This window comes from Streptomyces sp. TAA204, from assembly GCF_000424965.1.
Map to the genome: position 1 here is coordinate 114,534 of NZ_AUKW01000006.1, position 115,089 is coordinate 229,622.

The following is a 115,089-nucleotide window of genomic DNA, read 5'->3' on the forward strand; positions in this document are numbered from 1 at the left end:
GGACGCGCGCTGGTCAGGCTTTCCCGCCATGCTGGTGCCATGACGAGAGACTCACAGGTCAGGGTCAGGCGCGTGTACGAGGAGGCACGCCCCGCCGAGGACGGGCAGAGGGTGCTCGTGGACCGGCTGTGGCCGCGGGGGCTGAAGAAGGAGGAGGCCCGGCTGGACGCGTGGGTCAAGGAGGTCGCCCCCTCCGGCGACCTGCGCAAGTGGTACGCGCACGACCGCGACCGTTTCGAGGAGTTCGCCGCCCGCTACCGCGAGGAGCTGGCCCGGCCGGAGCCGAGCGAGGCGCTGGAGGGCCTGCGGGAGCGCGCGGCCGGCCGGACGCTGACGCTGCTGACGTCGGTGAGACCGGAGCAGCTGGAGTACAGCCACGTGGCGGTGCTGGAGGAGGAGCTGGGCGGCTCGCGCTGAGCCCTCCCGGAGCGTCCGGGCCGTTCCATGAGCCTGTGACCAGCCGCGTTGACGAAGCATACGGGGGAGTGCATACTTATGCCCATCAGCGTATGCACCGTAAGGAGAACCCCGTGACTGAGCGCGTCGTACTCGCCTACTCCGGCGGCCTTGACACCTCCGTCTGCATCGGCTGGATCGCCGAGGAGACCGGGGCCGAGGTCGTCGCCGTCGCCGTCGACGTCGGCCAGGGCGGCGAGGACCTGGACGTCATCCGCAAGCGCGCGCTGGCCTGCGGTGCCGTCGAGGCCGAGGTTGCGGACGCCAAGGACGAGTTCGCCGACGAGTACTGCCTTCCGGCGATCAAGGCCAACGCGCTCTACATGGACCGCTACCCGCTGGTCTCGGCCCTCTCGCGGCCCACCATCGTCAAGCACCTCGTGGACGCCGCGAAGAAGCACGGCGCGACCACCGTCGCCCACGGCTGCACCGGCAAGGGCAACGACCAGGTGCGGTTCGAGGCCGGGATCTCCTCCCTCGCCCCCCAGCTGAAGTGCATCGCCCCCGTGCGGGACTACGCGATGACCCGGGACAAGGCCATCGCCTTCTGCGAGGAGAAGGGCCTGCCGATCGCGACGAGCAAGAAGTCGCCCTACTCCATCGACCAGAACGTCTTCGGCCGGGCCGTGGAGACCGGGTTCCTGGAGGACATCTGGAACGGGCCCATCGAGGACGTCTACGAGTACACCGAGAACCCGGCCACCCCCCGTGAGGCCGACGAGGTCGTCATCACCTTCGAGGCGGGCGTCCCCGTCGCGCTCGACGGCAAGCCGGTGACGGTGCTGCAGGCCGTTCAGCAGCTCAACGAGCGGGCCGGTGCCCAGGGTGTCGGCCGGATCGACATGGTCGAGGACCGGCTCGTGGGCATCAAGTCCCGTGAGGTGTACGAGTCCCCGGGCGGCATCGCGCTGATCACCGCGCACCAGGAGCTGGAGAACGTCACCGTCGAGCGGGAACTGGCCCGCTACAAGCGGCAGGTCGAGCAGCGCTGGAGTGAACTCGTCTACGACGGCATGTGGTTCTCCCCGCTCAAGCGCGCCCTGGACGGCTTCATCGACGAGGCGAACGAGCACGTCAGCGGCGACATCCGGATGACGCTGCACGGCGGCCGCGCGGTGGTGACCGGACGGCGCTCCCAGGAGTCGCTCTACGACTTCAACCTGGCGACCTACGACAGCGGCGACACCTTCGACCAGTCGCTGTCCAAGGGCTTCATCGAGCTCTTCGGAATGTCCAGCAAGATCGCCGCCAAGCGGGACCTGGCGCAGTAGCCTGCCGCGTACGGCCGCACACCCGCCCCGGCGGGCCGGCCGCGCACAGTTCGTCCACCGCCTCCCCGCCGCATCCGGCGGGGAGGCGGCATTTGCACCGAGCACGAGGAGAGAGCACCACCATGCCCAGCAACGAAGCGCCGCAGACCGACGCCGGGAGCCAGGACGTACGGCTGTGGGGCGGACGTTTCGCCGACGGGCCCTCCGAGGAACTCGCCCGGCTCTCCGCCTCCGTGCACTTCGACTGGCGCCTCGCGCCGTACGACATCGCCGGCTCCCGCGCACACGCCCGCGTGCTGCACAAGGCCGGACTGCTCACCGACGGGGAACTCCAGCAGATGCTCGCCGGACTCGACCGGCTGGAGAGCGACGTCGCGGACGGCACCTTCACCGGCACCGTCGCCGACGAGGACGTCCACACCGCGCTCGAGCGCGGCCTGCTGGAGCGCCTCGGCAGCGAGCTGGGGGGCAAACTGCGCGCCGGCCGCTCCCGCAACGACCAGGTGGCCACGCTCTTCCGCATGTACCTGCGCGACCACGCCCGCATCCTCGGCGGCCTGCTGGCCGACCTCCAGGAGGCGCTGGCCGGGCTGGCCGAGGCGCACCCGGACGTGGCGATGCCGGGCCGCACCCACCTCCAGCACGCCCAGCCCGTGCTCTTCGCCCACCACGTCCTCGCCCATGCCCAGGCGCTCTCGCGCGACGCGGAGCGGCTGCGGCAGTGGGACGCCCGTACGGCTGTCTCCCCGTACGGCTCCGGCGCGCTCGCCGGGTCCTCGCTCGGGCTGGACCCGGAGGCCGTCGCGGCGGAGCTGGGCTTCGAGCACGGCTCGTCCGGCAACTCGATCGACGGGACCGCCTCGCGGGACTTCGTGGCCGAGTTCGCCTTCATCACGGCGATGATCGGTGTCGACGTCTCCAAGATCGCCGAAGAGATCATCCTCTGGAACACGAAGGAGTTCTCCTTCGTCACGCTGCACGACGCGTTCTCCACCGGTTCCTCGATCATGCCCCAGAAGAAGAACCCCGACATCGCCGAGCTGGCGCGCGGCAAGTCCGGACGGCTGATCGGCAACCTCACCGGGCTGCTCGCCACGCTCAAGGCCCTGCCGCTGGCGTACAACCGCGACCTGCAGGAGGACAAGGAGCCCGTCTTCGACTCCTGCGACCAGCTGGAGATCCTGCTGCCCGCCTTCACCGGCATGATGGCCACCCTCACGGTGCACCGTGAGCGCATGGCGGAGCTGGCCCCGGCCGGTTTCTCGCTCGCCACCGACATCGCGGAATGGCTGGTGCGGCGGGGGGTGCCCTTCCGGGAGGCGCACGAGGTCGCGGGGGAGTGCGTCAAGGTCTGCGAGAGCGGCGGCACCGAACTGGACCAGCTCACGGACGAGCAGTTCGCCGGGATCTCGCCGCATCTGACGCCCGGGGTCCGCTCGGTGCTGAACGTACCCGGCGCACTGGCGTCACGCGGTGGCCGCGGCGGCACCGCCCCCTCGGCGGTCGCGGTGCAGCTGGCCGAAGTCCGTGACGATCTCGCCGGTCAGCGCGAGTGGGCCGGCGCCCGGCGCTGAATCCCCGTACGCGTAGCCGCTGAGCGCTGGGGCACTCGGGTGACCTCCCCGAGACGAAGCGAGGCGAGTCGCGATGATCGGATCTGTGCGTCACCGGCCCGAGGAGACGCAGCACACCACGGCGGAACTGGTCAGGCAGGCGTCTGAGCAGCTCACCGATGTGGTGCGCAGCGAGATGCGTCTGGCGCAGGCCGAGATGAAGGAGAAGGGCAAGCGGGCGGGCTTCGGCGGAGGCATGTTCGGCGGGGCGGCCCTCATGGCGGTGCTGGCTCTGTGGGCGCTGGTCTTCGCGGCCATCGCCGCGATCGCCCTGGTGCTGCCCGTATGGGCCTCGGCCCTGATCGTCGCCGGGGGGCTGCTGCTGGTCGCGGCCGTGCTGGGCGCGGCCGGCAAGCAGCAGCTCGGCTCCGCCGGGTCGCCCAAACCCGAGCGCACCCTGGACAGCGTCAAGGCCGACGTCGACGCGATCAAGGAAGGAGCCCACCGATGACGCGCAAATCCGGTGCGGCCGCTTCCTCCGACCCCCGGCAGCTGCGGTCCGAGGTGGAGCGGGCACGCGAACAGCTCGCGGACACCGTCGCCGAGCTCGCCGGCAAGGCGGACGTGCGGACACACGCGCGGGACATGGCCGCCCAGGCCAAGTCCAAGGCCCTCTTCGAGGCGAACGAGGCCAGGGTGCGGGTGCAGCACACCGCCGAGCAGGCCGCACACCAGGGCTTCGTCAGGCCCGGCCCCGGGATGGCCGTCTTCTGCGGCGTCGGGGCCGCTGCCCTGGTGACCTTCGTCGTCCTGCACAGACGGCGCGAGAAGAGGTGAGCGCTGTGGTCAAGCTTCTCTACAAGCCGTTCGGCATCCTCTTCGGGGTGCTCGGCGGCGTCATCGCCGGTGCTCTCTTCGAGAAGGCGTGGAAGTCGGTCACGCACGAGGAGGACGCACCGGACGCCACCGACGAGGGGCGCGGGTGGAAGGAGATACTCCCCGCCGTAGCGCTCAAGGGAGCCATCGCGGGGGTGGTCAAGGCCGTGCTCCACCGCGGGGGAGCGACAGGGGTCCGGGGCCTGACCGGTACGTGGCCGGCCTGAGCCGCACAGCACGGAGCGCCGGGAGCCGTACCGCCGGCTTCCGGCGCTTCTTGCGTTGAAGGGGCCGGTTGAAGGTGCAACGTCCGACGGGCCGGGGCTGCTCGTCCCGCGCCGCGCGTTCGCCGGGCCGGGCGGGGTTTCCCGCCGTCCGCGGACGAACCGGCTCGCGGACCGCCACCACCCGGACGGCGGACCGGGGGAGGCGTCAGGCGGCCTTGGCCTTCGTCGCGTAGATGTCCACGTACTCCTGGCCGGACAGGCGCATGACCTCGCTCATCACCTCGTCCGTGACGGCACGCAGCACGTAACGGTCGCGGTCCATGCCCTCGTAGCGGGTGAAGTCCAGCGGCTCGCCGAACCGCACGGCGATGCGCCGCCCCGGAGCGAAGCGGGGCAGACCCTGGCCGCCCGGCTGGATCGCGTCGGTGCCGATCATCGCGAAAGGCACCACGGGGGCGCCCGTCATCAGGGCCAGGCGGGCGATGCCCGTACGGCCGCGGTAGAGCCGTCCGTCGGGGGAGCGGGTGCCCTCGGGGTAGATGCCGAAGATCTGGCCACCCTCCAGCACGCGGCGGCCGGTCATCAGCGCGGCGACACCGCCGCGGCCGCCGTCCCTGTCCACGGGGATCATGCCGACTCCGGTGAAGAACCACGCCATCACACGGCCCTTGAGACTGCGGCCCGTGACGTACTCGTCCTTGCCGATGAAGAAGACCTGACGGTCCGTGACCAGCGGAAGCACCATCGAGTCGATGAACGTGAGGTGGTTGCCGGCCAGAATCACCGGGCCGGAGCCCGGAATTCGCTCCGCCCCCTCCACCTGCGGGCGCAACAGCACACGCAGAAGCGGGCCGAGCAGTGCCTTGATCAGACGGAAACGGGACAACGAATTCCTCCGGTCGGTGACGGGTCGGATGCACACAAGCGCAGGTGAGAAGGATACTCGCCGCTCTGCCCGGGCCGCACACCGGGTTCACCGCACTGATACGCAGAGTTGACACGGCGCGCGGCCAACGTCTCTGCGTGCGGGGCCCCGAGAGCGTCCGGGTGTCTGCTGCATCGTGTTTCCCGCGTGTTCGGCCCTAAGCCTCCCCGGCGTGGTGGAGCCGCATCTACGATCAGCCAGTCGTCCGCCCGGCCCGCAGGGCACCGGGCGGAGTCAATCGGATGAGACGAGCTGAGGAGAGCCCATGGGACAGCAGCAGCAGCCGGGTCGCAGACTCGTGCTCGGAGCGGCCGCACTGGGCGCCGCGGGGGCAGCGGCGGTGGGCACGGGCGGCAGCGCCCTGGCCGCGGGGAGGGCACGGGGACGCGAGGAGGGGCGGCACGGCGGCAGGCTGCCGGTGCCGGCGATCGTGGCGCACCGCGGGGCCAGCGGATACCGCCCCGAGCACACCTTCGGTTCCTACCAACTCGCCCTCGACATGGGCGCGGACGTCATCGAGCAGGACCTCGTGCCGACCAGGGACGGGCACCTGGTCTGCCGTCACGAGAACGACATCACCGCGACCACCGACGTCGCGGACCATCCGGAGTTCGCCGGCCGCAGGACCACCAAGACGGTCGACGGCACAAAGCTGACGGGCTGGTTCACCGAGGACTTCACCCTTGCCGAACTGCACACGCTGCGTGCGAAGGAGCGCATCCCGCAGACACGGCCGCACAACACGCTCTACGACGGGCGCTGGAAGGTGCCTGCCTTCGAGGACGTGCTGAAGTGGGCCGCCGAGCAGGCGAAGAGGCGCGGCCGGCCGGTGTGGCTGCACATCGAGACCAAGCACCCCACCTACTTCCGCAAGCTGGGCCTGGAGCTGGAGCCCAAGCTGGCCAAGCTGCTGCGGGCGTACGGACGCCACCGGGCGAACTCGCCGAACTTCGTCCAGTCCTTCGAGCCCAGCAGCATCCAGCGCCTGGGCAAGATGCTGGACTGCCCCGGAGTGTGCCTGCTGGACGCGCCGGACTCCCGGCCCTGGGACTTCGTCGAGTCGGGCGACCCGCGTACCGTGGCCGACCTGGTCAAGCCCGACGGGCTGAAGTGGATGGCACGCTTCGCCAAGGGCATCGGGCCGGTGGTGGACCTCGTCATCCCGAAGAACGAGGACGGCAGCCTCGGGGAGCCGACCACGCTGGTGCGGGACGCGCACGCGCAGGACCTGGTGCTGCACCCGTACACCATGCGCAACGAGAACACGTTCCTGCCGCTCGAGTTCCGGCGCGGCAGCGACCCCAACGCCTACGGGGACGCCTTCGGCGCGTTCCGCGCCTACTTCGGGACGGGCATCGACGGCATCTTCACCGACAACCCGGACACCGGCCTGCTTGCCGCAGCCGACTTCCGGAACAGCTGACAGAACACCTGAGCAGCCCGTACGCACGCCGGCGCGTCACCCGCACGGGTGGCGTTGCCGCCGGGCGGCAACCGGAGTGCCGGGGAGGGCGTCGCGAGAGGGCATGAACCCCCGCTTCGCCGGCGTTCCCGGCTGCACCGCCGCACCTGCCGGGGAGACCGGCCTCCCCGGCTTCCCCGGCCTCCCCGGCCTCCCCGGCCTCCCCGGCCTCCCCGGCCTCCCCGGCCTCCCCGGCCTCCCCGGCCTCCCCGGCGCTCACCGCCGCGCCGCCCGTCCGGCCGGGGCCCACAGCTCCACCGCCGGTGAACTGCCCGGGCCGCTGCGCCGGTTGCTCGCCGCCGAGTGCGCGGCCGAGGGGCCCGCGGCGGGAGCGGACCCCGAGGACCTGCAGCAGGCCGTGTGGCTGCGCTGGCTGGAGCAGCCCCGTGAGCCTGCGGGCACCGTGCCCTCCGCCGGATGGCTGCGTTCGGCCGTACGGGCGGAGGCACGGCGCACGCGGCGTCGCGTGCGCAGGGAGGTGCCCCTGCCCGCCGAGGACCTCGGGGCCCGGGCGGCGGGCGCTGCGGCGCACCCCGCGGCGGAGGCCGCCGTACTCGCCGCCGAGCACCGCCGCGTCCTCGCCGGCGCCGTCGCGCGTCTGCCCGGACGCTGCCCCGACCTGCTGCGCGCCCTGATGTCCCGGCAGGACCTCACCTACCCCGAGATCGCACGTGAGTTGGGAATGTCACAGGGCAGCCTCGGCCCGGTACGTTCCCGATGTCTGGGTTGCCTGCGCACAATGCTCGCGGCGTCGGATTGCGCTACCTGAACGCGGGGGAATGCTGCGGGAAGCAATCGGCGTCATCAGGGCGGACACTCCGGGACACGGCACCCTCATCTCTCCGTGCCCGGGAACATGATCAGGGGAGGCAGGCGCACATGGGCATGAGCGTGACCATCTCTGCGGCGGACGAGAGCGACGCCGAGCAGATCCTCAAACTCCAGTACCTGTGCTTCCAGAGCGAAGCGGAAGCCTACGGGGACTACGCCATCCCCCCGCTGACCCAGTCCCTGGAGGCGCTGCGCGCGGAGATGGCCGCCGGCTGCGTACTCGTGGCCCGCCTCGGTGAGGAGATCGTCGGCTCCGTGCGCGGCGCGGTCGACGCCGGGGGAACCGCCCGTATCGACAGGCTCTTCGTGCACCCCCGGATGCAGCGGCACGGACTCGGCGGCCGGCTGCTGGCAGCGGTCGAGGTGCGGCTCGCCGCGGAGCGGGAGGCAAAGCGCTACCACCTCGTCGCCGGGCACCGCAGCGGCGGAAACCTCCGGCTGTACCGGAAGTACGGCTACACCCCGGTCGGCACCGAACGGCACCGCAGGACCGAGCTGATCGCCATGTCGAAGGACGTCAGCGGCACGGCCCCGGCCTCCGGCACCCGCACAGCCAGCGCCTGACGCGTCCGGGGCACACCAGGGGCCGGTGGACGGGGCACCGCCTGCCGCCCCCGGTCTCTGCTCCGGCGCGTCTGCGTGCTTCCCCCTCCCTCCACCTGACGGCTTCTCAGCCGTGGGCGCGCCGTGACCGGCGCAGCCACAGCAGGCCGGTCACCGGCAGGATCACCGGGATGAAGAGGTAACCCATGCCGTAGTCCGACCACACCGTCGCATCGGGGAACGCGGAGGGGGCGACCAGTGTCCAGGTGCCCACGCCCAGCACTCCCAGCAACTCCACGCAGCAGCAGACGAATGCGGCCTTGCGGGCCTTCTCGCCTCCCCGTACCAGCGAGAGAGTGATGAACGCGTAGACCAGGGCCGCCACGGCCGACAGCACGTACGCCAGCGGCGCCTCGTCGAAGCGGGTGCTCAGCTGGACGGCCGAGCGGGACGCGGCGCCCACGGTGAAGATCCCGTACAGCGTGAGCAGCAGTGTGCCGGGCCCCCTGCCGATGGCGCGGTACGGCGCGGGGGACGGCGGGGCGTGGGTGCCGTGCGGGTGCTCAGGCACCGCCGCCGCCTGCCCAGATGTCGTGCAGCCGCACCTGGAGCGCCGCGAGTACGACGGCGCCCGCCACCACGGTCAGGGAGCCCCACTTGGTCCGCTCGGTCAGGGAGATCAGACCCACCACCGGTACGCATGCCACGACGGTGGCCAGGTAGGCGACGAAGACGGCGGTCCCCTCCGCGGGCTCCTCGCCTCCGGAGAGCCGCACGATGCCGACGACGAGTTGGACCAGGGCGATCAGAGTCACCACGGCCATGCCGATGAAGTGCCAGTCCTTGGTCGGCTGGTCACGGTAGGCCGCCCAGCCGCACCAGGCGGCCAGCGCGAGTGCGGCCACCGCGAGGGCGACCGTGAGCGGGGTGAACATGGCCCGAGTCTAGGAGGCGCGTGTGCGGGGGCGGTGCCCGGGCCCGCCGGTGAGGCTCGCGAGGGACGCCGTGCGGCGGCGGCCGTGCGGGGCAGCGGACGACCCCGGCCGGGAGGCCCAGGCTTCCGGATCTCGAGTCCCCGTATCGACATGTCGGTACCCGGCCCCTGATCCCGCCTGCGAAGGAACCGTGAGCGCTGCACGTACCGGCTCCGATGCTGCATGCTGTGCACTGCTGCAACCGTCCGGAGCCCCCAGGACCCCGCTGCAGCGGTCCTCCCGGAACGGCCGGCAGACCCCGAAGCGGCCTCCCCGGGAGCGACCCCCTGGCCCTCGATCCGTTTGGAGCGGCGCATGACTTCGACCTTTCCGGACGTCTCGATCAGTACGGACCGGCTCGTGCTGCGCCCGCTGGAGGAGGCGGACGTCCCCGCGCTCACCGAGATGATGCGGGACGAACTGGTCGCGGCATGGACGACCGTGCCGGTGCCCTACCGGCAGGCCGACGCGCGCGAGTTCGTCCGCCGTCACGCACCGTCCGTGCGGACCGAGGGCGGGGGCATCGTCTTCGCGGTCACCGAGTTCCTCACCCACCGCCTGGTCGGGCTCGTGCAGCTCGAGCACACGGACTGGCGCATCCTCGCCACCGAGGTCCACTACGTCGTCGCACCGTGGGCGCGAGGCGAGGGCTACGCCTCGGAGTCGGTGCTGGCGCTGGCCCAATGGCTCTTCCAGGACCAGAAGTTCGAGCGGATCGAGCTGCGTACGGCCGCCGACAACACCGCCGCCCAGCAGGTGGCCCAGAAGCTCGGCTGCATCAGCGAGGGAGTGCTGCGCAACGCCTCGATAGCGCGCACCCGCACCGAGGACGGCGGCTGGGCGGAGATCCGCACGGATCTGCTCGTGTGGAGCCTGCTGCGCGAGGACCTGGAAGGCATGCCTGAACAGCTCGCGGACGCGGGCGGCTACGCCCCGTACCCGGACTGGCTGCGCTCGCCCCGCTGATCCGGCCCGCCCGCTCCCGGCCGGCCCGGGCACACCCTGGTGACGGCGGTCCTCTCCTCGGCGGTAGGCTCGATGAGCCCCGACCTGCGACGAGCCCAGGAGAGACGCACCGATGGCCGACCGTGTCACCGTGATCGGGTGGGACGGTTCGCCGCTGTCCGACGCCGGCCGCGCCGCCGTGGGCGCTGCCACGCTCGTCGCCGGGGCCGCACACCATCTCGAGCTTCCAGAAGTCCCCTCCGGCGCCGAGCGGGTGAGACTCGGCAGTGTCTCGCTGGCCGCCAGCCGTATCGCCCGGCACCGTGGGACGGCCGTCGTCTTCGCCGACGGGGACCCCGGGTTCTTCGGTGTCGTACGCACGCTGCGCGACCCCGAGTTCGGGCTGGAGGTCGAGGTCGTCCCCGCGGTCTCCGCGCTCGCGGCGGCTTTCGCCCGTGCCGGCATGCCCTGGGACGACGCACAGCTGGTGGTCGCCAACTCGCGGACGCTGCGCAACGCGGTCAACGTCTGCCGCGCCCACACCAAGGTCGGCGTCCTCACGTCGCCCGGCGCGGGCCCCGCCGAACTCGCCCTGATGCTCGGTCCCGTGCACCGCACGTTCGTCATCTGCGAGGCGGTGGGCACACCGCAGGAGCAGGTCACCGTCCTCACCTCCGACAAGGTCGCCGACCACACCTGGCGGGACCCGAACGTGGTGATCGTGGCGGGCGGTTCCACGGGCGCCGCGGCACATCCCGGCGGACCCGGCCCGGGCGCGGGGCCGCAGGACGGCCAGACGCGCCAGCCCAACCAGGGCGGCGGATGGCTGGCCGCGCAGACCCCGAACTATCCGCCGCCCGTGCGCGGCTGGGCCCTTCCGGCCTCCGTGTACGCGGGAGAGCAGCCGGGCGACGGCGCAGCGGTCTCCGCGCGTGCCGGCGAGTCCGCGCAACTGCGCGCCGGGCAACTCGCGTTGCTCGGTCCGCGTATCGGCGACCTCGTCTGGGACATCGGCGCCGGCAGCGGCGCACTGTCCGTGGAAGCGGCACGTTTCGGTGCCGCCGTCATCGCGGTCGACCAGGACCCGCAGGCCTGCGCGCGAACCGCGTCGGCCGCCTGGCGCTTCGGCGTGCAGGTGGAGACCGTGCAGGGCACGGCGCCCCAGATCCTTGAGGATCTGCCCGAGCCGGACGTGGTGCGGGTGGGCGGCGGCGGAGTGCCCACGGTCACGGCCGTCGTCGAGCGCCGTCCCGGCCGCATCGTCACGCACGCCGGGACGAGGGACGAGGCCGAAGCGGTCGGAAGGGCGCTCACCGAGGGCGGTTACGCCGTCGAGTGCGCCCTGCTTCAGTCCGTCGGACTGGACACCCAGGATTGGGTGGAGCGTGAACGTGCGGTCGTCTTCCTGCTGTCGGGTGTACGGGTCTGAATCTCTGTGCCCAGCTCGTGACGAAGCCCGACGAAGTGCTGTTTGTCACCCACCTGTGGCGGGCGGGCCGCCCTGCCGACGGTAGGCTGGCGGACCGTTGCGCTGCTGTGCGGTGCTGACACTTCGTCCGTCGATGTCCGGATGGTGCGGGTGGAGGACGTGCCGCACCGTGAGCACGCTCGTTCTTCATCTACGGGGGCCCGGCGGTCGTCCGCGGGGTTGGAAGAGGCACTACCGATGGGCGAGGGGTACGCATGACTGACACCGGCCAGATCCCCGGCGAGGGGCAGCCGGAGAATGCAGGCGGGCAGCCGGGCATCCCGGCGACCGGTCCCCACTCCTACCCTTACGCGGGGCCGGGCGACGGCCTTCCGGGCGCTCCGGACGCTCCGAGCTTTCCCGGCGGTGAGGAACTGCCGCCGCCGGACACGCAGGGCGGTGCCTGGGGCGAGCCGCACACCGGGCAGGTGCAGCACGACCCGTACTACGGCCAGGTCGGTGCGTACGCGCAGGGCGACGCCTACGCGGGCGCGGAGGTCTACGCGCACGTCGGTGCGTACGGACAGCACGACGCGTACGGACAGCACGACGCGTACGGACAGGCGTACGGGCAGCCGGACTTCTACGGCCGCCAGGAGCACTACGGCAATCACGCGCACCAGCCGCACCCGTACGAACAGCAGCCGGTGCAGGGGACGCAGGAGTACGCGCAGGCGGCCTCGCACGTACCCGGCCCGCACGAGACGGACGGCCGCGACTCCGGAGCATTCGACTACGGCACGGTACGGGCACTGCTTCCCGAGGGGCCGGAGGCGGCGGCGGGGGAGGCCCCCGCCGCGGGGGCCTCCGGGCCGCAGGCAGCACCTGCCGCGCAGACCCCGTCGCCCTCGGGGACGCCAGCCGGAGGGACGCCTGCCGCGGGTACGCCCGCCGCGGGTACGCCTGCCGCGGGTACGCCCGCGGCGCCCAAGTCCGCTTCCGCTCCCGCCTCCACGCCGCCGCGGCGTCCGCTGCACCTCGGGCCGCCGGAGCCGGAACCGTCCGGGGCGGTACGTCCGCTCTCGGAGCGCGGCATCGGCCCTCCGGCCGGCGGGCCCGCGCCCAACTCCGCGCCCGCGCCCAACTCCGCGCCCGCGCCCTCCGTGCAGCCGGAGGCCGCCGCACAGCCGCAGGCCGTGCCGCCGGGGAGTCCACTGCAGGATGAGGCGCAGGCGATGCCCCAGGAGGGTGAAGGCATGGCGGAACAAGGCGAGTTCACTGCCGGGCAGGGGCCCGCGACGAGCGGTCCCGAATATCTCGACGTCGCCCATCAGGGCCAGGACTACCTGCCCGGTCCGCAACTGGGGGCGCTGCCGCCCCAGGACGACCAGTGGGCCGCCCAGGCGGACGGGACGGCTGAGGCCGGGGCGGCCGGCCATGTGCAGGACGCGGCGTACGCCGAGAACCCGGGGCTTGCCGCGCCCGCTGAGGAGACGGCGGAGACGGGACAGCAGGCCGATTCCGTCCAGACCGATTCCGTTCAGGCCGATTCCGTCCAGCCCGGGCCCGTCGCCGCGCACGGTGAACTGCCTCCGCAGGAGCCGCAGCCCGCGGGCACGGTCGAGGGGGAGCAGGGGCAGCCTCCGGAGCCGGAGGGAGCACGCGACGGCAGGCACCGCCGCCGCGGCAACGACGAGAGCAGCGGAAGCACCGGCAACACCTGGGTCTCCACACCGGGTTCGACGGCTGTCGAGCCGATCATGCCTCCGGGCGGGAGCGCGGACGGTGAGGTCACCGGGCAGCAGTCCGCGGAGACGGCCGCCCTGCCCCAGCCCCCTGACGCCGCAGCCGCAGCGCAAGGACCGAAGGTCCAGGACGTCGAGGACGTCGAGGACCGCCAGGGCACCCCGGACGTTCCCGCTCAGCCGGGCGAGGAGATGCAGGCGGCCGAGGCTGCTCTGCCCGGCATCCCGGAGCCCGAGCAGGAACTGGCCGTACAGGACCCCGTACAGGAAGGCGGCGTGCCGGTGCAGCAGGAGGACGCGGGCCCGGGCGCCGGCGCCGGAGCGGTGGATGCCGGGGCAGCCGCGGACGCGGTGGCGGGGATCCCCGCCCAGCAGCAGTCGGAACGCGCCGAGTCCGAAGCCGCAGCCGGCGGACCGGAGCAGACATCCGGACGCGGGGCCGACGCCCCGCCGTCCGGCGGCGGCCGGCACGCGGCATCCGCGACCGTCCCGAGACAGGGTCAGCACGTGCAGCCGGAGGAGGAGACCATCGCCGGTACGCACGAACCCCGGTCTGCCGCGGCAGAGCAGGGCACGGCCGCGGCACCAGCCGGCACCGTGCCCCCGATAAGCGAGGACGGCCCTCCGGCCGTCGTCGCCGCACCGTCTCCCGGGGTCGCTGACGCCGGTGACGGTGGCGGTGAGGGAACGGGACCCGTCCCGGCTTCCGCCTCCGAGGCCGTCCAACTCGCGGAGCATGCCCAGCACGAGGACGGATCCGCGCGGTCCGCCGGTCCCGAGGCCGGGACCGCGCACCCCACCGAGTCCGCCGGCACGGCCGGGCCCGGCGGTGAGTCGGCCGATCCCGCCGAGCCCGGTACGGACCCCGCCGAAGCCGCCGGTCCCGAGGCCGGTCCGGCCGGCTCCGCCGGTCCGGCCGGACTCCCCGAGGCTCCCGCCGGCCCGCCCGCTCCCGGCTTCGCCGACGACGAGCGGGAGGCCGTGCACCGCCTGATGCGTGAACGCCGCGACATCCGCAACGGCTTCCGCCCCGACCCGATCCCGCACGAGGTGCTGCTCCGCGTCCTCGAAGCCGCCCACACAGCGCCCAGCGTGGGCCACTCCCAGCCGTGGGACTTCGTGGTCATCCGTTCCGAGGAGACCCGCCGCGCCATGCACGAACTGGCCGAGCGCCAGCGCGAGGCGTACGCCAAGTCCCTCCCCAAGGGCCGGGCGAAGCAGTTCAAGGAAATGAAGATCCAGGCGATCCTCGACACCCCCGTCAACATCGTCGTCACGGCGGACCCCACCCGTGGCGGAAGGCACACCCTCGGCCGGCACACCCAGCCGCAGATGGCGCCCTACTCCTCCGCGCTCGCAGTGGAGAACCTGTGGCTGGCCGCCCGCGCCGAGGGGCTGGGCGTGGGCTGGGTCAGCTTCTTCGACGAGCGTGAGATGGTCCGCGCCCTGGAGCTGCCGGAGCACCTGGAGGTCGTGGCCTACCTGTGCGTCGGGTACGTCGACGAGTTCCCGCCCGAGCCGGAGCTGGCGCAGGCCGGCTGGTCCAAGCGCCGTCCGCTGTCGTGGGTGGTGCACGAGGAGTCGTACGGGCGCCGCGTGCTGCCGGGAGCGGAGCCGCAGGACCTGCTCTCCGACACGGTCGCCGCCATCCGGCCGCTGGACGCCAAGGCGCTCGGTGAGGCGTGGGAGCGGCAGAAGCGCATGACCAAGCCGTCCGGGGCGCTCGGCATGCTGGAGATCATCTCCGCGCAGCTGTGCGGGCTCTCCCGCAAGTGCCCGCCGCCGCTGCCCGAGCCCGCCGCCGTCGCGATCTTCGCCGGTGACCACGGCGTGCACGCCCAGGGCGTCACGCCCTGGCCGCAGGAGGTCACCGGCCAGATGGTCGCCAACTTCCTCGGTGGCGGGGCCGTCTGCAACGCCTTCGCCAATCAGGTCGGCGCGGAGGTGTGCATCGTCGACGTCGGTGTCGCGGCTGAACTCGCGGCGATGCCCGGCCTGTTGCCGCGCAAGGTCTCGGCGGGGACGGCCGACATGACGCAGGGCCCCGCCATGACGCGCGAGGAGGCGCTGCGCGCCGTCGAGGTGGGTATCGAGACCGCCCGCGACCTGGTCGCGGCCGGCAACAAGGCGCTGCTCACGGGGGAGATGGGCATCGCCAACACCACGGTCTCCGCCGCGCTGATCTCGGCGTGCACAGGCGTCGACCCGGCGGAGGTGACGGGACGCGGCACCGGCATCAACGACGAGACGCACGCCCGGAAGGTCGAGGTCGTACGCCGTGCGCTGGAACTGCACCAGCCGGACCCGGCCGACCCCCTGGGTCTGCTGGCAGCCGTCGGCGGCCTGGAGCACGCCGCTCTGGTCGGGCTGATCCTGGGCGGCGCCTCCCTGCGTACGCCGGTGATCCTCGACGGCGTCAGCGCCGGTGCCGCCGCGCTGGTCGCCCGCTGTGTCGCCCCGGAGGCGCTGGCCGCCTGCATCGCGGGCCACCGCAGCTCCGAGCCGGGCCATGTCGCGGCCCTGACGAAGCTGGGTCTTCGCCCGCTGGTCGACCTGGACCTGAGGCTGGGGGAGGGCACGGGGGCGCTGCTGTCCCTGCCGATGGTGCAGAGCGCGGCGCGTGCGATGCACGAGGTCGCCACCTTCGACTCGGCCGGGGTGACCGGCAAGGGCTGAGCAACTCCACGGCGGCGCGCCCGCGCACCAGCGTCCGGGCGCGCCGGCACGGGGCCCAGGAACCCGGCCGGGGGCCGCGCGTCCCGGTGCCGTGCACCCCGCGTGATCCACGGAACTGCGAGGGCACGGCTTCACGCCATAGGGTGAACGGGAGTTCCGCACGTCCAGTACGCGCCCCACGTCCAGTACACGCGCCGTGCCCGCGCCGCACACCGGCACGTACGTACATCCCCGCCGCTCCAGCGCCGCAGCGGCCCACTCGGCAACCAAGGGAGCCGCCCGCGCCATGTCCGAGCCCCACGCCCAGACGCAGGACGGGACCGATCCGCCCGCCTACCCCGTCGGCCTCCGCCTCGCGGGGCGCCGGGTCGTGGTCGTCGGCGGCGGAAGCGTCGCCCAGCGCCGGCTTCCCGCACTCATCGCCGCGGGCGCGGACGTGGTGCTGATCTCTCCGTCCGTGACGCCCTCCGTGGAGGCCATGGCCGACGCGGGCGAGGTGACCTGGGAGCGCCGCCCCTACGCCGACGGCGACCTGGACGGAGCGTGGTACGCGCTGGTGTCGACCGACGACCCCGGGACCAACACCGCCGCCTCCGCCGAGGCCGAGGCCCGCCGCGTATGGTGCGTACGCAGCGACGAGGCGTCGGCGGCGACCGCGTGGACCCCGGCGACCGGGCACAGCGAGGGCGTCACGGTCGCCGTTCTCACCGGACGCGATCCCCGCCGCTCCGCCGCCGTGCGCGACGCGGTCGTCGAGGGCCTCCACGACGGCACGATCCACGCACCGCACCACCGTGCCCGCAGCGCCGGCGTCGCCCTCGTCGGCGGCGGTCCCGGCGACCCCGACCTGATCACCGTGCGCGGCCGGCGGCTGCTCGCCGAGGCCGACGTGGTCATCGCCGACCGGCTCGGGCCGCGCGACCTGCTGGCCGAACTGCCCCCGCACGTCGAAGTGATAGACGCCGCGAAGATCCCCTACGGGCGTGCCATGGCGCAGGAGGCCATCAACGACGCGCTGATCGAGCATGCCAGGGCGGGCAGGTCCGTCGTACGTCTCAAAGGCGGCGACCCCTTCGTCTTCGGGCGCGGCATGGAGGAGGCGGAGCAGCTGGCCGGCGCGGGCGTCCCGGTCACGGTCGTGCCCGGCATCACCAGCGCCGTCAGCGTTCCCGCCGCCGTGGGCATCCCGGTCACGCACCGCGGCGTCGCCCACGAGTTCACCGTCGTCAGCGGCCACGTCGCGCCCGACGACCCCACCTCACTCGTCGACTGGGAGGCTCTGGCGCGGTTGCGCGGCACCCTGGTGCTGCTGATGGCGGTGGAGCGGATCGGCGCGATCGCCGAGACCCTGATCCGGCACGGCAGGGACGCCGGCACCCCGGTCGCCGTCGTGCAGGAGGGGACGATGGCGGCGGAACGCCGCGTGGACGCCACCCTGGGGACGGTGGGGGAGCGGGCCACCGCGGAGGGCGTACGGCCGCCGGCTGTCATCGTCGTCGGCGACGTGGTCGCTCTGGGCACGCACGCGACGGGCCGGCAGGCGCCCCGGACGCCCACACGCGCCCGGCAGGGGCCCGGCCCGGCCGCCGAAGGCTGAGGGGGCAGGCCGTGGCTGAGCCCGTCACCGTCGAGGACCCCGACCACCCCGGCCTGGCCGACTTCACCGGCCTGACCGACGTGGAGCTGCGGCGACGCCGCGAGCCCGCCGAGGGCCTGTTCATCGCCGAGGGGGAGAAGGTCATCCGCCGTGCTCTGCAGGCCGGTCACCCCATGCGCGCGATGCTGCTGACCCCCAAGTGGGCAGGGGTCATGCGGGACGTCATCGAGTCGGTGCAGGCCCCCGTCCACATCGTCGCGCCCGAACTGGCGGAGAAGGTCACCGGCTACCACGTGCACCGTGGCGCCCTGGCCTCCATGGGCCGCAAGCCGCTCCCCGCGGCGGAGACGCTGCTGGCCTCAGCACGCCGCGTCGTGATCATGGAGGCGGTCAACGACCACACGAACATCGGTGCGATCTTCCGCAGCGCGGCCGCCCTGGGCATGGACGGGGTGCTGCTCTCCCCGTCGTGCGCGGACCCGCTCTACCGCCGCTCGGTGAAGGTCTCCATGGGGGCGGTCTTCTCCGTCCCCTACGCGCGGCTCACCGGCTGGCCGCACAGTCTGGAGTCCGTCCGCGCGGCGGGCCTGCCGCTGCTCGCCCTCACCCCCGGTGCCGGGGCCGTACCACTGGACGACCTCGCGCCGCACCGTCTGCCGCGTGCGGCGCTGCTGCTCGGAGCCGAGGGCGCGGGACTGTCCGCCGCCGCGCAGCGGGCGGCCGACGAACGGGTGCGCATTCCGATGGCGCACGGCGTCGACTCGCTCAACGTCGGTGCCGCAGCGGCGGTCGCCTTCTACGCGCTGACCAGGACGTGAGCGCGGGGGTACGCGCGGGACGTGAGTGCGGGACATGAGTGCGGGAGGCCGTTCGCGTCCGTCCGGGCACGCTCAGGAGCGCCGGTCCGGCGCGGGGCCCGTCCGGAGGCCGCTCTCCCCGCTCTCCCCGCCCGCGCGTTGCCCTTGCGCCTCGTGCTGCTCGTGAACCGACGTCACCGGTGCCGTACGGCCGTCCGGAGCGGCACGCCCCAGTCCGCGCGCCGGCCCCTCGCAGCCCTGCGCCGCGGCGATGCCCAGCGCCACCAGAGCCGTCACCGTCACGAACACCACCAGCCGCTGCTTGAGCAGCCGGCGGCTGCGCTCCTGGCTGCTGCGCCGCGCGGCACCCGTGGAAGAGCCGCGCCGGGGATCGCCGCCGGAGGGCCGACGCGGCGCCGTACCGCGCCCGGAGGGCCTGCCGCCGCCTGCCCGGGTGGCCGTGCCCGGCGCGGAGCGTCCGGTGCTGCGTTCGCCGGTACGGGGGACGGAGGCGCGCGGCGCGTTCGGGGCGCTCGTGGGCCCGTGCCCGCGCCCGCGATCCGGGCGCCCGGACTCGGAACGCTGACGTGAGAACTCCTCCCCCTTGCGCCGCCTGAGCCGCTCGCCCGGTGTGCGCGGCCGCGAACCCCTTCCCCCGCGGGCGGGCGCGGACCGCTGGGAACCCCCCGCTGTGGCGGGCCTGTTGACGCCGTGCGTCCCCGGGGCCGTCGCCCGTGCCGTCTCGTGCGGGCCGCCGCCGGGAGCACCGTCACCGACGGGGCCCGCGCCGCCGGCGGAGGTCTCGGAACCGTCCTGCAGACCGCGTGCCTCCCGCGCGGCGATCTCCTTCAGCCGGAGCGAGAGCTGGAGAGGGCTCGGGCGCTCTTCCGGCGACTTGACCAGGCACGCGTGGATGAGCGGCGCGAGCGCCGCGTGCACGTTCTCCAACTGCGGTTCCTCGTGCACCACGCGGTAGAGCATGACCTCGGAACTGCCCTGTCCGAAGGGGGAGTCGGCCGTCGCCGCGTACGCCAGCGTCGCGCCCAGCGCGAACACGTCCGTCGCGGGCGTCACCAGAGCGCCGCGTACCTGCTCGGGCGCGAGGAAGCCGGGCGACCCCACGGCCGTACCCACATGAGTCAGCGTGCTCGCCCCGGTCGCCCACGCGATGCCGAAGTCGATGATGCGCGGACCCTTGGGCGAGAGAAGGATGTTCGACGGCTTCAGGTCGCGGTGCACCACGCCCGCCTCGTGGACCGCGACCAGACCCTCCGCCAACGATGCCCCGACGGAGGCGACTTGGCTGACGGGAAGAGGCCCGCCCTCGGTGACCTTGTCGTGCAGCGAGGGGCCGGGCACGTACTGCGTCGCGAACCACGGGCGGTCCGCCTCCAGATCGGCCGCCACCAGGCGCGCGGTACAGCCGCCCCGGATACGGCGGGCCGCCGAGACCTCACGGGCGAAACGCGACCGGAACTCCTTGTCCTCGGCCAGATCCGGGCGGATGACTTTCAGCGCCACCCGCTGACCGCGCCGGTCGGAGCCGAGGTAGACGACGCCCATGCCGCCCGCCCCCAGCCGCCGGTGAAGCCTGAACGTACCGACGACTCGCGGGTCCTCGCGCCGGAGCCGCATCATCGCCATCTCGTTCCCCTGCCTCCGGTGGAGAGGCCGCCCCCGGTCACTGGCAACCTCATGATCCGTTTCCGGTTCGTCCGTCCGACGAGGCACAGCTTACGGACTGCTGCCGCGTCGCGACGACAGGCCGCGCACGCGGCGCCGCGCCGATCGGCGGTCTCCGGCGGCCCTCACCCGGGGCGTCCCGGGGTGCCGTGCCGAACACCCGCGAGCCGGGGTCGTGCCAGGGCAACCTCCGTACGGGGCACCTGACTTGACGGAGCGAAGGGCGGACGGAAACGGCTGCCGTGCCGCCCGCCTCCACGCGGCCCGGGTTCCTACCCCGACGGCCGCGCCCGTACCTGGCTGCTGCCGCGCCGCCACCTTCCCGAAGCTCCGGGGTGAGAGATGTCACCTGCTCACATGCCCTCCGCACGACGGGCGTTGGTCCGCAGGCCGCCGCCTCCGGGCAGCGGTTCGCGCGTCCCGAGGGAGCCCCGAGGGCACCCCTCAGGGATCACCCCGGTATGTGGCAGCAGGTCTCCACCCTGGGGAGTATCCGGGCGCCCGCCCAGTCATCCTGGGGGAGGCCCCGGAGTCGATACGCGGGCATGACGCCCCGGGCGGGCACCCGCACCTACTGTTGTGGCAAGCGGCGGGCGCTGCACTCGTCCCCCGAGGTCAAACGTCCGCCGCCCCATTACGACAGGAGCGGACCATGGCGCACACAGCAGAGCGCACGGCACGCCGGACACGTGGACGGTGGGCGGCGATCGCCGACTTCGGCACACGTCCCGGCGGGCGCCGTCATCCGCTGGTCGCGGCCGCCATGGTGCTGCCCCTGGCCATCGTCCTCGCCATCGCGTTCGGCGCGGTGCAGGCGGTGGTCGCACAGGCGTCGTCCGTGGCCGGAATGCTGGGGCACTGAGCGGTGCTCCAGGCTCGGGAGAGCGGCCCGAGCCGGGGATAACCCGGCCGTCAGCCCCGTGGGGACGGGGGTGCGGCGGACGGCATTGAGGTCCGGACAGCTGGGGAGCTGTCCGGACCTCACACATGAGGGCACCGGCCTTCCGGGGGCCGGGACACCGTGGTCGTCGGGCGTACGCCGTCACCGCAGGCGCCGCGTCCCGAGCCGGGCGCCGAGGCCCCAACCGCCGCCCGCTGCAAGGGAGACCGCGCCGACGCCGCTCACCGGTGGCCCCGTCGAGCGCGCTCGTGCGGGAGGTGTGCGATGCCTCTTCCGCTCACCGGGGGCGTGGCGCACCGGAGCCACCGGCCGTGCTCGTGCAGGGAGGCCACCGGCCGAACGCCCGGACGGAACGGTCGACCGGTCGTCACCGGACGGCGGGCAGGAAGGGCGAGGAAGGACGCAGGGAGTCCGCTCTTCTCCTCATGAGCGCCCCGCTCGCGCGGAGTTGACGCCGAGCAGCGGCCACGGGAGGAGTCCGCACCAAGACCAGTGCCCCGGCTGCGGGGCCGGGGCACTGTGCTGTGCGCGGTACTGGGATTGAACCAGTGACCTCTTCCGTGTCAGGGAAGCGCTCTCCCGCTGAGCTAACCGCGCGGGGCGTTGCGACAGAGATATTGTCACGCCCTGACCTGCAAGACAAATCCGTGAAGGGCCCGGCCCGTCCACCGGGGTCCGGGGCGGTGGTCACTCAGTTGGTCACTCAGCGGGGTGCGCTCTCGGATCCCTGTGTGAACGGTGGCAGCGCGCGTCGCTCCACGCACTGCCACCGGCCCACCAACCTTCAAGGCTGCACCTGGCACCCCGTGCGCGGAGATTGGCGTCGACCGCTCACGGCCGTTCCGATGGGTTCAGGAGCTGCTGCGCCTCGTCGCGGATGCCGGCGTCCTCGTCGTCGGTGAGCACGGTGAGTTGCCTGACGAACTCGTCCGCCTGGTCGTCCGCGAGCATCCAGTTCTGGTAGCTGAACACCTCGCTGACGAGCTGGTCGGCGGTTCCCACGCTCTCAGCTCGTGACAGAGCACCCAGCACAGTGCGCAGCCCGACCCCGTCCTGCCGTTCCAGGAGAGCCCGAGCTGTCTCCTGCGTGACACCCGTGTCGTGGGCATCCAGAAGAAGCCGCTCAAGGACAGGGTTGACCGTCTCGTGCTCCACCCACCTGGCCAACTGCCGTCCGGCCGCAGCTCGTCGCGCCCACGACTCCGAGTCCGCCTCGTCAATGGCCGCCGCGAGTCTGTGATTCGCTCGGTCTCCGCTCATGCCGACAGAATGCCCGGGCGCGAGCCAACGCCCAACGAGGTTTCGCTCGGCGCCTCGGCTTCCGTGCTGGCTGTCGCCGTCGTGCACACCTCGCGCTGCTGGAGGGCACTTGACCTCTCAGGCGGAGGAGGACGTGCATCTCCGATTCGGGACTTCCTACGACGACGGCGCCGACGAGGTCCGCCTGTACGTCGACGGCCGTCCCGGCGAAAGTGCCGGCCGCGGGGGCGACTTCGACTCGGGGGGAATCTTCGTCGTGGGCCGGGGGCTGTCGGGCGACGAGTTCTTCCAGGGAGCCGAGGGAACCATCGACGACGTGCGGGCCTTCGGCAGGGCCCTCTCCCCGGCCGAGGCGAATCCCTGGCACGTGGGTCCTGAGATCCTCGGCGCCGGCACCCGGGGCGGGCGCTGGGCGTCACCGCCGGTGCATCCGCCGTCACAGGCGGAAGGCCGCTGGGCCGGCCGCTCCGCGGGGAGCGGCTAAGAGGTCGCGGTGCCGTTCTCGTCCGTGTCGTTGCGGGCCGCGTCGTCGCCGTGGAACTGCGCATCGATCGCGTTCGCCGCGCCGAGCGCCGTGAGGAGCCAGGTGTCGTCCTGTGGCCGCTGCCGGGCTGCTTCCCGGTGGGCCAGTGCGGCCTCCAACTCGTCGAGGGCGGCCTCGAGCCGGGCGCTGTCCGTCCCGGCTGCTGCGTCGCGAACGTGCTGGCGTGCGTCCTCCACACCCTGGTTCGCGTCCTCGTACAGGGCGTCGGATTCGGACTTCTTCGGATCAGCCATGGTCCCGAGAGTACGGTTCCCGCGCCGCGGTCCGCCGCGCCGGGTTCCCCACGCCGCACCCGGCCACGCCGACGTCGACCGGTGGCCGCGCCGTTGGTGGCCGAACACCACCAGGGGCCGTCTCCCGCTGGGAGACGGCCCCTGGCCTGTGTGGACGATACTGGGATTGAACCAGTGACCTCTTCCGTGTCAGGGAAGCGCTCTCCCGCTGAGCTAATCGTCCTTGGAGGTGGAGACGGGATTTGAACCCGTGTAGACGGCTTTGCAGGCCGTTGCCTCGCCTCTCGGCCACTCCACCGAGCCGGGAGTCCTGAGACTCCCGATCCGAGCGGACGACGAGATTCGAACTCGCGACCCTCACCTTGGCAAGGTGATGCTCTACCAACTGAGCCACGTCCGCAGGTGTTGCACTGTCTCCGGCCCGCTCACGCGTCCCGGTGACGAGGTGAACTCTAGCGGATATCGCAGCCAGCTCAAATTCTGTTCGCCCTGCGTGACCGCCCCGATCCCCTGCCCGTAAGCGGGGGATGCCGTTCCGCCACGTCTTTGCCGTCCGTCCCTCCGCCATAGACTCGACCCTGTGAACGTCCCGCCCCCGCTCGCCCGCTTCGGTGCTCTCCTCGCCACCGACCTGCGGGACGTGACCGGCGACCCCGCCGCACTGGAGTCCTCGGGGTGGTGGGCGCTCGTGGCCGACTTCGAGGGCCGGCTGCTGTGCGCACGCTTCGGTGACGTACGGCGGACGCGGCCGCCCGGCCCGCACGCAGGACTGCCCGCGGCGGCCGCGCACTGGCGCGGACCGGCGCCGGAGTCCTGGAGCAGTTCCCTGGACCGTTCCGCCTACACAGCGGGAGTGGCCCGCATACGCGAGTACATCGCCGCCGGCGAGGTCTACCAGGCCAACCTCTGCCGCGTGCTGAGCGCCCCTCTGCCCGCCCCGCCGGGCGGCTCCGGCTCCGCCCGCGACCGGGACCGCGACCGCGCGGCCTCCGACATCGACGGGCTGTCCTCCCTGCTCGCTCTCGGCAACCCCGCACCGTACGCGGGCACCGTCCGCCTCCCCGCCCACGGCGTGGAGGTCGCCACCGCCTCCCCGGAGCTCTACCTGCGCCGCTCGGGACGCACCGTGACCTCGGGCCCCGTCAAGGGCACCGGACGCACCCCGGCGGATCTGCGGGAGAAGGACCACGCCGAGAACGTGATGATCGTCGATCTCGTCCGCAACGACCTGGGCCGCGTCTGCGCGCCGGGATCGGTCACCGTCCCCGCGCTGTGCGCCCTGGAGCCCCACCCCGGCCTCGTCCACCTCGTCTCGACCGTGAGCGGCGAACTCGCCCCCGGCGCCGGATGGCCGGACCTGCTGCACCACACCTTCCCGCCCGGCTCCGTCACGGGGGCGCCGAAGAGCAGCGCACTGCGGATCATCCGGGAGCTGGAGAGCGCGCCCCGCGGCCCGTACTGCGGCGGCATCGGCTGGGTGGACGCCGACCGCGGGACGGGCGGGCTGGCGGTGGGGATACGCACGTTCTGGATCGACCGCGACGCCCCGGACGGCGCCGTGCTGCGCTTCGGCACCGGCGCCGGGATCACATGGGGGTACGAGCCGGAAGCGGAATGGGAGGAGACGGAACTGAAGGCGTCCCGGCTCCTCAAGGTAGCGTCGGAGACGCACCACCCCACCGGGACGAGCGGAAGGAGAGTCCCATGAGGATCTGGCTCGACGGCGGACTCCAGGATGTGGACGACGCGCATGTCTCCGTGCTCGACCACGGACTGACCGTCGGCGACGGAGTCTTCGAGACCGTCAAGGCCACCGCCGGACGTCCCTTCGCGCTCACCCGGCACGTCGAACGGCTCGCCGCCTCAGCCCGGGGCCTGGGGCTGCCGGAACCCGACCGGGAGGAGGTGCGGCGCGCGTGCGCCGCCGTCACGGAGGCCCACCCCGCGCCGTACGGACGGCTTCGCATCACCTACACCGGCGGTATCTCACCGCTGGGCTCGGACCGCGGCGAGAACCGTCCCACACTCGTCGTCGTGCTCGACGAGGCCGTCAGGCGTCCCGACACCACCGCCGTGATCACCGTCCCCTGGACGCGCAACGAGCGGGGCGCGCTCGCCGGCCTGAAGACCACCTCCTACGCGGAGAACGTCGTCGCCCTCGCCCGCGCCCGCCAACAGGGCGCCGGCGAGGCCCTGTTCGGCAACACACGGGGCAGGCTCTGCGAGGGCACCGGCACCAACGTCTTCGTCGTGCTCGACGGTGAACTGCACACCCCGCCGCTGGAGTCCGGCTGTCTCGCTGGCATCACCCGCGCCCTGGTGGCGGACTGGTCCGGCGCCCGCGAGACCGACCTGCCGCTGGAGGTGCTGCTGGAGGCCGAGGAGGTCTTCCTGACCTCCTCGCTGCGCGACGTCCAGGCCGTGCACCGCGTCGACGGACGTGAACTGCCCGGCGCCCCGGGCCCCGTCACAGCCAAGGCGATGCGGCTGTTCGACGAGCGCTCCGCCGCCGACATCGACCCGTGAGCCGTCCGCGGCCGCCGGCGGGCCCGTGACCGGTGACGCCGGGCGGCGCAGACGGTAGAACCAGAGTGATGACCACGACCCTGCGCCCGACGGGCCCCGAGCAGCACGACGCCGGCGACGTCCGCTCCCGCTCGTACGACATCTGCGTCAACTCCCGCCCCGTCGGCCTGATCCGGCTGACCACCGACACCCGTTACGGCCCCGCCACCGGACGGCTGGAGGCGCTCGTCGTCGAGGAGCGCGAACAGCGGCGCGGACGCGGCACCGTCGCCGTCCTCGCCGCCGAGGAGGTGCTGCGCGACTGGGGCTGCCGGCGCGCCGAGGTCAGCGTCCCCGCGCGGGCCGCTGCCGCGGTGAAGCTGGCGGAGAGCCTCGGATACCACGAACGCGGCCGCAGCATGCTCAAGACGCTCCAGCAGGAGCCCCGGCTGCCCGAGGGCAGCGACGCCCGCGCGATGACCGGGGAGGAGTTCCCCGCCTGGCGTGAGCGCTCACAGCGACAGCTGCGGCGGGTGCTGACGGAACGCGGCGTGCCGGAGGCGCAGGCCGGGCCGAAGGCCGCGGCGTCGTTCGACGAACTGCTGCCGGCGGGCGCCGCCACGCGCGGGGCCGTGCTGCGTGTACTCGTCCACGGGGGCGCCGACGTCGGCACCGTGTGGATCGCGACCGCGGGCGGTCCCCGCGAGGACGCCGACAGTTACGTCTACGACGTCGAGGTCCCCGAGGGACGGCGCGGCGAGGGCCACGGCCGCAGCCTGATGCTCGTCGCCGAGCGTGAATCCCTCGCCGCCGGCGCAAGGGTGCTGGGCCTGCACGTCTACGCGCACAACACACCGGCGCGGCGCCTGTACTCCTCGCTGGGCTACCGGACGGCGGAGACCCACCTGTGGAAGCAGCTTCAGTGAACGGTCACGCCACGCCGTCCGCGGCGGGGCCCAGCAGCCCGTCGGCGATCTCCTCGATCCGCGCCCGCAGGCCCTCCTGGCTCGCCCCGCCGTCCAGCCGCCGACCGTCGATGACGTACGTCGGCGTGCCCGTCACGCCGATCGCCTTGCCCTCGGCCTGGTCCGCGTCGACGATCAGCAGGTGCCGTCCGTCGATCAGGGCCGTGCCGATCTCCTCCGTGTCCAGCCCCAGCCCGCCGGCCACATCGAGCAGCAACTGCTCGCCGCGCGTGGCGAGTTCGGCGCTGCGCTCCAGTACGGCAGCGGTGTAGGCGTCGCCCTTGCCCTGCGCGTAGGCCTCCTCGGCGGCCTGCGCCGCGGCGTAGGCGTGCTTGTGCTTCGCCAGCGGGAAATGCCGCAGACGGATCTCCAGCCGCTCCCCGTACCGCTCGCGCAGAGCGTGGACATCTCGCAGCGCACGGTGACAGTCGGGGCACTGAAGCTCGCACCAGAAGTCGAGCACGGGGCGGGAGTCGGCGTCGTCCATGCGGACAAGTCTCTCAGCCCGCTGCCGGTGCCCACGACCCGGAGATCTCCCTGAATCCCCGTGCGGGCATGGCCTCCCACCTGCCGGTCGTAGCACTATGGAGACATGCTCACCACGACCGTCTGCGCCGCGCTCTCCGCGGCCGGCCTCGCCGTCGCCTTCCTCACGGCGTACCGGCGGCGCTTCGCCGCCGCCACCCGTATCGCCGCGTTCGCGCTGGTCCCGGTCGGCCTCGCCATGGCAGGGCTGATCGGTCTGGGCGGCGAGATCGTCAAGGCGGCCGGGAGCTGGGCGGCGGATCTGGTACTGGATCCCACCGTGTGGGCGGGATTCGCAGTGCTGGCCGTCGCGTTCGTGCTGTACGTGATCGGACGGCTCGCGGGCGGCAAACGCCCCGGCCGCAAGGAGCGCAGGGCCGCGGCCGGTGCCCAGGAGCCCCGGGCCGCAGGCGGGAGTTCCGCCCGCGCGGTCGGTGCGGGCGGGAGCGCTCCGGGTGCCGCCGCGGGGACGCAGGGTACGAAGCAGTCCGCCGCGCAGGGAGGAAAACCCGCGGCCGGGGGCGGGGACGAGGATTTCTCCGACATCGAGGCCATCCTCAAGAAGCACGGGATCTGAGACCCGCACCAGCGCACGCAGCAGCCACGCAGCCGGTGGCCCCATCTATCACACGTGCCCCCACGGCCACCTGAGTTACTCATGAACTCCACCGTGACGTGGGCGTGTTGCTCCTCCCCGCCGGTGCGGGCTGCGTCATCATCACCGCGAGATGGACATGACGCCGCACTCCTCGCGCGAGCTCGACGAGCCGCCCTCCGCGCCTGCCGCGACCGCCCCGCACGTCCCTGTCACGGTCCTGCGTGAACTCCACGAACTGCCGGAGGTGCAGCTCGGCGAGCCGAAGGGATGTCTCTATGCGCTCTCCCAGCCCCCGCTGATGCTCTTCCTCGCGGTGATCGCGGTCCTGCTGGGCATCACGGGCGCCTGGGACCTGTTCATGTCCTGAACGGCCGGCGAGCGCGCCTCAGCCGCCCGCGGTCTCCGCGGTCTCCGTGGTCTCCGCGGTCCCGGCCGTCTCGGCGGACTCGCGCCGCCGCGCCCGGTAGGCGGCCACGTGCAGCCGGTTGCCGCAGGTGCGGCTGTCGCAGTAGCGCCGTGAGCGGTTGCGCGAGAGGTCGACGAAGGCGCGTCCGCAGTCGGGCGCCGTGCACCGGCGCAGCCGGTCACGCTCCCCGGAGACGATGAAGAAGGCCAGCGCCATGCCGCCGTCGGCGGCGAGGTGGTGGGCGACGGAGGCGCCGGGTGCGAAGTAGTGCACGTGCCAGTCGTAGCCGTCGTGGTCGGTCAGCTGCGGGGTCGTGCCGGCCTCGGCCACCAGGGCGTTCACCAGCCCCGCGGCCTCCTGGTCGTCCGCCGCGGCGAAGACCCGCGAGAAGCGCTCCCGCACTGAGCGCACGGCGCCCAGGTCGTCCTCCGTGAGCGCTCCCACGCCGCTGAGGGTGTTCCGCTCCACGTACGCCCGCAGGTCGCCGACCGAGACGAGCCGGTCGGGCCGCTCGCCGTCGGCGGCGCTGTTCAGGAGGTCGACCACGTCCTCCAGCGCGCACCGGGTGTCGTGGTTGATCTGCACGGGTCGCTCCTCGGGGGTCTGCCCTATGGGATCCGGTGCCCAGAGACTAACCCCGGCGGGCACGGCGACGCCGCCACCAGCGGAGTCTCCCGGTGAAGCGGGGAGGTCCGGTGGTGACGGCGTCGCCGTGCCTGGGAAGGCGGGGGAGGCGCAGCCGTCGCCCCGAGTCTGACGGCTGCGCGGGACCGTGTCTCAGCTCTCCGCGAGGATGTGGGAGAGCTCTGTGTCGAGGTCGAAGTGTCGGTGCTCGGTGCCGGGCGGCACGGCCGCGTCGGTTCGCTTGAGGAAGGACTCCAGGGCCCGCGCCGGGGCCTCGAGCAGAGCCTCGCCCTCCGGAGAGCTGAGGGCGATGCAGACGACGCCCTGGCCGTGGCTCCTGGACGGCCATACGCGGACGTCGCCGGTGCCTGTGGGCCGGTGCAGGCCCTCGGCGAGGAGATCGCGGGCGAAGACCCACTCGACGGTCTCCTCGGCGCCCGTGTGGAAGGTGGCGTGGACGGCATAGGGATCGGCCGTGTCGTACCGCAGCCCCGCGGGTACCGGCAGTGATGACTCGCTCGAAACAACGAGGCGCAGGTGCAGCTCGCAGCTGACCGTGGTGTTCATAAGCGCCAGGGCCTTTCGCTCAGTGTGCGCTCGGGGGTTCGCACGTCGGCGAAATCGACATGCCACGTACTCGTCGGTTGTAAACCCCTCTGACCGTTTTGCGAGTATTACAGCCCTTGATATGGCATGTGGCGTTTTTGTTGCGTACGGCTATTCCGGTGACGGCCGCGAGGTCGGTTAGGTTGTTGTTATGTACGCAGAGAGCGACGAGAAGCCGCTGGGGTCCAGGGCCCCCCGGTTCATCAAGGCGTCCAGGCCCCTGCACATGAGCTGGAGGGTGGTGATCTTCCTGCTGGGCCTGGCGGTCGTGATCACCGGAGTGATCATGCTTCCGCTTCCCGGTCCGGGCTGGCTTGTGATCTTCGCGGGCATCGGACTGTGGTCCACCGAGTTCGCGTGGGCGCAGAGGGTGCTGCGCTGGACGAAGCGGCAGGTGCGCGAATGGACGCACCGGATGAAGGTCCGGCGGGAGGAGCGCAAGCGCCGCAAGGGCCAACTGCAGGAGGAGAAGCGGCCGTAGCGGTCATGAGCACCCGCCGGCATGCGCTAATCTTGTGCGCGCAGCGGGCGATTGGCTCAGCGGAAGAGCGCTTCGTTCACACCGAAGAGGTCACTGGTTCGAACCCAGTATCGCCCACATTCTGTCCGGGGCCCGCAGGCCGAGAGTCTGCGGGCCCCGTTTTCTTCCCGGTGTGCGGGCGGGTGCGTACGCATTCTCCGGCGGGAGTTCGCCGTCCGCTTTCTCCGCCTGCGGCCCAGCCGGCGGGAATTCACCTCGCGGTGCAATAGGGCCGGTCCACGGGAAAGCCGCGAGTGCTCCACACGGGTGCTATTCGGGCGGCCGTGCAAGGGCCAAATCCACTGCGGGACAATGGAATTCGGCGCCGCCGCGGGGGTGCGGCCGGGACACGCGGAAACGCGTCCGGCGCGTCGCGGCACAGTGGCGCCGGACGGGACAGGGCGAGGAGTGCGCAGATGACTTCGGGACGGCACCGCTTCAGGTTCCGCAGTGTCTGGCGGCTCGCCGCGCCGCCGGAGGACGTCTTCGCCGTGCTGGAGAACGCCGGGGACTATCCCGCGTGGTGGCCCCAGGTGCGGGAGGTGCGTGTCCTGGAGGAGTCCCGGGGCGCGGCGCGAGTCCGGTCCGTCCTGCCGTACGACCTGTGGATCGCGGGGCGTGCCACCCGGTGCGACCGTGCTGCCGGCGTGCTGGAGTTGGAGATCACCGGGGACCTGGAGGGGTGGGCCCGCTGGAGTGTGCGTGGCGACGGAGCGGGCACGGCCGCCGTCTACGAGCAGCAGGTTCAGTTGCGCAAGCCGGCGATGCGGAGGCTGACGCCCCTGGCGAGGCCCTTCCTGCGTGCCAACCACGCACTGATGATGCGGGCGGGGGAGCGCGGGCTCAGGCGGCGGCTGGGCAGGGGTTTGGATGAAGGCTGAGCGGCACTGTATTGTTCTGCGTGCCGCGAGCGGGCGATTAGCTCAGCGGAAGAGCGCTTCGTTCACACCGAAGAGGTCACTGGTTCGAACCCAGTATCGCCCACGTGTACCGGGAGGCCGGTCCGTCGAGGACGGACCGGCCTCCTCTGCGTCCCGGGCGGGCTCACGCCGCCACCGCGGGCCGCAGCGGCCAGGCCGGGCTGACCGCTCCCGGATTCGTGCGGGGGGCGAACCACGCCGAGGCGCCGCGCACTTCGGCGGCGAACCAGACGGCCTGCAGGGTGTGCAGCGCGGCAGGCGTGAGCGGAGCGAGCCGCGGCGCGAAATGCCGGCCCAGCGCCCGTACGAGCTCCAGTGCGGCGACTGCGTCGCTCTCCGGGGGGCCGGGGGGCTCCTGGCCGGGCGGGCACGCCGCGGCGGCCGGGGCAGGCGTGCCGTAGCGGGCGCTCAGCCCGGAGAGGTCCTCAGGGCCCGAGGGGCCGCCCGCGCCGCGGTTCAGGTGCCGGTGGAGGAGCACCGGGTCCAGGACGCACAGGCTGCGACCGCCGAGATACCCGGTCAGCGGGGTGTGCCGGTGCCGTCTCAACTCCCGGTCGAGCAGCGTCAGATCGTACGGCGCGTGCGCGACCGCCAGGGGTCTGCCGCGTACGGGACCGCACGTCAGCGCACGGGCCAGCGCCTCGACCACCGGACCGGCCGCACCGCACGGCGCCACCGTCCAGCTGTGCGCCCGCACGGCCGTGTGCCCGGTCTCCTGGGTGACCAGCGCAGCGGCGGTCAGCCGGTCCGCTTCCGGGTCGGCGCCGCCGTCCTCCCCGCCGGGGCCGGGCTGCCGGGAGCGTAAGGCCAGTGCGGCGAGCGGCCCCTCGTACCACAGCGTCATGGCGCCACTCCCGTCCGTCAGGGCGTCCCCCCGAGCTGATACCGCAGCGGATGACAGGGCAATCCGGCTTGTCCGTAACGGAGTCCGCCCGCCGTGTGCGGGACGGGTCCGCGGTGGACCTGCCCTCAATCGTTTCGCGAAGAGGCGAGTGGTCTCGGTACGATTCCAGCGGCGCCCGGCGATCGCCGGTGCCCCATTTGAGAGTCAGGAGAGACCGGTGACCGATGTCCGTGTGATCATCCGACGCGATTCCGAGCGGGAAGAGCGCGTGGTGACCACGGGCACGACTGCCGCATCTCTCTTCGAGGGCGAACGCTCGGTGGTGGCCGCGCGCGTCGCCGGTCAGCTGAAGGACCTGGCCTACGAGGTCGCCGACGGCGACGAGGTCGAGCCGGTCGACCTGGCCTGCCAGGACGGTCTCGACATCCTCCGCCACTCCACCGCGCACGTCATGGCCCAGGCGGTGCAGGAGCTCTTCCCGCAGGCGAAGCTCGGCATCGGCCCGCCCGTCCGGGACGGCTTCTACTACGACTTCGACGTCCCCGAGCCCTTCACCCCCGACGATCTCAAGCTCATCGAGAAGAAGATGCAGCAGATCCAGAAGCAGGGGCAGCGCTTCTCCCGCCGCGTCACCAGCGACGAGGACGCGCGGGAGGAACTGGCGGACGAGCCGTACAAGCTGGAGCTCATCGGACTCAAGGGCGCGGCCGCCGACGCCGCCGAGGGGGCCTCCGCCGAGGTCGGCGCCGGTGAGCTGACCATCTACGACAACCTGGACGCCAAGTCCGGCGAGCTGTGCTGGAAGGACCTGTGCCGCGGTCCGCACCTGCCCACCACCCGTGCGATCCCCGCCTTCAAGCTGATGCGCAGTGCCGCCGCGTACTGGCGGGGCAGCGAGAAGAACAAGCAGCTGCAGCGCATCTACGGCACCGCATGGCCCACCAGGGACGAACTCAAGGCGTACCTGGAGTTCCTGGCCGAGGCCGAGAAGCGCGACCACCGCAAACTCGGCGCGGAACTCGACCTCTTCTCCATCCCGGAGGAGGTCGGCTCGGGTCTGGCGGTCTTCCACCCCAAGGGCGGCGTCGTCCGCAAGGTGATGGAGGACTACTCGCGGCGGCGGCACGAGGAGTCGGGCTACGAGTTCGTCAACACCCCCCACATCTCCAAGGAGGAGCTGTTCGAGACCTCGGGGCACCTGCCGAACTACGCCGAGTCGATGTTCCCGCCCCTGGAGTTCGACGGGCAGAACTACCGCCTCAAGGCCATGAACTGCCCCATGCACAACCTCATCTTCCGGGCACGCGGCCGCTCCTACCGTGAACTGCCCCTGCGGCTCTTCGAGTTCGGTACGGTCTACCGCTACGAGAAGTCCGGAGTCGTGCACGGCCTGACCCGCGCCCGCGGCTTCACCCAGGACGACTCGCACATCTACTGCACCAAGGAGCAGATGGCCGACGAGCTGGACGGCCTGCTCACCTTCGTGCTGGGACTGCTCCGCGACTACGGGCTGAACGACTTCTACCTGGAACTGTCCACCCGGGACGAGGAGTCCGAGAAGTTCATCGGAGAGCCCGCCGAGTGGGAGGAGGCCACCGAGGCGCTGCGCGAGGCCGCCGGCAAGCAGGGCCTGGAGTTGGTCATGGACCCGGGCGGTGCCGCGTACTACGGTCCGAAGATCTCCGTGCAGGCCAAGGACGCCATCGGCCGGACCTGGCAGATGTCCACGGTCCAGGTCGACTTCCAGCAGCCCAAGCGCTTCGGCCTGGAGTACACCGCCGCGGACGGCTCCCGGCAGCAGCCCGTGATGCTGCACCGTGCCCTGTTCGGTTCGATCGAGCGTTTCTTCGCGGTGCTGCTGGAGCACTACGCGGGCGCGTTCCCTGCCTGGCTGGCGCCCGTACAGGCGGTCGGCATCCCGATCGGTGACACCCACGTGCCGTATCTGGAGGAGTTCGCCGCGGAGGCGAAGCACAAGGGGCTGCGTATCGAGGTCGACTCCTCCTCGGACCGGATGCAGAAGAAGATCCGCAACGCACAGAAGGCCAAGGTCCCCTTCATGATCATCGCGGGGGACGAGGACGTGTCGGCCGGTGCGGTCTCCTTCCGGTACCGCGACGGGTCCCAGAAGAACGGCGTACCGCAGAACGAGGCGGTCGCGGAGATGCTCGACGCCGTGGAGCGCCGCGTGTAGGAGGTGTCCGGGCGGACATCCGGCTCCTCTCCCGCGGGCCGGGCACCGGGGCTGACCCTGGGGCCCGGCCGCGCACCTGGGAAGTCTTATGCTGGCCCGCATGACGAGCGAGCCGGAGCAGCAGATCGGGGTCGGGACGCCGGACGCGTTCCAGCGCCTGTGGACACCTCACCGCATGGCCTACATCCAGGGTGAGAACAAGCCCAGCGGCCCCGGTGCCGGCGACGGCTGCCCGTTCTGCGCGATCCCGTCCAAGAGCGACGAGGACGGTCTCGTCCTGGCCCGCGGTGAGCACGCATACGCGGTGCTCAACCTGTATCCGTACACCGGTGGGCATCTCATGGTCGTCCCCTTCCGACACGTCGCCGACTACCCCGGTCTCAGCGACGAGGAGACCGCGGAACTCGCCCTCCTCACGAAGCGCGCGATGAACACGCTGCGGGCCGCCTCCGGCGCCCAGGGCTTCAACATCGGCATGAACCAGGGCGCTGTCGCCGGGGCGGGCATCGCGGCGCACCTGCACCAGCACGTCGTGCCGCGGTGGGGCGGCGACACCAACTTCATGCCGGTCGTCGGCCACACCCGGGTACTTCCCCAACTCCTGGCCGAGACACGGGCGATGCTGGCGGACGCCTGGAAGGACACACCCTGAGGCCGGCGGGCGCAGGGCTCCACGGCCGCACGCCCGACTGACCCGCTCACGCCCCGGAGGCCGTGCGCGGGACGGGCCTCATGCGCGCCGTGGACCGGATGCCGGCGGGTCTGCGGGCCGGCTGATCAAGCGTCGTAGGCGTCCGCCTTCGAGGGCTCGGCGGCCTGCACCTGGCCGCTGAGCGCGAGAGAGCGTGCGCCGAACTGTGCGGTGTCGCAGCCGTTCTCCTCCAGTACGCGCAGCGCCGCCGAATGCACCACACGCAGCACCGGGGTCGCCGCACGCAGCGCGTCGTCCGCCATGAAGCGGTGCCGCCACGGCTTGTCCGCCCACGCGTGCCGCAGCCCGAAGGGCTCGGGCAGGTTCAGCTTGCCGCCCAGGAAGTCCAGCACCGGCGGGAACCAGGTGAAGGGCGCGCGTGCGGTCAGCCGGACGACCTCGCGGGCGTGGACCAGCGGCAGCGTGACCTCCTTGGTCTCCCAGAAGCGCACGCTCTTGGAGACTTCCTTGGTCTTCGCCTTCGGCTTCGTGGTGAAGAGCGGGTGCACCGGGCCGAGCGCGTGACCGGTGACCTCGATGCGCAGGGTGTGGTGCAGCACCGTCACCGTGATCAGCAGCGTGATCACCAACTGGCCGTCCCAGAGCACGAACTGCACGCCCAGGTAGTGCCTGTTGCCGCTGCCGAACTGCTGCTCGTTGCAGATGCGCTGTATCTCGAAGTCCCTGATGCGGTAGCCCTCGACCTCCTGGCCCTCGGGGCGGGTGACGTCCTTGGCGCCCTCACCGATGGGGGAGACGATCCAGTGCCGTATGGAGGGCCGGGGGAAGCCGCCGGTGTGCAGCGGGCCGCGCTCCAGCAGGCGCAGCTGGTCGTGGATCGCGCGGACCACGTCCCAGCTGCGGAAGGGGTGGATGTCCCCCCCGGGGTCCTTCGGCACCAGTTCCTCGGCGAGCTGCCAGCTGCCCCAGCGGGTGCCCATGCCGAGTATGCCCTTGGGGCCCGCGTAGTAGACGAGGTTGCTGGCCTGCTCCGCGGAGAGTTTGGCCAGACCCAGGCGGATACGCTCCGCGCCGGCGTCCCCCGGGTGGTGCGGCACCGCCTCGGGGATCTTCGCTCCGATGCCGCTGCCTCCCAGGAGCTGCGCCCACTGCCCGCGCAGCATCTTGGCCGAGCGCTCGCAGACCTGCTTCGCCCACAGCCATCCGACGACGGGGGCGACGAGCATGGCGCGCAGGTATATCGCGAGCCAGCCGTCGAAGGGCAGCTTGAGCACGAAGAGGACCGCCAGCCCGCCCAGGGCGACCATCGCCGCCATGCCGAGGGCGCCCACGCGCTTGTCCTGCGAGCCCGCGAGGGCGCGGCGCAGCTGGAAGGCGATCAGCCACAGCAGGGTGCCGGGCAGGAACAGCACCCCGAAGATCGTCATGATGACCGTCAGCCGGGTGTCGCGGTCCTTGCGTATCCGGTTCGCCGCCAGGCAGTGCTCGACCACGGTCTGCGGCTCGATGCCGAAGGACTGGATGAGTGCCTTGCGCGCGCCGCCGAGCAGCCGCACCTGTACGGCACGGGAGAAGGCCTCCCCGAGGTTCGGTTCGAAGAGGGAGAGGCGCGGCTTCTTCACCGACGCACCGTCGTTGGCGTCCACGATGTCCGTGACGGGCCCGTCGCGGTACGCGGCGGAGGCCAGGGCCTGTGTCGCCGCCGTCTGTCCGCCGGGCCCCGAGAGCGGGATCTGCGCGCCCGGGGAGAAGTCGGACGCGGCCTCGATCCCGTCGAAGTCGTCGAATCCCGCCACTGAGCCCCCACCCACTTCGCTGTGCCTCGCCTGCGTGCAGCCGCGGCCGCCCGCCCGGGATGCCGCCGGGCCGGCGGCACGCACCGACCACGGCACATTCCCAACTGTCGTGGGCTGCACACCTTTTCACGCGTCTTTGTCCAGCGTAGCTGCCGTCAGCCGCCGTTCTGCGCCGCTTCCAGGATCTTGCCGGCCCGCTGCTGGGGCATCGGCTCGTGGCAGGCGTACGTACGGGCGAAGCGTCCCGTCCCGTGCGAGAGGGACCGCAGCTCGACGGCGTACCGGCTGATCTCGATCTCCGGGATCAGCGCCCGCACCAGTGTCTGGCCCGGAGCCGCCTGCTCGGTGCCCGAGACCCGGCCGCGGCGACCTGACAGGTCGCTCATCACCGCGCCGACGTACTCGTCCGCCACGCTCACCCGCAACTCCGCCACCGGCTCCAGCAGATGGATGCGCGCCTTGGCGGCGCACTCGCGCAGTGCGAGCGCCCCCGCGGTCTGGAAGGCGGCGTCGGAGGAGTCCACGGAGTGGGCCTTGCCGTCGTGCAGCGTCACCCGGAAGTCCACCAGGGGGTACCCGGCGGCGACACCCCTGGCGGCCTGTGCCCGTACGCCCTTCTCCACGGACGGGATGAACTGCCGGGGCACGGCGCCGCCGACGACCTTGTCGACGAACTCGATGCCCGAACCTCCCGGCAGGGGCTCCACGGTGATCTCGCAGATCGCGAACTGGCCGTGCCCGCCCGACTGCTTGACGTGCCGTCCGCGCCCGGCGGCCTCCTCGGCGAAGGTCTCCCGCAGCGAGACCTTGTGCGCGACGGTGTCGACGTGCACGCCGTAGCGCCCGCGCAGCCGCTCCAGGGCGACGCTCATGTGGGCCTCGCCCAGGCACCACAGCACGAGCTGGTGGGTGTCGGGGTTCTGCTCCAGGCGCATCGTGGGGTCCTCGGCGACCAGCCGCGACAGCCCCTGCGAGAGCTTGTCCTCGTCGGCCTTGCTGTGCGCCTGGATGGCGACGGGCAGCAGCGGGTCCGGCATCACCCACGGCTCCATCAGCAGCGGGTCGTCCTTGCCGGAGAGGGTGTCCCCCGTCTCGGCGCGGTTGAGCTTCGCGACGCAGGCGAGGTCACCGGCCACGGCCTTGGGCAGCGGGCGCTGCTGCTTGCCGAACGGTGCGGACAGGGCCCCGACCCGCTCGTCCACGTCGTGGTCCTCGTGTCCGCGGTCCTCCAGGCCGTGGCCGGACACGTGCACCGTCTCGTCGGGGCGCAGGGTTCCGGAGAAGACCCGGACGAGCGAGATGCGCCCCACGTACGGGTCGGAGGAGGTCTTGACGACCTCGGCCGCCAGCGGCCCCTGAGGATCGCAGGCCAGCGCGGGGCGGGGCGCGCCCTGCGGGGTGGTCACGGCGGGGATCCCGCGCTCCAGCGGAGTGGGGAAGCCCCCGGTGATCAGCTCCAGCAGCTCGACCGTGCCCAGCCCCTGGCGGCTGCCCCCGGCGGCGGGTGCCGCCGCCAGCACCGGGTGGAAGACGCCCCGGGCGACGGCCTTCTCCAGGTCGGCGACGAGTGTCCTGGTGTCGCAGTCGCCTTCCTCGAGGTAGCGGTCCATCAGGGTCTCGTCCTCGCTCTCGGCGATGATCCCCTCTATGAGGCGGTTCCTGGACTCCTCGATCAGCGGCAGCAGCGCGGGGTCGGGGTCGCGTTCGGTGCGGGTGCCGGAGGAGTAGTCGAAGACCCGCTGGGAGAGCAGCCCGATCAGTCCCTCGACGGGGGCGTGCCCGTCGGGGCCCTCCTCGCCCCGCAGCGGCAGATACAGGGGGATCACCGCGTCGGGGTCGTCACCGCCGAAGGTCCGCTGGCACTGGGCCGCCATCTCCTCGAAGTCGGCGCGCGCGGCGTCGAGATGGGTCACCACGATCGCCCGGGGCATCCCCACGGCGGCGCACTCGTCCCAGACCAGACGGGTCGCACCGTCCACCCCGTCCGCCGCCGAGACGACGAAGAGGGCCGCGTCCGCCGCCCGCAGACCGGCCCTCAACTCCCCGACGAAATCGGCGTAGCCGGGGGTGTCCAGCACATTGATGCGGACTCCGCCCCACTCCACCGGTACCAGGGAGAGCTGCACCGAACGATGTTGCCGGTGCTCGATCTCGTCGTAGTCGGAGAGTGAGCTTCCCTCCTCGACCCTGCCGGCTCTGGTCACCGCACCGGAGGCCAGCGCGAGTGCTTCGACGAGTGTGGTCTTTCCCGAACCGCTGTGGCCGACCAGCACCACGTTGCGCAGTGCTGAGGGCTGGCCGGCCGCCGCTGCCCTGCCGGCGGCTCCGGCGTGCGTGCTCGCCTTGTCGCCCATGTGTCCCGCCTTCCGGTCGACACCCTTGTCGCGAAAACCGCGGTACTCCGAGCTTTCCACCGCTGCCGGGGGGCGTCCATACGTGACGCACGGGGACGATCCGGACCTGGGAGGACGCGCGGACGGGACCGTGCGCCGGGCGCCTGGGCCCTCCCGTGTGCCGCTGCTCCAGCGCGGAGGCGCCGCCCTCTCGGGGCAGGGGCGGACGAGGCCCCGGACGGCGGGGCCGGTCCCCGTCCCCCGGGGGCGGGGCCTGCACAACACCGACGGTCCCGCGGGCCACTTGGTGCCTGCCCTCGCCGCTCTCCTTCTCCTCCTCCCGCACCGAACCCGCCGCGCGGCGCGGCGGCGTGCGCCCGCCCTCCCGCGGCGTCCGCCCGTGGCCGTGAGGCCCGGCGAGGCTGACTACGATGGGCTCCCCGGTGGCCGGACCCCGTCACCGGGAACGCCGTCGACTTTCCGGGACCACCATGCTGAACAAGTACGCGCGTGCGTTCTTCACGCGTGTCCTCACCCCCTTCGCCGCGCTGCTGCTGCGTCTGGGAGTGAGTCCCGACACCGTCACGCTGATCGGCACCGGCGGCGTGGTCGCGGGCGCGCTGGCCTTCTATCCGGGCGGCCACTTCTTCTGGGGCACCGTCGTCATCACGCTCTTCGTCTTCTCCGACCTCGTCGACGGCAACATGGCCCGGCAACTGGGGCGTTCGAGCCGCTGGGGCGCCTTCCTCGACTCCACCCTCGACCGTGTCGCCGACGCCGCGGTCTTCGGCGGCATCGCGCTGTGGTACGCGGGGGGCGGAGACAGCGTCCTGATGTGCGCCGTGGCGATCTTCTGCCTCGCCAGCGGCCAGGTCGTCTCCTACACCAAGGCCCGGGGCGAGAGCATCGGCCTGCCGGTGAACGTCAACGGCCTGGTGGAGCGCGCCGAACGGCTCGTCATCACGCTGGTGCTGGCCGGCCTGTCGGGATTCACGGTCTTCGGCGTGCCCCACATCGGCATCCTGCTGCCGGTCGCGCTGTGGGTGGTCGCGCTGGGCAGTATCGTCACGCTCGGCCAGCGTGTGGTGACCATCCGCCGTGAGGCCGCGGAAGCCGCCGAGGCGGAAGGGACGGGAACGGCGTGAGCAGGGCCCGTGAACGGCTGACGGACTCGCTGTACGGGCTGGGCTGGGCCGGAGTGCGCAAGCTCCCCGAGCCCGCCGCCGCCGCGCTGGGACGGCGCGTCGCCGACAGCGCCTGGAAGCGCCGCGGCAGGGGCGTACGGCAGCTGGAGAACAACCTCGCCCGCGTGGTGCCCGGCGCCTCCCCGGAGCGCCTCAGGCAGCTCTCACGCCAGGGCATGCGCTCCTACCTGCGTTACTGGATGGAGTCCTTCCGGCTGCCCGCCTGGAGTGAGCAGCGCATACGGGAGAGCGTGCGCATCACCGACCTGCACCGGCTGACCGACGGAATCGCCTCCGAGCGCGGCGTCATCCTCGCCCTGCCGCACCTGGCCAACTGGGACCTGGCGGGCGCCTACGTCACCGCAGGACTCAAGACGCCCTTCAGCACCGTCGTCGAACGCCTGAGGCCGGAGTCGCTCTTCGACCGCTTCGTGGCCTACCGCGAGAGCCTGGGCATGGAGGTGCTCCCGCACTCCGGGGGCGCCGCCTTCGGCACGCTCGCGCGGAGGCTGCGCGACGGCGGGCTCGTATGCCTGGTGGCCGACCGCGACCTGTCCGCGTCCGGAGTGGGCGTGACCTTCTTCGGCGAGCGTGCGCGGATGCCCGCCGGCCCGGCCCTGCTCGCCCAGCAGACGGGTGCGCTGCTGCTGCCGGCGACGCTCTGGTACGGCGACCCGCCCGTGCTGGAGGGGCGGGTCCACCCGCCGGTCCCCACGCCCGCGCAGGGCACGCGGGCGGAGAAGACGGCCGTGATGACCCAGGCCCTGGCCGACGCCTTCGCCGAGGGCATCGCCGAACACCCCGAGGACTGGCACATGCTGCAGCGCCTCTGGCTGAGCGACCTGGACACCGCACGGCCGGACACCGCGGGCGCCGGCACCGGGGCGCCGAAGGAGGAGCGGGACGCATGAGGATCGGGATCGTCTGCCCGTACTCCTGGGACGTGCCCGGCGGTGTCCAGTTCCACATCCGGGACCTGGCGGAGCATCTGATCGGGCAGGGGCACGAGGTGTCCGTCCTGGCGCCGTCCGACGAGGAGACCGCGCTGCCGCCCTACGTCGTCTCCGCCGGCCGCGCCGTCCCGGTGCCCTACAACGGCTCGGTCGCACGGCTCAACTTCGGCTTCCTCTCCGCGGCGCGCGTACGGCGCTGGGTGCACGAGGGCCGCTTCGGCGTGCTGCACATCCACGAGCCCGCCTCGCCCTCGCTCGCCCTGCTCACGTGCTGGGCGGCGCAGGGGCCGATCGTGGCCACGTTCCACACCTCCAACCCGCGTTCCCGGGCGATGATCGCGGCGTATCCGATCCTCCAGCCGGCGCTGGAGAAGATCAGCGCGCGGATAGCGGTGAGCGAGTACGCGCGGCGCACCCTTGTCGAGCACCTCGGCGGCGACGCCGTGGTCATCCCCAACGGCGTCGACGTCGGCTTCTTCGCCGGCGCCGAGCCGAAGGCCGAGTGGCAGGGCGGCACGATCGGCTTCATCGGACGGATCGACGAACCCCGCAAGGGGCTTCCGGTGCTGATGAGGGCCTTCCCGCGCATCCTGGAGTCGCTGCCCGGCACGCGGCTTCTCGTCGCGGGACGGGGCGACGAGAAGGAGGCCGTCGAGTCGCTGCCCGTGCGCATGCGCGAGCGCGTGGAGTTCCTCGGCATGGTCAGCGACGAGGACAAGGCGCGGCTGCTGCGCAGCGTCGATCTCTACGTCGCGCCGAACACCGGCGGGGAGTCCTTCGGGATCATCCTCGTCGAGGCGATGTCGGCGGGCGCGCCCGTGCTCGCCAGCGATCTGGACGCCTTCGCACAGGTGCTGGACGGCGGACAGGCGGGTCAGCTCTTCGCCAACGAGAACGCCGGTGAACTCGCCGAGGCCGCCGTACGGCTGCTGGGCGACCCGGAGCGGCGTGAGCGGCTGCGCGCGTACGGCAGCCGGCATGTACGGCGCTTCGACTGGGACACCGTCGGTGCGGACATCCTCTCCGTCTACGAGACAGTCGCCGACGGCGCCGCCTCCGTCGCCCCCGACGAGCGCATCGGTCTGCGCGCCCGCCTCGGTCTGGCCCGTGAGTGAATGCGGCAGGGTCCGGCGACGCGTCCCTACCGGCAGAGGCGTGAGCGCGGAGCCGCCGGCACGGGGAGAACCGCCCGAGGGGGAAGAGCCGCCCGAGCGGGAAGGGTCGCGCCGTGGCGGGCCGAGGAGTGCTGAGGACCGAGGGAGAGCGCCGTAGCGATGCCGACCATGACCACCCTGATTCTGCTCGCCGTCGCGGTGCTGCTGCTCGGCGTCTATCTGAGCTGGACGGCCGGACGGCTGGACCGGCTGCACGCCCGTATCGACGCGGCCAGGGCCGCGCTGGACGCGCAGCTGCTGCGCCGCGCCTCGGTGGCGCAGGAGCTGGCCACCGCGGGCGTGCTGGACCCGGCGGCCTCGATCGTCCTCTACCAGGCCGCGCACGACGCGCGGCAGGCGCAGGAGGACCAGCGTGAGGTCGCCGAGAGCGAGCTGAGCCAGGCGCTGCGGGCTGTATTCGCCGAGAGCGCCCAGGTCGAGGCCGTACGAGCGGCTCCCGGCGGTGAGGACGCGGCGGGCGAGCTGGCGGCTGCCGTCCGGCGGGTGCCGATGGCCAGGCGCTTCCACAACGACGCGGTACGCGCGGCGCGTGCCCTGCGCCGCCACCGCACGGTCCTGTGGCTTCGGCTGGCCGGCTACGCGCCCTTCCCGCTGGCCTTCGAGATGGACGACGAGCCGCCGCCCGCGCTCGCCGACCGGGCCAACGGCGCCGCCCCGCGCTGAGCCGCGCGAGGAGCCAGGGAGCCGAGGGGGCGAGGGGCCGCCTCGACGACCCTCGGGCTCAAGGTTTCGGGGCCAGGAGCGGCAGCGGGGGTGTGACAGGGCCCCCGGAGGGCAGGCCACCGCACCGGAATTGGCCCTTTTCCGGGGCCACCCCTGTCGGTGACGGTGTATGCAGCGGGCCTACCGTGGCCCTGTCCTACTTTCACCCGTCGAGTGAGGTCATAGCGTGTCCACCCCGTCATCCGAGTCCTCCGCCGCCTCCGCCCCGGTCGGCGAGACCGGAACCGCCCGCGTCAAGCGCGGCATGGCCGAACAGCTCAAGGGCGGCGTGATCATGGACGTCGTGACGCCCGAGCAGGCGAAGGTCGCCGAGGACGCCGGCGCTGTCGCGGTCATGGCGCTGGAGCGGGTCCCCGCGGACATCCGCAAGGACGGCGGCGTCGCGCGCATGTCCGACCCGGACATGATCGAAGGGATCATCGAGGCCGTCTCCATCCCGGTGATGGCCAAGTCCCGCATCGGGCACTTCGCCGAGGCCCAGGTCCTGCAGGCGCTCGGCGTCGACTACATCGACGAGTCGGAGGTCCTCACCCCGGCCGACGAGGCCAACCACAGCGACAAGTTCGGCTTCACCACCCCCTTCGTGTGCGGTGCCACCAACCTCGGCGAGGCGCTGCGGCGCATCTCCGAGGGCGCGGCCATGATCCGCTCCAAGGGCGAGGCGGGCACCGGCAACATCGTCGAGGCCGTGCGCCACATGCGTCAGATCAAGGGCGAGATCGGCAGGCTCAGGGCGCTGGACAGCCACGAGCTGTACGCGGCGGCCAAGGAGCTGCGCGCACCGTACGAGCTGGTCAAGGAGACCGCCGGGCTGGGCAAGCTGCCCGTGGTGCTCTTCTCCGCCGGCGGCGTCGCGACCCCGGCCGACGCCGCGCTGATGCGCCAACTCGGCGCGGAGGGCGTCTTCGTGGGCTCGGGCATCTTCAAGTCGGGCGACCCGGCCAGGCGTGCCGCGGCGATCGTGAAGGCCACCACCTTCTTCGACGACCCGAAGATCATCGCTGACGCCTCGCGCGGCCTTGGAGAAGCCATGGTCGGCATCAACTGCGACACCCTTCCCGAGGGTGAGCGCTACGCGTCACGCGGCTGGTAGCCCCCGCGTTCGCCCGTACCGCCGCGTGCGGTGCGGGCGGGCACGGGCGCGCGGCGGGCGGGAGCCGTCGCGCCGCGCGGCCGGCGCAGAGCGTGACGGGAACCGTATGACGCGAACCGGAACCGTACGAGAGGTACCTGCACCGTGAGCACTCCCACCGTCGGCGTCCTCGCCCTCCAGGGCGATGTCCGCGAGCACTTCGCCGCGCTGAGGGAGGCGGGGGCGCGGGCGTGCACCGTGCGCCGTCCCGAGGAACTCGCGCAGGTCGACGCGCTGGTGATCCCGGGCGGTGAATCGACCACCATCTCCAAACTGGCCGTCGCCTTCGGCCTGATGGAGCCCCTGCGCGAGCGCGTCGCGGCGGGCATGCCGGCCTACGGCTCCTGTGCGGGCATGATCATGCTCGCCGACAAGATCCTGGACCCGAGGTCGGGACAGGAGACGGTCGGCGGCATCGACATGATCGTGCGGCGCAACGCCTTCGGGCGGCAGAACGAGTCGTTCGAGGCGCCGCTGGAGGTGACCGGCATGCGGGGCGGTCCGCTCAACGGCGTCTTCATCAGGGCCCCGTGGGTGGAGTCGACCGGGGCGCGGGCGGAGACACTGGCGGTCTGCGCGGGGCATCCGGTTGCGGTGCGCCAGGACGCCCTGCTGGCGACCTCGTTCCACCCCGAACTCACAGGGGACCACCGGGTGCACGCGCTCTTCGTGGACATGGTGCGTACGGTGCTGGGCTGACCACCTGACGCAGCGCGGCGCCGGGAACCGTCCGGCGGCGCGGTGCGCAGCCAGGGCGGGAGGCGCGGAGGTCGGGCCGCCGAGCGGCTTGGCGGTAGGATCTCCGCGTCGAAGCGAACCGGTGACGTTGAAGGAGCGAGGCTGTGTCCGGCCACTCTAAGTGGGCAACCACCAAGCACAAGAAGGCCGTGATCGATGCCAAGCGCGGCAAACTCTTCGCCAAACTGATCAAGAACATCGAGGTCGCGGCCCGTACGGGCGGCGCCGACCCGGAGGGCAACCCGACCCTCTACGACGCCATCCAGAAGGCGAAGAAGAGCTCGGTGCCCAACAAGAACATCGACAGCGCGGTCAAGCGCGGTGCCGGACTCGAAGCCGGCGGTGCCGACTACGAGACGATCATGTACGAGGGCTACGGGCCCAACGGCGTGGCCGTGCTCATCGAGTGCCTCACCGACAACCGCAACCGCGCCGCCTCCGACGTGCGTGTCGCCATGACCCGCAACGGCGGCTCCATGGCCGACCCCGGTTCCGTCTCCTACCTCTTCAACCGCAAGGGTGTCGTGATCGTCCCCAAGGGCGAGAGCGGACTGGCCGAGGACGACGTACTGGCGGCCGTGCTGGAGGCCGGTGCTGAGGAGGTCAACGACCTGGGCGAGAGCTTCGAGGTCATCAGTGAGGCCACCGACCTGGTCGCGGTGCGTACGGCTCTGGTGGACGCCGGCATCGACTACGAGTCGGCGGACAACAGCTTCCTGCCCAGCGTGCAGGTGCCGCTGGAGGAGGAAGGCGCCCGCAAGATCTTCAAGTTGATCGACGCGCTCGAAGACAGCGACGACGTGCAGAACGTCTTCGCCAACTTCGACGTCGCCGACGACGTCATGGCCAAGGTCGACGCCTGAGACGGCCGCGCGCATCCGGGGCCGTCCCGCATGTCCGGGGCTGCGTGACATCCGGCGCCCGTACCCGCTGCCGTCGGGAACGGGCGCCGTCCGGTGCCGGCGTCACCTTCCCGGAAGCCGACGCGCCAGGGCCGCCCGCGCGCCGGGCGCTGTCAACGGCCCGCCGGGGCACGCCGCTTCACGCTCCCGTGCGGGTACGGCCCTGCGCCGTTGTCGGCAGCGGCCGATAACCTGCGGGAGTTGTCGGGGGAACCAACCGCGGGACGAGGAGGAGCGGCGTGCGTGTGCTCGGTGTCGACCCGGGGCTGACCCGCTGCGGCCTCGGAGTCGTCGAGGGAACGGCGGGCCGCCCGCTGAGGATGCTCACCGCCGGTGTCGTGCGTACGCCCTCGGACACCGCGGTCGCCGAGCGCCTCGTCCTGATCGAGCGGGGCGTGGAGCAGTGGCTGGACACGCACAGCCCCGAAGCAGTCGCCGTCGAGCGGGTGTTCAGCCAGCACAACGTCCGCACGGTGATGGGCACCGCCCAGGCCAGTGCGGTCGCCATGCTCTGCGCCGCCCGCCGCGGACTGCCCGTGGCCCTGCACACGCCGAGCGAGGTCAAGGCCGCCGTGACGGGCACGGGCAGGGCGGAGAAGGCGCAGGTCGCCACCATGGTCATGCGGCTGCTCCAGCTCGACGCGCCGCCGCGCCCCGCCGACGCCGCCGACGCGCTCGCGCTGGCAATCTGCCACATCTGGCGCGCTCCGGTGCAGCAGCGGCTCAACCGCCTGCAGCAGGCACACGCCCAGCACGCCGCGTCCCAGCACGCCGCGTCCCGGGCCGCCGCCGATGCCGTCAGCCGTTCCCCGGAGGGCCGCTCCCCCCAGAGCCGTTCCCCCCAGAGCCGTTCCCCGGAGAGCCGTTCCCCGGAGAGTCGTTCCCCGAAAGGCACCGCCTGATGATCGCGTTCGTCTCCGGCCCCGTCGCCGCTCTCGCCCCGGACACCGCCGTGGTCGAGGTCGGCGGTGTGGGAATGGCCGTGCAGTGCACGCCGGGCACACTGGCGCAGTTGCGGGTCGGCTCCCGTGCCGAGCTCGCCACCTCCCTCGTGGTCCGGGAGGATTCACTCACTCTCTACGGCTTCGAGGACGAAGACGCCCGGCAGACCTTCGAGTTGCTGCAGACGGCCAGTGGCGTCGGCCCGCGGCTCGCGCAGGCGATGCTCGCCGTGCACTCTCCCGACGCGCTGCGCGCGGCCGTCGCCGAGGGGGACGAGAAGACGCTGACCGCTGTCCCGGGCATCGGGAAGAAGGGGGCGCAGAAGCTGCTGCTGGAGCTGAAGGACCGGCTGGGCGATCCGGTCGCCGGCGGCCGCGCCGGTGCCGGGCAGCGTCCGGCAGCAGAGTCCGGGGGCGGCTGGCGGTCCCAACTGCACTCTGCGCTCGTCGGATTGGGATACGCCACGCGTGAGGCCGACGAGGCCGTCGCCGCCGTCGCTCCACAGGCCGAGGCCGCGGCGGCCTCCGGCACCGAGCCTCCCGTACCGCAACTGCTGCGCGCCGCCCTGCAGACGCTGAACCGGGCGCGGTAGATGCGCGGGCGCGCGGGGCGAGGACACGCGGCGCGCCGCTCCGCACGGGGTGAGCGGGCAAGGCACAGGCACAGTCAGGGGCAGGCGTCATGACCAGGGACGAGTACACCGCCGACCAGGCGGACCAGGCGGACCACGGTGACGGCCGCCTCGTCGGCGCCGAGGCAGACGGCGAGGAGAGCGCCGTCGAGGCGGCGCTGCGCCCGAAGGAACTGAGCGAGTTCATCGGCCAGTCGAAGGTGCGCGAGCAGCTCGACCTCGTCCTCAGAGCGGCCCGGCGGCGCAACGGCACGGCCGATCACGTCCTGCTCTCCGGAGCGCCGGGGCTCGGCAAGACGACCCTTTCCATGATCATCGCCTCGGAGATGGCCGCGCCGATCCGCATCACCTCCGGTCCGGCCATCCAGCACGCGGGCGACCTCGCCGCGATCCTCTCCTCCCTCCACGAGGGCGAGGTCCTCTTCCTGGACGAGATCCACCGGATGTCGCGGCCCGCGGAGGAGATGCTCTACATGGCCATGGAGGACTTCCGCGTCGACGTGATCGTCGGAAAGGGGCCCGGGGCCACGGCGATCCCGCTGGAACTGCCGCCCTTCACGCTCGTCGGCGCCACCACGCGTGCCGGTCTGCTGCCGCCTCCGTTGCGCGACCGGTTCGGCTTCACCGCGCACATGGAGTTCTACGAGCCGGGCGAACTGGAGCAGGTCGTCCACCGCTCCGCCCGGCTGCTGGAGGTGGAGACGGACGCCGAGGGAGCCACCGAGATCGCCGGACGCTCCCGTGGCACGCCCCGTATTGCCAACCGCCTGCTGCGCCGAGTGCGGGACTACGCCCAGGTCAAGGCCGACGGGGTGATCGACCGCGAGATCGCCTCGCGCGCCCTGCGCGTCTACGAGGTCGACGAGCGCGGTCTGGACAGGCTCGACCGTGCCGTACTGGGCGCCCTGCTCAAGCTGTTCGGCGGGGGGCCCGTCGGACTCTCCACCCTGGCGGTCGCGGTGGGGGAGGAGCGGGAGACCGTCGAGGAGGTCGCCGAGCCGTTCCTGGTGCGGGAGGGGCTGCTGGCCCGTACGCCCCGTGGGAGGATCGCGACGCCCGCTGCCTGGGACCACCTCGGGCTGGCCCGGCCCCCGCAGACGCCGCCGGCCCTTCCGGGAGGAACCGGACAACAAGGGCTCTTCGGAGAGTGACCGTGCTGATACACCCGGGGTCAGGAACCCCAGTGCCACACTTGACGTTGTTCCAGTGGCGAGGGCTCGCTTAGACTCCGCCGACGCCGTCCCTCACGGGCGGCACGCCCACCCCGAAATCCAGGCCGCTGAGACGCGGTCGTGCGAAGGACTTTCTTCCGCCGTGAATATCGTTACTCTCCTCCCCTTCATCGTGCTCATCGGGGCCATGTTCCTGATGACCCGCTCCGCCAAGAACAAGCAGCGCCAGGCGGCGAAGATGCGTGACTCGATGCAGCCCGGCACCGGCGTCCGGACGATCGGGGGCATGTACGCCACCGTCAAGGAGATCCGCGACGACACGGTCCTCCTTGAGGTGGCACCCGGGACGCACGCTCTGTACGCCAAGAACTCCGTCGGCGCCGTTCTGGAGGCCGACGAGTACGAGCGGATCGTGAACGCCACGCCCGACCTCGGCATCGAGGAGACCGTCGTCCCCGACGACGCCTCCTCCCTGACCTCGGACGACTCCTCCGCCGACGACTCGAAGGTGGACTTCGGCAAGTCCTCCGGCGAGGACGGGGCCACCGCCGGCGCCGCCGGCGAGGCTGCCTCCTCGAAGGAAGAGGCGGCCGAGACCGAGGAGAAGGCCAAGGACACCAAGCGGAAGGGTGACTCCGACTCGGAGTAGGGTCGGCGCCGCCGGGTCACGACCGGGCCCGGCGGCGGAGCATGTCCGCAGACCACTTTGTGCGCCGCGTGGCGGCCCGACTCGACTCCTGGGCCGGCACTGGCGGTTGGGACAGGAGAGACGAGAAGGTGGCAGCACCGAAGAAGGGCCGCAGGAGCCCGGGCGGCCAGGGGAAACCGTGGCGCTCGCTGATGCTGATCCTGCTGGCCATGGTGGGCCTGACCGGGGGCATGTTCCTCTCCGGCCACACGACGCCGCGGCTGGGCATCGATCTCGCCGGCGGTACGAGCATCACGCTCGAGGCCAGGAACCAGCCGGGCAAGCCCGACGCGATCAACAAGACGAACATGACCACGGCCGTGGGCATCATCGAGCGGCGTGTGAACGGTCTGGGCGTCTCCGAGGCCGAGGTCCAGACCCAGGGTGACCGGCACATCATCGCCAACATCCCCCGCGGGACCAACGAGAAGCAGGCCCGCGAACAGGTCGGCACCACGGCCAAACTGGCCTTCCGCCCGGTGGTGACGTACGCGCCGACCACTCCGCAGCCGGAGCAGCCCGCGCCGTCCCCGTCAGGATCCGGTGAGAAGCAGGGCGAGCAGGGTCAGGGCGAGCAGGGTCAGGGCGAGCAGGGTCAGGGCGAGCAGGGTCAGGGCGAGCAGGGCCAGGGCGAGCAGGGCCAGCAGGCGGAGAAGGGCCAGGAGGGCCAGGACCAGCAGGGCCGGGCCGTCACCGACGACCTCAAGGCCGCCCCGGCCGATGACGAGCCCACTCCCAAGCCCGACAAGACCACGCCGCCGACGGCACCGCCGCAGCAACAGCAGCCCCCGGGCGTATCGCCGGAGCTGGCGAAGAAGCTGGAGAAGCTGCAGTGCAACACCAAGGAGCAGCGGGCGAAGGCGAGTGAGCAGGCCGCCTCCACCAAGTCCTCCGAACCCATCGTCGCGTGCGACTCCAAGGAGAAGATCAAGTACGTACTGGGCCCGGTCGGTGTCGACGGGAAGAACGTCACCGACGCCGATGCGCAGTTCGACCAGCAGCGCGGTCAGTGGATCGTCACCATGTCGTTCGACGACAAGGGCTCCAGCGACTTCGGCAAGACCACCGGCGAGCTGGCCAAGAAGCAGCAGCCGCAGAACCAGTTCGCCATCGCGCTGGACGGTGAGGTCGTCTCCGCCCCTTCGGTGAGTCAGCGGCTGACCTCCAACGCGGAGATCTCCGGAAGCTTCACGCAGCAGTCGGCCGAGGAGCTGGGCAACATCCTCTCCTACGGTGCGCTGCCCCTCACCTTCGAGGAGTCGGACGTCACCACCGTGACAGCGGCCCTCGGCAGCGACCAGCTGGAGGCGGGCCTCGTCGCGGGCGCGATCGGTCTCGCACTGGTGATCATCTATCTGGTGGCGTACTACCGAGGGCTGTCGCTCATCGCGATCGTCTCCCTCCTCGTCTCCGCCGTGCTCACCTATACGCTCATGTCGCTGCTCGGCCCGGCCATCGGCTTCGCGCTGAACCTGCCTGCCGTGTGCGGCGCGATCGTCGCCATCGGCATCACGGCGGACTCCTTCATCGTCTACTTCGAACGCATCCGTGACGAAGTGCGCGAGGGCCGTACTCTGCGGCCCGCCGTCGAACGGGCCTGGCCGCGCGCCCGGCGCACGATTCTCGTCTCCGACTTCGTCTCGTTCCTCGCCGCCGCGGTGCTCTTCATCGTCACCGTCGGAAAGGTGCAGGGCTTCGCGTTCACGCTGGGGCTCACGACGCTGCTCGACGTCGTCGTGGTCTTCTTCTTCACCAAGCCGCTGATGGTTCTGCTCGCCCGCCGGAAGTTCTTCTCCGCCGGTCATCCGTGGTCCGGTCTCGACCCGACACGGCTCGGTGCCAAGCCGCCGTTGCGCCGCGGCCGTCGTTCGTCCGTCGTCAGCACCGAACCGAAGGAGGCATGAGATGTCGAGGCTCGGCAATCTCGGTGCCCGGCTCTACCGGGGCGAGGTCGGCTACGACTTCGTCGGCAAGCGGATGTTCTGGTACGGCGTCTCCATCCTCATCACGATCACGGCGATCGTGGGCCTCGGGGTGCGCGGTCTGAACATGGGCATCGAGTTCGAGGGCGGCGCCGTCCTCACCACGCCCAAGACCGCCGCCTCCGTCCAGGAGACGACCGACCTGGCGGAGGAGAGCTCGGGCCACGCGGCCATCGTCCAGCAATTGGGCAACGGTGGGATGCGCGTGCAGATCGCCGGCGTGGACACCGCCAAGTCCACCGAGGTCAAGGAGGCTCTCGCCGAGGACCTCAGGGTGGACATCAACAAGATCGACACTCAGCTCGTCGGCCCGAGTTGGGGTGAGCAGATCGCCAACAAGGCCTGGCAGGGCCTGGGGATCTTCATGGTCCTGGTGGTGATCTATCTCGCCATCGCCTTCGAGTGGCGGATGGCGCTGGCCGCCCTGATCGCACTGATCCACGACATCACGATCACCATCGGCGTCTATTCGCTCGTCGGGTTCGAAGTGACGCCGGGCACCGTGATCGGTCTGCTCACGATTCTCGGCTACTCGCTCTATGACACCGTCGTCGTCTTCGACGGGCTGAGAGACGGCAGCCGCAACGTCACGAAGCAGACGCGCTGGACCTACAGCGAGATCGCCAACCGTTCCATCAACGCCACCCTGGTGCGCTCCATCAACACCACGGTCGTGGCGCTGCTGCCGGTGGCGGGTCTGCTCTTCATCGGCGGCGGGCTGCTGGGCGGCGGCATGCTCAACGACATCGCCCTGTCCCTCTTCGTCGGCCTCGCTGCCGGTGCGTACTCCTCGATCTTCATCGCCACCCCGCTCGTGGCCGACTTCAAGGAGCGCGAGCCGCAGATGAAGGCCCTGGCCAAGCGTGTGCGCGCCAAGCGGCTCAAGGCCGAGGGCCGTGAGGGCGGAGACGACCACGACGAGCAGGACGAGCAGGACGGGCAGGACGGGCACGGGCCGCGCGACGGTTCCGGACCGCGGACGGCTCTCGGCGACCAGGGCTCCGGTGCCGCCGACCCGGGCGACCCCGCCGCCGCGGGCGCGGGCGTCGTCGGACCCCGCGTCCAGCGTGAGGCGCCCGGTTCGCGTGCCCAGCGCCGTCAGCCGGCATCCAAGGGCCGAGGCCGTAACCGCCCGTCCGGAAAGCGCAGGTGAGCGAGGTGACAGGGATGAGTGAGGCGTCGGCAACGGTCTCCGCCGAGGTGCGCGGGATACTTCTCGACCGCATCCGCGACGTGGCGGACTACCCGCTGCCCGGGGTGATGTTCAAGGACATCACCCCCCTCCTCGCCGACCCCGAGGCGTTCACGCTGCTGACCGACTCCCTCGCGCGTATCTGCGCTGAACGCGGTGCCACCAAGGTCGTCGGCCTCGAAGCGCGGGGATTCATCCTGGCCGCCCCGGTTGCCGTGCGGGCCGGTCTCGGCTTCGTCCCCGTACGCAAGGCCGGCAAGCTCCCCGGCGCCACCCTCGCCCAGTCCTACGAGCTCGAGTACGGCACCGCCGAGATGGAGGTGCATGCCGAGGACCTCGGCGCCGGGGACCGTGTCCTCGTCGTCGACGACGTGCTCGCCACCGGAGGCACAGCGGAGGCGTCCCTGCAGCTGATCCGCCGGGCCGGTGCGCATGTCGCCGGTCTGGCGGTCCTGCTGGAGCTGGGATTCCTCGGCGGCCGGGAGCGCCTCGCGCCGGCCCTGGGCGACGCGGAACTGGACGCCCTGGTCACGGTCTGACGACGAGGCGTCCGCACAGGGCGGTCACCCGGTACGTTCGTCACGTCGGACCCGGGTGTCCGCCTTTGTCGCTCCTGTCTCACCCGTCATGGGCGGGGCCGCGACCCGGGTCGATACCATGGCAGTCCGACCTGGGGTCGAACGAGGAGTGCTTTTGCCAGACGAGGCCCAGCCGCTCACGGCGGCACAGCGTTCCGACGCCGAGCCCGGCGGGCCGGGCGCGGCCGCCGCGGCCACCGGCAAGGCGTCTGTGGAGACCGGGACGAGCGGGACGGGCGAAGGGGACGGTGACGCCCGGGGTTCCCGCCCCGGTGCGGAGGCGCAGCGCGACAGCCGGGCACCCACCGCAGTCGAGGACCGCTCCCCGGGCGGGTCCGGGGGCGGGAAGTCCCGTGCGGGGGGCCGGAGCGCCCGTAACGGACAGTCCCAGGCGGACAAGGAGGTGCGGGCCGAGCGTGAGGAGGCCGCGCAGCAGGCGCAGAGCGAGCGTGTGGCTCCCGCCCGCGCCGTCTCCGGAGTCTCGGGCCGCTCCGGCTCCTCCAATCGTGTAAGGGCGCGTCTGGCCCGTCTCGGAGTGCAGCGCTCCAGCCCCTTCAACCCGGTCCTGGAGCCTCTGCTGCGGATAGTGCGCGGCAACGACCCGAAGATCGAGTCCGCCACGCTGCGCCAGATCGAGCACGCCTACCAGGTGGCCGAGCGCTGGCACCGCGGCCAGAAGCGCAAGAGCGGCGATCCCTACATCACGCATCCGCTGGCTGTCACCACCATCCTCGCCGAGCTGGGCATGGACCCGGCGACGCTCATGGCGGGGCTCCTGCACGACACCGTCGAGGACACCGAGTACGGCCTGGAGACGCTCCGCCGTGACTTCGGAGAGCAGGTCGCCCTCCTCGTCGACGGCGTCACCAAGCTCGACAAGGTCAAGTTCGGTGAGGCCGCGCAGGCGGAGACCGTACGCAAGATGGTCGTAGCCATGGCCAAGGACCCGCGGGTGCTGGTCATCAAGCTGGCCGACCGGCTGCACAACATGCGCACGATGCGCTATCTCAAGCGGGCCAAGCAGGAGCAGAAGGCCCGGGAGACGCTGGAGATCTTCGCCCCGCTCGCGCACCGGCTGGGCATGAACACCATCAAGTGGGAGCTGGAGGACCTCGCCTTCGCGATCCTCTATCCGAAGATGTACGACGAGATCGTGCGGCTGGTCGCCGAGCGGGCGCCGAAGCGGGACGAGTACCTGGCCGTCGTCACGGACGAGGTGCAGGCAGACCTGCGCGCCGCCCGCATCAAGGCCACCGTCACCGGCCGCCCGAAGCACTACTACAGCGTCTACCAGAAGATGATCGTGCGGGGCCGGGACTTCGCCGAGATCTACGACCTGGTGGGCATCCGCGTCCTGGTCGACACCGTCCGCGACTGCTACGCCGCGCTGGGCACCGTGCACGCCCGCTGGAACCCGGTTCCGGGCCGGTTCAAGGACTACATCGCGATGCCCAAGTTCAACATGTACCAGTCGCTGCACACGACGGTGATAGGGCCCGGCGGCAAGCCGGTCGAGCTGCAGATCCGCACCTTCGACATGCACCGTCGTGCCGAGTACGGCATCGCCGCGCACTGGAAGTACAAGCAGCAGGCCGTCGCGGGTGCCTCCAAGGTCCGTACGGACGTGCCCAAGAGCGCCGGCAAGGGCGACGAGCATGTCAACGACATGTCCTGGCTGCGGCAGTTGCTCGACTGGCAGAAGGAGACCGAGGACCCGGGCGAGTTCCTGGAGTCGCTGCGTTTCGACCTCTCCCGCAACGAGGTCTTCGTCTTCACCCCCAAGGGCGACGTGATCGCGCTGCCCGCCGAGGCCACCCCCGTCGACTTCGCCTACGCCGTGCACACCGAGGTCGGTCACCGCACCATCGGTGCCCGCGTCAACGGCCGCCTTGTGCCGCTGGAGTCGACGCTCGACAACGGCGACACGGTGGAGGTCTTCACCTCCAAGTCGCAGGGCGCGGGCCCCTCCCGCGACTGGCTCGGCTTCGTGAAGTCGCCGCGCGCCCGCAACAAGATCCGTGCCTGGTTCACCAAGGAACGCCGCGACGAGGCCATCGAGCAGGGCAAGGACGCCATCGCCCGCGCGATGCGCAAGCAGAACCTGCCGATCCAGCGCATCCTCACCGGCGACTCCCTGGTCACTCTCGCCCACGAGATGCGCTACCCCGACATCTCCGCCCTCTACGCCGCGATCGGCGAGGGCCACATGTCGGCGCAGAGCGTCGTGCAGAAGCTGGTGCAGTCCCTGGGCGGCGAGGACGCCGCCAACGAGGACCTGGCCGAGACCGCCCCGCCCATGCCCGCCACCACGCGCCGCGCCAAACGGCGCGCGAACTCCGACCCCGGAGTGGTCGTCAAGGGCGTGGACGATGTCTGGGTCAAGCTGGCCCGCTGCTGCACGCCCGTGCCCGGCGACCCCGTCATCGGCTTCGTCACCCGCGGGAACGGTGTCTCCGTCCACCGCACCGACTGCGTCAACGTGGACTCACTGACCAAGGAGCCCGAGCGCATCATCGACGTGGAGTGGGCGCCCAGCCAGTCGTCGGTCTTCCTCGTCGCCATTCAGGTCGAGGCGCTGGACCGTTCGCGGCTGCTCTCCGACGTCACCCGCATCCTCTCCGACCAGCATGTCAACATCCTCTCGGCGGCGGTGCAGACATCCCGGGACCGGGTCGCCACCTCGCGCTTCACCTTCGAGATGGGCGACCCCAAGCACCTCGGGCATGTGCTGAAGGCCGTTCGCGGCGTGGAGGGCGTCTACGACGTCTACCGGGTGACCTCGGCCCGCCGCCCGTCCTGACGCCCCGGCCCCGCCCGCCCCGCACACGCGGGCGGTCCGCCGCGTCCCCGTGCCACCGTCGAGGGTGTACGGGGACGCGGCGGACCGCGCGGGGCCAGGGGGGCCGCCGCCTTCTCAGCCGCCGAACTCCTCCAGGCCCTTGAGCGCCTGGTCCAGCAGCTCCTGGCGTCCGGCCAGTTCCTTCTCCAACTTGTCGGCCTTGGCGGTGTTCCCCGCCGCCCGCGCCTGCTCGGCCTGGCGCCGCAGCTTGTCGACGGCGTCCTGGAGCTGACCGGTCAGCCCCGCCGCCCGTGCCCGTGCCTCGGGGTTGGTGCGGCGCCACTCGGACTCCTCGGCCTCCTGGAGCGCCCGCTCCACCGCCTGCATCCGGCCCTCGACCTTCGGCCTGGCGTCGCGGGGCACGTGCCCCACGGCGTCCCAGCGCTCGTTGACCGCGCGGAAGGCACTGCGCGCGGCCTTGAGGTCGGTGACCGGAAGGAGCTTCTCCGCCTCGGCGGCCAGCTCCTCCTTGCGCGCCAGGTTCTCCCGCTGCTCGCTGTCACGTTCGGCGAACGCCTCGCTGCGGGCCTGGAAGAAGACGTCCTGCGCACCGCGGAAGCGCTGCCACAGGTCGTCCTCGTGCTCCCGCTGGGCACGTCCTGCGGCCTTCCACTCCTGCATCAGATCGCGGTACTTGGCGGCAGTGGGACCCCAGTCGCGGGAGTCGGAGAGCGCCTGCGCCTCCGCCACCAGTTTCTCCTTGCGCTGCCTGGCCTCCTCGCGCTGGGCGTCCAGCTGCGCGAAGTGGGCCTTACGGCGTTTGGAGAAGGCCGAGCGGGCATGGGAGAAGCGCCGCCACAGCTCGTCGTCCGTCTTGCGGTCCAGCCGCGGCAGGCTCTTCCAGGTGTCGACCAAAGCGCGCAGCCGTTCACCGGCAGCCCGCCACTGCTCACTCTCGGCGAGCTGTTCCGCCTCGGCCACCAGTTCCTCCTTGGACCGGCGGGCCTGTTCGTTCTGCTGAGCCTTCTGCGCCTTCCGCTCCTCGCGGCGCTGCTCGACCACCCCCGTCAGGGCGTCGAGCCGCTTGCTCAGCGCGTCCAGATCGCCGACGGCGTGATGGGCGTCGACCTGCTCGCGCAGGTGCTCGATGGCGGTGGTGGCGTCCTTGGCGGACAGGTCGGTGGTCTTCACCCGGCGCTCCAGGAGGCCGATCTCCACCACCAGTCCCTCGTACTTGCGCGTGAAGTAGGCCAGCGCTTCCTCGGGGGAGCCTGCCTGCCACGATCCGACGACCTTCTCACCGTCGGCTGTACGCACGTATACGGTCCCCGCCTCATCGACGCGGCCCCACGACGGGTCGCTGCTCACAGCACCCTCCTCCACATGATGCCCAGGTCGGGCGCAGGGCCCGGCATCGTCCACAGATCTCGTCATTGCCAACATAGGCGAACCGCGCCCGCGCTGTCCGCATGCGGGCGGAGCGAAATTCCGCACGCGGAGAGCGGGGCGGGGGACGCCGCGCCGCCTGTCAGGACTCGCGCACCGTCGCCTTCTCGATGACGACGGTGGCGTTGGGCGGGGTGTTCTGCGTCTGGGGGTCGGGCGTCGAGCCCGCCTTTGCGATCTTCTTCAGCACGTCCATGCCGCCGGTGATCTTGCCGAACGGGGTGTAGTCCGCGGGCAGGGGGCTGTCCTCGAAGACGAGGAAGAACTGGCTGCCGCCGGAGTCACGTCCCTTCTTCGTCCGCGGGTCGTACTTGTTCGCCATGGCGACGGTGCCGGCGGGGTACGAGCCGCCCTTCAGCCGCGGGTCCTTCAGGTTCTCGTCCGGGATCGTGTAGCCGGGGCCGGACTTCCCGGTGCCCGTGGGATCGCCGCACTGCAGGACGTGGATCTGCTGGTCGACCAGGCGGTGGCACTCGGTGTGGTCGAAGAACTCCTCTCCGGCCAGGAACCGGAAGGAGTTCACGGTGTGCGGCGCCTTGGAGGCGTCCATGTCGACGGTGACGTCCCCGCACGTGGTGGCCAGCTTCATCGTGTAGTCGGCCGACTCGTCGACGGTCAGTTCCGGCTCCTTCTTCCACTTCTTGCCGTTCGGCTTGCCCTTGGCGGGCTTCTCGCACGGGTCGGCGGGCTTGCTCGGCGAGGGCTTCGCCTCGTCGGCGGCCTCGTCCTTCTGCTCGTCGCCGTTGAGTCCGCCGGAGGCGGCGTAGGCGGCTCCGGCCGCCAGGACCAGTGCCGCGGCGAGAGCGATCGCGATGTTGCGCACCCGCGCCCTGCGCCGCCGTGCCGCTCTTCGCTCCTGCTGGCGCAGGTACTTCTCGCGGGCGAGCTGCTTTCTGCGCTGATCACTGGTGACCACGGGGTCGTCTCCTTCAGGCCGTGCGTGCGTAGGGGCTGCGTGCGTAAGTACCAGAGTCCGGCCCGTACCGTATACGGGTTCGCCGAAGGGGTTCGCCGTGTCCCTGCCCCCGCCGGTAGGCTGTGACCAGCCTGATCGGCGAACCGCCGTTTTGATTCGATTGCCGGACGACTGAAGGACGATCGTGCTCGTTGCCGGGTTCCCCGCCGGGGCCTGGGGGACCAATTGCTATCTGGTCGCCCCCGCCGCCGGCGAGGAGTGTGTGATCATCGACCCGGGCCATCTGGCCACCGAGGGTGTCGAGGAGGCTGTCGCCAAGCACCGGCTGAAGCCGGTCGCCGTGGTGCTCACCCACGGCCACATCGACCATGTCGCCTCCGTGGTGCCTGTGTGCGGGGCACATGACGTGCCGGCCTGGATCCACCCCGCCGACCGCTACATGATGAGCGACCCGGAGAAGGCGCTGGGCCGCACCATCGGTCAGCCGCTGATGGGCGAGCTGACCGTGGGCGAGCCGGACGACGTGGAGGAGCTGACCGACGGCTCCACGCTGCGGCTGGCCGGGCTGGAGCTGACCGTCGCGCACGCCCCGGGCCATACCAAGGGGTCGGTGACGTTCCGGATGCCCGAACAGGCGGACATCCCGCCGGTGTTCTTCTCGGGTGACCTGCTCTTCGCCGGCTCCGTCGGACGTACCGACCTGCCCGGGGGAGACCACGAGGAGATCCTGCAGTCGCTGGCACGTGTGTGCCTGCCGCTGGAGGATCAGACCGTGGTGCTCTCGGGCCACGGCCCCCAGACCACCATCGGCCAGGAGCGCGCCGCCAATCCGTTCATGCGGCAGGTGGGCGCCGGGCCAGGGGGCGGCAGCGCTGCGGGCGCCGCCCCCCGACGAGGAATGTGACGAGACCTTCCGTGAGCACCTTCAAGGCCCCCAGGGGCACCTACGACCTCATCCCCCCGGAGTCGGCGGACTTCCTCGCCGTGCGGGAGGCGCTCTCCGCGCCGCTGCGGCGCGCGGGCTACGGCTACACCGAGACGCCCGGCTTCGAGCAGGTCGAACTCTTCGCGCGCGGTGTCGGTGAGTCCACCGACATCGTGACCAAGGAGATGTACACCCTCACCACCAAGGGCGGTGACGAGCTGGCACTGCGCCCCGAGGGCACCGCCTCCGTGCTGCGCGCCGCCCTGGAGGCCAACCTGCACAAGAGCGGCAACCTCCCGGTGAAGCTGTGGTATTCGGGCTCCTACTACCGCTACGAGCGTCCGCAGAAGGGCCGCTACCGGCACTTCTCACAGGTCGGCGCGGAGGCGATCGGTGCCGAGGACCCCTCGCTCGACGCCGAGTTGATCATCCTGGCGCACGACGCCTACCGCTCGCTGGGGCTGCGGGACTTCCGTATTCTGCTCAACTCGCTGGGCGACAAGGAGTGCCGCCCCGTCTACCGTGCGGCGCTGCAGGACTTCCTGCGACGGCTCGACCTGGACGAGGACACGCGCCGCCGTATCGAGATCAACCCGCTGCGGGTGCTGGACGACAAGCGCGAGAGCGTGCAGGCGCAGCTGAGCGGTGCGCCGATGATGCGCGACCACCTGTGCGAGGCATGCAAGTCCTACCACGAGCAGGTGCGTGAGCTGCTGACCACGGCACACGTCGCCTTCGAGGACGACCCCCGGCTGGTGCGGGGTCTGGACTACTACACGCGCACCACCTTCGAGTTCGTCCACGACGGGCTCGGTTCCCAGTCCGCTGTGGGCGGCGGCGGGCGCTACGACGGGCTGTCAGAGATGCTCGGCGGACCGCCGCTGCCGTCGGTGGGCTGGGCGCTGGGCGTCGACCGTACGGTGCTCGCGCTCCGCGCGGAGGGTGTGGACCTCGAAGTGCCCTCCGCCACCGACGTGTTCGCGGTGCCGATCGGCGACGAGGCGCGGCGGGAACTCTTCCGGGTGGTGACCGCGCTGCGCCGGGAGGGTGTCGCCGCCGACTTCGCCTACGGCGGCAAGGGCATGAAGAACGCCATGAAATCGGCCAACCGCTCCGGTGCGCGTTACGCGCTGCTGGCCGGTGAGCGGGACTTGGCCGAAGGAACAGCCCAACTCAAGGACCTGCAGAGCGGGGAGCAGAGCGCCGTGCCACTCGATCGTGTGGTGGCTGAAGTGGGCGCGAAACTCGGCTGACTGCGGCTGCCCTGTAGCACAATGAGCGGCACACGGGGCAGAGACCACCACACGACGGGACACCAGGGTTATGACCATGACGGCACCCCTCGACGACGCTCGCACGGACACCGACGAGCCCTCCGGCGGGGGTGCCGTCGGTGCCGGACGCGCCTTCGCCTGGATGCTGCTGATCACCGGGGCGGCGGGCCTGCTCGCCTCCTGGGTCATCACCCTGGACAAGTTCTCCCTGCTCAAGGACCCGGACTTCGACCCGGCCTGCAGCCTCAACCCGATCGTCTCCTGCGGCAGCGTGATGAAGAGCGAGCAGGCCGAGGCCTTCGGGGCGCCGAACCCGATGATCGGCCTGGTCGCCTACGCCGTCGTCATCGCCGTCGGCATGAGCCTGCTGACCCGTGCCCGTTTCCCGCGCTGGTACTGGCTCACCTTCAACGCCGGAACCCTCTTCGGCGTCGGGTTCTGTGCCTGGCTGACGTACCAGTCGCTGTACAACATCAGTGCCCTGTGCCTGTGGTGCTGCCTCGCCTGGGTCGCCACGATCGTGATGTTCTGGTACGTCACCGCGCACAACGTGCGCCACGGCTTCCTGCCGGCGCCCGCGCCCGTGCGGGGCTTCTTCGGCGAGTTCCCCTGGGTGATGCCGGTGCTGCACATCGGGATCATCGGCATGATGATCCTCACGCGCTGGTGGGAGTTCTGGACGAGCTGAGCCGCCCCGCCCGGCCCGCCGCGCTGTCACCGGCGTGACTTAGGGTTTCGAGCGTGGAACCCGACCTGTTCACCGCCGCCGCAGAGGAGCGCCAGGCGCAGGACCCCTCCGCCAGCCCGCTCGCCGTGCGGATGCGCCCGCGCACCCTGGACGATGTCGTCGGCCAGCAGCATCTGCTGCGCCCCGGCTCACCGCTGCGCCGCCTCGTGGGGGACACCGGCGGCTCGCCCGCCGGCCCGTCCTCGGTGATGCTGTGGGGTCCGCCGGGCACGGGGAAGACCACGCTCGCGTATGTCGTCAGCCAGGCCACCGACAAGCGCTTCGTCGAGCTGTCCGCCATCACCGCGGGTGTGAAGGAGGTCAGGGCGGTCATCGAGAGCGCCCGACGCTCCTCCGGCGCGTACAGCAAGGACACCGTCCTCTTCCTGGACGAGATCCACCGGTTCAGCAAGGCGCAGCAGGACTCCCTGCTGCCCGCCGTCGAGAACCGCTGGGTCACGCTGATCGCGGCGACCACCGAGAACCCGTACTTCTCGGTGATCTCGCCCCTGCTGTCACGCTCGCTGCTGCTGACCCTGGAGGCGCTCACCGACGAGGATCTGCGTTCCCTGCTGCGGCGCGCGGTCGGGGAGGAGCGCGGCCTCGGCGGCGCGCTGACGCTCCCGCCCGAGGCGGAGGACCACCTGCTGCGCATCGCCGGCGGTGACGCGCGCCGGGCCCTGACCGCGCTGGAGGCGGGCGCCGGCGCGGCGATGGCGAAGGGGGAGTCCTCCCTCACGCTGGCCACGCTGGAGGAGGCGGTCGACCGTGCCGCGGTGACGTACGACCGCGACGGCGACCAGCACTACGACGTCACCAGCGCTCTGATCAAGTCCATCCGCGGCTCGGACGTGGACGCCGCGCTGCACTATCTGGCCCGGATGGTCGAGGCGGGGGAGGACCCCCGCTTCATCGCCCGGCGCCTGATGATCTCCGCGAGCGAGGACATCGGCCTGGCCGACCCCACGGCCCTGCAGACAGCCGTCGCCGTGGCGCAGGCGGTCGCCATGATCGGCTTCCCGGAGGCCCGGATCGCGCTCGGCCAGGCCGTCGTGGCCCTCGCTCTCGCCCCGAAGTCCAACGCGGCCTGTCTGGCAATCGACGCCGCGCTGGCCGACGTACGGGCGGGCCTTGCCGGACCGGTGCCCCCGCATCTGCGGGACAGCCACTACCGCGGCTCCGCGAAGCTGGGCCACGGGAAGGGCTACCAGTATCCGCACGACCTGCCCGGCGGGATCGCCGCCCAGCAGTACGCCCCGGACGCGATCCACGGCAAGCGCTACTACGAGCCGACGCGCTACGGCGCCGAGGCCCGCTACGCGGAGGTGGCCGAGCGGGTACGGGAGCGGCTGCGCGGCGCGGGCCCGCCCGCAGGGGAGCACTGAGACCGGGAGCCGCCCGTGATCTCCTTCCCCGCGGGACCGGGTCCGTGCGTCACGGCGTACGGACCGCTCTCCCGGCCGCTGTCCGCCCTATCCGGAGGCCGCTTCGAAGAGGAGGCGCATGGCCCGCCGGAGCTGGGCCACGTCGGCCACCGGCTCGGGGAATTCGAACCGTACGTCGAAGTACCACTGTCCCGTGCGGCCGTTGCCGCCTCCGCTGCCGCCCGCCTCGGCGGGGATGTCGCAGAATCGCACCCGCATCCCGTGCCGGTCCACCGAGAGCGGTACCGCGCTTCCCTCGGCGGCGGCGCAGGCCGGTCCGCGCTCCCTGAGCAGGGCGCACAGTCCGTTCAACTGCTCGTGGTGGCAGGCGGCCAGGTGCTGGAGCAGTTCCGCCTCGTGCGGTGCCAGAGGGTCGGGGGAGGCGGCGGCGAAGTCGTCCGGCTCGACGTGCTCGGCACCCCACAGGTCATCGACGCACGCCTCGCCGACCTCCAGCTTCAGCAGCGCCCACGCCACGTCGGCGGCCGGCCCGGCGGGGTGCCGGTCGGCGATGAGGCGGGCACAGCCGGCGCGGTCCTCGGGGCGGACGGACGTGAGCCAGCCGGCGATCCAGGCCCGGCCGCGCACGCGGTGCGGGACCGCGACCGGCGCGATGTCCGTGATCTCCATCACCGCGGTGACCTCGTCGCCCGCGGCGTGCTCGGCAAGCTGGGCCGCCGGGGAGGCGGCGGGCACGAGAAGCACCACGTCACCGTCGTCGGTCACCACCCGGGCCTCGGGGCTGCCGTATCCCGGTACCGAGGGGTCCGGTGACCGGTCCGCGGGAATGTCCAGCATGGCCGATACGCTGGATTCCACGAGGGTTCGTACACGCTCCGCGGCAGTGGGTGCCCGGGCGTCTTCCACGGGACGCGGCTGTTCCCTTCCGGCATCGCTGCCGGGCAGGGGAATCCCAGGTCGAAACATACGCTCTCCTCCGCTAAGGTAAGCCTCACCTAACTTACATGGAGGTCCGTTCAGTGAACCAGTCGCGTCCCAAGGTCAAGAAGTCGCGGGCGCTCGGCATCGCGCTGACCCCGAAGGCGGTGAAGTACTTCGAGCAGCGCCCCTACCCGCCGGGCGAGCACGGCCGAGGCCGCAAGCAGAACAGCGACTACAAGGTCCGGCTGCTGGAGAAGCAGCGTCTGCGCGCCCAGTACGACGTCAGCGAGCGCCAGATGGCCCGTGCCTACGACCGGGCCCGCAAGACCGAGAGCAAGACGGGCGACGCGCTCGTCATCGAGCTGGAGCGCCGTCTTGACGCGCTCGTGCTGCGCTCCGGTCTGGCCCGCACCATCTACCAGGCCCGGCAGATGGTCGTGCACGGTCACATCGCGGTCAACGACCGCAAGGTCGACAAGCCCTCGTACCGCGTCAAGCCGGACGACGTGGTGCGTGTGCGCGAACGCAGCCGCACCAAGCACCCCTTCCTCGTCGCCAAGGAGGGCGGTTACGCCCCCGACGGCGAGACCCCGCGCTACCTCGAGGTCAATCTCGACGCGCTGGCCTTCCGCCTCGACCGGGAGCCCAACCGCAAGGAGATTCCCGTCGTCTGCGACGAGCAGATGGTCATCGAGTACTACGCACGCTGAGCCGGTCGCGACCGGCTCCCCGGTCAACTCCCCGCCGGGCGGCACCCGGTGGGGGAGCACACCCGGACGGCACAGCCCGCCTGCCCCTCCGCGGCGCACCGCGCACGGTGGCGGCACGGCGGGCTGCCGCGTTCTGTGGGGCCGCACGGCCGACATGCCGGGGACGGGGACCACTTCGCCGCCCGGAGCGCCAACCGCCCGGCGCCGCACGCTCTTTCGCGGCCCGTCCCGGCCGCCGCACGCGCCGCGGACGCACCCGGCCGGCGGAGCGCGCCGCCGGTTCCCGTGCCCGCCGGCGGCGTACCGGGGCGCCCTCCGCCCTGCCGCAATGCGGTACGGATGCCTCCCCGCGGCGCGATAAGGTCGGGGTATCCGCCGCCGCGCGGGCCCGGCTCCCGGAAGTGGAGCAGCCAGGGCGGCGGCCGACCCCGAAATGACCCGAGGGAAGCGGTGCGGCGTGTCCGGTGGTGAAGTGGCCGGTCTGCTGGTGGCTGTCTTCTGGGCGATTCTGGTCTCCTTCCTCGCCGTAGTCCTGGTGAGGCTGGCACAGACGCTCAGGGCGGCGACCAAGCTGGTGACGGGCGTGACGGAGCAGGCGGTCCCGCTGCTCGGAGAGGCGTCCGAGACGGTGCGCTCGGCCCAGAGCCAGCTCGCGCGCGTGGACGCGATCGCGACGGACGTACAGGAGGTCACCTCCAACGCCTCCGCGCTCTCCTCCACGGTCTCCACCACCTTCGGCGGGCCGCTCGTGAAGGTCGCCGCCTTCGGCTACGGCGTACGGCGTGCGCTGGGGCGGAAGAAGCACGACGCCCCCGCGGAGGAGGCCGCCCCCCGCACGGTGGTCCTGGGCCGCACGCTGCCCGGAGCCCGCCGCGGCGGGCGCAACCGCGGAAGGAGCTGAGCGAAGATGTTCCGCCGTGCCTTCTGGTTCACCACCGGCGCCGCCGCCGGTGTCTGGGCCAGCGCCAAGGTCCAGCGCAAGATCCGCTCCATGGCGCCCGACGCTCTCGCGGTGCGCGCCGCGGACAAGGCCGTCGTCACCGGCCACCGCCTCAAGGGTTTCGCTCTCGACGTCCGCGCCGGAATGACCCAGCGCGAGGCCGAACTGAACGACGCGCTGGGGCTGAACGCACCGCCGGACCCGGAGCGTCCCGGGCTGCCCGCCCAGGCCCGCAGACCGCAGCTGGGCCCGGCGGCCCGGCGGGGCCGCACACACCCGTACGACCGGAAAGAGGACCTCTGATGGAGTCGGCTGAAATCCGCCGCCGCTGGCTGCGCTTCTTCGAGGAGCGGGGGCACACCGTCGTGCCGTCGGCGTCACTGATCGCGGACGATCCGACGCTGCTGTTGGTGCCGGCGGGCATGGTCCCCTTCAAGCCGTACTTCCTGGGTGAGGTCAAGCCGCCGTACAAGCGCGCCACCAGCGTGCAGAAGTGCGTGCGCACGCCGGACATCGAGGAGGTCGGCAAGACCACCCGCCACGGGACCTTCTTCCAGATGTGCGGCAACTTCTCCTTCGGTGACTACTTCAAGGAGGGTGCGGCCAAGTACGCCTGGGAGCTGCTGACCTCCCCTCAGGACCGGGGCGGTTACGGCCTGGAGCCGGAGCGGCTGTGGATCACGGTCTACGAGGAGGACGACGAGGCGGAGCGCATCTGGCGCGACGTCGTCGGCGTGCCCGCCGAGCGCATCCAGCGGCTGGGCAAGGCGGACAACTACTGGGACATGGGCGTCCCGGGCCCGTGCGGCCCCTGCTCGGAGATCAACTACGACCGCGGTCCCGAATTCGGCCCCGAGGGCGGCCCCGCCGTCAACGACGAGCGCTACATCGAGCTGTGGAACCTCGTGTTCATGCAGTACGAGCGCGGCCCCGGCGAGGGCAAGGACTACCCCATCCTCGGCGACCTGCCCAGCCAGAACATCGACACCGGCCTGGGCTTCGAGCGCCTGGCGATGGTCCTGCAGGGCGTGCGCAACATGTACGAGATCGACACCTCGCGCATGATCATCGACAAGGCGACCGAGCTGACGGGTGTGGTCTACGGCGACGCCGAGCAGTCCGACGTCTCCCTGCGGGTGGTCGCCGACCACATCCGTACCGCCATCATGCTCATCGGCGACGGCGTCACCCCCGGCAACGAGGGCCGCGGCTACGTGCTGCGCCGCATCATGCGCCGGGCCATCCGCAACATGCGCCTGCTGGGAGCCTCGGGCACGACGGTGGCGGAGCTGACCGACACCGTCATCAAGGCCATGGCGCCGCAGTACCCGGAGCTGGAGACCGAGCGCAAGCGCATCGAGACCGTCGCCCTCGCCGAGGAGGCAGCCTTCCTCAAGACGCTGCGCGCGGGCACCAACATCCTCGACGCCGCCGTCACCGACACGCAGACGGCGGGCAGTTCGGTCCTGCCGGGTGAGAAGGCCTTCCTGCTGCACGACACCTGGGGCTTCCCGATCGACCTCACCCTGGAGATGGCCGCCGAACAGGGCCTGTCCGTGGACGAGCCGGGCTTCCGGCGGCTGATGCAGGAGCAGCGCGACCGTGCCAAGGCCGACGCCAAGGCCAAGAAGCAGGGCCACGCAGACCTCTCCGCGTACCGTCAGATCGCCGACAGCAGCGGCGTCACCGACTTCACCGGCTACAAGGAGACCGGCGCCGAGGCGGCCGTCGTCGGACTGCTCGTCGACGGCGTCTCCTCGCCCGCCGCCCACGAGGGCGACGAGGTGGAGGTCGTACTCGACCGCACCCCCTTCTACGCCGAGGGCGGCGGCCAGCTCGCCGACACGGGACGCATCCGGCTGGACAGCGGCGCCGTGATCGAGGTGCGCGACGTCCAGACACCCGTCACCGGCGTGCATGTGCACAAGGGCTTCGTGCAGGTCGGTGAGGTGACGGTCGGCGCCTCCGCGCACGCCCGGATCGACGTGGACCGCCGGCGCTCCATCGCCCGCGCCCACAGCGCCACCCACCTCACGCACCAGGCCCTGCGCGATGCCCTGGGGCCGACGGCCGCCCAGGCGGGCTCGGAGAACTCCCCGGGCCGCTTCCGCTTCGACTTCGGCTCCCCCTCCGCGGTGCCCGGCACGGTCCTCACCGACGTGGAGCAGAAGATCAACGAGGTGCTGGCGCGTGAACTCGACGTCTCCGCCGAGTACATGGGCATCGACGAGGCCAAGAAGCAGGGTGCGCTGGCCGAGTTCGGCGAGAAGTACGGCGACCGGGTGCGTGTGGTGACGATCGGCGACTTCTCCAAGGAGCTGTGCGGCGGCACCCACGTGCACAACACCGCCCAGCTCGGCCTGGTCAAGCTGCTCGGGGAGTCCTCCATCGGCTCCGGTGTGCGCCGGGTCGAGGCCCTGGTGGGCGTCGACGCCTACAAGTTCCTCGCCCGTGAGCACACGGTCGTCTCGCAGCTCACCGACCTGCTCAAGGGCCGTCCGGAGGAGCTGCCCGAGCGGATCTCCTCCATGGTGACCCGGCTGAAGGACGCCGAGAAGGAGATCGAGCGCTTCCGCGCCGAGAAGGTGCTGCAGGCCGCCGCCGGTCTCGCCGAGGGGGCCACGGACGTACGCGGCGTGGCCGTGGTCGCCGCGCAGGTTCCGGATGGCACGGCTGCGGACGACCTGCGCACCCTGGTGCTGGACGTCCGTCAGCGCATCACGGGTGGCCGTCCCGCCGTCGTCGCGCTGTTCGCTGTCACGGGTGGCCGTCCGCTCACCGTCATCGCCACCAACGACGCCGCAAGGGACCGCGGCCTGAAGGCCGGCGACCTGGTGCGCGGTGCGGCGAAGGCGCTCGGCGGCGGAGGCGGGGGCAAGCCGGACGTCGCCCAGGGCGGCGGTCAGAACCCGGCCGCGGTCCCCGACGCCGTCGCCACGGTGGAGCGGCTGGTGGCCGAGAGCGGCAGCGCCTGATGCGCCGAGGCCGGCGCCTCGCCGTCGATGTGGGCGACGCCCGCATCGGGGTGGCCTCCAGCGACCCGGACGGGCTGCTGGCGACGCCGGTCGAGACCGTTCCCGGGCGTGATCTTCCGGCGGCGCAGCGGCGGTTGGCCGCGCTGGTGGGCGAGTACGAGCCGATCGAGGTGGTGGCCGGGCTGCCGCGCTCCCTGAAGGGGGGCGAGGGCCCGGCCGCGGCCAAGGTCCGCCGCTTCGCCGAGGAGTTGGCGAGGAAGATCACACCCGTGCCGGTCCGGCTGGTGGACGAGCGGTTGAGTACAGTCACTGCGGCGCAGGGCATGCGCGCCTCCGGCGTGAGCTCGAAGAAGGGCCGTTCCCGCATCGATCAGGCTGCGGCGGTGGTCATTCTGCAGAGCGCCCTGGAAACTGAACGGATGTCAGGCAGTCCACCCGGGCAATGCGTCGAAGTGGTTGTCTGATCGCGATACGGTAACGTTCCCGCGACACGGCAGAGGCCTGAGGACGGCTCGCACACCCCGGGGTGCCGCGGGCGCCTCGACCCGGCGCGACCGGGGGACGACGCCGTTCCGGCGGATCTAGGGGATCGATGACTGAGTATGGCCGGGGGCATGGCTCCGAACCGTGGCGTCCCGATGACCCCCTCTACGGGGACCACGGTTGGGACGGTGGCCGTCGTGTCACCTATCAGGGCGAGGGCGACCCGTACGCCGACCCGTACGCGGACCCCTACTCCGACCCGTACGGCACCGGTCAGCACCAGGTACCGCACCAGCAGCAGGGCCAATACCCGCAGCAGCCGCAGGACTTCCACGGCCAGGGCGGCCACGTGGGGCACTCGGGGCACGGGGGGCACAGCCAGGGCGGCTACGACACCATGGGCGGCGGGCACTACGGCCAGGGCTACGGCATGGGCGCCACCGACCCGCACGGGATGCGGCCCGCCGCCGACCCGTACGACACCGGAGCGCAGCCCGGTTACTACCCCGCCCCTGAGGGCTATCCGACCGGGCAGCACCAGCAGGGCCACCCCGGCATGTACGCCGGCCCCGGGCACCAGGGCCCCGGGCACCAGGGCCCCGGGCACCAGGCGGGCGCCGACGAGTACCACGCGCCCTCCGGCGGACCCGGTGCCCCTCCCCGGGACCTCGAAACCGGCTGGGACCCCGGCCCCGACCAGGGCGAACATGCCTTCTTCGCCGACCGGGGCGACGCGGAGGACGACCCGGACGACGCCGACGGCAAGGGCGGCCGGCGCAGCGGCCGCAAGGGCAGCGGGGAGACCAAACGCAGGAGCGGCTGCGCCTGCATGGTCGTCTCGCTCGTCCTCGTCGGCGGCCTCGGTACGGCCGGCTACTTCGGCTACGACTTCTACCAGTCCCACTTCGCTCCGGCACCCGACTACTCCGGCAGCGGCTCCGGCCAGGCCCAGGTGAAGATCCCCGACGGTGCGTCGATCGCCGACATGGGCAGCGCCCTGCAGGAGGCCGGCGTCGTCAAGAGCTCCGGTGCGTTCGTCGAGGCGGCCCAGGGCGACAGCAAGGCGGGCGGTATCCAGCCGGGCACCTACAGCCTGCGCAAGCAGATGTCGGGTGCCGCCGCGCTGAAACTCATGCTCGACCCCGCCAGCCAGAACGCGCTGATCATCTCCGAGGGCCTGCGCGCCAAGAAGATCTACCAGCTCATCGACGAGAAGCTGGACGAGGCCGAGGGCACCACCGAGAAGACGGCGAAGAAGGCCGACCTGGGGCTTCCGCGGTCGGCGGGCGGCAACCCGGAGGGCTACCTCTTCCCCTCCCGCTACAGCGTCGGTGAGAACAGCGACCCGGCGAACGTACTGCGCGAGATGGTCAAGCGGGCCAAGGCCGAACACGCCAAGGTCAACCTCGAAGCGGAGGCGCGCAAGGCCGGCCGGACACCGCGGGAACTGCTCACCGTCGCCTCCCTCATCCAGGCCGAGGCCCAGCAGGACGAGGAGTTCGGCAGGGTCTCACGGGTCATAGCCAACCGGCTGGACAAGCAGATGCTGCTCCAGTTCGACTCGACCATCAACTACGCCAAGGGGCGCTCCTCGCTGGACGTCTCCGTCGAGGACACCCGGCTCGACTCGCCCTACAACACCTACCGCAACCGCGGCCTGCCGCCCGGCCCCATCGACAACCCCGGCCACCAGGCCATCGAGGCCGCGCTCAAGCCGACGAACGGCGACTGGCTCTACTTCGTCACGGTCAAACCGGGCGACACCCGCTTCACCGAAAGCAAGGCCGAACACGACCGCAACGTGAAGGACTTCAACGCGGAGCAGCGCAAGAAGAGGGAGAACGGCGGCTGATGCACCACCGGCACGACCCCGTACGGCCCGCGCCCCCGGCGTCGTCGGCCGTCCGGCGTGCGGCTGTCCTCGGCTCACCCGTGGCCCACTCGCTCTCCCCGGTGCTGCACAGCGCGGCCTACCGTGAACTGGGCCTGACGGGATGGACGTACGAGCGCCACGACGTGGACGAGAGCGGCCTCGCCGCCTTCCTCGACGGTCTCGACACACGGTGGGCGGGCCTGTCGCTGACGATGCCGCTGAAGCGCGCGGTGATCCCGCTGCTGGACGAGGTGGCGCCCACGGCGGCGTCCGTCGAGGCGGTCAACACCGTGCTCTTCGGCGGGGGCAGGCGCGTCGGGGAGAACACCGACATCCCCGGCATGGTCGCCGCCCTGCGGGAGCGCGGTGTCGAACGCGTGAGCAGTGCCGCCGTCCTCGGCGCCGGAGCCACGGCCTCCTCTGCGCTCGCCGCGCTGGCCCGCGTGTGCACCGGCGAGGTGACCGCGTACGTACGGGGTGAGCAGCGGGCACGTGAGATGCGGGGCTGGGGCGAGCGTCTCGGCGTGCCGGTGCGGGTCGCCGCCTGGGCGGACGCCGCCGAGGCGCTGACGGCGCCCCTGGTGGTCGCCACGACACCGGCGGGAGCCGCGGACGCGCTGGCGGAGCGCGTCCCCGCCCGCCCCGGCACGCTGTTCGACGTGCTCTACGACCCGTGGCCGACGCCGCTGGCCGCCGCCTTCTCCCGGCGGGGCGGGACCGTCGTCGCCGGGCTGGATCTCCTTGTGCACCAGGCCGCGCTGCAGGTCGAGCACATGACGGGCCGCTCGCCCGCGCCCCTGGCCGCGATGCGTGCCGCGGGCGAGGAGGCCCTCCACGCCCGCACGGCGTGACACGACGGGGCGTGCGGGACGGCCGGAGTGCCCGCGAGGCCCTCCCGGACGGTCACCGTTCCGGCCTGTGGACCGGCAGCCGGCTGCGTCCGCGCACGTGGCAAGATCGGGGCAGGCCCAACCAGGACCACAAGAGGGCGCCGAGGCGCTGGATCGAGGAGCACCGTTGAGCAGGTTGCGCTGGCTGACGGCGGGGGAGTCGCACGGCCCCGCACTGGTGGCGACGCTGGAAGGGCTGCCCTCCGGTGTCCCCGTCACGACCGGCATGGTGGCGGACGCGCTGGCACGGCGCCGGCTGGGTTACGGGCGCGGCGCGCGGATGAAGTTCGAGCAGGACGAGGTCACCTTCATCGGCGGCGTCCGGCACGGCCTCACCCTCGGCTCGCCGGTCGCGATCATGGTGGGGAACACCGAGTGGCCCAAGTGGGAGCAGGTGATGGCCGCCGACCCCGTCGAGGCCGAGGTGCTGGACGGGCTCGCGCGCAACGCGCCGCTGACCCGTCCCCGGCCCGGACACGCGGACCTCGCCGGCATGCAGAAGTACGGCTTCGACGAGGCCCGGCCCGTGCTGGAGCGTGCCTCCGCACGGGAGACGGCGGCCCGGGTGGCGCTGGGCACGGTGGCCCGCTCCTACCTGCGGGAGACCGCCGGGATCGAGATCGTCTCGCACGTGGTCGAACTCGGCGCGGCCAGGGCGCCCTACGGGACCGTGCCACAGCCCGGCGACGAGGAGCGCCTGGACGCCGATCCGGTGCGCTGCCTGGACGCCGCGGCGAGCAAGGCGATGGTCGCCGAGATCGACCAGGCACACCGGGACGGCGACACCCTGGGCGGCGTGGTCGAAGTGGCGGCGCACGGCGTGCCCGTGGGCCTGGGCTCGCACGTCCACTGGGACCGGCGGCTGGACTCGCGGCTGGCCGGCGCGCTGATGGGCATTCAGGCGATCAAGGGCGTGGAGCTGGGCGACGGCTTCGGCCTGGCGCGGGTTCCCGGCTCCGAGGCGCACGACGAGATCGTCCCCGGCGAGGCGGGACTGCGTCGCGCCTCCGGCCGTTCCGGGGGCACCGAGGGCGGGCTGTCCACCGGTGAACTGCTGCGCGTCAGGGCGGCGATGAAGCCGATCGCGACCGTGCCGCGCGCTCTTGCCACCGTCGACGTGCACACCGGTGAGGAGACCCGCGCCCACCATCAGCGATCCGACGTGTGCGCGGTGCCGGCAGCGGGGATCGTGGCCGAGGCCATGGTCGCCCTGGTGCTGGCGGACGCGGTGGCGGAGAAGTTCGGCGGCGACAGCGTCGTCGAGACGCGCCGCAACGTGCGCGGATTCCTCGACAGTCTGGAGATCAAGTGACCGGGCCGGCCGTCATCCTCATCGGCCCCATGGGCGTGGGCAAGACGACCGTCGGGCGGCTGCTGGCGCAGCGGCTGGACACCGACTGCCGCGACACCGACCAGGACATCGTCGACGCCGAGGGCAGGCCGATCTCTGAGATCTTCCTCGACGAGGGCGAGGAGCACTTCCGTGCCCTGGAGCGCGCCGCCGTGCGCACCGCTCTCGCTGAGCACACGGGCGTACTGGCGCTGGGCGGCGGCGCCGTCCTCGCCGAGGAGACCAGATCACTGCTCGCCGGTGCCCGGGTGGTCTTCCTGGACATGGACGTGGCCGAGGCCGTCAGGCGGGTCGGGCTGGACGCCCCGCGGCCGCTGCTGATGATGAACCCCCGCAAGCAGTGGCGGGAGCTGATGGACGTGCGCCGTCCCCTCTACACCGAGGTCGCGCGCGCCGTCGTCAGCACCGTCGACCGCACCCCCGACGAGGTCGCCGACGAGATCCTCGACGTCCTGGAGCTGAAGCAGTCATGAACAGCCAGAACCACGAGCCCGTACGCGTCACGGTGGGCGGCGGCGCGGGCACACCGCCCTACGACGTGCTCATCGGCCACCGGCTCCTCGGTGAGCTCTCCGGCCTGATCGGCACCGCCGCCAAGCGCGTGGCCGTCCTCCACCCCGAGGCGCTCGCCGAGACCGGCGAGGTGCTCCGCGAGGACCTGGCGGAGCAGGGCTACGAGGCCATCGCCGTCCAGCTGCCCAACGCCGAGGAGTCCAAGACCGCCGAGGTCGCCGCCTACTGCTGGAAGGCGCTGGGCCGGAGCGGCTTCACACGCAGCGACGTCATCGTCGGCGTGGGCGGAGGCGCCACCACGGACGTGGCGGGCTTCGTCGCGGCGACCTGGCTGCGCGGCGTGCGCTGGATCGCGGTACCGACCACCGTGCTGGGCATGGTGGACGCCGCCGTCGGCGGAAAGACCGGCATCAACACCGCCGAGGGCAAGAACCTCGTGGGCGCCTTCCACCCGCCCGCCGGGGTGCTGTGCGACCTGGCGGCCCTGGAGTCGCTGGGCGTGCACGACTACGTGGGCGGCCTCGCCGAGGTCGTCAAGGCGGGCTTCATCGCGGACCCCGTCATCCTGGAGCTGATCGAGGCCGACCCGCAGGCCGCCCGTTCCCCCTCGGGCCCGTGCACCGCGGAGCTGATCGAACGCTCCGTGAGGGTCAAGGCGGAGGTCGTCTCCACGGACCTGAAGGAGTCCGGGCTGCGCGAGATCCTCAACTACGGGCACACGCTCGCCCACGCCATCGAGAAGAACGAACGCTACGAGTGGCGGCACGGCGCGGCCGTCTCCGTCGGGATGGTCTTCGCCGCCGAACTGGGCCGCATCGCGGGCCGCCTGGACGACGCCACCGCCGACCGGCACCGCGCCGTCCTCACCTCGGTGGGCCTTCCCGTCACCTACCGCGGCGACCAGTGGCCCAGGCTGCTGGAGACCATGCGGGTCGACAAGAAGTCCCGCGGCGACCTGCTGCGCTTCATCGTCCTGGACGGCCTGGCCAAACCGGCCGTGCTGGAAGGCCCCGACCCGGCCATGCTGCTCGCCGCGCACGCGGAGATCGCCGCATGAGCCGCCGCGTACTGGTGCTGAACGGGCCGAACCTCTCCCGTCTCGGCTCCCGCGAACCCGACGTCTACGGGGCGACCTCCTACGCCGGCCTGGTCGAGCAGTGCACCGCGCTGGGCGAGGAGTTGGGCTTCGCGGTGGAGGTGCGCGAGACCAACGACGAGGGCGAGATGATCCGCTGGCTGCACGAGGCGGCGGACGGCTCGCTTCCCGTGGTCATCAACCCCGGTGCCTTCACCCACTATTCGTACGGGATGCGGGACGCGGCGTCGCAGCGCACGGCGCCGCTGATCGAGGTGCACATCTCCAACCCGCACGCACGGGAGGAGTTCCGGCACACCTCGGTCGTCTCCCAGATCGCCAGCGGCACCATCGCCGGCTTCGGCATCGGCAGCTACCTCCTCGCGCTGCGGGCCCTGGCCGGGGAACAGCGGGGCTGATACCGGATATCGGGCACTCGGTGCCGCCCCGGTCCGTTCAACAGCAACAACCGGGTCGGCACCGTCCGGTACTGTCACACCATCGTGGTGCCGCACGTGCGGTGCCCGCGGACGCGAGACGGAAGTTGGGGAGCGGATGCAGCAGTACGGGGCGCAGCAGCCCGTCCCTCCGCCGGACTCCTTCCCCGGTTTCCAGCAGGGTCGGCGTCCTCCGTATCCCGGGCAGGTACCACCCCCGTCCGCGCCCCCGTCCGCACCGCCGCCGGGCCGGCAGGGCGGGCACCACCCGCAGCCGCCCCACCAGCCGCCTCAGCCGCCGCTCCGGCCTCCACTCCCGCAGCAGCCTCCGGCCCAACCGCCGGCCCAGCCGCCCGCCCAGCCTCCGGCCCCGGCCGCGCCGCCGCCCGTACCGCCCGCTCCCTCCTCCGTGCCGGAGAGCAGGCCTCCGGGCGACGCGGAGGTGCCCGCCGCCGAGACCACAGGCCATCTGCACCTCTCCCGGGGCGCCCGAGTCGAGATTCCCGCACCGCACACCGATCCGGCCCAGCTGGATGCGACCCGCGCCGCCGTGGCCGTCCTGCTCATCGGCCCCGCCGGGGCGGGCAAGACCTCGGTGGCCCGGTACTGGGCCGACCGCCGTGCGGTGCCCACCGCGCACGTCAGCCTCGACGACGTCCGCGAGTGGGTGCGCTCCGGATTCGCCGACCCGCAGACCGGCTGGAACGACCACTCCGAGGCCCAGTACCGCCTGGCGCGCCGCACCTGCGGCTTCGCCGCCCGCAACTTTCTGGCCAACGGCATCTCCTGCATCCTCGACGACGCCGTCTTCCCCGACCGTCCCGTGGTCGGGCTCGGCGGCTGGAAGCGGCACGTGGGCCCCGGCATGATCCCGGTCGTCCTGCTGCCGGGACTGGAGATCGTGCTGGAGCGCAACGCCGCCCGCAGCGGCAACCGGCGCCTGAGCGACGAAGAGGTCGCCAACATCCACGGCCGGATGGCGGGCTGGTACGGCTCCGGCCTGCCCATCATCGACAACTCCCGTCAGGACATCGCCACCACGGCCCGGATGCTCGACGACGTCGTCGCCCGGAGTCTGGCCAGCCCGCCGCCCTGGTGAGGGCCCGGAGGCCCGCCGGACGGGCACGGCCTCCCCGCTCTCCCGCACACTCCGCCCTCCTGCGCCTCGGTCCGCAGCTCCGCCCGGAGCACGAACGCACACAGCCCCGGAACGCGCTCACACGCCCGCCCGTCGCCCGCACGGCCCCGTACGGACTGCCTCCACCGGCAGCTCTCCGTACGCTCGGGAACATGTCCGAGGTCCATGTGGCTCGCCGCGCCCTGCTCCGTGAGCGCTGCGCCGCGAGCGCCGCGCAGGACGGTCCCGCCGACGCGGTGCTGGTGACCCGGCCCGCCAACATCCGCTATCTGACCGGTCGTCCGCCGCACGGAGCCGCCCTGCTCCTCGGCCCCGACGGCACCGACACCCTGCTCGGGGCCGCCACCCCCGAGAGCCCTCACCACCCCGCCGGCAGCCACCCCGACGACGACCTGCGCACCGGCCTGCTCGAGGACCCCGGGGGCGATACGGCCGTGGCCGCCGCCGATCTCGCCGCGACGGCCGGCGCGAGCAGCCTCGCCGTCGAGGAGCACCACCTCACCGTCGCCCGGTACCGTGCGATGTCCTCCGTGGCCGGCGGCCTTCGGCTGAGCGGTCTGGCCTGCCCCGTCGAACAGCAGCGGGTCATCAAGGACGAGGAGGAGATCGCCGCCCTGCGCGTCGCCGCCGAGATCACCGACCAGGCGCTGGGCGAGCTGCTGGAGTCGATCCTCGTCGGCCGCACCGAACGCCATCTCGCGCTGGAACTGGAGCGCAGGCTCATCGACCACGGCGCCGAGGGCTCCGCCTTCCCCACGTCCGTCGCCACGGGCCGCAACTCGGGCCTCGCCCGGCACCGCCCCACCGACCGGCGTGTGGAGGAGGGCGACTTCCTCTCCGTCCGTCTGGGCGCCCAATACCACGGCTACCGCTGCCAGATCGGCCGTACGTTCGTGATCGGAACCGCCCCGGAGGACTGGCAGGTCGAGCTGTACGACCTGGTCTTCGCCGCTCAGCGGGCCGGGCGGGAAGCCCTGACACCCGGCACGGCCTGCAGCAACGTGGACCGCGCGGCACGTGCCGTACTGGACGCGGCCGGGCACGCCGGTCAGCTCGGCTCCGCCACCGGCAACGGGGTGGGACTGGAAATCGGTGAGGACCCTCGGCTGTCACCTGGGGCCATGGGTAAACTGGACGCTTGTGTGCCGGTCACCATCGAGCCCGGGGTCCATCTTCCGGGCCAGGGCGGTGTCCGGATCGATGACACGCTCGTCGTCCGCCCCGCGGCGGACGGCGGACCCGAGCTACTCACCATCACGACCAAAGAGCTGCTCGCTCTCTGACACCCGACAGGGTGACTCAGGACGGGCGGCCCTCTGGTTTCCCGCAGCAGCAGTCTCAGGAGATTCCGCAACCGTGGCATCCACGAACGACCTCAAGAACGGCATGGTGCTCAAGCTCGACAGCGGCCAGCTCTGGTCCGTCGTCGAGTTCCAGCACGTCAAGCCCGGCAAGGGGCCCGCCTTTGTCCGTACGAAGCTGAAGAACATCATGTCCGGCAAGATCGTCGACAAGACGTTCAACGCGGGCACCAAGGTCGATACGGCGACCGTGGACCGACGCGGGATGCAGTTCTCGTACAAGGACGGCGAGTACTTCGTCTTCATGGACATGGAGACCTACGACCAGATCCACGTCACCCCCGAGATCGTCGGCGATACCGCCAACTATCTGCTGGAGGGCTTCGAGGCCACGGTCGCGATGTACCAGGGCGAGGCGCTCTTCGTCGAACTGCCCGCGGCCGTCGAGCTGACCATCCAGCACACCGAGCCCGGAGTCCAGGGCGACCGCTCCACCGGCGGCTCCAAGCCCGCCCGGCTGGAGACCGGTTACGAGGTCGGCGTGCCCCTCTTCATCACCACGGGTGAGAAGATCAAGGTCGACACCCGCTCCGGCGAGTACCTCGGCCGGGTGAACAGCTAACCGTGGCAGCCCGTAACAAGGCCCGGAAACGCGCCTTCCAGATCATCTTCGAGGCCGACCAGCGCGGAACCACCGCGCCGGAGGTCCTCGAGGACTGGCTACGGCACGCGGGGGCCGACGAGCGGCAGCCGCCCGTCAGCGAGTACACGATGGAGCTCATCGAGGGGTACGCGCGGAACGCCCCGCGCATCGACGAGCTGATCTCGACCTACTCGGTGGGGTGGACGCTGGACCGGATGCCGGTCGCGGACCGGTGCATCCTCCGGCTGGCGGCGTACGAGCTGATCTGGTCGGAGGACGTCCCCGAGGCGGTCGTCATCGACGAGGCGCTGGACATCGCCGGGGAGTTCTCCACGGACGACTCCCCGGCGTTCATCAACGGCCTGCTCGGCCGGCTCAAGGACCTCAAGCCGACGCTTCGCCGCTGACCCGCACCGGCCCTGCAGAAAGCCGCCGCCTGTGCACCGCCCCGCGGAGGGGCGGTGCACAGGCGGCGGCATGTCCGCCCGGCCCGGCGGCACGTTTCTGCACTCCGGTGCCGGGCAGGGAGAGCCTGCCCGGCTGACCTCGGAGCTCAGTCGTTCAGGCGTCCTCGTGGGCCACGGCGCGGCGGGCGTCCGCGTCGAGCACGCCCCAGCTGATGAGCTGCTCGGTCAGCACCGACGGGGACTGGTCGTAGATCACTGCCAGCGTGCGCAGGTCGTCCTGGCGGATGGAGAGGACCTTGCCGTTGTAGTCACCGCGCTGGGACTGGATCGTGGCCGCGTAGCGCTGGAGGGGGCCCGCCTTCTCCGCCGGCACGTGGGCCAGGCGCTCCAGGTCGAGCACGAGCTTCGGCGGCGGCTCGGCGGCCCCGCCCGGAGTGGTGCCGGGCAGCAGCTCCTGCACGGGCACACCGTAGAAATCCGCCAGCTCGGCGAGGCGCTGAACGGTGACGGCGCGGTCGCCGCGCTCGTACGAACCGACCACGACCGCCTTCCAGCGGCCCTGGGACTTCTCCTCGACTCCGTGGAGGGAGAGGCCCTGCTGGGTGCGGATGGCCCGGAGCTTCGCTCCGAGCTGCTTGGCGTATTCGCTGGACATAAGGCTCCCCGCGGACGAGAAAGTGGTAACTCACTGTGAGGTTACGCAGCGTAATGTCCGGCGTCAAGCCGAACGGTGACGAGCTTTGTGAAGGTGCGCGGAATCGTGCCCTCCGGGTTCCTTGCCGGCCCGCTTCCATGCCTTCTGTGTGCCACTGGTACGGTTGCGCCGACAGCTCAGACGTCCTTTAAGGCCCGTCCCGTGAGGCGGGGAAGGGGGTCCTTTCCGTATGGACAACGGCAGCAGGGGCGCCGGCGGCGGCCGCCCCGTTCTCGAGGCGCCGGACATCGCGCGCGTCCTCACACGCATCGCCCACGAGATCGTCGAACGCGCCAAGGGCGCCGATGACGTGGTGCTTCTCGGAATTCCCACCCGCGGTGTCTTCCTGGCCTCCCGCCTGGCGGACAAGCTCGCGGAGATCACCGGACGGGAGATCCCGTACGGCTCGCTCGACATCACCATGTACCGCGACGACCTCCGGCTCGGCCCCGCCCGTGCCCTCGCGCGCACGGAGATCCCGCCCGACGGCGTCGACGGGCGGCTGATCGTCCTCGTCGACGATGTGCTCTTCTCCGGCCGCACCATCCGTGCCGCTCTGGATGCTCTCGGTGACATCGGACGCCCCCGCGCGGTCCAGCTCGCCGTGCTCGTCGACCGCGGACACCGTGAACTGCCCATCCGCGCCGACTACGTCGGCAAGAACCTGCCCACCTCCCTGCGGGAGACGGTCAGGGTCCAGCTCGCCGAGGAGGACGGCCACGACGGCGTGCTGCTCGGCAGCGCCCCGCCGGACGGCGAGCACCCGGAACGCCACACCGAGCGCTAGCCCCTCCGCATCCGAAGCCGTCGCGTACGCGCCGTGGGCCCCGCACACCGCACACCCACCCGCGAACCCGTGCGCCTCGCGGCGCCCGCATGCGCCGGCCGCCCCCCGCACACCCCGCCCGGCCCCGGCTCGTCCGGCGGAGCGGACCCGGCAACCGCACACGAACGCCCCGCCCGCCCCGGCCACCGACCCACGGAAGGCAACAGATGAAGCGCCACCTCATCTCGGCCGCCGATCTGACCCGCGACGACGCCGTACTCATCCTCGACACCGCCGAGGAGCTGGCGCGGGTCGCCGACCGGCCGATCAAGAAGCTGCCGACCCTGCGGGGCCGCACCGTCGTCAATCTCTTCTTCGAGGACTCGACGCGCACCCGCATCTCCTTCGAGGCAGCTGCCAAGCGCCTCTCGGCGGACGTCATCAACTTCTCCGCCAAGGGCTCCTCCGTCTCCAAGGGCGAGTCACTCAAGGACACCGCGCTGACCCTGGAGGCGATGGGCGCCGACGCCGTCGTCATCCGGCACCACAGCTCCGGCGCCCCGCACCGGCTGGCCACCTCCGGGTGGATCGGCGGCTCCGTCGTCAACGCCGGTGACGGTACGCACGAGCACCCCACCCAGGCCCTTCTGGACGCCTTCACCCTGCGCCGGCGCCTCGCGGGCGGCGAAGGGGACCTGGCGGGGCGGCGCATCACCGTCGTCGGCGACGTGCTGCACAGCCGCGTCGCCCGCTCCAACGTCCATCTGCTGAGCACGCTCGGCGCGGAGGTGACCCTCGTCGCGCCGCCGACGCTGGTGCCGGTGGGCGTGGAGACGTGGCCGTGCGAGGTGAGCTTCGACCTGGACGCGGTCCTCGCCAAGTCCGACGCCGTGATGATGCTGCGCGTCCAGCGGGAGCGCATGAACGCGGCCTTCTTCCCCACCGAACGTGAGTACGCACGGCGCTACGGACTGGACGGCCAGCGCATGGCACGCATGCCGGGGCACGCCGTCGTGATGCACCCCGGCCCGATGAACCGGGGCATGGAGATCACCGCGGAGGTCGCCGACTCACCGCGCTGTACGGCCGTCGAGCAGGTCACCAACGGCGTCAGCATCCGGATGGCCGTGCTGTACCTGCTGCTCGGCGGCTCCGAGCCGGCCGTCTCCGGCTCCCCGCAGGCACATCCGGCCGAGGCGCCGGACGACGTCCCGGCCCCCGCCCGTACCGAGGAGAACGAGTAACCATGACCGAGCCGAAGAAGACGGCACCCGGCAGCACCCCCGCCACCTCCGGCAAGACCCTGATCCGCGGCGCGCGGCTGCTGGGCGGCGACCCGCGGGACGTGCTCATCGACGGCGGGACGGTCGCCGAGGTGGGCACCGGCCTCCGTGCCGCCGGCGCGGAGGTGATCGAGGCCGGCGGCGGGATTCTGCTGCCTGGGCTCGTCGACCTGCACACGCACCTGCGCGAGCCGGGCCGTGAGGACTCCGAGACCGTGCTGACCGGCACGAAGGCCGCAGCCATGGGCGGGTTCACCGCCGTGCACGCCATGGCCAACACCTTCCCCGTCGCCGACACCGCCGGCGTCGTGGAGCAGGTGTGGCGCCTGGGCCGCGAGTCGGGCTACTGCGATGTGCAGCCCGTCGGAGCCGTGACCGTCGGCCTGGAGGGCAAGCAGCTCGCCGAACTGGGAGCCATGCACGACTCCGCCGCCGGGGTGCGGATCTTCTCCGACGACGGCAAATGCGTCGACGACGCCGTGATCATGCGCAGGGCGCTGGAGTACGTGAAGGCCTTCGACGGCGTCGTCGCGCAGCACGCGCAGGAGCCGCGGCTGACGGAGGGCGCCCAGATGAACGAGGGCGTCGTCTCCGCCGAGCTCGGCCTGGGCGGCTGGCCCGCCGTCGCCGAGGAGTCGGTCATCGCCCGGGACGTGCTGCTCGCCGCCCACGTCGGTTCGCGTGTGCACATCTGCCATCTGTCCACCGCCGGCTCGGTCGAGCTGGTGCGCTGGGCCAAGTCCAAGGGCTGGCAGGTCACCGCGGAGGTCACCCCGCACCACCTGCTGCTCACGGACGAGCTCGTGCGCTCCTACGACCCGGTCTACAAGGTGAACCCGCCGCTGCGCACCGAAGCGGACGTACGGGCGCTGCGCGAGGCACTCGCCGACGGCACCATCGACTGCGTCGCCACCGACCACGCCCCCCACCCCCACGAGGACAAGGACTGCGAGTGGGGTGCGGCGGCCATGGGCATGGTCGGGCTGGAGACGGCGCTGCCGGTCCTGCAGCACACGATGGTGGAGACCGGGCTGCTGGACTGGGCCGGGATCGCCGAGCGGATGTCCCGCCGCCCGGCGGCCATCGGCCGCCTGCACGGCCAGGGCCGTCCCGTCGCCGCAGGTGAGCCCGCGAACCTGGTGCTGCTCGACCCGGACTACCGTGGCCGTGTGGACCCCGCGGGCTTCGCCTCCCGCAGCCGCAACACCCCCTACGAGGGCCGCGAACTGCCGGGACGCGTCACGCACACATGGCTGCGGGGACGAGCGACAGTCGTGGACGGGAAACTGGCGTGAACGCACTCTCCCCTGCCTCCGTGGCCGCCGTCGCCGCGGAACCCAGGTCGCAGGAGGTCACCGACTGGGCGGCCCGTATCGGCTGGGTCGTGGGTCTGGCGCTGTTCGTGGCGCTGCTGTACTGGCTGATGCGGCAGGGCTGGAAGTGGCGCGGCACCCTCCAGGGCGACCTGCCCGAACCGCCCGTCGCACCGGACGACGGCCGGGCCCTGGGCGCGGTGCTGCTCCAGGACGCCGGGCGCTACCACGGCTCCACCACCGAGGGGCAGTGGCTCGACCGGATCGTCGCCCACGGCCTGGGCACCCGCAGCCGCGCCTCGCTCACGCTCACCGAGGCGGGCGTGGACGTACGGCGCCCCGGAGCGCGGGACTTCTTCATCCCCGCGCGTCAACTGCGCGGCGCACGGCTGGAGAAGGGCATCGCGGGCAAGGTGCTCACCGAGGGCGGCTTGCTGGTGATCACCTGGGAGCACGGGGAGCGCCGGCTCGACTCCGGATTCCGCTTCGACCACGCCGCCCGGCACGCGGACTGGACGCGGCGGATCGGCGAACTCACCGGCGACAGCGGCGTCGCCGGCACGTACCACCACGCGGCAACCCCTGAGAGGGACACATGATGACGACCTCCGCCCGGCACGCCGCCGGGTCCCCCGCCGTACTGGTCCTGGAGGACGGCCGCAGCTTCCGCGGACGCGCGTACGGTGCCGTGGGGGAGACCTTCGGCGAAGCCGTCTTCAACACCGGCATGACCGGCTACCAGGAGACCCTCACCGATCCCTCGTACCACCGGCAGGTGGTCGTGATGACCGCCCCCCACATCGGCAACACCGGCGTCAACGACGAGGACGCCGAGTCCGCGCGCATCTGGGTCGCCGGATACGTCGTACGCGACCCCGCGCGCACACCCTCGAACTGGCGCTCCGTGCGCTCCCTGGACGAGGAGCTGACCGCTCAGGGCGTCGTGGGCATCAGCGGCGTCGACACCCGCGCGCTCACCCGTCACCTGCGGGAGCGCGGCGCGATGCGCGCCGGCATCTTCTCCGGCGAGGCCGCGGCGGCGGGCGAGGCGGCGCTGCTGGAGCGGGTGCGGTCCGCGCCCGCGATGGCGGGCGCCGACCTGTGCGGTGAGGTGGCCACCCGTGAGCCGTACGTCGTACCGGCACGCGGCACCAAGCGCTTCACCGTCGCCGCCGTCGACCTCGGCATCAAGGGCATGACGCCGCAGCGGATGGCGGAGCGCGGCATCGAGGTGCATGTGCTGCCCGCGGACGCGAGCGCCGAGGATGTCTACGCCGTCGATCCGGACGGCGTCTTCTTCTCCAACGGGCCGGGCGATCCCGCCACCGCCGGGCACCCCGTCGCGCTGATGCGGGCGGTACTGGAGCGCGGCACGCCGCTGTTCGGCATCTGCTTCGGCAACCAGATCCTCGGACGGGCCCTGGGCTTCGGCACCTTCAAGCTCAAGTACGGGCACCGGGGCGTCAACCAGCCGGTGCAGGACCGTGCGACGGGCAAGGTCGAAGTCACCGCGCACAACCACGGCTTCGCTGTCGACGCCCCCCTGGGGACGGTGAGCGAGACACCCTACGGGCGTGCCGAGGTCTCCCACGTCTGCCTCAACGACAACGTGGTCGAGGGGCTGCGGCTGCTCGACCGGCCTGCCTTCAGCGTCCAGTACCACCCCGAGGCGGCGGCGGGACCGCACGACGCCTCCTACCTCTTCGACCGCTTCACCGCCCTCATGAGCGGGGAAGCCGACCCCTCGAACGACCAGCACAGCAGCCAGTACATGGAGGGCCAGAGTGCCTAAGCGCACCGACATCCAGTCCGTTCTGGTCATCGGCTCGGGCCCGATCGTCATCGGTCAGGCCGCCGAGTTCGACTATTCCGGCACCCAGGCGTGCCGGGTCCTCAAGGCCGAGGGCCTGCGGGTGATCCTGGTCAACTCCAACCCGGCCACGATCATGACCGACCCGGAGATCGCCGACGCCACGTATGTCGAGCCGATCACCCCGGAGTTCGTCGAGAAGATCATCGCCAGGGAGCGCCCCGACGCGCTGCTGCCCACCCTGGGCGGGCAGACCGCGCTGAACACCGCGATCTCCCTGCACACCTCCGGGGCGCTGGCGAAGCACGGCGTGGAACTGATCGGCGCCAACGTCGACGCGATCAACAAGGGCGAGGACCGGGACCGGTTCAAGGAGGTCGTCGAAGCCGTCCGCGCCCGCACCGGACACGGCGAGTCCGCGCGCTCCGTCATCTGCCACTCCATGGACGAGGTGCTCGCGGGGGCCGACAGCCTGGGCGGCTACCCGGTGGTCGTACGGCCCTCCTTCACCATGGGCGGCGCGGGCTCCGGCTTCGCCCACGACGAGGACGAGCTGCGCCGTATCGCGGGGCAGGGGCTGACGCTCTCCCCGACCACCGAGGTGCTGCTGGAGGAGTCCATCCTGGGGTGGAAGGAGTACGAGCTGGAGCTGATGCGCGACAAGAACGACAATGTCGTGGTCGTCTGCTCCATCGAGAACTTCGACCCGATGGGTGTGCACACCGGCGACTCCATCACCGTGGCGCCCGCGATGACGCTCACCGACCGTGAGTACCAGACCCTCCGGGACGTCGGCATCGCGATCATCCGCGAGGTCGGTGTGGACACCGGCGGGTGCAACATCCAGTTCGCCGTCGACCCCTCCGACGGGCGCGTCGTGGTGATCGAGATGAATCCGCGTGTCTCGCGCTCCTCCGCCCTGGCTTCGAAGGCGACCGGTTTCCCGATCGCGAAGATCGCCGCGAAGCTGGCTGTCGGCTACACGCTGGACGAGATTCCCAACGACATCACCGAGCAGACACCCGCCTCCTTCGAGCCCACACTCGACTACGTCGTCGTCAAGGCGCCGCGGTTCGCCTTCGAGAAGTTCCCTGCCGCCGACGACACCCTGACGACCACCATGAAGTCGGTGGGCGAGGCGATGGCGATCGGCCGCAACTTCCCCGAAGCGCTCAACAAGGCTCTGCGTTCGCTGGAGAAGAAGGGCAGCCAGTTCGACTTCACCTCCCCTCCCGGCGACAAGGCCGCACTGCTGGAGCGGGCCGCGCGGCCGACCGACGGCCGCATCAACACCGTCATGGACGCCATCCGTGCGGGCGCCGCGCCGAAGGAGGTCTTCGACGCCACGAAGATCGACCCCTGGTTCACCGATCAGCTCTTCCTGATCAACGAGATCGCCCAGGAGGTCGCGGGGGCACGGGAGCTGAGCCCGGGACTGCTCGCGGAGGCCAAACGTTACGGCTTCTCCGACGCCCAGGTCGCGTCGCTGCGCTCGCTGCGTGAGGACGTCGTACGGGAGGTGCGGCACGCGCTGGGCATCCGGCCCGTCTACAAGACGGTCGACACCTGCGCCGCCGAATTCGCCGCCCGTACGCCCTACTTCTACTCCTCCTACGACGAGGAGAGCGAGGTCGCACCGCGCGAGAGGCCCGCCGTGATCATCCTCGGTTCGGGCCCCAACCGCATCGGCCAGGGCATCGAGTTCGACTACTCCTGCGTGCACGCCTCCTTCGCGCTGAGCGCGGCGGGCTACGAGACCGTGATGGTCAACTGCAACCCGGAGACCGTCTCCACCGACTACGACACCTCCGACCGGCTCTACTTCGAGCCGCTCACCCTGGAGGACGTACTGGAGATCGTGCACGCCGAACAGGCGGCAGGACCGGTCGCCGGAGTCGTCGTCCAGCTCGGCGGGCAGACACCGCTCGGCCTCGCGCAGGCGCTGAAGGACAACGGCGTGCCGATCGTGGGCACTTCACCCGAGGCGATCAACCTCGCCGAGGAGCGGGGCGCCTTCGGCCGGGTCCTGGAGGAGGCCGGACTGCCCGCTCCCAAGTACGGCACCGCCTACTCCTTCGAGCAGGCCAAGGGCATCGCCGCCGGGATCAACTACCCCGTCATGGTGCGCCCTTCGTACGTGCTCGGCGGACGCGGCATGGAGATCGTCTACGACGAGCCCTCGCTGGCGGCGTACCTGGAGCGGCACGCAGGCCTGATCTCCGAACACCCCGTCCTCATCGACCGGTTCCTCGACGACGCGATCGAGATCGACGTCGACGCCCTCTACGACGGCGAGGAGCTCTACCTCGGCGGCGTCATGGAGCACATCGAGGAGGCGGGCATCCACTCCGGCGACTCCGCCTGCGCGCTGCCCCCGATCACCCTCGGCGGCCACGACATCAAGCGGCTGCGGGCCTCGACCGAGGCCATCGCCCGGGGCGTCGGCGTGCGCGGACTGATCAACATCCAGTTCGCGATGGCCGGTGACATCCTCTACGTCCTGGAGGCCAACCCACGCGCCTCCCGTACGGTCCCCTTCACCTCCAAGGCGACAGCCGTTCCGCTGGCGAAGGCCGCCGCCCGCATCTCCCTGGGCGCCTCCGTCGCACAGCTGCGCGCCGAGGGCATGCTGCCCGCCTCCGGCGACGGGGGAGACCTGCCGCTGGACGCGCCGATCTCGGTGAAGGAGGCCGTGCTGCCCTGGACCCGCTTCCGCGACGTGCAGGGAAGGGGCGTCGACACGGTGCTGGGCCCGGAGATGCGCTCGACGGGCGAAGTCATGGGCATCGACTCGGTGTTCGGCACCGCCTACGCCAAGTCGCAGACCGCGGTCTACGGGGCGCTGCCGACCAAGGGCCGCGCCTTCGTCTCGGTCGCCAACCGCGACAAGCGCTCGCTGATCTTCCCGGCACGTGAACTGGTCGCGATGGGCTTCGAACTGCTGGCCACTTCCGGCACCGCCGAGGTGCTCAAGCGCAACGGCATCAACGCCACCGTCGTACGCAAGCACAGCGAGGGCCGCGGCCCCGACGGTGAGCCGACCGTCGTCCAGCTCATCCACGGCGGTCAGGTCGACCTGATCGTCAACACTCCGTGGGGCACCGGAGGCCGCCTGGACGGCTACGACATCCGCACCGCCGCCGTCGCCCGCGCCGTCCCATGTCTGACCACCGTGCAGGCCCTGGCCGCGGCGGTTCAGGGCATCGAGGCGCTCAACCGCGGCGAGGTGGGCGTCCGCTCGCTCCAGGAACATGCCGACCACCTCACGGCGGCCCGCAGGACACCCTGACGCGGCCCCTCCCGGGGGCTCCTGGCGCCTTCGGGAGCCCCCGGGTCCGTACGGCCGCCCGCCCCGACCGAACTCCCCCCGATCCTCTGTCCGTACGCACCCGAAGGCACCGCCCGCATGTACTCCCTGCTCTTCAAGACCGTCTTCAGCCGGATGGACCCGGAGAGGGCCCACCGGACCGCCTTCGCCTGGATCCGCCTGGCGTACCGCGTGCCGCTGCTCCGCGGCGTGCTGGCCGCCCGTCTGGCGCCGCACCGCGAGGAGTTGGAGACCCGGGCGCTGGGGCTGCGCATGCGCGGCCCCTTCGGTCTCGCGGCCGGCTTCGACAAGAACGCCGAGGGCGCCGACGCGCTGGCGATGCTCGGCTTCGGCCACGTCGAGATCGGCACCGTCACCGGCCGGCCCCAGCCGGGCAACCCCCCGAGGCGCCTCTTCCGGCTGGTGCCGGACCGTGCGCTGATCAACCGGATGGGCTTCAACAACGACGGATCTGCCGCCGTCGCCGCCCGCCTCGCCGCCCGTACGGCCCGCACCCTCCGCACCTCGCGTGCCGGGGACGGGAACCGCGCCGCGGCGGCCGTCGGCGTCAACATCGGCCGGACCAAGGCCGCGGGGGAGTCCGGAGCGGTCGCCGACCACGTCACCTCCACCGAACGCCTCGCCCCGTACGCCGACTATCTCGTCGTCAACGTCTCCTCGCCCAACACCCCCGGCCTGCGCGACATGCAGGCCACCGAGGCCCTGCGTCCCCTGCTCGCCGCCGTGCGGGAGGCCGCCGACCGCGCCGTACCGGGACGTCACGTCCCCCTGCTGGTCAAGATCGCCCCCGATCTCGCCGACGAGGACGTGGACGCCGTCGCCGACCTCGCGGTGGAGGCCGGCCTGGACGGGATCATCGCCACCAACACCACCGTCGCCCGCGACGGCCTCGGCCTGAGGTGCGAACCGTCACTGGCCGCGGAGGCGGGCGGCCTGTCCGGCGCCCCGCTGCGGGAACGCTCGCTGCAGGTGCTGCGCCGCCTGTACGCGCGTGTCGGCGACCGCGTCACCCTCGTCGGTGTCGGTGGCATCACGACCGCGGACGACCTCTGGCAGCGCATCCTCGCCGGTGCCACCCTCGTACAGGGCTACAGCGCCTTCGTCTACGAGGGCCCCGGCTGGGCCCGCGCCCTGCACGAGGGGCTGGCGGAACGGCTCGCTGCCAGCCCGTACACCACACTCGCCGAGGCAGTCGGCGCCGAACACCGGAAGGCCGAAGCCGCATGAGGACCAGGGAGCCCTTCGGTACCCGTCTGCGCCGCGTCATGGACGTCCGCGGGCCGCTCTGCGTCGGCATCGATCCGCACGCCCCGCTGCTGGCCGACTGGGGTCTGAACGACAACGTGTCCGGGCTGGAGCGGTTCAGCCGCACGGTGGTCGAGGCGCTGGCCGACCGGGTCGCCGTCCTCAAGCCCCAGTCCGCCTTCTTCGAACGCTTCGGTTCCCGCGGCACCGCCGTACTGGAGCGCGTCGTCACCGAGTCCCGCGATGCGGGCGCGCTGGTCGTCATGGACGCCAAGCGCGGTGACATCGGCTCCACCATGTCCGCCTACGCGGACGCCTTCCTCGACCCGGCCTCCACGCTCTTCTCGGACGCGCTGACCGTCAGCCCCTATCTGGGCTTCGGTTCGCTGCGTCCGGCGGTCGAGAGGGCACGGGCGAGCGGCTGCGGTCTGTTCGTCCTCGCGCTCACCTCCAACCCGGAGGGCGCGGAGGTGCAGCACGCGGTGCGGGAGGACGGGCGGAGCGTGGCCGCCACCGTGCTGGGACACCTGGCCGCGGAGAACGCCGGTGCACGGCCGATGGGTTCGTTCGGCGCCGTCGTCGGCGCCACCCTCGGCGGCACGGCGGGGGAGGCGGGCGTGGACCTTGCGGTGAACGGCCCGCTGCTGGCCCCCGGTCTGGGTGCGCAGGGGGCGACGGCAGCGGATCTGCCGCGGGTGTTCGGTGCGGCGGTGGGCAACGTCGTACCGAGCACCAGCAGAGGGGTGCTGCGCCACGGGCCGTCGGCCGGTGCTCTGCGCGGAGCCGCCGAGGCGGAAGCGCGGGCGCTGGCAGAGGTCCTGGGAAGGCGTGCGTGAGCGGGCCCGGAGGGCTGCCGATACGTTCCTGCTGTGCTGCCGCGTACCCGCTCCGCACCTGCGGTGATGCGCTGTGGAGGCGCCGACGCCCGCAAGTCTGGGCTTAGTTGACCTTAAAACTGGGGCGTTTTGTCCTTTAATGTCCCGATCGACTTGAGTCTGACCAGGACTTTTCCGCAGTTCTCGCTGACTCAGCCCTCACGGCCCGCTAGTCTCCGTCGAGAGCAGCGAGAACAGGTGCGCTGCTCATTGCTCCGCCCTGGCGGGGCTACGAAGGTTCCTCACAGAATCCATCCCAACAGTTCTAACTGAGGTGACGTAGGCGTGGCTCTTCCGCCCCTTACCCCTGAACAGCGCGCAGCCGCGCTCGAAAAGGCCGCCGCGGCTCGCCGGGAGCGCGCCGAGGTCAAGAACCGGCTGAAGCACTCCGGCGCGACCCTGCACGACGTGATCAAGCAGGGCCAGGAGAACGACGTCATCGGCAAGATGAAGGTCAGCGCTCTCCTGGAAAGCCTGCCCGGCGTGGGCAAGGTCCGCGCCAAGCAGATCATGGAGCGTCTCGGGATCTCCGAGAGCCGCCGCGTACGCGGCCTGGGCTCCAACCAGATCGCCGCCCTGGAGCGGGAGTTCGGCGGCGCGTCCGCCTGACCCGCCCGTATCCGGTACCGCGGGCCGCCAGCCCGCGGTGCCGTGGTGGCAAGGCACTGCCGACAACCGGGATAATCGCTGCATGAGTACCGCAGTCCCCCGGGGGGCCACCCCGGAACCTCCCGCCGGCAAGCCGCGGCTGACCGTGCTCTCCGGCCCTTCGGGCGTCGGCAAGAGCACGGTCGTCGCGCATCTGCGCAAGGCCCACCCCGAGGTGTGGCTCTCCGTCTCCGCAACCACCCGCCGGCCCCGTCCGGGCGAGGAGCACGGTGTGCAGTACTTCTTCGTCGACGACGAGGAGTTCGACAAGCAGATCGCCAACGGCGAGCTGCTGGAGTGGGCCGAGTTCGCGGGCAACCGCTACGGCACGCCCCGCAGGCCCGTACTGGCGCGTCTGGAGAGGGACGAGCCGGTCCTGCTGGAGATCGACCTGCAGGGCGCACGGCTGGTGAAGAAGGCCATGCCCTCGGCGCGGCTGGTCTTCCTCGCGCCCCCGGACTGGGAGGAGCTGGTGCGCCGCCTCACGGGCCGCGGCACGGAACCCCCGGAGGTCGTCGAACGCCGGCTCGCGGCCGCCCGTACCGAGCTGGCGGCCGAAGAGGAATTCGAGACCACCCTCGTCAACACCTCGGTCGAGGACGTCAGCGCCGAGCTGCTAGCCTTGATGCGGACCCCCTGAAAGCCTTCAGACCGCCGGTCCATTTGTGAACTTCACCGCACCCCTCCGGAAGGCAGAGCGTGTCCTCTTCCATCTCCACACCCGAGGGCATCATCAATCCGCCCATTGATGAGCTGCTCGAAGCCACCGACTCGAAGTACAGCCTCGTGATCTACGCGGCCAAGCGTGCCCGCCAGATCAACGCGTACTACTCGCAGCTCGGTGAGGGCCTCCTCGAGTACGTGGGCCCCCTCGTGGACACCCACGTCCACGAGAAGCCCCTCTCGATCGCTCTCCGCGAGATCAACGCGGGCCTGCTGACCTCCGAGGCGGTCGACGTCCCGGTCACGCAGTAAGCAGCAGAGGAGCACCGGCCACGGGCCCGGCGGCGCGACCGCCGGGCCCGTGGTGTGTCATGTGTGAGTAGCAAGGCAGCAGCCCGCCCGGCACCGCCGGGCCGCGTCGGAAGAGGCGAGCGATGGAGCAGCAGCGCCGGCAGGACACACCCCGTGTCGTTCTGGGAGTCACCGGCGGCATCGCCGCCTACAAGGCGTGCGAGCTGCTGCGGCGGCTGACGGAGAGCGGCCACAGCACACAGGTGGTGCCCACGGAGTCGGCGCTTCGGTTCGTCGGCGCCGCCACCTTCTCGGCCCTGTCCGGCCGTCCCGTCGCCACCGATGTCTGGGAGTCGGTGCACGAGGTCCCGCACGTGCGCATCGGCCAGAGCGCCGATCTGGTCGTGGTCGCCCCCGCCACCGCCGACATCCTGGCGAAGGCCGCCCACGGGCTGGCCGAGGACCTGCTCACCAACACACTCCTGACCGCGCGCTGTCCGGTGATCTTCGCTCCCGCCATGCACACCGAGATGTGGGAGCACCCGGCCACGCAGGAGAACGTCGCCACGCTGCGCCGCCGCGGCTGCCTCGTCATCGAGCCGGCCGTCGGACGCCTCACGGGAGCCGACACGGGCAAGGGGCGCCTCCCGGAACCCGAGGCGGTCTTCGAGGTCTGCCGGGGGGTGCTGGCCCGCGGCGGTGTCGCCGAGCCCGCCGACCTCGCGGGACGGCACGTGGTGATCAGCTCGGGCGGCACGCGCGAGCCGCTGGACCCGGTCCGGTTCCTGGGCAACCGCTCCTCGGGCAAGCAGGGGCACGCGCTGGCGCGAACGGCGGTGGCTCGCGGCGCCCGGGTCACCCTGGTCGCCGCGAACAGTGAGCTTCCCGCGCCCGCGGGGGCCGATCTGGTGCCGGTGGGGACGGCCGTACAGCTCAGGGAAGCGGTGATCAAGGCCGCGGCGGACGCGGACGCCGTCGTGATGGCCGCGGCCGTCGCCGATTTCCGGCCAGCCTCCTACGCCCAGGCCAAGATCAAGAAGCGCGGCGGGGCGGAGCCGGAGCCCGTCGAACTGGTCCGCAATCCCGACATCCTCGCGGAGCTGTCCACCGACCGGCCCCGCGCGGGCCAGATCGTCGTCGGCTTCGCCGCCGAGACCGAGGACGTACTCGCCAACGGGCGGGCCAAGCTTGCCCGCAAGCGCTGTGACCTGCTGGTCGTCAACGAGGTGGGGGAGGGCAGGACCTTCGGGGCGGAGGAGAGCGAGGCCGTGGTGCTCGGCGCGGACGGCAGCGAGACGGCCGTTCCGTACGGGCCGAAGGAGGTCCTCTCGGACAAGGTCTGGGACCTGGTCGCACTGCGCTTCCCCTAGAGCCGGCGCGGGGCCGCGGGCCGCCGCGGGGGCGTACCCGGGACCGTGTCGAAACGGCGCGGAACGCCTCCTTCCGCCCGGTCCGGTTTGGGGTGCCATGCCGGGAAAGGGCGGTGGCGGACAGGTGCGTCAAGGGGGCATGCGAAGAGGGTTGCGCAGGTCACGGTCGTATCGAAGTTCGAGACTCCGTGATTGGATGCGGCCGTAGATGGATAAACTGGCGACGGACCGCGCTGGGCGCAGCTCCCGGCCGGTCCGACCAGAAATAGCCAGCAGCCGCTGCAACCCCAGGGAGCGATGTGTCCCGCCGCCTGTTCACCTCGGAGTCCGTGACCGAGGGTCACCCGGACAAGATTTCCGACCAGATCAGCGACACCATTCTCGACGCCCTTCTCAAGGAGGACCCGCACTCGCGGGTCGCCGTCGAGACTCTGATCACCACCGGCCTCGTCCACGTCGCCGGTGAGGTCACCACCAAGGCGTACGCGCCGATCTCCTCGCTCGTGCGCAACAAGATCCTCGACATCGGCTACGACTCCTCGAAGAAGGGCTTCGACGGCGCCTCCTGCGGCGTCTCCGAGTCCATCGGCGCGCAGTCGCCCGACATCGCGCAGGGCGTCGACACCGCCTACGAGAACCGCGTCGAGGGCGACGAGGACGAGCTCGACAAGCAGGGCGCGGGCGACCAGGGCCTGATGTTCGGCTACGCCTGCGACGAGACCGCCGAGTACATGCCGCTGCCCATCCAGCTGGCACACCGCCTCTCAGAGCGGCTCTCCGAGGTCCGCAAGAACGGGACCATCCCCTACCTGCGCCCCGACGGAAAGACGCAGGTCACCATCGAGTACAACGGCGACAAGGCCGTACGGCTCGACACCGTCGTGGTCTCCTCGCAGCACGCCGCGGACATCGACCTCGACTCGCTGCTCGCCCCCGACATCCGCGAGTACGTGGTGGAGCCGGAGCTCAAGCGCCTCGTCGACGAAGGCATCAAGCTGGACACCGACGGCTACCGGCTGCTGGTCAACCCGACCGGCCGCTTCGAGGTCGGCGGTCCGATGGGCGACGCCGGGCTCACCGGCCGCAAGATCATCATCGACACCTACGGCGGCATGGCCCGCCACGGCGGCGGTGCCTTCTCCGGCAAGGACCCCTCCAAGGTGGACCGCTCTGCCGCGTACGCGATGCGCTGGGTCGCCAAGAACGTCGTCGCGGCGCAGCTCGCCAGCCGCTGCGAGGTCCAGGTCGCCTACGCGATCGGCAAGGCCGAGCCGGTGGGTCTGTTCGTCGAGACCTTCGGCACGGCGAAGGTCGACGTCGAGAAGATCGAGCAGGCGATCAGCGAGGTCTTCGACCTGCGCCCCGCCGCGATCATCCGCGACCTCGACCTGCTCCGTCCGATCTACGCCCAGACCGCGGCGTACGGTCACTTCGGGCGTGAGCTGCCCGACTTCACCTGGGAGCGCACCGACCGCGTGGACGCGCTGCGCAAGGCCGCGGGGCTGTAACTCCCCGAAGTACCGTCCGGAGCAGGGCGCTTGAGGCGTCCGGCCCCTTCAGGCCCGGCCCCCGCACACACGGGGTGCCGGGCCTGACGCGTACCGGCACGGCCGGCGGCCGAGGTGCCCGCCGTGCGCACCGGTCCGGTACGGTCCGGTGCCCCGGTGTCCCCGCCGTCTGCTAAGACTGAAAGCTGTGAGCAGCGACAACGGGCAGCACGAACCCCCACCGGCCGGGCCGCCGGACGCGCCGGAACAGCTCGCGCTGCTGCGCGAGACCGTGCGGCGCAGCAAGCCGCCCCGTGCCCGGCCGCGCACCTGGCGCGGCGCGGCGCACGCCGAGAAGCTGCCCGTGGCACGGGTCCTGGTGGACAAGGGGCTGGTCCACCTCGACCGGTACTTCGACTACGCCGTCCCCGCCGCGATGGACGAGGAGGCACAGCCGGGCGTGCGGGTGCGGGTGCGCTTCGGCGCCGGAGAGAGGGAGGGCCGGCGCGAGGGCGGTCGTCTGACCAACGGGTTCGTCGTGGAGCGGGTCGAGGAGAGCGACTATCCGGGCGCGCTCGCACCGCTGGCACAGGTGCTCTCCCCGGAGCGGGTACTCACCCCCTCGCTGCTGAGGCTCTGCCGCGCTGTCGCCGACCGTTACGCGGGCTCCCTCGCTGACGTCGTGCAGCTCGCCGTGCCGCCCCGCATGGCCCGGGCGGAGAAGCGCGCCTCGCCCCCGGCGCAGCCTCCCCCCGCGCCGCCCGGGCCGGGGAGCTGGGAGCGGTACGCCGAAGGGCCCGCCTATCTGCGCGCGTTGGCGGAGGGCGGCGCACCCCGCGCTGTGTGGACGGCGCTGCCGGGACCGCGCTGGCCCGAGGAGCTGGCGCGTGCCCTCGCCGCCGCCCTCGCCTCCTCGCGCGGCGCGCTCGCGGTGCTTCCCGACGGGCGCTCGGCGGCGCGGGTCGACCGTGCGCTGACGGCGCTGATCGGCGAGGGGCGGCATGTGCTGCTGACGGCCGACTCGGGCCCGGAGGAACGCTACTCGCGCTGGCTCGCGGTCAGCCGTGGGTCGGTCCGTGCCGTGGTGGGCACGCGCGCGGCGATGTTCGCACCCGTACGCGATCTCGGGCTGGCGGCGCTTTGGGACGACGGGGACGCAGCCCACAGTGACGACCACGCGCCGCAGCCGCACGCCCGCGAAGTGCTCCTCCAGCGCGCGGTGACCGAGCGGGCGGGCATGCTGCTCGGCGGGCACAGCTGCTCGGTCGAGGCCGCTCAGCTCGTCGAGACTGGCTGGGCACGGCCGCTGACGGCGTCCCGGGAGACGGTGCGCGCCACGGCCCCCCTGGTGCGTACGGTCGGTGAGCTGGACGAGGCGCGTGACCCGGCGGCCCGCACCGCGCGGCTGCCCACCCTCGCCTGGAACACGGCGCGGGACGCGCTGCGACGGGGGCCCGTCCTCGTCCAGGTTCCGCGGCGCGGCTATGTTCCGCGGCTGGCGTGCGAGCGGTGCCGTGCCCCGGCGCGCTGCGTGTCCTGCTCGGGGCCGCTGGAGGCGGCGGAGGACGGCGCCGACCTGCGCTGCGGTTGGTGCGCCCGTGCGGCACCGGGGTGGCACTGCGCGGAGTGCGGGGGGACGCGGCTGCGCGGGCAGGTCTTCGGGGCGCGGCGCACCGCGGAGGAGCTGGGACGTGCCTTTCCGGCGGTGCCGGTGCGCACGTCCGGGCGCGATCACGTACTGGGGAGCGTGCCGGACGTCCCGGCGCTGATCGTCTCCACACCGGGTGCGGAACCGGTCGCCGAGGGGCCGGGGTACGCGGCGGCGCTGCTGCTGGACGGCTGGGCGCTGCTGGGGCGCCCCGATCTGCGTGCGGGGGAGGAGGCGCTGCGCCGGTGGCTGGCGGCGGCGGCACTGGTACGGCCGCAGGACGAGGACGGCAGTGTGCTGATCGTCGCCGAGCCGACGATGCGGCCGGTGCAGGCCCTGGTGCGCTGGGATCCCTCCGGCTTCGCGGTGCGTGAGTTGGCGGAGCGTGCCGAGCTCGGATTTCCGCCGGTGTCGCGGATGGCGGCGGTCGTGGGGCGGGCCGAGGCCGTGGCCGAACTGCTGGAGCAGGCCGGCCTCCCGGCGGACGCCGAGGTGCTGGGGCCGGTGCCGCTGCCGGTGGCCGCGCCGGGGCGGCCGCGCAGGACGGGCGATCCGCCGGCGGGCGAGAGCTGGGTACGTGCCCTGGTGCGGGTGCCACCCGGCTCCGGGGCGGCACTCGCCTCGGCTCTCAAGACCGCCCACGCGGCGCGGCTGACGCGACGTGAGGGCACTCCCGTGCAGATCCGCGTGGACCCGCCGGACATCGGGTGACCCGGTCCGCGCAGTCGCCGGCGCCCCGGGGTTCCGCGCCCCTGCCGTCCTCGGTGCCTCTGCCGTCCCCGGCGGCAGGCAGCTGCGACGGCGGCGGCCACCGCCGGGGTGAGGGGCAAGGAAATTCCCACGGCCCGGCAGCGGAGGCGGACGGCGCACCGCCCGGCGGCGAGGCACGCCGGCCGGGCGGTGGAGCAACGGCCGTGGAGGAGTCAGCCGTTGCGAGGGCCGGGGAACGCCCCCGGTCTGTGGTCCCGGGCCGGGCGGCCGGGAACGGGCCTGGCGGCGGGCCCGTGGCCGCCGGCCCCCTGGGCGGCGGCCGGCGGGGGGACCGCCGCCGCGGGAAGTGCGGGCGCCGCGGGGGCGGAAGGCGACGGGGAGGGCGGGGAGTCGGGCGACTGCCCGCCTGTGTCGGTCAGTTCACGTGACGCGTTGCGCCGCGACCCGTAACGGCGGTGCACCGCCTGCTTGGTGACACCGAGCGCCGAGCCGACCGCGTCCCAGGAGAAGCCCAGCGACCGGTCGAAGTCCACCGCCGCGGTGACCAGCGTCTCCACGCTGTCCCTCAACTCCTGGGCGAGCCGCACCGTTGGTGCGGGAGCTCGCCCGTAGACGACGAAGCCCGCGGACGGGGCGGATCGTCGCGGGCGGTAGACGTTGCCGAGCTGGGCGGTGAGGGTTCGCAGTGCGTCCACCTGGCGGCGGACCCGCTCGATGTCCCGCACCAGAAGATGCAGGCTGGCCCTCGCCTGGGCGTCGTGGGTTGCGTGGTCGGCCATGGGAAAGCCTCTCGAACCGGCGTACAGAGAACAGGAGCCGCGGAACGGCTCGTTTCGGTCAATCTGACTTGACCAACGCGGTGATGGCCGCTCGGGTCACGCCCCGGGGGCGTGTTCGGGCAGGCCGGGGGTGCGCGCCGTTGCGTACGCCCCCCTCGGGTGGCGCGGTCGGTGCGGTGGCCGGGACCGTAGACTGGCGCGTCGTCCGCGCCGGAGCACTCCGTGGCGCGCCGCCGTTCTGTGAGAGGTGTTCCCCACCGATGAAGCTGGTCTTCGCCGGCACCCCCGAGGTCGCCGTGCCCGCGCTCCACGCGCTGCTCGCCTCGGAGCGGCACGAGGTGGCCGCCGTGATCACCCGCCCCGACGCGCGCGCCGGACGCGGACGGCACCTCGTGCCCAGCCCCGTCGCGCAGCGCGCCGCCCAGGAGGGCGTCGAGGTGCTCAAACCGGCGCGGCCGCGCGATGAGGACTTCCTCGCCCGGCTCCGCGAGATCGGACCGGACTGCTGCCCCGTCGTCGCCTACGGCGCGCTGCTGCCCCGGGTGGCACTGGACGTGCCGGCGCACGGCTGGGTCAACCTCCACTTCTCCCTGCTGCCGGCCTGGCGGGGAGCCGCCCCCGTACAGCACGCGCTGCTGGCCGGGGACGGGACGACCGGTGCCAGCACTTTCCTGATCGAGGAGGGACTGGACTCCGGGCCGGTCTACGGGGTGGTCACCGAGGACGTGCGGCCGACGGACACCAGCGGTGATCTGCTCACACGTCTCGCCCTCGCCGGCGCGGGCCTGCTGGCCGCGACGATGGACGGCATCGAGGACGGCACGCTGCGTGCCGTCCCGCAGCCGGACGAGGGCGTGACGCTCGCACCCAAACTCGGCGTGGAGGACGCCCGTATCGACTGGTCCGCGCCCGCCCTGCGGGTGGACCGCCTCGTACGCGGATGCACGCCCGCCCCAGGTGCCTGGACCGTCTTCCGCGGTGAGCGGCTCAAGGTGCGCTCCCTGACCGCGCGGCCCGAGCGGGCCCTGCCCGAAGGAAGCGCACTCGCGCCGGGTGAGCTGCTGGCGGGCAAAAACTGTGTGTGGGCCGGCACCGGTTCGCACGCCGTGGAACTGCAGTGGGTCCAGCCCCAGGGCAAGAAGCCGATGCCCGCAGCCGACTGGGCGCGAGGGGTGCGCACCGGCGAGGGCGAGCGGCTGGGCGAGTAGCGGAACGCGCCCCCGGGGGCCCCGGGCCCCGGTGCGGGCAGCGCCCGTAGGGACGGGAACGGCACCCGGCGTAGGCTGAAGGGGCCACCCGGCGCGGGTGCCGCCCGCCGCCGGGAGGCTGTGTCCTGTGGCCGCCGGGCGGCTGGCCGCCGTGGGCGGCTGTGTCCCGCGCCGCGCCGCACGGTCGCATGCCGCCCCCTGCCGCCCCTTCGTCATCACAGTCCGGAGCACCTTTTCCCGTGAGCAACCGGCAACGCCGCCCCGCCCGCCCCTACCGCCGCCCCCGCAAGGACCCCGTGCGCATCCTCGCCTTCGAGGCACTGCGCGCCGTCGGCGAACGCGACGCCTACGCGAACCTCGTCCTCCCGCCGCTGCTGAAGAAGGCGCGCGAGAAGGAGGACTTCGACTCCCGGGACGCCGCGCTGGCCACCGAGCTGGTCTACGGCACGCTGCGGTGGCAGGGCACCTACGACGCGATCATCGCCGAGTGCGTCGACCGGCCGCTGAGCGAGGTCGACCCGCCCGTGCTGGACGTGCTCTCACTCGGCGCGCACCAGTTGCTGGGCACCCGCATCCCCACGCACGCGGGCGTGAGCGCGACAGTCGAACTGGCCCGTGCGGTGCTCGGGGACGGTCGCGCCAAGTTCGTCAACGCCGTGCTGCGCAAGATCGCCGCCGAGGACCTGGAGGGCTGGCTGGAGCGGGTCGCGCCGCCCTACGACGAGGACCCCGAGGAGAGCCTGGGCATCCGGCACGCGCACCCCCGCTGGATCGTCTCCGCGCTGTGGGACGCCCTGGGAGGCGGAAGCCGCGGCATGGAGGACCTGCTCGCGGCCGACAACGAACGGCCCGAGGTGACCCTCGCCGCCCGCCCGGGGCGCGCCACCCCCGAGGAGTTGCTCAGCGACGAGATCGTGCCCGGACGCTGGTCGCCCTACGCCGTCCGCCTTGCCGAGGGCGGAGAGCCCGGCGCGCTCGAAGCCGTACGGGAGGGACGTGCCGGGGTGCAGGACGAGGGCAGTCAGCTCGTCGCCCTCGCCCTGGCCGACGCGCCGCTCGCGCCGCCGCGCGCGGACGGGGACGAGGACGGGGGCCGGGACGAAGACGGAGGCCGGGACGAGCGGTGGCTCGACGCCTGCGCCGGACCGGGCGGCAAGGCCGCGTTGCTGGGCGCGCTGGCCGCGCAGCGGGGCGCGGTGCTGCTCGCCGCCGAGAAGCAGCCGCACCGCGCGGGGCTCGTCGCACGCGCACTGGCGGGAAACCCCGGGCCGTACGGGGTGATCACCGCGGATGCCACCCGTCCCGCCTGGCGGCCGGGAAGCTTCGACCGTGTGCTGCTGGACGTGCCCTGTACGGGGCTGGGCGCCCTGCGGCGGCGTCCCGAGGCACGCTGGCGGCGGCAGCCGCAGGACGTCGCGGGCTTCGCGCCGCTGCAGCGCGACCTGCTGAGGCAGGGACTGCACTCCGTGCGCGTCGGCGGCGTCGTCGGCTACGCGACCTGTTCCCCGCATCCGGCCGAGACCCGCGCCGTCGTCGAAGACCTCCTCAAGGAGACCGGGGCCGAACTCCTCGACGCCCGCCCGCTGTTGCCGGAGATGCCGGATCTGGGGGAGGGGCCCGACATCCAGCTGTGGCCGCATCTGCACGGCACGGACGCGATGTACCTGGCGCTGCTGCGGCGCACGGCGGGCTGACCGGTTCACCGCCGGGCCCGGTACCGGACCGGGCCTGAGAACCGGAGGGGGACCTGCCACCTCAGGCCCGGACAACCGCGCGACCTGACCGCGCCACGGGGCCGGACCACCTGACCGCGCCACGGGCCCGGCCGGTGCTTCTACGATGGTGTGCGTCGGTCCGTGCCGGTCCGGCGGCGGCACAGGGGGTGTGCATGGAGGCGGAGTTGGCCGCTCTTGCGGCGTCGGCGGCGTCGAGCCTGGTGGGTCTCATGGTCTCGGAGACCTGGACGCAGGCCAGGGCGGGGCTGGCGCGGTTCTTCGGCCGCGGTGGCGACGAGAGCGCAGCCGAGGATGAACTTGCCCTGTCTCAACGGGAGTTGATGGCGGCTCGCAGTTCCGGCGACGAAGAGGCCGAGGCCGACATCGAGGCAGGATGGCGCACGCGACTGCGGCGTGCCCTCCAGGCGGACCCCCAGGCGGCCGAGGAGCTGCGGCAGTTGCTCGCGGAACTCGACCCGCAGGGCGGCGGCCGGCCGCACGTGACGGTGCACAACCGCATCAGCGGCGGCGTGCAGCACGGCCCGGTCGTCCAGGGGCAGCACTTCTCCGGGCTGACCATCCGCAGTTCCCCTCCCCTCCCCTCCGGTCCCGGGCGCGAGGACCGAGCCGAGTGACACCGCACAGGCGGCAGGCGGCGGGGAGACGGGCCGCCGGCCCCCTGGCGTCGGGACCGCCTGTGCTCAGCGTCCCTGCCAGCGCGGGGGACGCCCCTCCAGGAAGGCTGTGACGCCCTCGCGGAAGTCGCCGCTGCCGTAGCACAGTTCGTAGAGGTCCTCGGCCGGTGCGGGAGCGGCGGCGGCGAGCACCCGCCGGTCTGCCTCCTTGAGTGCGGCGAGGGTGAGCGGGGCGCCGCGCGCGATGCTCTCGCCGAGCCGGGCCAGCCGGTCGTCGAACTCGCCGGGCTCGACGATCTCCTGGACGAGCCCCGCCGCCAACGCCTCCGCGGCGGGGACGAGTTCGGCGGTGAGCAGCGCACGCAGCGTACGGGCGCGGCCCAGGGACGCGTACAGGCGGGCGATCACGGCGGGGGCCAGGCAGTTGCCGAGGGTACGGGCGATGGGCGCCCCGAACACCGCGTCCGGCGTGCACAGCACCACGTCGCTGCAGGCCGTCAGCGCGAGACCGGCGCCGACGGCGGGGCCCTGGACTGCGGCGACCACCGGCATGCGCAGCCCCGCGAGACGTTCTACGGCACGTCCCACACGCTGCTCGTAGGCGACGCCGTCCGCGCCCGTGAACCCCTCGAACTCGCGGATGTCGGTGCCCGCGGCGAAGGCACGGCCGCCCGCCCCGCGCAGCACCGTCAGCCGCACGTCCGGGTCGCCGTCGATCTCCTCGCAGGCCTGCTCCAGCTGGTCGTACATGCCCATGGTGAGCGCGTTGCGGCGGCGCGGATTGGCGAGCGTCACCTGTGCCGCGTACGCACCGGTGCCGGGTACCGCCTCCTTGGTCCAGCTCACGCCGGGGCTGTGCTCGTCACCGTTCATGCGTCCCCCAGAAGTTCCTCGTTGTGCTCGCCGAGCAGCGGTGGGTGGCGGCGCATCCGCGCCGGGGTGCGGCCCAGCTTGACCGGGAATCCGACGACCCGTGAGCGGCCTTCGACGGGGTGGTCGTAGTGCTCGACCATGCCACGCGCCTCGGCGTGCGCATCGGCTCCGAGGATCTGCCCGTAGTCCAGGATCGGCCCGGCGGGCACTCCCGCCTCCAGCAGCAGCGTCACGCACTCCTGCGTGCCCAGGGCCGCCAGCCTGCCCTCCAGCAGGGCGATCAGCTCCGCACGGTGCTCCATCCGGGCCGTGTTGTCGGCGAACCGTTCGTCCTCGGCCAGATGTTCCATGGACAGGGCGGTGCACAGCCGCTGCCACAGGCGCTCGTTGTTGGCGGCGACCGTGACGTGACCGTCCATGGTGCGGATCACCTGGTACGGGGCGGACATGCGGTGGGCCGACCCGAGGCGCTGCGGGGCACGCCCCGTGGAGAACAGCTCGGTGGACTCCCACACCGACATCGCCAGCACCGCCTCGTAGAGGGACGTCTCCAGGTACTGCCCCTCCCCGGTGCGCAGCCGGTGCGTGTACGCGCCGAGGATGCCGATGGCGCACAGCATTCCCGCGCCCAGATCGCCCACGGGCAGGCCGCACTTGACGGGCGCGCTCCCGGGGTCGCCGGTGACGCTGACGGCGCCCGCCATGCCCTGTGCGATGAGGTCGTAGCCGGGGCGGTCGGCGTACGGTCCGTACTGGCCGAAGCCGGAGATCGAGGCGTAGATGACATCGGCCCTGACCGCGCGGACGGACTCGTAACCGGCGCCGAGCCGGTCGGCGACGCCGGGCCGGAAGTTCTCCACGACGACGTCGGCGTCCCGCACGAGCCGGCGGAAGTCCTCCTGCCCCTGGCCGGAGCGCAGATCGACCGTGACGCTGCGCTTGTTCCGGTTGAGGGAGTGGAAGGCGGCGCTGTCGTGGCCGGGCCGGGGAGAGCTCCAGGAACGGCGGACCTGGTCGCCCGTGCCGGGCGGCTCCACCTTGATCACGTCCGCGCCGAGATCGGCGAGGAGCATCGTGCAGTAGGGGCCCGCCATCACCTGGGTGAGGTCGATGACGCGTACGCCCTGGAGCGCGCCCGCGGACTGACCGGCCGTCACCGCCGACCCTCCGCTTCGGTCCCGGGCCCGTGGGAGGACGCGCCCGTGCGCCTGTCCATGTCCCCGTCCCCGCCCGTGTACCCGCCCCTGTCCCCGTCGCCGGCGGGCACGTACTGCGGCAGCAGCGCCTCGCGCACCAGCTCGACCGGGTGCCACGCGGTGCGGCGCGTGCCGTGGAAGATCTGCTGCCGGCAGGAGACACCGGTGGCGGCCAGGACCGTGCCCTCGGGCTCCCCCTCGATCGCGGGGAAGAGACGGTCGCCTCCCACGGTCATCGACAGGCTGTAGTGCTCGGACTCGAACCCGAACGAGCCCGCCATCCCGCAGCATCCCGCGTCCAGTTCGACGACCTCGGCGCCGGGGATGCGCTTCAGCAGCGCGACGGTGGCGGCGGTGCCGACCTCGGCCTTCTGATGGCAGTGGCCGTGGTAGACGATCCTGCGTCCGGCGGGCCAGGCCTGGGTGCTCAGCCGGAGCCGCCCGTCGTCGATCGCGTCGGTGAGCAGTTCCTCGACCTGCCGCACCCGTTCGGAGACGTCCTGGACGGCCTGCTCCTCGGGCAGCAGGGCGCGGTGCTCGTCGCGGAGGGTCATCAGGCAGGAGGGTTCGCAGCCGACGACGGGCGAGCCGGGCGGAGTGGTCTCCTTCAGCAGCCCGGCCAGCTTGCGGGCCTGCTCCTTTGCCTCCTCGATGAGGCCCTTGGAGAACGCGGCGCGGCCGCAGCAGCCGCGGGTCTCCAGCGCCACTCGCCACCCGGAGCGTTCGAGGAGTTCGACGGCGGCGCGGCCGATGCCCGGTTCGGTCCAGGTGGTGAAGGAGTCGGCGAGATAGGTGACGGTGCCCTGCGTGCCTGCCGCTGCCTCCTCCGCCCGGTGGCGGCGGAACCAGCGCACCAGATTGCGGCGGACGTAGACGGGCAGCGGCCGGGCCGCGGCGATGCCCAGCCTGCGCTCCATCAGCCGCCGCAGCACGGGGATGCGTCCGGGGAGGTTGGACAGCGGTGCGGTGGCGGACCCGAGCCGGTTCAGCGAGCGGATGGAGCCGAAGACGCGCGAGCGCAGGGGGACTCCGTGCCGGTCGTGGTGGTGGGAGAGCGCCTCCGCCTTGAGAGTCGCCATGTCGACACCGAGGGGGCATTCGCTCTTGCACGCCTTGCACATCAGGCACAGCCCGAGGACCTCGTGCAGGCGCTCGTCGCCCAGCGCCGTGTGCGGATCGGGGTCCGAGAGGGCCTTGACCAGCGCGTTGGCCCGCCCGCGGGTGGAGTCCTCCTCGTTGAGGGTGGCCATGTACGACGGGCACATGGCGCCGCTGCCGCTCTTGCGGCACAGCCCGATGTTCATGCACCGGTCGGCGGCGCCGCGCATGCCTCCCACGACCTCGAAGTCCAGGTGGGTGCGCAGCGGTCCGGGCTGCGGCAGGGCGGGGTCGCGGAGGTTGTCCGTCATGGCGGGGGCGTCGACGATCTTGCCCGGGTTGAGGCGGTCGTGCGGGTCGAAGAGGCCCTTGACGCGGCGCATCGCCTCGTACAGGTCCTCGCCGAAGATCTCGCGGTTGAACTCGCTGCGGGCCAGACCGTCGCCGTGCTCGCTGGAGTTGACGCCGCCGTACTCCCTCACGAGGTCCTTGACCTCCTCGGCGACGCTGCGCATCGTCGCGACCTGGGCGGGGTCGGCGGCATCGACGAAGGGCCGGATGTGCAGGCAGCCCACCGAGCAGTGGCCGTAGAAGCCCGCGGTGAGGCCGTGCCGGTCCAGGACGCCTTTGAAGCGGCTGGTGTACTCGGCGAGATGGAGCGGGTCCACGGCGGTGTCCTCGACGAAGGCCAGCGGGCGGCGGGTGCCCTCACCCGCGGCCATCAGCAGCCCGAGGCTGGACTTGCGGACCTTCAGCAGGGCGCCCTGCTGCGCCGGGGTGACGGCCCGCAGCGTGTGGTACCCGTGGCCGTGGCGCTTCCAGAGGGAGGTGAGCCTGTCCAGCGCGCCGGTCAGTTCGCGTTCGTCGTCGCCGGTGAAGCTGACGAACAGCAGTGCCTCCGGGTCGCCTTCGAGGATGCCGCTGAGCGAGGCGTACTCGATCTTCTGCCGGGCCAGGTCCAGGATCGTACGGTCCATGAGCTCCACGGCCGCGGGGTCGCAGGCCAGGGCGTCCTCGGTGGCGCCGATGGCGCCGGCGACGGAGGTGAAGTGCCCGACGGCGATCACCGTACGGGCGGGCTTGGGCACCAGATCCACCAGTGCCCGGGTCGCCAGTACGAGCGTCCCCTCCGATCCCACGACGAACTTCGCCAGGTCGAAGGGCTCCTCGTTGCGGGCCAGCCGGTCCAGCCGGTAGCCGCAGGCGCGGCGCCAGAACTGGGGGAACCCCTCGGCGATCGCCGCGGCGTTGTCCCGCACGATCAGCGGCAGTTCACGGTGGAGACGGCCGTGGAGCGTGGGCTCCCGGGCGAGGAGCGCGCGACGGGCCTCCGTCACCGGTGCCAGGTGCGCGGTGCCGGCGTCGGAGAGCACGGCGTCGAGTTCGCGTACGTGGTCGATGGTCATGCCGTAGCGGATCGAGCCGCTGCCCGCCGAGTTGTTGCCGATCATCCCGCCGACGGTGGCGCGGTTGCTGGTGGAGGTGTCGGGCCCGAACATCAGGCCGTGCGGCGCTGCGGCCCGGTTTAGCTGGTCCTGCACGACGCCGGTCTCGACCAGCGCGGTCCGTCCCTCGGCGTCGATCTCCACGATCCGGTTCATGTGCCGGGAGAGATCCAGCACGAGGCCGGGGCCGACGGTCTGGCCCGCCAGACTCGTACCGGCGCCCCGCGGGACGACCGGTACCCCCAGTTCGCCGGCCGCCGCCACCGCCGCCTGTACGTCGCCGGCGTGCCGCGGGAAGACCACGCCGAGCGGCTTGATCGCGTACATGCTGGCGTCGCGGGAGAACAGATGCCGGGTGTAGTCGTCCACGTGGACCTCGCCGTCGATGTCCTCGCGCAGCCGGGCCGCGACGTCCTGTGCGTCCGCGTTGCCGGCAGTGGCGGTCTCGCCGCTGGTCGCTGTCATGTGCTGCGGGCTCCAAGGGCTCGAAGGGCACGAAGGATTCGAAGGCGGGAGGAGTTCGAGGAGCGCGGCCCTCCGGCGTACGCGGCCGAACGGGCAGCCCCAAGACCGGCGCACCGGGAGGTGACGGGCGGAGGGCGGGATGCGGCCCGGAACTCCCGGAACCGGTCACTCGGGGCGCAGCACGTCCAGCGCCGCACCGAGACCGCCCGTGTCGACCGGGACGCCGGACAGCTCCAGCCCCATCTGGACGCCCGCAAGAGTCCCGGCGAGCGTCAAGTCGTTGAAGGCGCCCAGGTGTCCGATGCGGAAGACGCGTCCGGCGAGTTGGCCCAGGCCCGCGCCCAGTGACATGTCGAAGCGTTCCAGGACCCTCTCGCGGAGTTTGTCGGCGTCGTGCCCTTCGGGCAGGAGGACGGCGGTGAGTGAGGAGGAGTGCTCGCGCTCGTCCAGGCAGAGAACCTCCAGGCCCCAGCCCCGCACGGCGGCGCGGGTGGCGGCGGCGTGGCGCGCGTGCCGGGCGAAGACCTCGCTCAGCCCCTCGGCTGCCAGCATGCGCAGGGCCTCTTCCAGACCGTAGAGGAGGTTGGTGGCCGGGGTGTAGGAGAAGGAGCCGAGACGGTTGGCCTCGATGACCGGCCGCCAGTCCCAGAAGGACTTGGGCAGCCGCGCGGTCCGTGCGGCTTCCAGTGCCTTGCCGCTGACGGCGTTGAAGCTCAGCCCGGGCGGCAGCATCAGCCCCTTCTGCGAACCGGCGACGGTGACGTCGACGCCCCACTCGTCGTGCCGGTAGTCGATGGAGCCGAGCGAGGAGACGGTGTCGACGAGCAGCAGCGCGGGGTGGCCGGCCTCGTCCATGGCGCGTCGGATCTCGGGGATGCGGCTGGTGACGCCGGTGGACGTCTCGTTGTGCACGACGCAGACCGCCTTGATCTCACCCGCGGTGTCCGCGGCGAGCCGCTCGGCCAGGACGTCCGGGTCGGCGCCGTGCCGCCAGTCGCCCGGCACGAAGTCGCGCTCGGCCTCCAGCCCGAGGGAGCGGGCCATCTCCCGCCACAGCGAGGAGAAGTGGCCGGTCTCGAAGCCGAGCACGCGGTCGCCGGGGCTGAGGGTGTTGACCAGGGCGGCCTCCCACGCGCCCGTCCCGGACGCCGGGTAGATCACCACGGGCCCGGACGTGCCGAAGACCGGCTTGACCGCTTCCAGGAGACGGAGCGTCAGTGCCGCGAACTCGGGACCGCGGTGGTCGACGGTGGGCGCCGACATGGCGCGCAGTACCTGCTCGGGGACGTTGGTCGGGCCGGGGATCTGCAGGAAGTGGCGACCGGTGCGCGGTGTCATGAGCCGACTCCATCGAATGGGTTGTGCCGCTACGTGGCACGCTGTATCGTCTGACGGCACAGCGGAGCATAGGATTCCCTCCGGAACGAGTCAATGGATGCAGAACGTCGTCAACGCCCTCCGGGCTCTCGAGGAAGTCGCCGAGCGGCAGCCGATCGGTGTCGCGGAGCTGGCGCGCGCCATGGAGCTGCCCAAGAGTTCCGTGCAGCGCACGCTGATCACGCTGCACGGTGCGGGGTGGATCCGTCCTGCCGGCTCCGCTCCCACCCGATGGGTCGTCACCACCAAGGCACTGCACGTCGGACGGCGCGCCACCGGCGAGCTGGGGCTGCGTGACGTGGCGGTGCCGGTGATGGAGGACCTGCGCCGACGCACCGACGAGACGATCCACCTGGCGGTCCGCGAGGGCAGCAAGGTGGTGCTCGTCGAGCGGCTGGAGACAAGCCAACCCGTGCGGATCATCCTGCCGTTGGGCCAGGACCTGTCCCTGCACGCCTCCGCCAACGGCAAGGCGGTGCTCGCCGCCGAACCCGCCGGCGCGGCCGAGAGCTACATCGCTGCGGGGCTGCGGGGGTTCACCGGGACCACGATCACCGACCCGCGCAGGCTCCTCGACGAACTCGCCGAGACCCGGGCACGCGGCTGGGCCGTCAACGGCGGTGAATGGCGTGAGGACGTCTCAGCCGTCGCCGCAGCCGTCCTCGCGGAGAGCGGTGCGCCCGTCGCGAGCATCAGCGTCAACGTCCCGACGAGCCGCATGACGGACGGGGCGCGGTCCGCGTACGGCGCTCTGGTCAGCGAGGCGGCGAAGCGGATCAGCGCAGAACTGGGACGCGCGCACGAGGGGAGCGCCGAGTGACGGGGGATCACGCCGCGAACCCTTGACGCGCTCGGACCCCCCTCCCATACTCGCCCAAGGCGAAAACCGGATTCCGGATCGCGGAATTGCCTTGGCCGCTCGCGCAACAGCCCCAACAGGGCGCGCGGCGGGCGGAGTTGTGGGGCCGAAGTATTCCTGAACGCCCCTGATTCTCATTCAGAATGGCACCGGCGCGCCTGTGAAATGACCGTTCGACCGAAGGCGAGGAAGCCTCGTGTCAGATCAAGTCATATCCATTGTGGGACTGGTGCTGGTATTCGCCGTCGCCACCGTCTCCTCGGTCCACATGGGCGCGCTCGCCATCGTCGCGGCATTCGTGATCGGCACGGCTTTCGTCGGTGAATCCACGGACGACATATTCGGCGGGTTCCCGGGCGACTTGTTCGTCGTCCTCGTGGGCGTCACATTCCTCTTCGCCATAGCGAAGAACAACGGAACGGTGGACTGGCTGGTATACCGCGCGACCGAGGCGGTGGGCGGCAGGATCGCGCTCATCCCCTGGGTGATGTTCCTGGTCACGGCCGTACTGACGGCCTCGGGCGCGGTCGTTCCCGCCGCTGTGGGAATCATCGCCCCCATCGGCGTGGGATTCTGTGTGCGGTACCGGATCAACCCCGTCCTGATGGGTCTGCTCATCATCAACGGGGCGAGCGCCGGGGGCTTCTCACCGATCAGCATCTTCGGCAGCATCACCAACGGTGTCGTCTCCAGGAACGACCTCGCGGGCAACCCCACCCTGCTGTTCGTCTGTTCGTTCCTCTTCAACGCCCTCCTCAGCGTCGTGGTCTTCTTCCTCTTCGGCGGGCGGAGCCTCATCGGGCGGCGTGCGGAAGAGGAATCCTCCGCGCTCGGTGAGGACGGGAAGGACGGCGGGACGCTCGTGGCCGTGTCCGCCGGCTCCGGCCCGGATTCCCCGTCCGGCCCGGATTCCCCTTCCTCCGTGGACCCGGCATCCGGCAGCGGCCCGCCGGCGGGCGGGAGCGGCGCCTCCGCGGTGGCGACGGCCCAGGCCGGTACCCGCCCGTCTCCCGTACCCGCGCCAGCGGGGCCCGCCGGAGAAGGCGCGGCCCTCCCCGAAGAGCCGATGCGTCTGAACGGCACCCGTGTCCTCACGCTGCTGGGCCTGCTCAGTCTCGTGACCGGGTCGCTCTTCTTCGAGCTCGACGTCGGCCTGATGGCGCTCACCGTGACCGTGGTGCTCACCCTGGTCTCCCCGCAGTCGGCCAAGGGCGCGGTGGACCGCTGCGCATGGTCGACGGTCCTTCTCGTCTGCGGCATCGTGACGTTCGTCAGCATGATGGAACGCATCGGGACCATCGACTACCTCGGTGACAGCGTCGCCTCGATCGACGCGCCTCTGCTCGGGGCGCTGCTGATCTGCCTCATCGGAGCCGTGGTCTCCGCGTTCGCCTCCACGACCGGCATCCTCGGCGCGCTCATCCCGCTGGCCGTGCCGTTCCTGCAGGGCGGCCACGTCGGAGCAGTGGGCATGATCATCGCACTGGCGATCTCCTCGTCCGTCGTGGACTCCTCGCCCTTCTCCACCAGCGGCGCCCTGGTCACGGCCAACGCCCCCGAGGAGCAACGGGAGACCGTCTTCCGGCGCCTGATGGTCTGGGGCATGAGCATGTGCGCCATCGCGCCGGCCACGACGTGGGCGCTCTTCGTCGTCCCCGGCTGGCTCTGAGAGTCCGGGGCGGGCGACCTCCCCCGGCCGCCGCGGCCCATGTGCTCCGGCGGCCGGGGACCGGCGCCCGCGCCGCCGCGGCGACCGGGATACTGGGGCCATGGCTCAGATCAACCCCAGCATCCTCTCCGCCGATTTCGCCCGCCTCGCCGAGGAGGCAGAGGCCGTGCGCGGCGCCGACTGGCTCCACCTCGACGTCATGGACAGTCACTTCGTACCCAATCTCACCCTCGGCGCCCCCGTCGTCGAGGCGCTGAGCCGGGCGACCGACATCCCGCTGGACTGTCACCTGATGATCGAGGACCCCGACCGGTGGGCACCGCAGTACGTGGAGGCCGGCGCCGGCTCCGTCACCTTCCACGCGGAGGCCGCCGCCGCACCCGTACGTCTGGCCCGGGAGATCAGGGCGGCGGGCGCCCGCGCCTCCATGGCTCTCAAGCCCGCCACCCCCGTCGAGCTCTACGAGGACCTGCTGCCCGAGCTGGACATGCTGCTGGTGATGACCGTCGAACCCGGCTTCGGCGGACAGGCGTTCCTCGACATCATGCTGCCCAAGATCCGCCGTGCCCGGCAGCTGATGGACAAGCACGGTCTTCAGATGTGGCTCCAGGTCGACGGCGGCGTCTCGGCCTCCACCATCGAGCAGTGCGCGGAGGCCGGGGCCGACGTCTTCGTCGCGGGCTCCTCCGTCTACGGCACCGACGACCCCGCCGCCGCCGTCACGGGACTGCGCCAGCAGGCCGAGGAAGCGGCGGGCCGCGGCGCGGCCGGTGCGGGGGACCTGGGCTGAGGGGCTCTCCCCCTCCCGCGGGCGCCGGTGCCGGGACGCCCCGGCACCGCCCTGGGTGGCCGTCCTCCGCGGTCCCGCCGCGGCCCTCGGTGAGCCGCCCGGCCGCGGTCCCTCTCGCCTCCCGCGCGGTGCGAGCACACTGGAGAGGTGCCCCCGCCGTTCCCGCCCGGGTGCGCGGAGAGTGCGGGAGTGGGATCAAGGTCACTCCGGATCTGCAAGGATGAACGTCCAGCGCTGATGCGCACGTACAGCAGGACAGTGAGGTGAGTGCGGTGTCGTCGGGTCGGACCACACGAATGGGACCCGCCGAGCTCATGCAGGCGGCGGCCATGGCACGCCGCTTCTACCTTGAGGGCAAGTCCAAGATCCAGATCGCGGACGAGTTCGGATTGAGCCGCTTCAAGGTGGCGCGGGTGCTGGAGACAGCGCTGGAGAGAGACCTGATCCGCATCGAGATCAGGGTGCCCGCCGAGCTCGACGCCGACCGCTCCGACGCCCTGCGGGCCCGGTACGGGCTGCGGCACGTGGTCGTCGTCGAGTCGCCCTCCGAGGCCGCCGACGACGGTGCCGACCCGGAGAACCTGGGGGAGGTCGCCGCCGATCTGCTCGGCGAACTCGTCACCGAGGGCGACGTGCTCGGCCTCGCCTGGGGGCGCTCCACCATCCACATGGCCGCGGCCCTGCGCCAGCTCCCGCCCTGTACGGTCGTCCAGCTCACCGGCGTCTACGACGCGGGCACCGCGGACCGTGGCTCGGTCGAGGCCGTACGGCGGGCCGCCGAGGTCGCCGGCGGTGAGGCGCACCCGATCTACGCACCCATGCTGCTGCCCGACTCCGCCACCGCAGCGGCCCTGCGCAACCAGACCGGCATCGCCCGCGCCTTCGAGTACTTCGACAAGGTGACGGTCGCGGCCGTCTCCATCGGCTCCTGGGAGCCGGGCATCTCCACCGTCCACGACATGCTCAGCGACTCCGAACGGGACCACTACTCCTCGCTGGGCGTGGCCGCCGAGATGTCCGCGCACCTCTTCGACAAGAGCGGCCGACGGATCGGACGGGACCTGGGGGAGCGGTGCATCACCGTCGAGGCCGAACGGCTGCGGCGCGTGCCCGAGGTCGTCGCCATCGCGGGCGGACAGCGCAAGGCGGAGGCCGTCGGTGCGGTGCTGCGCTCGGGTCTGGTGACCTCCCTGGTCACGGACACCGCCGCGGCCGACTACCTGCTGACGGAGGCGGAGCCCGGCCCCAAGCCCGCCCTGGAGCGTGCCGACCCGGACGGTTCCTGACCCGCCCGGGCCGGGTCCGGGCCGGGCGCCCCGTCCGGACCCGCGTCCCGGACCCGATTCCCGGAGCCACCGTCCGGACCCGCGTCCCGACCCGCGTCCCGACCCCGGCCCCGAGTGGCCTCGCCGCCGGCTCCCGGCCCTTGCCGGGCGGCCGATTCCGCAGGCAGGACGGACGCGCGTGGGGACGGCGCGGCCGGGCGCGTTACTCTCGTTGCCGGCCGTGACGACGTCACGGCCCGTATCGCGCACTCTCCGAGGAGGCAGAGGCAGCCATGACCACGCAGCGCACCAAGCTGCCGGGAGTCGGCACGCAGTACGACATAGAGACCCGGGGCGGCCGCCACGTCTCCGTCGTCGCCCATCAGGACGGCCGGCGCTTCCTCGGCTTCTACGAGCCCGACGACCCCGACACCTGCCAGGCCACCGTCCCGCTCGACAAGGACGAGGCCGCCTCGCTGGCCGAACTGCTCGCTCCGCCGCAGACCCCGCGGCTGGGCACCAGTGAAATGGACCTGGACCTGGTCACCGAGCGCATCCCGGTGACCACCCAGTCCCCGTTCCGCAGCCGCCAGCTGGGGGAGACCCGCGCCCGCACCCGCACCGGTGCCTACATCGTGGCGGTGCTGCGCCGCACCGGCCCGCACCCCTCTCCGGGACCGGAGTTCCGCCTGGAGGCGGGGGACTCCGTCGTCGCCGTCGGCACCCGCGAGGGCGTCGACGAGCTGGCCCGCATCATCAGCGGCACCTGAGCGCGGCGGGCGACGGCGGCCGGGGCCGTCGCCGCGCGCCGCAGCCAGGGAAGAGCTGACGGCCGGTCAGAGGAGGGTCAGGCCGTAGGCGGCGAGTACCTCCGTGACGGGCTGGTAGAAGGTGGACCCGCCGGAGGCGCCGGTGACGAAGCCCAGTGCGGTGGTCCCGGAGAAGGCGGGCACACCCGTGTCACCGGCCCCCGCGGAGACGTTGGAGCTGAACAGGCCGTGGACGCTTCCCTCGGGATAGTTGACGGTGAGGTTGACGCTCAGGATGGTGCCGCAGTGCATGCCGGTGGTGTGCCCGGCATGGCAGACGACCGCTCCGACCATGGGGGAGGCGCTGCCGGTGATGTCGATGATGCTGCCGCCGGCCGAGATCTGTCCCGGACGTGCCACGTCGGGGTTGGTGTAGTGGAGCAGGCCGTAGTCGTCGCCGGGGAAGGACGTGTCCGCCGTCGTCCCGGCGGGGACGGTCATGGCGGCGTCCGCGTACCAGGTGGTGGCGCTGCTGAGGCAGCGGCCGGAGGCGATGCCGTAGTCCTGGGTGCCGTCGGTGGCGTTGAACCCCAGGGTGCAGACCGCTCCGGGAGCGTAGATGCGGTCCCCTCCGCGGAGCACCGCCTGCTGTGCGGCGGCGGGCTGCTCGCCGCCCGGGCGGGCGGTGGTGGCGGTTCCGGGCGTGGTGGTGCCTGCGGATGCCGCGGAGGCCGGTGCCGCTCCGAGCAGTAACAGCACCAGGGCGGTGCCCAGCGCCGTGACGCGGCGGTGCGCCGCACGGCGAAGTACGCCGGCAGATCTTCGAGAGAGCATGTCCCGTCCTCCATGGGTGAGGGCGGCCCCGGCGGAATCCGGAAGCCGCTGTGCGGGTGGACCAGCTCATTGTGTGAGAACACCGGCGCACCGCACCAGAGGTGTGAATCACCGTCATTCGGGAGCGACTCGGCGGTTTCACGCTGAGCGTGACCGGAATTGGCGCCTCATTCTTCGAGTGCCTGTGACAGAAGTCTCGACCTGCATTCCGGCCGCTCCCTAGAATGCATTCGGAACTTCCCGGTTGCCGGACTCGCAGGGGATGCCCCGGTTTGTGCTCTTGCGCAAAGTGGCTCGGACCGCCCCTTGCTTTCCGTGCGTGCGAAGGCTCCGGACCGATTCTCCGTGTTCATTCACGACCAGTGCGCACACGGTGCGCGAGACGGGGGTGCAGTACGTGAAAAGGGACCAGTCGGCCAACTGTGCTGAATTCGGCGAAAAGTTGACGCCGGGCTCGACCGGCACGGCGACCACGGAAACCGGGGGACGGGTGGATGCGTTTTCAGCTGCTGGGGCCGTTGAGCATCGCAGACGGTCGTAACGTCGTCGTCCTGCAGCCCTCCAAGCCCACCAGTCTCCTCGCCGCGCTCCTGGCCCACCCCAACACCGTGGTCGCCACCGGCTACCTGCTGCGTGCCCTGTGGGACGACGAGCAGCCGGCGACGGCAAGAGCCGCACTGCAGACGTGCGTTCTGCGACTGCGGAGGATCTTCGCCAGGTACGGGATCGCCAACAGCGCCGTCGAGGCCGTCCCCGGCGGCTACCGCATGCCCGCCGACGCCGGGACGCTCGATCTCGTGCGCTTCCGCGAACTCGTACGGGCGGCACGGGAGTCGGGCGAGGCCGAGAGCGAGCTGTACCAGCTCAAGGAGGCTCTCGCCCTGTGGCAGGGGCCGCTGCTGGCCAACGTCTCCTCCCGGATGCTCCACCGCGACGAGGTTCCCCGGCTGACCGAGGAGCGGCTGCGGGCGCTGGAGCGCGCCTGCGACATCGAACTCTCCCTCGGCCGCTGCCGGCAGGTTCTGGTGGAGCTGTGGGAGGCGGCCCGTACCCACCCCGGCCACGAGCGCTTCTCGGAGCAGCTGATCGAGGCCCTGTACCGCACGGGGCGTCAGGCGGAGGCGTTCGCCGAGTACCGGCGGGTCAAGACCCGGCTGAAGGAGGAACTCGGCGTCGACCCCGGCCCGTCGCTGCAGCGGCTGGAGCTGTCCATCCTGCGGGGCGACGACCTGGGGCCCGCCGTGGCCGACCAGGCGGCGCCGGTGTCCGCGCCGGGTCTCCCGGCAGGCTCTCCGCCCGTGCACCCGCCGGCACTCGGCGCGGGCGGCGGCACGGACTCTCCGCCCGCGCTCACGTCCGCGGCAGGGCAGCCCCACGCACCGGCCGGTGCTCCGCCCGCGCCCGTCCGGCGGCCTGTCCCGCCCGCTCCCGTCTCCTGCTTCACCGGACGTACAGCCGCCGGTGAAGCCATCGGCGAACGTCTGACGGGCCGGCAGGCCGCCTCCGAGGCCCTGGTGGTCATCTCGGGCGCCCCCGGCATCGGCAAGAGCGCCCTCGCCCTCCACACGGCCCACCGCATCAAGGACGCCTTCCCCGGCGGCTGCGGCGTGCTGCCCATGGTCCGTCCCGACGGCGGCGCGCTGAGCACCGAGGAGGCGCTGGCCGCGCTGGGCCCGCGCCCGGAGCGCGGCGCCGGCCCCTCGCTGCTGGTGCTCGACGACGTGCTCGGCGCCGACCAGGTACGCGACCTGCTGCCCGCCGTCGAGGGCAGTGCGGTGATCGTCACCAGCAGACGCGGTCTTGCGGGCCTGGTCGCCACCCACGGCGGCCACGTGCACCGGCTGGGCACCTTCGATCCCGGCGAGTCCCGTCAGCTGCTGGTGAGTACGCTCGGCCGGCAGCGCGTCGAGGCTGAGGAGGAGGCGGCGGAGCAACTGGCTTCACTGTGCGGCCACTTCCCGCTGGCCCTGCGGATCGCAGCGGCGCGCCTGCTGACCCGGCCCGCTCTGAGCGTGGCCGACTGCGCCGCGTGGCTCGCCGAGGACAGCCCGGCCCGGCTCGCCCTGGCCGACGACCCGCGCATGTCCGTGCCGAACGTCTTCGACGGTGCGCTGGAGCGCCTCCGGCCCCCGCTGGCCGAGGTGTTCCTGCGCGTGGGCGGAGAGGAAGGCGCGCACCTCTCGGGCGACGACGCCGCCGCTCCCCTGGGGACCGGGCCGCCGGAGGCGGAGGAGCTGCTCGAACAGCTCGCGGACGCGGGGCTGTTGGAGGACGGCCCGCCGGGCCCGTACCGCATGCACGGTCTGCTCCGGCGCTACGCGCGTCGAGCGGCCCGTGACCCCGGGCGGGGGCGGCGCCCCGACGCTCCCGGCTGAGGGGATCAGAAGACCGCACCGCCACCGACAGCGCAGCCTCGCCGACCGCGCCCGACCACCCAGGGGTGTCACCACACATGGCAACAGCCGCATACGAAGCCGTAGCCGGGACCAGACCGCGCATACGCC

Annotated in this window: 104 protein-coding genes, 6 tRNA genes and 1 pseudogene (1 of these 111 cut by a window edge); 85 read left to right on the plus strand and 26 right to left on the minus strand. The window is 72.1% G+C overall.

Translation table 11 applies throughout. The features are described 5' to 3' along the window. Positions 1-39 precede the first annotated feature (39 nt). The 6 genes from H343_RS0113320 (at position 40) to H343_RS0113345 (ending at position 4,383) form a co-directional block, all read left to right on the plus strand. A complete protein-coding gene (locus H343_RS0113320) occupies positions 40-417 on the plus strand; it encodes a DUF488 family protein, N3 subclade (RefSeq protein ID WP_028431558.1) in 378 nt (125 codons plus the stop codon). A gap of 113 nt (positions 418-530) precedes the next feature. Then, on the plus strand, positions 531-1,727 hold the full coding sequence (locus H343_RS0113325; protein WP_028431559.1) for an argininosuccinate synthase: 1,197 nt from the start codon (positions 531-533) through the stop codon (positions 1,725-1,727). A gap of 122 nt (positions 1,728-1,849) precedes the next feature. Beyond that, a complete protein-coding gene (gene argH / locus H343_RS0113330) occupies positions 1,850-3,301 on the plus strand; it encodes an argininosuccinate lyase (protein WP_028431560.1) in 1,452 nt (483 codons plus the stop codon). A gap of 73 nt (positions 3,302-3,374) precedes the next feature. Further along, positions 3,375-3,791: a phage holin family protein gene (locus tag H343_RS0113335; protein WP_051265144.1), complete on the plus strand. Its 417-nt coding sequence runs from the start codon at positions 3,375-3,377 to the stop codon at positions 3,789-3,791. Then, entirely contained in the window at positions 3,788-4,117 is a 330-nt protein-coding gene (locus H343_RS30455) for a DUF3618 domain-containing protein (protein WP_051265146.1), read from the plus strand. Before H343_RS0113335 ends, H343_RS30455 begins: the two co-directional genes overlap by 4 nt. A gap of 5 nt (positions 4,118-4,122) precedes the next feature. Next, positions 4,123-4,383: a DUF4235 domain-containing protein gene (locus H343_RS0113345; protein ID WP_028431562.1), complete on the plus strand. Its 261-nt coding sequence runs from the start codon at positions 4,123-4,125 to the stop codon at positions 4,381-4,383. A gap of 205 nt (positions 4,384-4,588) precedes the next feature. Here H343_RS0113345 and H343_RS0113350 read toward each other — a convergent pair whose 3' ends face one another. After that, complete coding sequence (locus H343_RS0113350; RefSeq protein WP_028431563.1) at positions 4,589-5,269, minus strand: lysophospholipid acyltransferase family protein; 681 nt, start codon at positions 5,267-5,269, stop codon at positions 4,589-4,591. A gap of 304 nt (positions 5,270-5,573) precedes the next feature. Between H343_RS0113350 and H343_RS0113355 the strand changes: the two genes are divergently transcribed. The 3 genes from H343_RS0113355 to H343_RS0113365 all read left to right on the plus strand — a co-directional run bounded on the left by H343_RS0113355 (position 5,574) and on the right by H343_RS0113365 (position 8,165). After that, complete coding sequence (locus H343_RS0113355; RefSeq protein ID WP_028431564.1) at positions 5,574-6,731, plus strand: glycerophosphodiester phosphodiesterase; 1,158 nt, start codon at positions 5,574-5,576, stop codon at positions 6,729-6,731. Positions 6,732-6,834: 103 nt separating this feature from the next. Then, positions 6,835-7,539, plus strand: a complete 705-nt coding sequence (locus tag H343_RS30460; RefSeq protein WP_486586894.1) for a sigma-70 family RNA polymerase sigma factor — start codon at positions 6,835-6,837, stop codon at positions 7,537-7,539. A 110-nt stretch (positions 7,540-7,649) separates the two neighbouring features. Then, positions 7,650-8,165 (plus strand): GNAT family N-acetyltransferase, encoded by a 516-nt coding sequence (locus H343_RS0113365; RefSeq protein ID WP_028431565.1) that lies wholly within the window; start codon positions 7,650-7,652, stop codon positions 8,163-8,165. Between the two features lie 106 nt (positions 8,166-8,271). On the opposite strand, the gene H343_RS0113370 is transcribed toward H343_RS0113365, so the two are convergent. Both H343_RS0113370 and H343_RS0113375 read right to left on the minus strand, forming a co-directional pair. Beyond that, a complete protein-coding gene (locus tag H343_RS0113370) occupies positions 8,272-8,715 on the minus strand; it encodes a hypothetical protein (protein ID WP_028431566.1) in 444 nt (147 codons plus the stop codon). Next, entirely contained in the window at positions 8,708-9,079 is a 372-nt protein-coding gene (locus H343_RS0113375; RefSeq protein WP_028431567.1) for a hypothetical protein, read from the minus strand. Before H343_RS0113375 ends, H343_RS0113370 begins: the two co-directional genes overlap by 8 nt. 354 nt (positions 9,080-9,433) lie before the next feature. Here H343_RS0113375 and H343_RS0113380 point away from each other — a divergent pair, with 354 nt between their 5' ends. The 5 genes from H343_RS0113380 (at position 9,434) to H343_RS0113400 (ending at position 18,307) form a co-directional block, all read left to right on the plus strand. Continuing rightward, positions 9,434-10,084: a GNAT family N-acetyltransferase gene (locus tag H343_RS0113380; RefSeq protein WP_028431568.1), complete on the plus strand. Its 651-nt coding sequence runs from the start codon at positions 9,434-9,436 to the stop codon at positions 10,082-10,084. A gap of 112 nt (positions 10,085-10,196) precedes the next feature. Further along, a complete protein-coding gene (gene cbiE / locus H343_RS0113385; protein WP_028431569.1) occupies positions 10,197-11,492 on the plus strand; it encodes a precorrin-6y C5,15-methyltransferase (decarboxylating) subunit CbiE in 1,296 nt (431 codons plus the stop codon). A gap of 254 nt (positions 11,493-11,746) precedes the next feature. Beyond that, positions 11,747-15,892 (plus strand): nicotinate-nucleotide--dimethylbenzimidazole phosphoribosyltransferase, encoded by a 4,146-nt coding sequence (cobT, locus tag H343_RS0113390; RefSeq protein ID WP_028431570.1) that lies wholly within the window; start codon positions 11,747-11,749, stop codon positions 15,890-15,892. A gap of 286 nt (positions 15,893-16,178) precedes the next feature. Continuing rightward, a complete protein-coding gene (cobA, locus tag H343_RS30465; RefSeq protein WP_078505566.1) occupies positions 16,179-17,489 on the plus strand; it encodes a uroporphyrinogen-III C-methyltransferase in 1,311 nt (436 codons plus the stop codon). A gap of 11 nt (positions 17,490-17,500) precedes the next feature. Then, positions 17,501-18,307, plus strand: coding sequence for a TrmH family RNA methyltransferase (locus H343_RS0113400; protein ID WP_028431571.1), 807 nt, complete (start codon positions 17,501-17,503; stop codon positions 18,305-18,307). Between the two features lie 72 nt (positions 18,308-18,379). On the opposite strand, the gene H343_RS30470 is transcribed toward H343_RS0113400, so the two are convergent. Further along, on the minus strand, positions 18,380-19,930 hold the full coding sequence (locus tag H343_RS30470) for a protein kinase domain-containing protein (protein WP_078505568.1): 1,551 nt from the start codon (positions 19,928-19,930) through the stop codon (positions 18,380-18,382). A gap of 691 nt (positions 19,931-20,621) precedes the next feature. Here H343_RS30470 and H343_RS0113410 point away from each other — a divergent pair. Next, positions 20,622-20,831 carry a hypothetical protein gene (locus H343_RS0113410; RefSeq protein ID WP_028431572.1) on the plus strand — a complete coding sequence of 70 codons (210 nt, stop codon included), beginning with the start codon at positions 20,622-20,624 and terminating at the stop codon, positions 20,829-20,831. A 564-nt stretch (positions 20,832-21,395) separates the two neighbouring features. Here H343_RS0113410 and H343_RS0113415 read toward each other — a convergent pair. Further along, positions 21,396-21,467 (minus strand) — tRNA-Val (locus H343_RS0113415). Positions 21,468-21,701: 234 nt separating this feature from the next. Then, entirely contained in the window at positions 21,702-22,130 is a 429-nt protein-coding gene (locus tag H343_RS30475; protein ID WP_158679558.1) for a hypothetical protein, read from the minus strand. Positions 22,131-22,239: 109 nt separating this feature from the next. On the opposite strand from H343_RS30475, the gene H343_RS0113425 reads away from it, so the two are divergent. After that, positions 22,240-22,614, plus strand: a complete 375-nt coding sequence (locus tag H343_RS0113425; protein ID WP_028431573.1) for a LamG-like jellyroll fold domain-containing protein — start codon at positions 22,240-22,242, stop codon at positions 22,612-22,614. Here the strand turns inward: H343_RS0113425 and H343_RS0113430 are convergent. From H343_RS0113430 to H343_RS0113445, 4 genes are all read right to left on the minus strand, one after another. After that, the gene (locus H343_RS0113430) at positions 22,611-22,907 is read right to left on the minus strand and encodes a hypothetical protein (RefSeq protein WP_028431574.1); all 297 of its coding nucleotides are present in this window, start codon (positions 22,905-22,907) and stop codon (positions 22,611-22,613) included. The two genes, H343_RS0113425 and H343_RS0113430, sit on opposite strands and share 4 nt — an antisense overlap. A gap of 151 nt (positions 22,908-23,058) precedes the next feature. Beyond that, positions 23,059-23,130, minus strand: a tRNA-Val gene (locus tag H343_RS0113435). Between the two features lies 1 nt (position 23,131). After that, positions 23,132-23,205 (minus strand) — tRNA-Cys (locus H343_RS0113440). Positions 23,206-23,234: 29 nt separating this feature from the next. After that, positions 23,235-23,307, minus strand: a tRNA-Gly gene (locus tag H343_RS0113445). Between the two features lie 180 nt (positions 23,308-23,487). Here H343_RS0113445 and H343_RS0113450 point away from each other — a divergent pair. From H343_RS0113450 to H343_RS0113460, 3 genes are all read left to right on the plus strand, one after another. After that, entirely contained in the window at positions 23,488-24,615 is a 1,128-nt protein-coding gene (locus H343_RS0113450) for a chorismate-binding protein (protein WP_028431575.1), read from the plus strand. Continuing rightward, complete coding sequence (locus H343_RS0113455) at positions 24,612-25,433, plus strand: aminodeoxychorismate lyase (RefSeq protein ID WP_028431576.1); 822 nt, start codon at positions 24,612-24,614, stop codon at positions 25,431-25,433. Before H343_RS0113450 ends, H343_RS0113455 begins: the two co-directional genes overlap by 4 nt. 68 nt (positions 25,434-25,501) lie before the next feature. Further along, the gene (locus H343_RS0113460) at positions 25,502-26,338 is read left to right on the plus strand and encodes a GNAT family N-acetyltransferase (protein ID WP_028431577.1); all 837 of its coding nucleotides are present in this window, start codon (positions 25,502-25,504) and stop codon (positions 26,336-26,338) included. A 4-nt stretch (positions 26,339-26,342) separates the two neighbouring features. Here the strand turns inward: H343_RS0113460 and H343_RS0113465 are convergent, their stop codons facing one another. Beyond that, positions 26,343-26,864, minus strand: coding sequence for a DsbA family protein (locus H343_RS0113465; protein WP_028431578.1), 522 nt, complete (start codon positions 26,862-26,864; stop codon positions 26,343-26,345). A gap of 105 nt (positions 26,865-26,969) precedes the next feature. Here H343_RS0113465 and H343_RS0113470 point away from each other — a divergent pair, with 105 nt between their 5' ends. Both H343_RS0113470 and H343_RS0113475 read left to right on the plus strand, forming a co-directional pair. Further along, entirely contained in the window at positions 26,970-27,479 is a 510-nt protein-coding gene (locus H343_RS0113470) for a hypothetical protein (protein ID WP_028431579.1), read from the plus strand. Positions 27,480-27,630: 151 nt separating this feature from the next. After that, a complete protein-coding gene (locus H343_RS0113475; protein ID WP_028431580.1) occupies positions 27,631-27,867 on the plus strand; it encodes a hypothetical protein in 237 nt (78 codons plus the stop codon). A gap of 18 nt (positions 27,868-27,885) precedes the next feature. Here H343_RS0113475 and H343_RS30480 read toward each other — a convergent pair whose 3' ends face one another. Together H343_RS30480 and H343_RS0113485 are read right to left on the minus strand one after the other, a co-directional pair. Further along, positions 27,886-28,491 (minus strand): CGNR zinc finger domain-containing protein, encoded by a 606-nt coding sequence (locus tag H343_RS30480; protein WP_051265150.1) that lies wholly within the window; start codon positions 28,489-28,491, stop codon positions 27,886-27,888. A gap of 192 nt (positions 28,492-28,683) precedes the next feature. Next, positions 28,684-29,097 (minus strand): SsgA family sporulation/cell division regulator, encoded by a 414-nt coding sequence (locus H343_RS0113485; RefSeq protein ID WP_003959770.1) that lies wholly within the window; start codon positions 29,095-29,097, stop codon positions 28,684-28,686. Positions 29,098-29,287: 190 nt separating this feature from the next. On the opposite strand from H343_RS0113485, the pseudogene H343_RS30485 reads away from it, so the two are divergent. The 4 genes and pseudogenes from H343_RS30485 to H343_RS0113505 all read left to right on the plus strand — a co-directional run. After that, positions 29,288-29,566: pseudogene (locus tag H343_RS30485) on the plus strand (TIGR02611 family protein); the annotation flags it as partial. A gap of 96 nt (positions 29,567-29,662) precedes the next feature. Continuing rightward, positions 29,663-29,734: transfer RNA gene (locus tag H343_RS0113495), tRNA-Val, on the plus strand. A gap of 338 nt (positions 29,735-30,072) precedes the next feature. Next, the gene (locus H343_RS0113500; protein WP_028431581.1) at positions 30,073-30,537 is read left to right on the plus strand and encodes an SRPBCC family protein; all 465 of its coding nucleotides are present in this window, start codon (positions 30,073-30,075) and stop codon (positions 30,535-30,537) included. Positions 30,538-30,568: 31 nt separating this feature from the next. Beyond that, positions 30,569-30,640: transfer RNA gene (locus H343_RS0113505), tRNA-Val, on the plus strand. 60 nt (positions 30,641-30,700) lie between these two features. On the opposite strand, the gene H343_RS0113510 is transcribed toward H343_RS0113505, so the two are convergent. Continuing rightward, a complete protein-coding gene (locus H343_RS0113510; protein ID WP_028431582.1) occupies positions 30,701-31,420 on the minus strand; it encodes a hypothetical protein in 720 nt (239 codons plus the stop codon). A gap of 217 nt (positions 31,421-31,637) precedes the next feature. Here H343_RS0113510 and thrS point away from each other — a divergent pair, with 217 nt between their 5' ends. Beyond that, on the plus strand, positions 31,638-33,614 hold the full coding sequence (thrS, locus tag H343_RS0113515) for a threonine--tRNA ligase (protein WP_028431583.1): 1,977 nt from the start codon (positions 31,638-31,640) through the stop codon (positions 33,612-33,614). A gap of 88 nt (positions 33,615-33,702) precedes the next feature. Continuing rightward, the gene (locus H343_RS0113520) at positions 33,703-34,266 is read left to right on the plus strand and encodes an HIT family protein (protein WP_028431584.1); all 564 of its coding nucleotides are present in this window, start codon (positions 33,703-33,705) and stop codon (positions 34,264-34,266) included. Between the two features lie 125 nt (positions 34,267-34,391). On the opposite strand, the gene H343_RS0113525 is transcribed toward H343_RS0113520, so the two are convergent. Together H343_RS0113525 and H343_RS0113530 are read right to left on the minus strand one after the other, a co-directional pair. Further along, positions 34,392-36,062 (minus strand): hypothetical protein, encoded by a 1,671-nt coding sequence (locus tag H343_RS0113525; RefSeq protein WP_028431585.1) that lies wholly within the window; start codon positions 36,060-36,062, stop codon positions 34,392-34,394. A 155-nt stretch (positions 36,063-36,217) separates the two neighbouring features. Next, positions 36,218-38,416 carry an elongation factor G-like protein EF-G2 gene (locus tag H343_RS0113530; RefSeq protein WP_028431586.1) on the minus strand — a complete coding sequence of 733 codons (2,199 nt, stop codon included), beginning with the start codon at positions 38,414-38,416 and terminating at the stop codon, positions 36,218-36,220. A 470-nt stretch (positions 38,417-38,886) separates the two neighbouring features. On the opposite strand from H343_RS0113530, the gene pgsA reads away from it, so the two are divergent. From pgsA to H343_RS0113610, 15 genes are all read left to right on the plus strand, one after another. After that, a complete protein-coding gene (gene pgsA / locus H343_RS0113535; protein WP_028431587.1) occupies positions 38,887-39,540 on the plus strand; it encodes a phosphatidylinositol phosphate synthase in 654 nt (217 codons plus the stop codon). After that, positions 39,537-40,490: a phosphatidylinositol mannoside acyltransferase gene (locus H343_RS30490; protein WP_051265152.1), complete on the plus strand. Its 954-nt coding sequence runs from the start codon at positions 39,537-39,539 to the stop codon at positions 40,488-40,490. The genes pgsA and H343_RS30490 overlap by 4 nt, the downstream gene beginning before the upstream one ends. Then, positions 40,487-41,647 carry a glycosyltransferase family 4 protein gene (locus tag H343_RS0113545; RefSeq protein WP_028431588.1) on the plus strand — a complete coding sequence of 387 codons (1,161 nt, stop codon included), beginning with the start codon at positions 40,487-40,489 and terminating at the stop codon, positions 41,645-41,647. Before H343_RS30490 ends, H343_RS0113545 begins: the two co-directional genes overlap by 4 nt. A gap of 159 nt (positions 41,648-41,806) precedes the next feature. Beyond that, positions 41,807-42,370, plus strand: a complete 564-nt coding sequence (locus H343_RS0113550) for a membrane protein (RefSeq protein WP_028431589.1) — start codon at positions 41,807-41,809, stop codon at positions 42,368-42,370. Between the two features lie 226 nt (positions 42,371-42,596). After that, positions 42,597-43,523 carry a pyridoxal 5'-phosphate synthase lyase subunit PdxS gene (gene pdxS, locus H343_RS0113555; RefSeq protein WP_028431590.1) on the plus strand — a complete coding sequence of 309 codons (927 nt, stop codon included), beginning with the start codon at positions 42,597-42,599 and terminating at the stop codon, positions 43,521-43,523. Positions 43,524-43,667: 144 nt separating this feature from the next. Next, positions 43,668-44,261 (plus strand): pyridoxal 5'-phosphate synthase glutaminase subunit PdxT, encoded by a 594-nt coding sequence (gene pdxT, locus H343_RS0113565; protein WP_028431591.1) that lies wholly within the window; start codon positions 43,668-43,670, stop codon positions 44,259-44,261. Positions 44,262-44,404: 143 nt separating this feature from the next. Beyond that, on the plus strand, positions 44,405-45,163 hold the full coding sequence (locus H343_RS0113570; RefSeq protein ID WP_028431592.1) for a YebC/PmpR family DNA-binding transcriptional regulator: 759 nt from the start codon (positions 44,405-44,407) through the stop codon (positions 45,161-45,163). A 278-nt stretch (positions 45,164-45,441) separates the two neighbouring features. Continuing rightward, complete coding sequence (ruvC, locus tag H343_RS30495; RefSeq protein ID WP_051265154.1) at positions 45,442-46,104, plus strand: crossover junction endodeoxyribonuclease RuvC; 663 nt, start codon at positions 45,442-45,444, stop codon at positions 46,102-46,104. Next, positions 46,104-46,736, plus strand: coding sequence for a Holliday junction branch migration protein RuvA (gene ruvA / locus H343_RS0113580; protein WP_028431593.1), 633 nt, complete (start codon positions 46,104-46,106; stop codon positions 46,734-46,736). The genes ruvC and ruvA overlap by 1 nt, the downstream gene beginning before the upstream one ends. Positions 46,737-46,825: 89 nt before the next feature. Further along, positions 46,826-47,926 (plus strand): Holliday junction branch migration DNA helicase RuvB, encoded by a 1,101-nt coding sequence (ruvB, locus tag H343_RS0113585; protein WP_028431594.1) that lies wholly within the window; start codon positions 46,826-46,828, stop codon positions 47,924-47,926. Between the two features lie 163 nt (positions 47,927-48,089). Continuing rightward, a complete protein-coding gene (gene yajC / locus H343_RS0113590) occupies positions 48,090-48,596 on the plus strand; it encodes a preprotein translocase subunit YajC (protein ID WP_028431595.1) in 507 nt (168 codons plus the stop codon). 128 nt (positions 48,597-48,724) lie between these two features. Beyond that, positions 48,725-50,539: a protein translocase subunit SecD gene (secD, locus tag H343_RS0113595; protein WP_028431596.1), complete on the plus strand. Its 1,815-nt coding sequence runs from the start codon at positions 48,725-48,727 to the stop codon at positions 50,537-50,539. Between the two features lies 1 nt (position 50,540). Further along, the gene (gene secF / locus H343_RS0113600; RefSeq protein ID WP_028431597.1) at positions 50,541-51,770 is read left to right on the plus strand and encodes a protein translocase subunit SecF; all 1,230 of its coding nucleotides are present in this window, start codon (positions 50,541-50,543) and stop codon (positions 51,768-51,770) included. A 14-nt stretch (positions 51,771-51,784) separates the two neighbouring features. Then, positions 51,785-52,348 carry an adenine phosphoribosyltransferase gene (locus tag H343_RS0113605; RefSeq protein WP_028431598.1) on the plus strand — a complete coding sequence of 188 codons (564 nt, stop codon included), beginning with the start codon at positions 51,785-51,787 and terminating at the stop codon, positions 52,346-52,348. Between the two features lie 154 nt (positions 52,349-52,502). Further along, positions 52,503-55,187, plus strand: coding sequence for a RelA/SpoT family protein (locus H343_RS0113610; RefSeq protein ID WP_028431599.1), 2,685 nt, complete (start codon positions 52,503-52,505; stop codon positions 55,185-55,187). A gap of 114 nt (positions 55,188-55,301) precedes the next feature. Here H343_RS0113610 and H343_RS0113615 read toward each other — a convergent pair whose 3' ends face one another. Both H343_RS0113615 and H343_RS0113620 read right to left on the minus strand, forming a co-directional pair. Next, entirely contained in the window at positions 55,302-56,534 is a 1,233-nt protein-coding gene (locus H343_RS0113615) for a DUF349 domain-containing protein (RefSeq protein ID WP_028431600.1), read from the minus strand. Between the two features lie 160 nt (positions 56,535-56,694). Then, entirely contained in the window at positions 56,695-57,528 is an 834-nt protein-coding gene (locus H343_RS0113620) for a peptidylprolyl isomerase (RefSeq protein WP_028431601.1), read from the minus strand. A 184-nt stretch (positions 57,529-57,712) separates the two neighbouring features. Here H343_RS0113620 and H343_RS0113625 point away from each other — a divergent pair, with 184 nt between their 5' ends. The 4 genes from H343_RS0113625 to H343_RS0113640 all read left to right on the plus strand — a co-directional run bounded on the left by H343_RS0113625 (position 57,713) and on the right by H343_RS0113640 (position 61,839). Further along, a complete protein-coding gene (locus tag H343_RS0113625; RefSeq protein WP_028431602.1) occupies positions 57,713-58,432 on the plus strand; it encodes an MBL fold metallo-hydrolase in 720 nt (239 codons plus the stop codon). Positions 58,433-58,443: 11 nt separating this feature from the next. Further along, positions 58,444-59,706, plus strand: a complete 1,263-nt coding sequence (gene hisS / locus H343_RS0113630; protein ID WP_028431603.1) for a histidine--tRNA ligase — start codon at positions 58,444-58,446, stop codon at positions 59,704-59,706. A 70-nt stretch (positions 59,707-59,776) separates the two neighbouring features. Beyond that, positions 59,777-60,415 (plus strand): vitamin K epoxide reductase family protein, encoded by a 639-nt coding sequence (locus tag H343_RS0113635; RefSeq protein ID WP_028431604.1) that lies wholly within the window; start codon positions 59,777-59,779, stop codon positions 60,413-60,415. A 53-nt stretch (positions 60,416-60,468) separates the two neighbouring features. Continuing rightward, positions 60,469-61,839, plus strand: coding sequence for a replication-associated recombination protein A (locus tag H343_RS0113640; protein ID WP_028431605.1), 1,371 nt, complete (start codon positions 60,469-60,471; stop codon positions 61,837-61,839). 87 nt (positions 61,840-61,926) lie between these two features. Here the strand turns inward: H343_RS0113640 and H343_RS0113645 are convergent, their stop codons facing one another. Then, a complete protein-coding gene (locus H343_RS0113645; protein ID WP_486586895.1) occupies positions 61,927-62,676 on the minus strand; it encodes a DUF2470 domain-containing protein in 750 nt (249 codons plus the stop codon). Between the two features lie 167 nt (positions 62,677-62,843). Between H343_RS0113645 and rpsD the strand changes: the two genes are divergently transcribed. The 15 genes from rpsD (at position 62,844) to nusB (ending at position 77,496) form a co-directional block, all read left to right on the plus strand. Further along, positions 62,844-63,470, plus strand: a complete 627-nt coding sequence (gene rpsD, locus H343_RS0113650; protein ID WP_037903652.1) for a 30S ribosomal protein S4 — start codon at positions 62,844-62,846, stop codon at positions 63,468-63,470. A gap of 457 nt (positions 63,471-63,927) precedes the next feature. Further along, positions 63,928-64,371: a DUF948 domain-containing protein gene (locus H343_RS0113655; protein ID WP_028431608.1), complete on the plus strand. Its 444-nt coding sequence runs from the start codon at positions 63,928-63,930 to the stop codon at positions 64,369-64,371. A gap of 6 nt (positions 64,372-64,377) precedes the next feature. Next, positions 64,378-64,713 (plus strand): DUF6167 family protein, encoded by a 336-nt coding sequence (locus H343_RS0113660; RefSeq protein ID WP_028431609.1) that lies wholly within the window; start codon positions 64,378-64,380, stop codon positions 64,711-64,713. Then, the gene (gene alaS / locus H343_RS0113665; RefSeq protein ID WP_028431610.1) at positions 64,713-67,385 is read left to right on the plus strand and encodes an alanine--tRNA ligase; all 2,673 of its coding nucleotides are present in this window, start codon (positions 64,713-64,715) and stop codon (positions 67,383-67,385) included. Before H343_RS0113660 ends, alaS begins: the two co-directional genes overlap by 1 nt. Next, on the plus strand, positions 67,385-67,849 hold the full coding sequence (ruvX, locus tag H343_RS0113670; RefSeq protein WP_028431611.1) for a Holliday junction resolvase RuvX: 465 nt from the start codon (positions 67,385-67,387) through the stop codon (positions 67,847-67,849). The genes alaS and ruvX overlap by 1 nt, the downstream gene beginning before the upstream one ends. Before the next feature lie 128 nt (positions 67,850-67,977). Continuing rightward, the gene (gene mltG, locus H343_RS0113675; protein WP_028431612.1) at positions 67,978-69,720 is read left to right on the plus strand and encodes an endolytic transglycosylase MltG; all 1,743 of its coding nucleotides are present in this window, start codon (positions 67,978-67,980) and stop codon (positions 69,718-69,720) included. After that, positions 69,720-70,592 (plus strand): shikimate dehydrogenase, encoded by an 873-nt coding sequence (locus H343_RS0113680; protein WP_037903654.1) that lies wholly within the window; start codon positions 69,720-69,722, stop codon positions 70,590-70,592. The genes mltG and H343_RS0113680 overlap by 1 nt, the downstream gene beginning before the upstream one ends. 166 nt (positions 70,593-70,758) lie before the next feature. Next, on the plus strand, positions 70,759-71,943 hold the full coding sequence (aroC, locus tag H343_RS0113685; RefSeq protein WP_028431614.1) for a chorismate synthase: 1,185 nt from the start codon (positions 70,759-70,761) through the stop codon (positions 71,941-71,943). After that, a complete protein-coding gene (locus tag H343_RS0113690) occupies positions 71,940-72,455 on the plus strand; it encodes a shikimate kinase (RefSeq protein ID WP_028431615.1) in 516 nt (171 codons plus the stop codon). Before aroC ends, H343_RS0113690 begins: the two co-directional genes overlap by 4 nt. Beyond that, positions 72,452-73,552 carry a 3-dehydroquinate synthase gene (gene aroB, locus H343_RS0113695; protein ID WP_028431616.1) on the plus strand — a complete coding sequence of 367 codons (1,101 nt, stop codon included), beginning with the start codon at positions 72,452-72,454 and terminating at the stop codon, positions 73,550-73,552. Before H343_RS0113690 ends, aroB begins: the two co-directional genes overlap by 4 nt. Continuing rightward, on the plus strand, positions 73,549-73,989 hold the full coding sequence (gene aroQ / locus H343_RS0113700; protein WP_028431617.1) for a type II 3-dehydroquinate dehydratase: 441 nt from the start codon (positions 73,549-73,551) through the stop codon (positions 73,987-73,989). The genes aroB and aroQ overlap by 4 nt, the downstream gene beginning before the upstream one ends. Positions 73,990-74,125: 136 nt before the next feature. After that, positions 74,126-75,106, plus strand: a complete 981-nt coding sequence (locus H343_RS0113710) for an AAA family ATPase (RefSeq protein ID WP_078505574.1) — start codon at positions 74,126-74,128, stop codon at positions 75,104-75,106. A gap of 191 nt (positions 75,107-75,297) precedes the next feature. Continuing rightward, positions 75,298-76,428, plus strand: a complete 1,131-nt coding sequence (locus tag H343_RS0113715) for an aminopeptidase P family protein (protein ID WP_028431619.1) — start codon at positions 75,298-75,300, stop codon at positions 76,426-76,428. Positions 76,429-76,501: 73 nt separating this feature from the next. Continuing rightward, a complete protein-coding gene (gene efp / locus H343_RS0113720; RefSeq protein ID WP_028431620.1) occupies positions 76,502-77,068 on the plus strand; it encodes an elongation factor P in 567 nt (188 codons plus the stop codon). 2 nt (positions 77,069-77,070) lie between these two features. After that, the gene (nusB, locus tag H343_RS0113725; RefSeq protein WP_028431621.1) at positions 77,071-77,496 is read left to right on the plus strand and encodes a transcription antitermination factor NusB; all 426 of its coding nucleotides are present in this window, start codon (positions 77,071-77,073) and stop codon (positions 77,494-77,496) included. Positions 77,497-77,650: 154 nt separating this feature from the next. Here the strand turns inward: nusB and bldD are convergent, their stop codons facing one another. Next, positions 77,651-78,151: a transcriptional regulator BldD gene (gene bldD, locus H343_RS0113730; RefSeq protein ID WP_028431622.1), complete on the minus strand. Its 501-nt coding sequence runs from the start codon at positions 78,149-78,151 to the stop codon at positions 77,651-77,653. A gap of 229 nt (positions 78,152-78,380) precedes the next feature. On the opposite strand from bldD, the gene pyrR reads away from it, so the two are divergent. The 14 genes from pyrR (at position 78,381) to H343_RS0113800 (ending at position 95,628) form a co-directional block, all read left to right on the plus strand. Continuing rightward, on the plus strand, positions 78,381-78,977 hold the full coding sequence (pyrR, locus tag H343_RS0113735) for a bifunctional pyr operon transcriptional regulator/uracil phosphoribosyltransferase PyrR (protein WP_028431623.1): 597 nt from the start codon (positions 78,381-78,383) through the stop codon (positions 78,975-78,977). Between the two features lie 206 nt (positions 78,978-79,183). Next, entirely contained in the window at positions 79,184-80,200 is a 1,017-nt protein-coding gene (locus tag H343_RS0113740) for an aspartate carbamoyltransferase catalytic subunit (RefSeq protein ID WP_028431624.1), read from the plus strand. Between the two features lie 2 nt (positions 80,201-80,202). Continuing rightward, positions 80,203-81,534: a dihydroorotase gene (locus H343_RS0113745; RefSeq protein WP_051265156.1), complete on the plus strand. Its 1,332-nt coding sequence runs from the start codon at positions 80,203-80,205 to the stop codon at positions 81,532-81,534. Next, complete coding sequence (locus H343_RS30500; protein ID WP_106958844.1) at positions 81,531-82,151, plus strand: PH-like domain-containing protein; 621 nt, start codon at positions 81,531-81,533, stop codon at positions 82,149-82,151. The genes H343_RS0113745 and H343_RS30500 overlap by 4 nt, the downstream gene beginning before the upstream one ends. Then, on the plus strand, positions 82,151-83,344 hold the full coding sequence (carA, locus tag H343_RS30505; protein ID WP_051265244.1) for a glutamine-hydrolyzing carbamoyl-phosphate synthase small subunit: 1,194 nt from the start codon (positions 82,151-82,153) through the stop codon (positions 83,342-83,344). Before H343_RS30500 ends, carA begins: the two co-directional genes overlap by 1 nt. Continuing rightward, the gene (gene carB / locus H343_RS0113760) at positions 83,337-86,651 is read left to right on the plus strand and encodes a carbamoyl-phosphate synthase large subunit (RefSeq protein WP_028431626.1); all 3,315 of its coding nucleotides are present in this window, start codon (positions 83,337-83,339) and stop codon (positions 86,649-86,651) included. Before carA ends, carB begins: the two co-directional genes overlap by 8 nt. Before the next feature lie 117 nt (positions 86,652-86,768). Next, positions 86,769-87,917, plus strand: a complete 1,149-nt coding sequence (locus H343_RS0113765; protein ID WP_028431627.1) for a quinone-dependent dihydroorotate dehydrogenase — start codon at positions 86,769-86,771, stop codon at positions 87,915-87,917. After that, complete coding sequence (gene pyrF / locus H343_RS0113770; RefSeq protein WP_028431628.1) at positions 87,914-88,771, plus strand: orotidine-5'-phosphate decarboxylase; 858 nt, start codon at positions 87,914-87,916, stop codon at positions 88,769-88,771. Before H343_RS0113765 ends, pyrF begins: the two co-directional genes overlap by 4 nt. 324 nt (positions 88,772-89,095) lie before the next feature. After that, positions 89,096-89,419 carry an integration host factor, actinobacterial type gene (mihF, locus tag H343_RS0113775; protein WP_028431629.1) on the plus strand — a complete coding sequence of 108 codons (324 nt, stop codon included), beginning with the start codon at positions 89,096-89,098 and terminating at the stop codon, positions 89,417-89,419. A gap of 82 nt (positions 89,420-89,501) precedes the next feature. After that, positions 89,502-90,098, plus strand: a complete 597-nt coding sequence (gene gmk, locus H343_RS0113780; protein ID WP_028431630.1) for a guanylate kinase — start codon at positions 89,502-89,504, stop codon at positions 90,096-90,098. A 59-nt stretch (positions 90,099-90,157) separates the two neighbouring features. Continuing rightward, positions 90,158-90,433 carry a DNA-directed RNA polymerase subunit omega gene (rpoZ, locus tag H343_RS0113785; RefSeq protein ID WP_028431631.1) on the plus strand — a complete coding sequence of 92 codons (276 nt, stop codon included), beginning with the start codon at positions 90,158-90,160 and terminating at the stop codon, positions 90,431-90,433. 122 nt (positions 90,434-90,555) lie between these two features. Continuing rightward, complete coding sequence (coaBC, locus tag H343_RS0113790; RefSeq protein ID WP_028431632.1) at positions 90,556-91,782, plus strand: bifunctional phosphopantothenoylcysteine decarboxylase/phosphopantothenate--cysteine ligase CoaBC; 1,227 nt, start codon at positions 90,556-90,558, stop codon at positions 91,780-91,782. Positions 91,783-92,081: 299 nt separating this feature from the next. Next, positions 92,082-93,290: a methionine adenosyltransferase gene (metK, locus tag H343_RS0113795; protein ID WP_028431633.1), complete on the plus strand. Its 1,209-nt coding sequence runs from the start codon at positions 92,082-92,084 to the stop codon at positions 93,288-93,290. 187 nt (positions 93,291-93,477) lie between these two features. After that, positions 93,478-95,628, plus strand: a complete 2,151-nt coding sequence (locus H343_RS0113800) for a primosomal protein N' (RefSeq protein ID WP_028431634.1) — start codon at positions 93,478-93,480, stop codon at positions 95,626-95,628. 212 nt (positions 95,629-95,840) lie between these two features. Here the strand turns inward: H343_RS0113800 and H343_RS0113805 are convergent, their stop codons facing one another. After that, positions 95,841-96,407 (minus strand): hypothetical protein, encoded by a 567-nt coding sequence (locus H343_RS0113805; RefSeq protein WP_028431635.1) that lies wholly within the window; start codon positions 96,405-96,407, stop codon positions 95,841-95,843. Between the two features lie 260 nt (positions 96,408-96,667). On the opposite strand from H343_RS0113805, the gene fmt reads away from it, so the two are divergent. The 3 genes from fmt to H343_RS0113820 all read left to right on the plus strand — a co-directional run bounded on the left by fmt (position 96,668) and on the right by H343_RS0113820 (position 99,965). Further along, complete coding sequence (gene fmt, locus H343_RS0113810; protein WP_028431636.1) at positions 96,668-97,615, plus strand: methionyl-tRNA formyltransferase; 948 nt, start codon at positions 96,668-96,670, stop codon at positions 97,613-97,615. 239 nt (positions 97,616-97,854) lie between these two features. Further along, positions 97,855-99,309: a transcription antitermination factor NusB gene (locus H343_RS0113815; protein ID WP_028431637.1), complete on the plus strand. Its 1,455-nt coding sequence runs from the start codon at positions 97,855-97,857 to the stop codon at positions 99,307-99,309. Positions 99,310-99,503: 194 nt separating this feature from the next. Further along, a complete protein-coding gene (locus H343_RS0113820) occupies positions 99,504-99,965 on the plus strand; it encodes a hypothetical protein (protein WP_028431638.1) in 462 nt (153 codons plus the stop codon). A 66-nt stretch (positions 99,966-100,031) separates the two neighbouring features. Here the strand turns inward: H343_RS0113820 and H343_RS0113825 are convergent, their stop codons facing one another. The 4 genes from H343_RS0113825 to H343_RS0113840 all read right to left on the minus strand — a co-directional run bounded on the left by H343_RS0113825 (position 100,032) and on the right by H343_RS0113840 (position 106,380). Beyond that, positions 100,032-100,838 (minus strand): enoyl-CoA hydratase, encoded by an 807-nt coding sequence (locus tag H343_RS0113825; RefSeq protein ID WP_037903658.1) that lies wholly within the window; start codon positions 100,836-100,838, stop codon positions 100,032-100,034. Next, entirely contained in the window at positions 100,835-101,995 is a 1,161-nt protein-coding gene (locus H343_RS0113830; protein ID WP_028431640.1) for a CoA transferase, read from the minus strand. Before H343_RS0113830 ends, H343_RS0113825 begins: the two co-directional genes overlap by 4 nt. Further along, a complete protein-coding gene (locus tag H343_RS30510; RefSeq protein WP_078505578.1) occupies positions 101,992-105,042 on the minus strand; it encodes an FAD-binding and (Fe-S)-binding domain-containing protein in 3,051 nt (1,016 codons plus the stop codon). Before H343_RS30510 ends, H343_RS0113830 begins: the two co-directional genes overlap by 4 nt. Before the next feature lie 165 nt (positions 105,043-105,207). After that, entirely contained in the window at positions 105,208-106,380 is a 1,173-nt protein-coding gene (locus H343_RS0113840) for an aminotransferase class V-fold PLP-dependent enzyme (RefSeq protein WP_028431641.1), read from the minus strand. A 97-nt stretch (positions 106,381-106,477) separates the two neighbouring features. Here H343_RS0113840 and H343_RS30515 point away from each other — a divergent pair, with 97 nt between their 5' ends. From H343_RS30515 to H343_RS0113865, 5 genes are all read left to right on the plus strand, one after another. Further along, positions 106,478-107,239, plus strand: a complete 762-nt coding sequence (locus H343_RS30515; protein WP_037903659.1) for an IclR family transcriptional regulator — start codon at positions 106,478-106,480, stop codon at positions 107,237-107,239. A 235-nt stretch (positions 107,240-107,474) separates the two neighbouring features. After that, positions 107,475-108,947 (plus strand): SLC13 family permease, encoded by a 1,473-nt coding sequence (locus H343_RS0113850; RefSeq protein ID WP_028431642.1) that lies wholly within the window; start codon positions 107,475-107,477, stop codon positions 108,945-108,947. Positions 108,948-109,047: 100 nt separating this feature from the next. Next, on the plus strand, positions 109,048-109,737 hold the full coding sequence (gene rpe, locus H343_RS0113855; RefSeq protein ID WP_028431643.1) for a ribulose-phosphate 3-epimerase: 690 nt from the start codon (positions 109,048-109,050) through the stop codon (positions 109,735-109,737). Between the two features lie 296 nt (positions 109,738-110,033). Beyond that, positions 110,034-111,023, plus strand: coding sequence for a sugar-binding domain-containing protein (locus H343_RS0113860; RefSeq protein ID WP_028431644.1), 990 nt, complete (start codon positions 110,034-110,036; stop codon positions 111,021-111,023). 272 nt (positions 111,024-111,295) lie between these two features. Continuing rightward, positions 111,296-111,772, plus strand: coding sequence for a cation:proton antiporter regulatory subunit (locus H343_RS0113865; protein ID WP_028431645.1), 477 nt, complete (start codon positions 111,296-111,298; stop codon positions 111,770-111,772). A 66-nt stretch (positions 111,773-111,838) separates the two neighbouring features. Here H343_RS0113865 and H343_RS34885 read toward each other — a convergent pair whose 3' ends face one another. Next, positions 111,839-112,585, minus strand: a complete 747-nt coding sequence (locus H343_RS34885; protein WP_051265161.1) for a S1 family peptidase — start codon at positions 112,583-112,585, stop codon at positions 111,839-111,841. A 494-nt stretch (positions 112,586-113,079) separates the two neighbouring features. Between H343_RS34885 and H343_RS0113875 the strand changes: the two genes are divergently transcribed. Together H343_RS0113875 and H343_RS0113880 are read left to right on the plus strand one after the other, a co-directional pair. Continuing rightward, the gene (locus tag H343_RS0113875; RefSeq protein WP_028431647.1) at positions 113,080-114,960 is read left to right on the plus strand and encodes a BTAD domain-containing putative transcriptional regulator; all 1,881 of its coding nucleotides are present in this window, start codon (positions 113,080-113,082) and stop codon (positions 114,958-114,960) included. Positions 114,961-115,037: 77 nt separating this feature from the next. Next, on the plus strand, positions 115,038-115,089 hold the beginning of the coding sequence (locus H343_RS0113880) for a TOMM precursor leader peptide-binding protein (protein WP_037903663.1). The gene runs 2,231 nt beyond the window's last position; only the first 52 of its 2,283 coding nucleotides appear in the window; it begins with the start codon at positions 115,038-115,040; the stop codon falls past the right edge of the window.

Coding starts and splice junctions, on each gene's coding strand:
- H343_RS0113320 (WP_028431558.1), top strand. CDS start 40: ATGACGAGAGACTCACAGGTCAGGGTCAGGCGCGTGTACGAGGAGGCA.
- argH (WP_028431560.1), top strand. CDS start 1,850: ATGCCCAGCAACGAAGCGCCGCAGACCGACGCCGGGAGCCAGGACGTA.
- H343_RS0113335 (WP_051265144.1), top strand. CDS start 3,375: ATGATCGGATCTGTGCGTCACCGGCCCGAGGAGACGCAGCACACCACG.
- H343_RS30455 (WP_051265146.1), top strand. CDS start 3,788: ATGACGCGCAAATCCGGTGCGGCCGCTTCCTCCGACCCCCGGCAGCTG.
- H343_RS0113355 (WP_028431564.1), top strand. CDS start 5,574: ATGGGACAGCAGCAGCAGCCGGGTCGCAGACTCGTGCTCGGAGCGGCC.
- H343_RS30460 (WP_486586894.1), top strand. CDS start 6,835: ATGAACCCCCGCTTCGCCGGCGTTCCCGGCTGCACCGCCGCACCTGCC.
- H343_RS0113365 (WP_028431565.1), top strand. CDS start 7,650: ATGGGCATGAGCGTGACCATCTCTGCGGCGGACGAGAGCGACGCCGAG.
- H343_RS0113375 (WP_028431567.1), bottom strand. CDS start 9,079: ATGTTCACCCCGCTCACGGTCGCCCTCGCGGTGGCCGCACTCGCGCTG.
- H343_RS0113380 (WP_028431568.1), top strand. CDS start 9,434: ATGACTTCGACCTTTCCGGACGTCTCGATCAGTACGGACCGGCTCGTG.
- cbiE (WP_028431569.1), top strand. CDS start 10,197: ATGGCCGACCGTGTCACCGTGATCGGGTGGGACGGTTCGCCGCTGTCC.
- cobT (WP_028431570.1), top strand. CDS start 11,747: ATGACTGACACCGGCCAGATCCCCGGCGAGGGGCAGCCGGAGAATGCA.
- cobA (WP_078505566.1), top strand. CDS start 16,179: ATGTCCGAGCCCCACGCCCAGACGCAGGACGGGACCGATCCGCCCGCC.
- H343_RS30470 (WP_078505568.1), bottom strand. CDS start 19,930: ATGGCGATGATGCGGCTCCGGCGCGAGGACCCGCGAGTCGTCGGTACG.
- H343_RS0113410 (WP_028431572.1), top strand. CDS start 20,622: ATGGCGCACACAGCAGAGCGCACGGCACGCCGGACACGTGGACGGTGG.
- H343_RS30475 (WP_158679558.1), bottom strand. CDS start 22,130: ATGAGCGGAGACCGAGCGAATCACAGACTCGCGGCGGCCATTGACGAG.
- H343_RS0113430 (WP_028431574.1), bottom strand. CDS start 22,907: ATGGCTGATCCGAAGAAGTCCGAATCCGACGCCCTGTACGAGGACGCG.
- H343_RS0113455 (WP_028431576.1), top strand. CDS start 24,612: ATGAGGATCTGGCTCGACGGCGGACTCCAGGATGTGGACGACGCGCAT.
- H343_RS0113460 (WP_028431577.1), top strand. CDS start 25,502: ATGACCACGACCCTGCGCCCGACGGGCCCCGAGCAGCACGACGCCGGC.
- H343_RS0113465 (WP_028431578.1), bottom strand. CDS start 26,864: ATGGACGACGCCGACTCCCGCCCCGTGCTCGACTTCTGGTGCGAGCTT.
- H343_RS0113470 (WP_028431579.1), top strand. CDS start 26,970: ATGCTCACCACGACCGTCTGCGCCGCGCTCTCCGCGGCCGGCCTCGCC.
- H343_RS0113475 (WP_028431580.1), top strand. CDS start 27,631: ATGGACATGACGCCGCACTCCTCGCGCGAGCTCGACGAGCCGCCCTCC.
- H343_RS0113485 (WP_003959770.1), bottom strand. CDS start 29,097: ATGAACACCACGGTCAGCTGCGAGCTGCACCTGCGCCTCGTTGTTTCG.
- H343_RS0113500 (WP_028431581.1), top strand. CDS start 30,073: ATGACTTCGGGACGGCACCGCTTCAGGTTCCGCAGTGTCTGGCGGCTC.
- H343_RS0113510 (WP_028431582.1), bottom strand. CDS start 31,420: ATGACGCTGTGGTACGAGGGGCCGCTCGCCGCACTGGCCTTACGCTCC.
- H343_RS0113520 (WP_028431584.1), top strand. CDS start 33,703: ATGCTGGCCCGCATGACGAGCGAGCCGGAGCAGCAGATCGGGGTCGGG.
- H343_RS0113530 (WP_028431586.1), bottom strand. CDS start 38,416: ATGGGCGACAAGGCGAGCACGCACGCCGGAGCCGCCGGCAGGGCAGCG.
- pgsA (WP_028431587.1), top strand. CDS start 38,887: ATGCTGAACAAGTACGCGCGTGCGTTCTTCACGCGTGTCCTCACCCCC.
- H343_RS0113545 (WP_028431588.1), top strand. CDS start 40,487: ATGAGGATCGGGATCGTCTGCCCGTACTCCTGGGACGTGCCCGGCGGT.
- H343_RS0113550 (WP_028431589.1), top strand. CDS start 41,807: ATGCCGACCATGACCACCCTGATTCTGCTCGCCGTCGCGGTGCTGCTG.
- ruvA (WP_028431593.1), top strand. CDS start 46,104: ATGATCGCGTTCGTCTCCGGCCCCGTCGCCGCTCTCGCCCCGGACACC.
- ruvB (WP_028431594.1), top strand. CDS start 46,826: ATGACCAGGGACGAGTACACCGCCGACCAGGCGGACCAGGCGGACCAC.
- secF (WP_028431597.1), top strand. CDS start 50,541: ATGTCGAGGCTCGGCAATCTCGGTGCCCGGCTCTACCGGGGCGAGGTC.
- H343_RS0113605 (WP_028431598.1), top strand. CDS start 51,785: ATGAGTGAGGCGTCGGCAACGGTCTCCGCCGAGGTGCGCGGGATACTT.
- H343_RS0113635 (WP_028431604.1), top strand. CDS start 59,777: ATGACCATGACGGCACCCCTCGACGACGCTCGCACGGACACCGACGAG.
- H343_RS0113645 (WP_486586895.1), bottom strand. CDS start 62,676: ATGCTGGACATTCCCGCGGACCGGTCACCGGACCCCTCGGTACCGGGA.
- rpsD (WP_037903652.1), top strand. CDS start 62,844: ATGGAGGTCCGTTCAGTGAACCAGTCGCGTCCCAAGGTCAAGAAGTCG.
- H343_RS0113660 (WP_028431609.1), top strand. CDS start 64,378: ATGTTCCGCCGTGCCTTCTGGTTCACCACCGGCGCCGCCGCCGGTGTC.
- alaS (WP_028431610.1), top strand. CDS start 64,713: ATGGAGTCGGCTGAAATCCGCCGCCGCTGGCTGCGCTTCTTCGAGGAG.
- ruvX (WP_028431611.1), top strand. CDS start 67,385: ATGCGCCGAGGCCGGCGCCTCGCCGTCGATGTGGGCGACGCCCGCATC.
- mltG (WP_028431612.1), top strand. CDS start 67,978: ATGACTGAGTATGGCCGGGGGCATGGCTCCGAACCGTGGCGTCCCGAT.
- H343_RS0113680 (WP_037903654.1), top strand. CDS start 69,720: ATGCACCACCGGCACGACCCCGTACGGCCCGCGCCCCCGGCGTCGTCG.
- aroB (WP_028431616.1), top strand. CDS start 72,452: ATGAACAGCCAGAACCACGAGCCCGTACGCGTCACGGTGGGCGGCGGC.
- aroQ (WP_028431617.1), top strand. CDS start 73,549: ATGAGCCGCCGCGTACTGGTGCTGAACGGGCCGAACCTCTCCCGTCTC.
- H343_RS0113710 (WP_078505574.1), top strand. CDS start 74,126: ATGCAGCAGTACGGGGCGCAGCAGCCCGTCCCTCCGCCGGACTCCTTC.
- H343_RS0113715 (WP_028431619.1), top strand. CDS start 75,298: ATGTCCGAGGTCCATGTGGCTCGCCGCGCCCTGCTCCGTGAGCGCTGC.
- bldD (WP_028431622.1), bottom strand. CDS start 78,151: ATGTCCAGCGAATACGCCAAGCAGCTCGGAGCGAAGCTCCGGGCCATC.
- pyrR (WP_028431623.1), top strand. CDS start 78,381: ATGGACAACGGCAGCAGGGGCGCCGGCGGCGGCCGCCCCGTTCTCGAG.
- H343_RS0113740 (WP_028431624.1), top strand. CDS start 79,184: ATGAAGCGCCACCTCATCTCGGCCGCCGATCTGACCCGCGACGACGCC.
- H343_RS0113745 (WP_051265156.1), top strand. CDS start 80,203: ATGACCGAGCCGAAGAAGACGGCACCCGGCAGCACCCCCGCCACCTCC.
- carA (WP_051265244.1), top strand. CDS start 82,151: ATGACGACCTCCGCCCGGCACGCCGCCGGGTCCCCCGCCGTACTGGTC.
- H343_RS0113765 (WP_028431627.1), top strand. CDS start 86,769: ATGTACTCCCTGCTCTTCAAGACCGTCTTCAGCCGGATGGACCCGGAG.
- pyrF (WP_028431628.1), top strand. CDS start 87,914: ATGAGGACCAGGGAGCCCTTCGGTACCCGTCTGCGCCGCGTCATGGAC.
- gmk (WP_028431630.1), top strand. CDS start 89,502: ATGAGTACCGCAGTCCCCCGGGGGGCCACCCCGGAACCTCCCGCCGGC.
- coaBC (WP_028431632.1), top strand. CDS start 90,556: ATGGAGCAGCAGCGCCGGCAGGACACACCCCGTGTCGTTCTGGGAGTC.
- H343_RS0113805 (WP_028431635.1), bottom strand. CDS start 96,407: ATGGCCGACCACGCAACCCACGACGCCCAGGCGAGGGCCAGCCTGCAT.
- fmt (WP_028431636.1), top strand. CDS start 96,668: ATGAAGCTGGTCTTCGCCGGCACCCCCGAGGTCGCCGTGCCCGCGCTC.
- H343_RS0113820 (WP_028431638.1), top strand. CDS start 99,504: ATGGAGGCGGAGTTGGCCGCTCTTGCGGCGTCGGCGGCGTCGAGCCTG.
- H343_RS0113825 (WP_037903658.1), bottom strand. CDS start 100,838: ATGAACGGTGACGAGCACAGCCCCGGCGTGAGCTGGACCAAGGAGGCG.
- H343_RS30510 (WP_078505578.1), bottom strand. CDS start 105,042: ATGACAGCGACCAGCGGCGAGACCGCCACTGCCGGCAACGCGGACGCA.
- H343_RS0113840 (WP_028431641.1), bottom strand. CDS start 106,380: ATGACACCGCGCACCGGTCGCCACTTCCTGCAGATCCCCGGCCCGACC.
- H343_RS30515 (WP_037903659.1), top strand. CDS start 106,478: ATGCAGAACGTCGTCAACGCCCTCCGGGCTCTCGAGGAAGTCGCCGAG.
- rpe (WP_028431643.1), top strand. CDS start 109,048: ATGGCTCAGATCAACCCCAGCATCCTCTCCGCCGATTTCGCCCGCCTC.
- H343_RS0113860 (WP_028431644.1), top strand. CDS start 110,034: ATGGGACCCGCCGAGCTCATGCAGGCGGCGGCCATGGCACGCCGCTTC.
- H343_RS0113865 (WP_028431645.1), top strand. CDS start 111,296: ATGACCACGCAGCGCACCAAGCTGCCGGGAGTCGGCACGCAGTACGAC.
- H343_RS34885 (WP_051265161.1), bottom strand. CDS start 112,585: ATGCTCTCTCGAAGATCTGCCGGCGTACTTCGCCGTGCGGCGCACCGC.
- H343_RS0113875 (WP_028431647.1), top strand. CDS start 113,080: ATGCGTTTTCAGCTGCTGGGGCCGTTGAGCATCGCAGACGGTCGTAAC.